Annotated in this window: 89 protein-coding genes (2 of these 89 running past the window's edge); 48 read left to right on the top strand and 41 right to left on the bottom strand. The window is 59.7% G+C overall.

What is annotated here, in order from left to right:
- From IEW18_RS05475 to IEW18_RS05455, 5 genes are all read left to right on the top strand, one after another.
- A protein-coding gene (locus IEW18_RS05475) for an ATP-dependent Clp protease adaptor ClpS (protein ID WP_110979647.1) crosses the window boundary here: on the top strand, positions 1-125 show its end. Its footprint begins 157 nt before the window's first position; 125 of the gene's 282 nt are visible here — the last part of the coding sequence; its start codon lies beyond the left edge, outside the window; its stop codon occupies positions 123-125.
- Between the two features lie 139 nt (positions 126-264).
- Positions 265-879, top strand: coding sequence for a recombination mediator RecR (gene recR / locus IEW18_RS05470; protein ID WP_188556807.1), 615 nt, complete (start codon positions 265-267; stop codon positions 877-879).
- Positions 880-1061: 182 nt separating this feature from the next.
- Positions 1062-3053, top strand: coding sequence for a glycosyltransferase family 2 protein (locus tag IEW18_RS05465; protein ID WP_188556806.1), 1992 nt, complete (start codon positions 1062-1064; stop codon positions 3051-3053).
- Positions 3054-3164: 111 nt separating this feature from the next.
- The gene (locus IEW18_RS05460; protein WP_188556805.1) at positions 3165-4385 is read left to right on the top strand and encodes a pyridoxal phosphate-dependent aminotransferase; all 1221 of its coding nucleotides are present in this window, start codon (positions 3165-3167) and stop codon (positions 4383-4385) included.
- Between the two features lie 205 nt (positions 4386-4590).
- A complete protein-coding gene (locus tag IEW18_RS05455; RefSeq protein ID WP_188556804.1) occupies positions 4591-5607 on the top strand; it encodes a bifunctional heptose 7-phosphate kinase/heptose 1-phosphate adenyltransferase in 1017 nt (338 codons plus the stop codon).
- 125 nt (positions 5608-5732) lie between these two features.
- On the opposite strand, the gene hemE is transcribed toward IEW18_RS05455, so the two are convergent.
- Together hemE and IEW18_RS05445 are read right to left on the bottom strand one after the other, a co-directional pair.
- Positions 5733-6758 (bottom strand): uroporphyrinogen decarboxylase, encoded by a 1026-nt coding sequence (gene hemE, locus IEW18_RS05450; protein ID WP_188556803.1) that lies wholly within the window; start codon positions 6756-6758, stop codon positions 5733-5735.
- Positions 6759-7350: 592 nt separating this feature from the next.
- Positions 7351-7977, bottom strand: a complete 627-nt coding sequence (locus tag IEW18_RS05445; RefSeq protein WP_188556802.1) for a MarC family protein — start codon at positions 7975-7977, stop codon at positions 7351-7353.
- 151 nt (positions 7978-8128) lie between these two features.
- Here IEW18_RS05445 and purE point away from each other — a divergent pair, with 151 nt between their 5' ends.
- Together purE and IEW18_RS05435 are read left to right on the top strand one after the other, a co-directional pair.
- Positions 8129-8686, top strand: a complete 558-nt coding sequence (gene purE / locus IEW18_RS05440; protein WP_188556801.1) for a 5-(carboxyamino)imidazole ribonucleotide mutase — start codon at positions 8129-8131, stop codon at positions 8684-8686.
- Between the two features lie 70 nt (positions 8687-8756).
- On the top strand, positions 8757-9929 hold the full coding sequence (locus IEW18_RS05435; RefSeq protein WP_188556800.1) for an endonuclease/exonuclease/phosphatase family protein: 1173 nt from the start codon (positions 8757-8759) through the stop codon (positions 9927-9929).
- A gap of 222 nt (positions 9930-10151) precedes the next feature.
- On the opposite strand, the gene IEW18_RS05430 is transcribed toward IEW18_RS05435, so the two are convergent.
- On the bottom strand, positions 10152-11300 hold the full coding sequence (locus IEW18_RS05430; RefSeq protein ID WP_188556799.1) for an FAD-dependent monooxygenase: 1149 nt from the start codon (positions 11298-11300) through the stop codon (positions 10152-10154).
- 172 nt (positions 11301-11472) lie between these two features.
- Here IEW18_RS05430 and IEW18_RS05425 point away from each other — a divergent pair, with 172 nt between their 5' ends.
- Positions 11473-11901 carry a hypothetical protein gene (locus tag IEW18_RS05425; protein WP_188556798.1) on the top strand — a complete coding sequence of 143 codons (429 nt, stop codon included), beginning with the start codon at positions 11473-11475 and terminating at the stop codon, positions 11899-11901.
- Positions 11902-12044: 143 nt separating this feature from the next.
- On the opposite strand, the gene dnaK is transcribed toward IEW18_RS05425, so the two are convergent.
- From dnaK to fabG, 9 genes are all read right to left on the bottom strand, one after another.
- Positions 12045-13991 carry a molecular chaperone DnaK gene (gene dnaK, locus IEW18_RS05420; RefSeq protein ID WP_188556797.1) on the bottom strand — a complete coding sequence of 649 codons (1947 nt, stop codon included), beginning with the start codon at positions 13989-13991 and terminating at the stop codon, positions 12045-12047.
- Positions 13992-14325: 334 nt separating this feature from the next.
- A complete protein-coding gene (locus IEW18_RS05415; RefSeq protein ID WP_188556796.1) occupies positions 14326-15552 on the bottom strand; it encodes a TlpA disulfide reductase family protein in 1227 nt (408 codons plus the stop codon).
- A 416-nt stretch (positions 15553-15968) separates the two neighbouring features.
- On the bottom strand, positions 15969-16922 hold the full coding sequence (locus IEW18_RS05410) for an alpha/beta hydrolase (protein WP_188556795.1): 954 nt from the start codon (positions 16920-16922) through the stop codon (positions 15969-15971).
- Positions 16922-17854 carry a pseudouridine synthase gene (locus tag IEW18_RS05405; protein WP_188556794.1) on the bottom strand — a complete coding sequence of 311 codons (933 nt, stop codon included), beginning with the start codon at positions 17852-17854 and terminating at the stop codon, positions 16922-16924. Before IEW18_RS05405 ends, IEW18_RS05410 begins: the two co-directional genes overlap by 1 nt.
- Before the next feature lie 128 nt (positions 17855-17982).
- Complete coding sequence (locus tag IEW18_RS05400) at positions 17983-18384, bottom strand: hypothetical protein (RefSeq protein WP_188556793.1); 402 nt, start codon at positions 18382-18384, stop codon at positions 17983-17985.
- A gap of 86 nt (positions 18385-18470) precedes the next feature.
- Positions 18471-20546: a VWA domain-containing protein gene (locus IEW18_RS05395; RefSeq protein WP_229728605.1), complete on the bottom strand. Its 2076-nt coding sequence runs from the start codon at positions 20544-20546 to the stop codon at positions 18471-18473.
- 238 nt (positions 20547-20784) lie between these two features.
- Positions 20785-21456 carry a YiiX family permuted papain-like enzyme gene (locus IEW18_RS05390; RefSeq protein ID WP_188556792.1) on the bottom strand — a complete coding sequence of 224 codons (672 nt, stop codon included), beginning with the start codon at positions 21454-21456 and terminating at the stop codon, positions 20785-20787.
- A 54-nt stretch (positions 21457-21510) separates the two neighbouring features.
- Entirely contained in the window at positions 21511-22695 is a 1185-nt protein-coding gene (locus IEW18_RS05385; protein WP_188556791.1) for an MFS transporter, read from the bottom strand.
- 113 nt (positions 22696-22808) lie between these two features.
- Complete coding sequence (gene fabG, locus IEW18_RS05380; protein WP_188556790.1) at positions 22809-23558, bottom strand: 3-oxoacyl-[acyl-carrier-protein] reductase; 750 nt, start codon at positions 23556-23558, stop codon at positions 22809-22811.
- A 144-nt stretch (positions 23559-23702) separates the two neighbouring features.
- On the opposite strand from fabG, the gene IEW18_RS05375 reads away from it, so the two are divergent.
- Positions 23703-24938, top strand: a complete 1236-nt coding sequence (locus IEW18_RS05375; protein WP_188556789.1) for an NAD(P)/FAD-dependent oxidoreductase — start codon at positions 23703-23705, stop codon at positions 24936-24938.
- Positions 24939-25144: 206 nt separating this feature from the next.
- Here IEW18_RS05375 and IEW18_RS05370 read toward each other — a convergent pair whose 3' ends face one another.
- The gene (locus tag IEW18_RS05370) at positions 25145-25882 is read right to left on the bottom strand and encodes a tetratricopeptide repeat protein (RefSeq protein WP_188556788.1); all 738 of its coding nucleotides are present in this window, start codon (positions 25880-25882) and stop codon (positions 25145-25147) included.
- A 237-nt stretch (positions 25883-26119) separates the two neighbouring features.
- Between IEW18_RS05370 and lpdA the strand changes: the two genes are divergently transcribed.
- Together lpdA and IEW18_RS05360 are read left to right on the top strand one after the other, a co-directional pair.
- Positions 26120-27514 carry a dihydrolipoyl dehydrogenase gene (gene lpdA / locus IEW18_RS05365; protein ID WP_229728604.1) on the top strand — a complete coding sequence of 465 codons (1395 nt, stop codon included), beginning with the start codon at positions 26120-26122 and terminating at the stop codon, positions 27512-27514.
- Between the two features lie 102 nt (positions 27515-27616).
- Positions 27617-27832 carry a hypothetical protein gene (locus IEW18_RS05360; protein ID WP_188556787.1) on the top strand — a complete coding sequence of 72 codons (216 nt, stop codon included), beginning with the start codon at positions 27617-27619 and terminating at the stop codon, positions 27830-27832.
- An 86-nt stretch (positions 27833-27918) separates the two neighbouring features.
- On the opposite strand, the gene IEW18_RS05355 is transcribed toward IEW18_RS05360, so the two are convergent.
- The 4 genes from IEW18_RS05355 to argB all read right to left on the bottom strand — a co-directional run bounded on the left by IEW18_RS05355 (position 27919) and on the right by argB (position 32309).
- Positions 27919-28452, bottom strand: a complete 534-nt coding sequence (locus IEW18_RS05355; protein WP_188556786.1) for a TetR/AcrR family transcriptional regulator — start codon at positions 28450-28452, stop codon at positions 27919-27921.
- 604 nt (positions 28453-29056) lie between these two features.
- On the bottom strand, positions 29057-30355 hold the full coding sequence (gene argH, locus IEW18_RS05350) for an argininosuccinate lyase (RefSeq protein WP_188556785.1): 1299 nt from the start codon (positions 30353-30355) through the stop codon (positions 29057-29059).
- A 113-nt stretch (positions 30356-30468) separates the two neighbouring features.
- Positions 30469-31539: a M20 family metallo-hydrolase gene (locus IEW18_RS05345; protein ID WP_188556784.1), complete on the bottom strand. Its 1071-nt coding sequence runs from the start codon at positions 31537-31539 to the stop codon at positions 30469-30471.
- Positions 31524-32309: an acetylglutamate kinase gene (argB, locus tag IEW18_RS05340; RefSeq protein WP_188556783.1), complete on the bottom strand. Its 786-nt coding sequence runs from the start codon at positions 32307-32309 to the stop codon at positions 31524-31526. Before argB ends, IEW18_RS05345 begins: the two co-directional genes overlap by 16 nt.
- Before the next feature lie 614 nt (positions 32310-32923).
- On the opposite strand from argB, the gene IEW18_RS05335 reads away from it, so the two are divergent.
- The 5 genes from IEW18_RS05335 (at position 32924) to carA (ending at position 38677) form a co-directional block, all read left to right on the top strand.
- Complete coding sequence (locus IEW18_RS05335) at positions 32924-33496, top strand: GNAT family N-acetyltransferase (protein ID WP_188556782.1); 573 nt, start codon at positions 32924-32926, stop codon at positions 33494-33496.
- Positions 33497-33565: 69 nt separating this feature from the next.
- Entirely contained in the window at positions 33566-34759 is a 1194-nt protein-coding gene (gene argG / locus IEW18_RS05330; RefSeq protein WP_188556781.1) for an argininosuccinate synthase, read from the top strand.
- Positions 34749-35729, top strand: a complete 981-nt coding sequence (argC, locus tag IEW18_RS05325; RefSeq protein ID WP_188556780.1) for an N-acetyl-gamma-glutamyl-phosphate reductase — start codon at positions 34749-34751, stop codon at positions 35727-35729. The genes argG and argC overlap by 11 nt, the downstream gene beginning before the upstream one ends.
- Before the next feature lie 181 nt (positions 35730-35910).
- Entirely contained in the window at positions 35911-37050 is a 1140-nt protein-coding gene (locus IEW18_RS05320; protein ID WP_188556779.1) for an aspartate aminotransferase family protein, read from the top strand.
- Between the two features lie 532 nt (positions 37051-37582).
- On the top strand, positions 37583-38677 hold the full coding sequence (carA, locus tag IEW18_RS05315) for a glutamine-hydrolyzing carbamoyl-phosphate synthase small subunit (protein ID WP_188556778.1): 1095 nt from the start codon (positions 37583-37585) through the stop codon (positions 38675-38677).
- Between the two features lie 129 nt (positions 38678-38806).
- Here carA and IEW18_RS21640 read toward each other — a convergent pair whose 3' ends face one another.
- A complete protein-coding gene (locus tag IEW18_RS21640) occupies positions 38807-39022 on the bottom strand; it encodes a hypothetical protein (protein ID WP_229728603.1) in 216 nt (71 codons plus the stop codon).
- Between the two features lie 215 nt (positions 39023-39237).
- Between IEW18_RS21640 and IEW18_RS05305 the strand changes: the two genes are divergently transcribed.
- The 6 genes from IEW18_RS05305 (at position 39238) to IEW18_RS05280 (ending at position 45551) form a co-directional block, all read left to right on the top strand.
- Entirely contained in the window at positions 39238-39606 is a 369-nt protein-coding gene (locus IEW18_RS05305; RefSeq protein WP_188556776.1) for a hypothetical protein, read from the top strand.
- A gap of 93 nt (positions 39607-39699) precedes the next feature.
- The gene (gene carB, locus IEW18_RS05300) at positions 39700-42930 is read left to right on the top strand and encodes a carbamoyl-phosphate synthase (glutamine-hydrolyzing) large subunit (protein ID WP_188556775.1); all 3231 of its coding nucleotides are present in this window, start codon (positions 39700-39702) and stop codon (positions 42928-42930) included.
- Between the two features lie 146 nt (positions 42931-43076).
- Positions 43077-43364 (top strand): GIY-YIG nuclease family protein, encoded by a 288-nt coding sequence (locus IEW18_RS05295; protein WP_308428040.1) that lies wholly within the window; start codon positions 43077-43079, stop codon positions 43362-43364.
- A gap of 33 nt (positions 43365-43397) precedes the next feature.
- The gene (locus IEW18_RS05290) at positions 43398-44033 is read left to right on the top strand and encodes a hypothetical protein (protein ID WP_188556774.1); all 636 of its coding nucleotides are present in this window, start codon (positions 43398-43400) and stop codon (positions 44031-44033) included.
- An 89-nt stretch (positions 44034-44122) separates the two neighbouring features.
- Positions 44123-45067: an N-acetylornithine carbamoyltransferase gene (locus IEW18_RS05285; protein ID WP_188556773.1), complete on the top strand. Its 945-nt coding sequence runs from the start codon at positions 44123-44125 to the stop codon at positions 45065-45067.
- A 154-nt stretch (positions 45068-45221) separates the two neighbouring features.
- Positions 45222-45551: a hypothetical protein gene (locus tag IEW18_RS05280; RefSeq protein ID WP_188556772.1), complete on the top strand. Its 330-nt coding sequence runs from the start codon at positions 45222-45224 to the stop codon at positions 45549-45551.
- Between the two features lie 58 nt (positions 45552-45609).
- On the opposite strand, the gene dinB is transcribed toward IEW18_RS05280, so the two are convergent.
- The 4 genes from dinB to IEW18_RS05260 all read right to left on the bottom strand — a co-directional run bounded on the left by dinB (position 45610) and on the right by IEW18_RS05260 (position 51846).
- Positions 45610-46689, bottom strand: a complete 1080-nt coding sequence (dinB, locus tag IEW18_RS05275) for a DNA polymerase IV (RefSeq protein ID WP_188556771.1) — start codon at positions 46687-46689, stop codon at positions 45610-45612.
- Positions 46690-47017: 328 nt separating this feature from the next.
- The gene (locus tag IEW18_RS05270) at positions 47018-48664 is read right to left on the bottom strand and encodes a carboxylesterase/lipase family protein (protein ID WP_188556770.1); all 1647 of its coding nucleotides are present in this window, start codon (positions 48662-48664) and stop codon (positions 47018-47020) included.
- Between the two features lie 74 nt (positions 48665-48738).
- Positions 48739-50403 carry an MFS transporter gene (locus IEW18_RS05265; RefSeq protein ID WP_188556769.1) on the bottom strand — a complete coding sequence of 555 codons (1665 nt, stop codon included), beginning with the start codon at positions 50401-50403 and terminating at the stop codon, positions 48739-48741.
- Between the two features lie 510 nt (positions 50404-50913).
- On the bottom strand, positions 50914-51846 hold the full coding sequence (locus tag IEW18_RS05260) for a DMT family transporter (RefSeq protein WP_188556768.1): 933 nt from the start codon (positions 51844-51846) through the stop codon (positions 50914-50916).
- Positions 51847-52098: 252 nt separating this feature from the next.
- Here IEW18_RS05260 and IEW18_RS05255 point away from each other — a divergent pair, with 252 nt between their 5' ends.
- The 3 genes from IEW18_RS05255 to IEW18_RS05245 all read left to right on the top strand — a co-directional run bounded on the left by IEW18_RS05255 (position 52099) and on the right by IEW18_RS05245 (position 56456).
- Positions 52099-53346, top strand: coding sequence for a replication-associated recombination protein A (locus IEW18_RS05255; protein WP_229728615.1), 1248 nt, complete (start codon positions 52099-52101; stop codon positions 53344-53346).
- A gap of 339 nt (positions 53347-53685) precedes the next feature.
- Positions 53686-55449, top strand: coding sequence for a signal peptide peptidase SppA (gene sppA / locus IEW18_RS05250; protein WP_188556766.1), 1764 nt, complete (start codon positions 53686-53688; stop codon positions 55447-55449).
- Between the two features lie 188 nt (positions 55450-55637).
- The gene (locus tag IEW18_RS05245) at positions 55638-56456 is read left to right on the top strand and encodes a purine-nucleoside phosphorylase (protein WP_188556765.1); all 819 of its coding nucleotides are present in this window, start codon (positions 55638-55640) and stop codon (positions 56454-56456) included.
- 130 nt (positions 56457-56586) lie between these two features.
- On the opposite strand, the gene IEW18_RS05240 is transcribed toward IEW18_RS05245, so the two are convergent.
- The 4 genes from IEW18_RS05240 to IEW18_RS05225 form a co-directional block, all read right to left on the bottom strand.
- On the bottom strand, positions 56587-57429 hold the full coding sequence (locus IEW18_RS05240) for a DUF4249 domain-containing protein (RefSeq protein WP_188556764.1): 843 nt from the start codon (positions 57427-57429) through the stop codon (positions 56587-56589).
- 23 nt (positions 57430-57452) lie between these two features.
- The gene (locus tag IEW18_RS05235; RefSeq protein ID WP_188556763.1) at positions 57453-59798 is read right to left on the bottom strand and encodes a TonB-dependent receptor; all 2346 of its coding nucleotides are present in this window, start codon (positions 59796-59798) and stop codon (positions 57453-57455) included.
- An 87-nt stretch (positions 59799-59885) separates the two neighbouring features.
- A complete protein-coding gene (gene trxA / locus IEW18_RS05230) occupies positions 59886-60200 on the bottom strand; it encodes a thioredoxin (protein ID WP_188556762.1) in 315 nt (104 codons plus the stop codon).
- Between the two features lie 154 nt (positions 60201-60354).
- Positions 60355-60795, bottom strand: a complete 441-nt coding sequence (locus IEW18_RS05225; protein WP_188556761.1) for a hypothetical protein — start codon at positions 60793-60795, stop codon at positions 60355-60357.
- A 226-nt stretch (positions 60796-61021) separates the two neighbouring features.
- Here IEW18_RS05225 and IEW18_RS05220 point away from each other — a divergent pair, with 226 nt between their 5' ends.
- Positions 61022-61339 (top strand): HNH endonuclease, encoded by a 318-nt coding sequence (locus IEW18_RS05220; RefSeq protein WP_188556760.1) that lies wholly within the window; start codon positions 61022-61024, stop codon positions 61337-61339.
- A 60-nt stretch (positions 61340-61399) separates the two neighbouring features.
- Complete coding sequence (locus tag IEW18_RS05215) at positions 61400-62464, top strand: DUF6687 family protein (protein ID WP_188556759.1); 1065 nt, start codon at positions 61400-61402, stop codon at positions 62462-62464.
- A gap of 106 nt (positions 62465-62570) precedes the next feature.
- Here IEW18_RS05215 and IEW18_RS05210 read toward each other — a convergent pair whose 3' ends face one another.
- The 5 genes from IEW18_RS05210 to IEW18_RS05190 all read right to left on the bottom strand — a co-directional run bounded on the left by IEW18_RS05210 (position 62571) and on the right by IEW18_RS05190 (position 70766).
- On the bottom strand, positions 62571-66002 hold the full coding sequence (locus IEW18_RS05210; RefSeq protein WP_188556758.1) for an AAA family ATPase: 3432 nt from the start codon (positions 66000-66002) through the stop codon (positions 62571-62573).
- 153 nt (positions 66003-66155) lie between these two features.
- Positions 66156-66857, bottom strand: coding sequence for a glycoside hydrolase family 43 protein (locus tag IEW18_RS05205; RefSeq protein ID WP_188556757.1), 702 nt, complete (start codon positions 66855-66857; stop codon positions 66156-66158).
- A gap of 18 nt (positions 66858-66875) precedes the next feature.
- Positions 66876-67157 carry a hypothetical protein gene (locus tag IEW18_RS05200; protein WP_188556756.1) on the bottom strand — a complete coding sequence of 94 codons (282 nt, stop codon included), beginning with the start codon at positions 67155-67157 and terminating at the stop codon, positions 66876-66878.
- A 186-nt stretch (positions 67158-67343) separates the two neighbouring features.
- The gene (locus tag IEW18_RS05195; RefSeq protein ID WP_188556755.1) at positions 67344-68189 is read right to left on the bottom strand and encodes a phytanoyl-CoA dioxygenase family protein; all 846 of its coding nucleotides are present in this window, start codon (positions 68187-68189) and stop codon (positions 67344-67346) included.
- A gap of 510 nt (positions 68190-68699) precedes the next feature.
- Complete coding sequence (locus IEW18_RS05190) at positions 68700-70766, bottom strand: HelD family protein (protein ID WP_188556754.1); 2067 nt, start codon at positions 70764-70766, stop codon at positions 68700-68702.
- A gap of 140 nt (positions 70767-70906) precedes the next feature.
- Here IEW18_RS05190 and IEW18_RS05185 point away from each other — a divergent pair, with 140 nt between their 5' ends.
- From IEW18_RS05185 to IEW18_RS05170, 4 genes are all read left to right on the top strand, one after another.
- A complete protein-coding gene (locus IEW18_RS05185; RefSeq protein WP_188556753.1) occupies positions 70907-71437 on the top strand; it encodes a nuclear transport factor 2 family protein in 531 nt (176 codons plus the stop codon).
- A gap of 58 nt (positions 71438-71495) precedes the next feature.
- The gene (locus IEW18_RS05180) at positions 71496-71840 is read left to right on the top strand and encodes a DUF1493 family protein (protein ID WP_188556752.1); all 345 of its coding nucleotides are present in this window, start codon (positions 71496-71498) and stop codon (positions 71838-71840) included.
- A gap of 62 nt (positions 71841-71902) precedes the next feature.
- The gene (locus IEW18_RS05175) at positions 71903-74203 is read left to right on the top strand and encodes a GH92 family glycosyl hydrolase (protein ID WP_188556751.1); all 2301 of its coding nucleotides are present in this window, start codon (positions 71903-71905) and stop codon (positions 74201-74203) included.
- 258 nt (positions 74204-74461) lie between these two features.
- Positions 74462-74800, top strand: coding sequence for a hypothetical protein (locus tag IEW18_RS05170; protein WP_188556750.1), 339 nt, complete (start codon positions 74462-74464; stop codon positions 74798-74800).
- Between the two features lie 144 nt (positions 74801-74944).
- Here IEW18_RS05170 and IEW18_RS05165 read toward each other — a convergent pair whose 3' ends face one another.
- Complete coding sequence (locus tag IEW18_RS05165; protein ID WP_188556749.1) at positions 74945-75178, bottom strand: hypothetical protein; 234 nt, start codon at positions 75176-75178, stop codon at positions 74945-74947.
- A gap of 146 nt (positions 75179-75324) precedes the next feature.
- On the opposite strand from IEW18_RS05165, the gene IEW18_RS05160 reads away from it, so the two are divergent.
- Entirely contained in the window at positions 75325-75582 is a 258-nt protein-coding gene (locus IEW18_RS05160) for a hypothetical protein (RefSeq protein ID WP_188556748.1), read from the top strand.
- An 84-nt stretch (positions 75583-75666) separates the two neighbouring features.
- Here the strand turns inward: IEW18_RS05160 and IEW18_RS05155 are convergent, their stop codons facing one another.
- Positions 75667-77706, bottom strand: a complete 2040-nt coding sequence (locus tag IEW18_RS05155; RefSeq protein WP_229728602.1) for a kojibiose hydrolase — start codon at positions 77704-77706, stop codon at positions 75667-75669.
- 279 nt (positions 77707-77985) lie between these two features.
- The gene (gene susR, locus IEW18_RS05150; protein WP_188556747.1) at positions 77986-79674 is read right to left on the bottom strand and encodes a SusR family glycan utilization regulator; all 1689 of its coding nucleotides are present in this window, start codon (positions 79672-79674) and stop codon (positions 77986-77988) included.
- Positions 79675-80666: 992 nt separating this feature from the next.
- On the opposite strand from susR, the gene IEW18_RS05145 reads away from it, so the two are divergent.
- The 7 genes from IEW18_RS05145 (at position 80667) to IEW18_RS05115 (ending at position 91675) form a co-directional block, all read left to right on the top strand.
- Positions 80667-82415 (top strand): glycoside hydrolase family 13 protein, encoded by a 1749-nt coding sequence (locus IEW18_RS05145; protein WP_188556746.1) that lies wholly within the window; start codon positions 80667-80669, stop codon positions 82413-82415.
- A gap of 184 nt (positions 82416-82599) precedes the next feature.
- Entirely contained in the window at positions 82600-85647 is a 3048-nt protein-coding gene (locus IEW18_RS05140) for a SusC/RagA family TonB-linked outer membrane protein (protein WP_188556745.1), read from the top strand.
- Between the two features lie 19 nt (positions 85648-85666).
- Positions 85667-87232, top strand: coding sequence for a RagB/SusD family nutrient uptake outer membrane protein (locus IEW18_RS05135; RefSeq protein WP_188556744.1), 1566 nt, complete (start codon positions 85667-85669; stop codon positions 87230-87232).
- A gap of 108 nt (positions 87233-87340) precedes the next feature.
- Positions 87341-88909, top strand: coding sequence for an alpha,alpha-trehalase TreF (gene treF / locus IEW18_RS05130; RefSeq protein ID WP_188556743.1), 1569 nt, complete (start codon positions 87341-87343; stop codon positions 88907-88909).
- A 283-nt stretch (positions 88910-89192) separates the two neighbouring features.
- A complete protein-coding gene (locus IEW18_RS05125) occupies positions 89193-90467 on the top strand; it encodes a glycoside hydrolase family 2 TIM barrel-domain containing protein (RefSeq protein ID WP_188556742.1) in 1275 nt (424 codons plus the stop codon).
- Between the two features lie 174 nt (positions 90468-90641).
- The gene (locus tag IEW18_RS05120; protein ID WP_188556741.1) at positions 90642-91145 is read left to right on the top strand and encodes a GNAT family N-acetyltransferase; all 504 of its coding nucleotides are present in this window, start codon (positions 90642-90644) and stop codon (positions 91143-91145) included.
- Entirely contained in the window at positions 91142-91675 is a 534-nt protein-coding gene (locus IEW18_RS05115; RefSeq protein ID WP_188556740.1) for a GNAT family N-acetyltransferase, read from the top strand. The genes IEW18_RS05120 and IEW18_RS05115 overlap by 4 nt, the downstream gene beginning before the upstream one ends.
- 101 nt (positions 91676-91776) lie before the next feature.
- Here the strand turns inward: IEW18_RS05115 and sbcD are convergent, their stop codons facing one another.
- The 3 genes from sbcD to IEW18_RS05100 form a co-directional block, all read right to left on the bottom strand.
- Positions 91777-93009: an exonuclease subunit SbcD gene (sbcD, locus tag IEW18_RS05110; protein WP_188556739.1), complete on the bottom strand. Its 1233-nt coding sequence runs from the start codon at positions 93007-93009 to the stop codon at positions 91777-91779.
- A 118-nt stretch (positions 93010-93127) separates the two neighbouring features.
- Positions 93128-93469: a DUF6970 domain-containing protein gene (locus IEW18_RS05105; RefSeq protein WP_188556738.1), complete on the bottom strand. Its 342-nt coding sequence runs from the start codon at positions 93467-93469 to the stop codon at positions 93128-93130.
- A 93-nt stretch (positions 93470-93562) separates the two neighbouring features.
- Entirely contained in the window at positions 93563-94945 is a 1383-nt protein-coding gene (locus IEW18_RS05100) for an MBL fold metallo-hydrolase (RefSeq protein WP_188556737.1), read from the bottom strand.
- 667 nt (positions 94946-95612) lie between these two features.
- Between IEW18_RS05100 and IEW18_RS05095 the strand changes: the two genes are divergently transcribed.
- Positions 95613-97193 (top strand): amino acid permease, encoded by a 1581-nt coding sequence (locus IEW18_RS05095; protein ID WP_188556736.1) that lies wholly within the window; start codon positions 95613-95615, stop codon positions 97191-97193.
- Positions 97194-97477: 284 nt separating this feature from the next.
- On the opposite strand, the gene IEW18_RS05090 is transcribed toward IEW18_RS05095, so the two are convergent.
- Complete coding sequence (locus IEW18_RS05090; protein WP_188556735.1) at positions 97478-97687, bottom strand: hypervirulence associated TUDOR domain-containing protein; 210 nt, start codon at positions 97685-97687, stop codon at positions 97478-97480.
- Between the two features lie 184 nt (positions 97688-97871).
- Between IEW18_RS05090 and IEW18_RS05085 the strand changes: the two genes are divergently transcribed.
- The 8 genes from IEW18_RS05085 to IEW18_RS05050 all read left to right on the top strand — a co-directional run bounded on the left by IEW18_RS05085 (position 97872) and on the right by IEW18_RS05050 (position 110923).
- Positions 97872-100934 carry an amidohydrolase family protein gene (locus IEW18_RS05085; protein ID WP_188556734.1) on the top strand — a complete coding sequence of 1021 codons (3063 nt, stop codon included), beginning with the start codon at positions 97872-97874 and terminating at the stop codon, positions 100932-100934.
- A gap of 199 nt (positions 100935-101133) precedes the next feature.
- Positions 101134-102438, top strand: coding sequence for an amidohydrolase family protein (locus IEW18_RS05080; RefSeq protein ID WP_188556733.1), 1305 nt, complete (start codon positions 101134-101136; stop codon positions 102436-102438).
- Between the two features lie 243 nt (positions 102439-102681).
- Positions 102682-103353, top strand: a complete 672-nt coding sequence (locus tag IEW18_RS05075) for a response regulator (protein WP_188556732.1) — start codon at positions 102682-102684, stop codon at positions 103351-103353.
- A 480-nt stretch (positions 103354-103833) separates the two neighbouring features.
- Positions 103834-104073 (top strand): hypothetical protein, encoded by a 240-nt coding sequence (locus tag IEW18_RS05070; RefSeq protein WP_188556731.1) that lies wholly within the window; start codon positions 103834-103836, stop codon positions 104071-104073.
- A gap of 214 nt (positions 104074-104287) precedes the next feature.
- A complete protein-coding gene (locus IEW18_RS05065; protein WP_188556730.1) occupies positions 104288-106330 on the top strand; it encodes an RICIN domain-containing protein in 2043 nt (680 codons plus the stop codon).
- Between the two features lie 182 nt (positions 106331-106512).
- A complete protein-coding gene (locus IEW18_RS05060; protein WP_229728601.1) occupies positions 106513-107397 on the top strand; it encodes a DUF6929 family protein in 885 nt (294 codons plus the stop codon).
- Between the two features lie 117 nt (positions 107398-107514).
- A complete protein-coding gene (locus tag IEW18_RS05055; RefSeq protein WP_188556728.1) occupies positions 107515-110508 on the top strand; it encodes a glycosyltransferase family 117 protein in 2994 nt (997 codons plus the stop codon).
- A gap of 136 nt (positions 110509-110644) precedes the next feature.
- Positions 110645-110923 (top strand): hypothetical protein, encoded by a 279-nt coding sequence (locus tag IEW18_RS05050; protein ID WP_188556727.1) that lies wholly within the window; start codon positions 110645-110647, stop codon positions 110921-110923.
- 288 nt (positions 110924-111211) lie between these two features.
- Here the strand turns inward: IEW18_RS05050 and IEW18_RS05045 are convergent, their stop codons facing one another.
- From IEW18_RS05045 to IEW18_RS05035, 3 genes are all read right to left on the bottom strand, one after another.
- Positions 111212-112477, bottom strand: coding sequence for a carboxypeptidase-like regulatory domain-containing protein (locus IEW18_RS05045; RefSeq protein WP_188556726.1), 1266 nt, complete (start codon positions 112475-112477; stop codon positions 111212-111214).
- Positions 112478-112771: 294 nt separating this feature from the next.
- Positions 112772-114208, bottom strand: coding sequence for an alpha/beta hydrolase (locus tag IEW18_RS05040; protein ID WP_188556725.1), 1437 nt, complete (start codon positions 114206-114208; stop codon positions 112772-112774).
- Between the two features lie 203 nt (positions 114209-114411).
- Positions 114412-115343: the 3' portion of a fasciclin domain-containing protein gene (locus IEW18_RS05035; protein WP_188556724.1), read on the bottom strand. The gene runs 43 nt beyond the window's last position; only the last 932 of its 975 coding nucleotides appear in the window; its start codon lies beyond the right edge, outside the window; it ends in the stop codon at positions 114412-114414.

Below are 115343 nucleotides of genomic sequence, written 5' to 3'. Positions count from 1 at the left end.
CCGAGCAGTGCACCTTGCTTATTCATTACAAAGGGCAGTGCACGGTAAAGCACGGCGCCTACGACGAACTGGCAAGCATGTGCACCGCCATCCACGACCGGGGCATTTCGGCCGACGTAGTGTAGCCTGTTTATCGGCTGAAAAAATCTGTCATCCTGCGTTTGCGACGGACCTATCAGGCGGCAATTGTTGTTTAAAAACAGGCTGCCTGATCAACCAGCGCGCGCCCTGGATGACAGTTCTTTTACCCTCTTCCCGACCTGAATGGAATTTCCTTCCAAACTGATAGAAAGCGCCGTTGGCGAGTTATCGAAGCTGCCCGGAGTAGGCAAGAAAACGGCCCTGCGGCTGGCCTTGCACCTGCTCAAGGCCGAAGCCGACACCACCGCTACTCTGGCGGAGGCCCTGGCCAAAATGCGCTTCGAAATTCGTTACTGCGACACTTGCCACAATATTTCTGATACGCCGGAGTGCAGCATCTGCGCCAACCAACTGCGCGACCAGAGCACGGTGTGCGTGGTGTCGGACATCCGCGACGTTATTGCCATTGAAAATACGGCCCAATACCAGGGCATGTACCACGTGCTGGGTGGCGTCATTTCGCCCATTGAAGGCATCGGGCCGTCTGATCTGACCATTGATTCCCTGGTGGAGCGCGTCACGAAGGAAGGCTCCGAAATCCGGGAGGTAATCCTGGCCATCAGCCCTACCATGGAAGGCGACACCACGGCTTTTTACCTCTCACGCAAGCTCCGCGACCTGCCCGAGCTGAATGTGAGCACCATTGCCCGCGGCATTCCCATGGGCGGCGAGCTGGAATATGCCGACGAAATTACCCTGGGCCGCAGTATTGTGGAGCGCCAGCGCCAGGCGCGGTAATCGTCCTGAATGGATACGCAGCAGAAAGCCCTACCTGGAGAGGTAGGGCTTTTTCGTTGCCAGGTAAATACTAGCTCAACCGGAAAGCAGCTTTATTGGCTCAAAACCACCCTTGCTGCTTGCGGGGTTCTTAGAACAGGGAGAGTCTGCTTACCTTTCGCGGCCTTTCCTGCTCTGCGCCCGTGCCGTCTGCCGTTGCCCTGTCCGTCGTAATTGTCAACTATAACGTCTGCTACTTTCTGGAGCAGGCGCTGCTGTCGGTGCGGCTGGCCGTGGAAAAGCTGGGCCGGCCGGTGGAGGTGTTCGTGGTGGACAACAACTCCGTGGACGGCTCGGTGGCCATGGTGAAGGCCCGTTTTCCGGAGGTCATCCTTCTCGAAAACCACGACAACCCCGGCTTCTCGAAGGCTAACAACCAGGCCCTGCGCCGGGCCCGCGGCCAGTACGTGCTGCTGCTCAACCCCGACACGGTAGTCGAGGAAGATACCTTCCGGCTGTGCTGCGAGTTCATGGACGCCCACCCCGACGCGGGCGGGCTGGGGGTGAAGATGCTCGACGGGCAGGGCATGTTTCTGCCGGAAAGCAAGCGCGGGCTGCCTACCCCCTGGGTGGCGTTTTATAAGATATTCGGGCTGGCCAAGCTGTTTCCGAAGTCGCGGCGGTTTGGCCGCTACCATTTGGGCTTTCTGAGCCCAGAGCATACCCACGAAATTGAGGTGCTCAGCGGGGCCTTTATGCTCATGCGCAAAGCCGCGCTGGACCAAGTGGGCCTGCTGGACGAGGACTACTTCATGTACGGCGAGGACATCGACCTGTCGTACCGGCTAACGCAGGGCGGCTGGAAAAACTACTATTTTGCCGGCACCCGCATCATTCACTACAAGGGCGAGAGCACCAAGCGCACGAGCGTGAACTACGTGTTCGTGTTCTACCGGGCCATGGTGATTTTTGCCCGCAAACACTTCGCCCCGAACCGGGCGGGCGCCTTCAGCTTCCTGATAAATCTGGCCATCTGGCTGCGGGCCGGGGCGGCGGTGGCCCAGCGGTTGGTGGTGCAGGCCGCCCCCGTGCTGCTGGATGCCGGCCTGATTTACGGGGGCATGTACTTCCTGAAAACCTACTGGGAGCAAAACCACCGCTACGTGCGCGGGCCCTACCCGGATAACTACATGGCAGTGGCCGTGCCCGTGTACGTGGGCGTGTGGCTGCTCTCGGCCTTTTTCAGCGGGGCCTACGACAAGCCCACCCGTGCCAGCCGCATTGTGCGGGGCATCTTCGTGGGCACGGTCTTGATTTCGGCGTTCAGCAATTTCTTGGACGCTTGGCGCTTTTCCAAAGCCCTGATTGTGCTGGGCGGGGTGTGGGCTGTGGCGGCTTTGGTTCTGCGCCGGGTAGCCACCAACTTCATTCGGCACCGCCGCTTCAGCCTCACCGACGAGCACCAGAAAAACGTGGCTATTGTGGGCTCGGCGGAAGAGGCCCAGCGGGTGCGCCACCTGCTGGAACACGCCGGGGCGCCGGCCCGGGTTATCGGTTACATTGAGCCGGGCACTTCCGCCGCTAAAGCCGCGCCGGTGGCCGATGACTTGCTCGGGGAAGTGCGCCAGCTCGACGATATTATTCGCATCTATAACCTCAACGAGCTGATTTTCTGCGGCCGCGACCTGGCCGCCAGCCAGATTATCGGGCTGATGGTGGAGCTGCACCGCCAGCCGCCGGTAGAGTACAAGATTTTGCCCCAGGGTAGTGAGTACATCATCGGCAGCTCGGGCAAAGACTCCTCAGGCGACTACTACACCCTCGACATTACCCTGAACCTGTTCCGGCCGGCCCAGATTCGCAACAAGCGCCTGCTCGATATTCTGGTGAGTTTACTGCTACTGCTGGCCTCGCCGGTGGTAGTATGGGCGCAGCAGCATAAGCTGGGCTTCCTGCGTAACTGCCTGCGGGTGCTGGCCGGCTCGCGCACCTGGGTGGGGCTGCGCTACGCCACGGCCCCGCGCCGCCTGGCCCGGGCCGTGCTTTCTGCCGCCGATGCCGCCCCGGGCACCACGGCCCCGCTGACGGCCGCCACCCGCCGCCGCCTGGAACTGCTGTACGCCAAGGAGTACGAGGCCAGCACCGACCTGGCCCTGCTGCTGCGCTGCTTCCGCTGGCTGGGCCGGGAAGCCTAGGGCCGACAAGGGGAATTTGCGCACCAACAGCAGGGGAGAGGGCGGAGAGTTTCGCGCGACACTCCGTACATTCCCCGTACCTTTGTAGCCTTCCCAACCACCCGTTTTCTCATGTCCGAAGCTACCGCCCTCGCCCCCCTCGTACTTTCCGACCGTATCAATGCCATGCAGGAGTCGCAGACGATTGCCATGGCTAAAAAAGCCCGCGAGCTGGCCGCCCAGGGCGTGGATGTGATTAGCCTCAGCTTCGGCGAGCCGGACTTTCAAACCCCGCAGTACATCAAGGACGCCGCCAAAAAGGCCCTGGACGAAGGCTTTACCTTCTATACGCCCGTGCCTGGCTACCCCGATCTGCGCCAGGCTATCTGCGACAAGTTCAAGCGCGACAACCAGCTCGACTACAAGCCCGAAAACATTGTGGTAAGCACCGGGGCCAAGCAGGCCCTAGCCAACGCCGTGCTGAGCCTGGTGAACCCCGGCGACGAGGTCATCGTGTTTTCGCCGTATTGGGTCAGCTACGAGGAAATGGTACGGCTGGCCGATGGCACGACGGTGCAGCTGGTGGGCTCCCTGGAAAACGACTTCAAAGTGACGGCCGCGGAGCTGGAAGCGGCCATTACGCCCCGCACCAAGCTCATCATGTATTCCTCGCCCTGCAACCCTACGGGGGCCGTATTTTCCCGCCAGGAGTTGAGCGCCATTGCCGAGGTAGTAGCCCGCAACCCCCAGGTGTACGTGCTGGCCGATGAGATTTACGAGTACATCAACTTCGTGGGGGAGCACGTGAGCATTGCTCAGTTCGCCGCTATCAAGGACCGTGTCATCACGGTGAATGGCTTTTCGAAGGGGTATGCCATGACGGGCTGGCGCGTGGGTTACCTGGCCGCCAGCAAGGAAATTGCCTGCGCCTGCGAGAAAATGCAAAGCCAGATTACCTCCGGCACCTGCGCCATGACCCAGCGCGCGGCCCTGGCCGCCCTGCAGGGTGGCCGCTCTTCGGCCGATGAAATGGTGGAAGCTTACCGCCGCCGCCGCGACCTGGTGCTGGAACTGGTAAAGGAAATTCCTGGCTTCCGCACGCCTACCCCCAGCGGCGCATTCTATATTTTCCCCGATGTGACGGGCTACTTCGGCAAAACCACTCCCACCGGCGAGGTTATCAAGTCGGCCATGGATTTGTCGTTGTTTATGCTTCATGATGCCCACGTAGCCGCCGTGGATGGCTCGGCATTTGGCGCCCCCAACTGCATCCGCTTCAGCACCGCCGCCGCCGATGAAAAGCTGCGGGAAGCCTTTATTCGCCTCAAGAACAGCCTCGCGAAACTGAAATAGTAGGCAAAGCCAACGGTATTTTGGTATTTAAATAAGCGCCACGCCCTTACAAGGGGTGTGGCGTTTTTCTTTTCTGAACCGTCAATCCGAGTGGGAGTGAGGAATCTGAGTCCATCACTTAACGGCTGGCCTCAAATTCCTTGCTGCTACTTGGAATGACAGCCAAAACTTACCTTTGCGGCCTTCATCTCCTGAACCTGCCGTAATGCCTGCTGCCGCCCTGCCCGTTTCCCTGCCTGAATTGTTTGCTGCGTTCAACAACCTGACGGTGCTCATCGTGGGGGATGTAATGATGGACGCCTACGTATGGGGCAAGGCAGCCCGCCTTTCTCCCGAAGCGCCGGTGCCGGTAGTGAACGTGAGCCGGACGGAGCAGCGCCTGGGTGGGGCCGCCAACGTGGCCCTGAACGTGCAGGCCCTGGGCGCTACCCCGCTGCTCTGCGCCGTAATAGGGGAGGACCAGGGCGGCGACCAACTCCTGGAACTGCTGCACACCACGGGCCTTTCAGCCGCCGGCATTGTGCGCTCGGCCCACCGGCCTACTACCGTCAAGCAGCGCATCCTAGCCCACGGCCAGCAGCTGCTGCGCATCGATTCGGAAGTAGAAACCGACCTGAACGCCACCGAAAACGCCGACTTGGTAGTGCGCTATGAGCAGCTCCTTGGGCAGGCCGACGTGGTCATCTTCGAGGATTACGACAAGGGCGTGCTCAACGAGGCCAGTATTCAGCACTTCATCCAGCTGGCCCGGCAGCGCAATATTCCCACCGTCGTTGACCCCAAGAAGAAGAACTTCCTGGCTTACCGCCACTGCACTCTGTTCAAGCCCAACCTCAAGGAGCTGCGCGAGGGCCTGAAGCTGGAGTTCGGCGACACCGAAGCCGACCGCCCCGCCTTTGAAAGCGCCGTGGCCCGGCTGCGCGAACTGCTTACCCCCGAAATCGTGCTGGTTACCCTCTCCGAGCGCGGCGTGTTCGTGGAAAACGGCAGCCTTACCCGTACCTACATTCCGGCCCACTTACGCACCATTTCCGACGTTTCCGGTGCCGGCGACACGGTTATCAGCATTGCCGCCCTGTGCGTGGCTCTGGGGCTATCTGCACCCGTTACGGCCGCGTTGGCCAACCTGGGCGGCGGGCTAGTGTGCGAGCAAGTGGGGGTAGTGCCCATCGAAAAGCAGCAGCTCTTGGCCGAGGCCGAAGGGGTAGGGCTAATGCTGTAAAACTGTTGAAATCAGTCAAACAAAAACGTGTCATTCCGAGCAAAGCGAGGAATCTGAGTCAGCCTCCTGTGGGGTAACTCAGATTCCTCGCTTTGCTCGGAATGACACGTTGGTGCGCGATAGGCCTACCGGCGGCTGTGCTCTTTTACCGTTTCGATGAACACCTTCACATTGTCCGGGTTGGTGTCGGGGTAGACGCCGTGGCCCAGGTTGGCAATGTGGCGGTGCTTGCCAAACTGCTCCAGCATCTGGAGGGTAGCGGCGCGCACTTGCTCCGGGGTGCCGTAGAGGGCGCAGGGGTCAAGGTTACCCTGCAGGGTTTTGTCGCCGACGAGCGGGCGCACGGCGCGCGGATCCTGGTTCCAGTCCAGGCCGATGGTGCGGCAGGGCAGCTGGGCAAACTCCTCCACGGCCCAGAAGGCGCCTTTGGCAAACACCGTCACGGGCACTTCCGGAATGGCCTGGCAGATTTCGGCAATGTAGCGGGTGCTGAACTCCCGGTAGTGGGCGGGGGGCAGAATGCCGGCCCAGGAGTCGAACACCTGAATGATATTGGCCCCGGCCTGCACCTGCGCGCGTAGGTAGGCAATGGTAGTAGCCGTGATTTTGCGCAGCAGCTCGTGGGCCAACGCCGGCTCCGCGTACAACATGCGGCGGGCCTTGCTGAAGGTTTTCGAGCCGTGACCTTCCACCATATAAGCCAGAATGGTCCAGGGCGCGCCAGCAAACCCGATGAGCGGCACGCGGCCGTTGAGGGCGCGCTTAGTTACCCGAATGGCTTCCAGCACGTAGCCCAGGTGCTCCTCGGGGTCGGCGATGCGCATGCGGGCTACGTCGTGGGCCGTTTTGATGGTTTCGGGGAACAGCGGACCGCGGGCTTCCACCATCTCGTAGGTCAGGCCCATGGCCTCGGGCACCACCAGAATATCGGAGAAGATAATGGCCGCGTCTACGTCCAGCGCATCCACGGGCTGAATGGTAACTTCGGCGGCGAGTTCGGGCGTTTCTACCAGTTCTTTAAAGCCGCTGAGGCGGGCGCGCAGGGCGCGGTACTCGGGCAGGATGCGGCCAGCCTGGCGCATCAGCCACACGGGCGTGCGCTCAGTTTCTTCGCCACGGGCGGCACGGAGGAGGAGGTCGTTCTTTAGCATAACTGCCGCAAAGGTACAAACGGTGGAATAGTGAGATAAGGAAATAGTAAGTAAGAATGAAGATGCTTCGGCCCGCAATAAATACTGCCTCAGTTGCTGCGGCGGTCAAAAGCAATAGTCCGGTGGTCATTCAGAAAGCTGACTGACCGGTAAGGTCCTTCGTTGTTACTACCCGTTGAGAAAAATTTAAGATAGGAGCTACCCTTCAGGCCCGCGGCACAAGGCTCAACCCGGAACGATGTATCAGCACAGATCCTCTTCAACAGCAAAAAACAGTCCTGCTCATTACCCTGATATTTCTCCTTCGGTTATCTGGCCCGATTCAGGAAAGGGTAGGCCACTAATCTGCACAAACTCTGCTTCAACCTCACTGTCAAACGGAAAGTAGAAAGAATAAAATATGCTTAGGCAGAAAGTGGCAAAGCAAGCAAGCAGAATCTGCGTTGCTACAGCCGCCCATCGGTAGTTTTGGGCCCGCAGCCTCCGGGCAAGCCACCACAAGCACCACAAGGCATATAATGGAATAGCGGCAATAACTGCCAAGCACAACAGCAGTAACCCGATGAATACAACTTCCATGCTCTCCTGGCCCTTACCGGCTCAGCCCTGGGAACAGCGCCGCAATGGCCGTAGCCAGGAAGTTCACGCCAATGGCCAGCGTGATAAAGCCCATAATGCGGGCCAGCGCGGCCATACCGGGGCGACCCAGAAAGCGCGTGAGCCGCAGCGAAGACATCAGGATGATATAGGCGGCCAGGGCTACCAGCACGAAGCCGAGGAAAATCAGGGCCATATCCAGGTAGCTCAGCTTTTCCGTGAACAGGCCAATGCACACGGCCATGGAGCCGGGGCCCGAGAGCATGGGCATGGCCAGCGGGGTAAAGCTAATGTCGTCCTTGTGGCGGCTTTCGTCCAGGGTAGCGTCAGACACTTTGCTGCGGTTGCCGCCCGGCGTGAGCAAATCGAAGGCGGAGCGCATGAGCAGGATGCCGCCGGCAATGCGCAAATGGTGAATGTTGATGCCAAAGAAGTTGAGCACGTACTGGCCCGCGAAAAAAGACACGGACAGCACTCCAATCATGTACAGGCAGGCCCGCAGCCCAATGCTGGCCCGGTGGGCGGGCGTGTCCTCTTCCGTCAGGGTCAGGAAGACGGGCATGGCGCTGAAGGGGTTCACCACGGAAAACAGCGTAGTAAACGTGGCAAGCAGAATTTCCATAGGCAGAAAAACACAACGGCAGCGGGTAAAGGTACGAGCCTTTGAGAATCAGCAAACAGGGAAAATGCTATGTTTATAGACTCAACCGCCGTTTCGGGGGGCCGTAGAAGCCAATCCCAGTTAGGTTGATCCTGTTTCTTTGTTTTTTCCTATGCCTACCACGCTTCCCGCCGCTGCGGCGGCCGATGTTCCCGCTCCTCACGATACGCCCCTGGTGGGAATTATCATGGGCTCCCAGTCTGACTTGAAAATTATGTCGGTGGCGGCTGAGCTGCTCCAGCAGTTTGGTATCACCTATGAAATTACCCTGGTGTCGGCCCACCGCACGCCCCACCGGCTGGTAGAGTACGCCGAAACCGCCCGCAAGCGCGGCCTACGCGTGATTATTGCCGGGGGCGGTGGGGCAGCTCACCTGCCCGGCATGGTGGCCTCGTTTACTACCCTGCCCGTAATTGGGGTACCTATCAACTCCACTACTTCCTTTCACGGCCTCGACTCCATTCTTTCCATGCTGCAAATGCCAGCGGGCGTACCCGTGGCAACGGTGGCGCTGGATGGAGCTTCGAATGCGGCTGTGCTGGCCACCCAAATCCTGGCGTTGGGCAACGCACGGCTGGCTGATGTTCTGGAAAAGTATCGGACCTCTCTGAAAGACAAGGTAATGCGCACCATAGAAGAGCTGCGCAAAGGCGGCTTTAATGATGACTGAGCAGTACAGCAACTTTGTTTACCTGCCCTACTCTCCCGCCTGATTCCTCCACGCCTACCTCTCCCCATCCGTGCCTGATCTTGACGTTCCGTTTTGGCTCCAGCTAGCCCACGGATTCACCTTTTTCCTCGTAGTAGCCGCGTTAATTGCTACCGTGCTACCGCTTCTACGCCAAACGGCCTGGTGGATCCGCATATTCGACTTTCCCCGCTTACAGATTGTGGGAGTACTAGGGCTGGTGCTGGCTGCGGGACTGGTGCTGGAATGGCACCGCCCAACCGATGGCACATACTGGGGCCCGGCTACCCTGCTTGTGCTGGTGGTTGCCATCGGGTACCAATCGTTTCGAATTGTGCCTTACACCCGACTGGTAAAAAAGCAGGTGGAGGATAGCACGCTTAAAGACGGCCGGCGCCACCTGAGTCTGACCATGATGAACGTGCTGCAGTACAATAAACAGGGTAAAAAAGCCCTGCAAGTGCTGCAAAAAGCCGATTCGGACCTGATTATGGCCGTAGAAACCGACGCTTGGTGGCTGGAGCAGCTTAAGCCTCTGGAAGACACGCACCCCTATACCTGCCACGAGCCTCTGGACAATACCTACGGCCTGCTGTTCTTCTCGCGGCTACCCCTGCACGAGTGCGAAATCAAGTACTTGCTGGACGACGACGTGCCTTCGGTGCACGCCGTGGTTGGTCTGGCGGATGGCCATACCAAGGTGCGCATATACGGCCTGCACCCCAAGCCGCCCGCGCCGGCCGAAGCCAAAACCAGCACCAAGCGCGACGCCGAGCTGCTGTTGGTTGACAAAACCATCGACCAGAAAGACGAGCCCACCATCGTGTTCGGAGATATGAATGACGTAGCTTGGTCGCACACCTCAGAGCTGTTCCGTCGCATCAGCGGCCTGCTCGATCCGCGGGTGGGCCGCGGGCTGCTACCCACCTTCCACGCCGAGTACTCCCTGATGCGCTGGCCCCTGGACCACGTATTCGTCTCACCCCACTTCAAGGTCGATGACATGGAGCGCCTACCCTACGTGGGCTCCGACCATTTCCCGATTTATATCAAGCTCAGCTACGAGCCCCACGACAAAGAGAAACAAGAGCAAAACGGCGAGCAAGCCGACGTGGAGGACCACCAGGAAGCCGTAGAGAAAATTCAGGAAGGGTTCGAGGAAGAGGATGAGGAAGAGCAGGCAGAGGCCACCGACCCAGACCGCAAAAAGGAACTCACTACCTAAAACCAGCAAAAAAAGGCCGAGGCAACACTGCCTCGGCCTTTTTTTGCTGACTGGTTAGTAGAAAGAGTGGATGGCAAACCTAAAGTCGGTCAGCACAAAATTTTTCGCACGCTGATGTCTGGTTTGCTACTATCACATCAGCACGCTCTATGCTTTGGCTTCGCTCTGAATGGTGAGGTTGTTTGCTTGCTCTGGCTGAACACTCACCCCGGCTCTGCTCTGCTACAAGTCTTCATACAACCATGCCATTTGGTGGCGGCTGACGCTAGCGGGCAGCCACCGCATGAGGGTGTTGCGCAGCTTTCCAAGCAGTGGATTCTCCAACTGCCCTACCCGGCCCAGCAGCCAGGAGGTTTGGATAATGCGCGTGGTGCGCGCCCGGCGCCGTAGTTCGAACCGGCGGAAAGCCTGGGGTATATCGGGTGTTTCGGTGAGGCATTGTGCTAGTACGGCGGCATCTTCCACGGCCATGCCGGCACCCTGGCCCAAGTTAGGGGTGGTGGCGTGGGCCGCGTCGCCGAGTAGCAGCACCCGGCCGTAGGCAAAGTGGGAGAGGGGCCGTAGGTCCAGAATATCGTTCCAGATTAGCTGCTCGTTGCGCGTGCGGGCCAGTAGCTCGGGCACCGGAGCGTGAAAGCCGGCAAACTCACGCTGCAGGTCGGCCACCTGATAGGCCCGAAACCGTGGATTCTGCGGCTGGGGGCTATTCAGGCAGGCAAACCAGTACACCTGGCCGCCGCCCACGGGCACGTACCCGAACCGCCGACCCCGCTCGCCCCAGGTTTCACCCGATTCGCCCGCGGGCAGTTGCAAGGCGCGGGCATCCACCACGGCGCGCCAGCAGGTGTAGCCCGCGTAGCGTGGTGCTACGCCAGGTAGAAGCTGGCCGCGCACATGCGAGCGAATGCCGTCGGCCCCAATTAACGCATCTGTTTGTACTGACCGCCCATTGGTGAAGTGTACCTGCAGGCCAGTGCCGCTAACGTCAAAGCGTACAAACGGGTAGCCAAGGTGCACGATACCGGGAGGAAGTTGCTCCAGTAACGTCCGCTGCAGCGTAGCCCGGTGAATGCCTAAGTTATCAACCCCTAGTGCAGCCGTGAAAGCCGTGGTGTCGGCGGCCTGGAGCAAGCGGCCGTGCTGGTCGAGCAGGTTCAGGTGGGTAACCGGGGAGCCGTGGGCCTGCACGGCCGCGTGCAAGCCCAGTTGTTGCAGTGCCCGCATGGCGTTGGCGCCCAGTACTACGCCCGCGCCTACCTCGCGTAGCTCGGCGGCAGCTTCATACACCCGTACCGTATGGCCCTGCTGCAGGAGGGCGCGGGCCACGCTTAGCCCGCCAATACCCGCCCCAATTATCGAAAAATCCGCCATGCTATCTGTGGTTTTGCTCTAGTCAGAACGATGTGGCAAGGTAGGCTTTACTGAAAAAAATGCCCCTACGGTTCTGCTGGGCGAATTTCGTGTCATATTATTGATTAACTAGTCCCTGGTATGGCGAGCCCGCGCCTGCCTCCTTCCTCCGCCCCGTTCTGCTGCCCTTTCCATGTCTCACTCCCCCGTGCATCCTCCATTGCGGCTGTACTTCGAAAATTCGGTTGGCCGTTTATTAGAACATCCCGATGGCTACTTAGTAGTTCAGTACAATGCCAGCAAGCGCAAGTTGGAAGACCTGAAAACTTTCCTGACTCAAGCCAGCACCTTGCTGCGGCAGCGAGGTTGGCACAAATTGCTCGGCGACCAACGAATAATGGCGGCCTTCACGGAGGCGGAGCGCAACTGGATTACTCAAAACTGGTTAACTAATTCTGCTAATCCGGCGCACCCTTACTACGGCGCCATCCTACTCGCGCACGATGTGTTTGCGCGCTTAGCCATGAACCTGGTAATGAACGAAGCCCGCGAATCGGGTTTGGTATACCGCCTGTTTGAAGACGAGGCCGCGGCTGTAGCTTGGTTGCTGCAAGTGCCCTAAAAGGAAATCCTATTCGCTCATGTTTGGGCTGTAACCGCAGTTCGGGGCATAAAGCTGCGTATTACGGCTAACATCAATTGAGCTAAAACAAAAAGGCCCGAAGCTATTGCTTCGGGCCTTTTTGTTTCTCACGCAAGCTGGAATTACTTGCCTACTTCCTCATAGTCTACGTCCGTCACGTTATCGTGAGGCTGGCCTTGCTGACCGTTGCCGCCGGGCTGACCGGCACCACCGAAGGGGTTACCGCCGTCAGCGCCGGGCTGACCTTCAGCGCCACCTTGGGTAGCGGCGTACATTTCCTGCGAGGCTGCCTGCCAAGCCGCGTTGATGGCTTCCATGGAAGTATCAATAGCGCCGAGGTCTTTGCTCTCGTGGGCTTTCTTGAGGTCAGCCAGGGCATTCTCAACGGCCGTTTTGTTGCCGGCGCTGAGCTTGTCGCCGTACTCTTTCAACTGCTTTTCCGTCTGGAAAATCATCGAGTCAGCGGCGTTGATCTTGCCGATACGCTCCGTTTCAGCTTTGTCGGCTTCGGCGTTGGCGGCGGCTTCATTGCGCATGCGCTCAATGTCAGCATCCGTCAGGCCCGAGGAGGCCTCGATGCGGATCTTCTGCTCTTTGCCGGTGCCTTTGTCCTTGGCCGACACGTGCAGAATGCCGTTGGCGTCGATGTCGAAGGTTACTTCGATTTGCGGAACGCCGCGGGGCGCTGGCGGAATCGAGTCGAGGTGGAAGCGGCCAATGGTGCGGTTCTGCGAAGCCAGCGGACGCTCGCCCTGCAATACGTGAATCTCTACCGAAGGCTGGTTATCGGAAGCCGTCGAGAAAGTCTCGGACTTCTTAGTCGGAATCGTGGTGTTCGACTCAATGAGCTTGGTCATTACGCCACCCATCGTCTCGATACCCAGCGAAAGCGGGGTTACGTCGAGCAGGAGTACGTCCTTCACCTCACCGGTCAGTACACCACCCTGGATGGCAGCGCCCACGGCTACTACCTCGTCGGGGTTCACGCCCTTCGAAGGCTTCTTGCCAAAGAACTTCTCTACCTCCTCCTGAATGCGCGGAATACGGGTCGAGCCACCTACCAGGATTACTTCGTCGATGTCGGAAGTGCTCAGGCCAGCGTCTTGCAGGGCCTTTTTGCAGGGCTCCATCGAGCGGCGTACCAGGTTGTCGGCCAGCTGCTCAAACTTCGCACGGCTCAGCTTTACTACCAAGTGCTTCGGACCCGAGGCGGTAGCCGTTACGTAGGGCAGGTTGATTTCCGTTTCGGTCGAAGACGACAGCTCTACTTTGGCTTTCTCCGCGGCTTCTTTCAGGCGCTGCAGAGCCATGGCATCTTTGCGCAGGTCCAGGCCTTCGTTCTCGCTGGCGAAAGTCTCGGCCAGGAAGTTGATAATTACCTGGTCGAAATCGTCGCCACCGAGGTGGGTGTCACCGTTGGTGCTCAGCACTTCAAACACGCCGTCGCCGAGCTCCAGAATCGAGATGTCGAAAGTACCACCACCGAGGTCGTACACGGCAATCTTTTGGTCTTTGTGCTTTTTATCGAGGCCGTAGGCCAAGGCAGCGGCCGTAGGCTCGTTGATGATGCGCTTCACATCAAGGCCCGCAATGGCACCGGCTTCCTTGGTCGCCTGGCGCTGGGCATCGTTGAAGTAAGCCGGAACCGTAATAACGGCTTCAGTTACCGTGGTGCCGAGGTAGTCTTCGGCGGTCTGCTTCATTTTCTGCAGTACCATGGCCGAAATTTCCTGGGGCGTGTACTGACGGTCGCCGATTTGCACGGCTACCGTGTTATTGGAACCGCGCACCAGCTCGTAGGAAACGTGCTTGGCTTCTTCGGTTACTTCGCCGAAGCTGCGGCCCATGAAGCGCTTAATGGACTGCAGTGTGTTTTTAGGGTTGGTAATGGCCTGACGTTTGGCGGGGTCACCGACTTTCCGTTCGCCTTTACCGTTATCGAGGAACGCCACGATGGAGGGAGTCGTGCGGCGGCCTTCGCTATTCGGAATTACCACCGGCTCGTTGCCTTCCATTACGGCCACGCACGAGTTGGTGGTGCCGAGGTCAATACCGATTATTTTGCCCATGTGAATGGTTATTATGTAGGAGTTGAGGTGTCAGATGATAGGTGCGAATCACTCGCACCGGGGGAATTACAAGACGCGTACCAGCCCCGGAAATGCCCCGTACTCGTGACAGATTGTCATTTTTGGGCAGACAGTAGCATGATTCTGCGACGGTCTGACTTCTACGGGAAAACCAGGGGTAGGATATGCTGACACCGGGGCAGGAGATAAGCGAGGCTCTGCCCGCACGTCATCTTAAACGGAGCCAAGCACCGCGCGAAGTTTCGGCGCCATAATGGACTCGCTCCTTCGGGCATTTTCCTTGGCGTGCAATGTTTTCCGTTTCCTGAGCCTACTACAGGGCTTGTTGTACTTTCCTCTGTAGCTTGGGAAATGGGATATCGACGGCCACAATTCGGCCCGTGCTATCCACGAGCAGATTAGCCGGGATGCCCGTGATGGCAAAACGCCGGATATCCTCCCCGTTCACGCCTTTCAGTTCCGACAAGTGGGGCATCTGCAAGCTGTCCTCCGCAATGGCCTGCACCCATTTGTGGTAGTCGTGGTCCAGCGACACGCCAATCATGCCGAAGCCTTGGCGGTTGTACTGCTGGTAGAGGCGGCGGTACTTGGGCATTTCCATGCGGCAGGGGCCACACCAGCTGGCCCAAAACTCGACCAGCGTTAGGTTATTGCGTTTGAAGAGGTGTTCGACATCCAGCTCTTTGCCCATCGGGGTTTTGCCGGCCAGGCGCCCGACGTAGCTGCCTATAAAGCGCTGGTTGTTCTGGTTGCGGTTTTCGTTTCGGGCGAGCTGCTTGTCCAGGATTCGGCCGTAGAAACTTTGTTGCAACGGCGTAGGCATGGCCTGGTAGTACCGGCGGAAGCGCTCCACCGCAGGCCGGTCATTGCAGTTGTCCAGCATGGCGTAGAGCGACACCACGGAGGCGGGATGTTGCCGGACGAATAAATCAGCCGCTGCGGCCCAATAGCCAGAAACCCGATAATCGAAGCTTTTGACGGAATCCGCCCACTGCTCTATCAGGGCCTTATTGCCGGAGTCGAAGGTTTGGGTGAACTTGGCAGTTACTAGGGCTTTGTCCGTAAAAAACTGGTGCCAGAGGCTGTCCCGCAGCAATAGGTACTGCTCCAGCTCTCTTTGCTGGGGGGCGACCGAGAATACAACCGTATTTTTTAGATAAGTACCCGGGTCAGGTGTTCGATAGAACTTAGTTCGAAGGTTGTATTTCGTGGCTTTGATGTGGATAGAATCGGTTGGCAGATAGAGCTGGACAGAGCCCGATACCGTTTTATCCACTTTATCGAAATAATAAATATGATAGAATCCAGGCTGGGTAATTTTCCCCTGGAATGAAAAACGCCCGTTGCCGTTTGCTACGCTATCGATGGCTTTATAAGTGACGGAATCTTGGAAAAACAGCTTCGCCTGGCACTCTTCACACCCTTCAATGTCGGCGACGATTAGGTAGTCGTATTCTTTTTGCTGCTTCTGCTTGTTTTGGCAACCGCAAAGCAATGCCAGCAAACAGAGTAACAGCCACCCGTTTTTATAGCTATCCATACCACACAGATTAGTCAGCTTTGTCATACACTTGACTTCTAGTTAGAATATCTCTTTGTTAGGGTTATAACTTTATCAAGCCTGCTTTTTAGAGGAGCGGGCAATGTTAGGGCTTGTCAGATAATGCTGCTTTGACGGTCATATTTTGGGTTTGGCCCAGAGCTTTCCAGCGGATAGATGCGCTTGGCACACTTGCTGGTGAGACGAGGAGCAGCCCAACCGAAACCAGAGAAGCTTTCCTTAAGCTTAAGGTAAAATAGATGTGGTAAAATATGCTTAGTAAACTCAAATTCAATGATTCCAGTACCCGTTAAACACTCGATTCCCTAGAGCATGAAAAGCTGCTGGAAACTTTTTTCGGTCGTTTACTGCACGCAGGGTAACAGGAATAGGATGGGCCAGTAGCAGTATTGCTGCTACCTGGAGGCTAAGAAGTCAGCTACCGTCTGTTCCCAGAGTTGCTTGTGCTGCCACCAGTAGGGCTCGTGGCCGGAGCCGGGGAAATCCTGGCGCTGCTTGGGGCCGCGGAGGGCGGCGTAAATAGCGTCGGTTTCCGGGCGGGTTACGCGCGGGTCGGCCGTGCCCCACATGAGCAGGGTCGGGACGGTGACGCGGGCAGCGTAAGCGGTGGCATCGAGGTCAAAAGCCCAGAAGTTGTTTTCGACTCCACCCCAGAACACCAGCAGGTTGGCCATGGGGAAGGGCGGGACGTGCATGGAGCGGAAGCGGCTCTGGGTAGTTTCGAGCATGGAGCCGTAGGGGCATTCCAGCAGGTTGGCGGCGGGACGCACGCCCAGTTCCGCTTCGGCCCGCAGGGTAGCCACCGCGCCCATGGAGTTGGCGTAAATGTACACTGGGCCGGGGCGGCGCTGCAGCCACTGAACTACCGCGGTCACATCGGCGGCTTCGTGGTGGCCCACGGTGCAGACGGTGCCCTCGGAGCCGCCGTTGCCGGCAAAGTCCGTGAGCAGCACGTTGTAGCCGAGGCCGCGGAAGAAACCAGCTTCGGTCAGGAGCTTGCTTTTGGAACTGGTGTAGCCGTGGAATAAGGCTACCGTGCCGCGCGGATTCTTGACCGGGCCATACCACGACTCTAGCTGGCCGTTTGCGCTAGTGAGCCGAATGGTTTGGAAGGGAAAATTAGGCTGGATGCGGTTTACTGGCTTAGGGTTCCGGATGCCCGTGAGCAGCACCCACAGCTTCTGCGGAGCCGAAAGCTGCTCCGGGTTATCCGTGTGGGTGCCTACTGGGGTCGTGAAATGCGTGAAGCGCCAGGCGTGAAAAGCGGCTACGGCATTCATTGCCAACAGCCCCGCCGCTAGCAGCCAAGCAAGCCGACGCCCGCGCTTCAGGCCAATCCGCCGAGCCATTAGCTGCGGCCCGAGCGGCCCCCTGCAGCCCCTGGCTTCCGACCCGCCGTGCCCCGACCCGCCGATTTTGGCCCCGGCTTGCTGCCGGTTTTGCCAGGGGTAGCGCGGCCAGTGCTGGTTTTGCTACCCGCAGGCTTCGGGCTGAACGGGCCGTTGCCACCCGGCCGAGCGCCGCCCCGGGTGCCAGTGGGGCGGGCATTGCTGCCGGGCATTTTGGCGTCGCTCTGACCGCCAAAGCCGCCTCTTTTATACCCCCCGACGCTGTTTTGGCCGGGCTTGGCATCGGCGGGGCGTACCCCACCAGGCCAGTACTCGGAGCCCTTATTCGGTGTTTTGAAGGTGCCGGCCGCCGCGGTTTGGGCAGCCATATCCTCCGTTAAGGCCTGCACTTCGGCTTTGGTCAGCTCGCGCCACTCGCCGGGCTGCAGTTGGTCGAGCTGCAAATCGGCAATGCTGGCGCGCACCAGGCGCAGGGTAGGGTAGCCCACGGCGGCTGTCATCTTGCGCACCTGCCGGTTCATGCCCTGCGAAATCCGGATTTGAACCCAGCTGGTTGGAATGTTGGCCCGGAAGCGCACCGGCTTGCTTCGCTCCCAGAGCTCGGGGACGTCGGGCAGTAACGCTACCTCAGCGGGGGTAGTGAAGCCGGTCTTTAGGTCCACGCCGCGGCGCAGGTTTTCCAGGGCCTCAGCCGTCGGCACGCCTTCTACCTGCACCCAATACGTTTTGGGAACCTTGAAGCGCGGCTCCGAAAGGCGGTGCTGGAGCTGCTTGTCATCGGTGAGCAGCACCAGGCCCTCAGAGTCATAATCCAGCCGCCCGACCGGGTAAATGTTCGGAATGGAGACGAAATCCTTTAGGGTTTTCCGGCCGGTTTCGTCGGTAAACTGGGTCAGAACTTCGTAGGGCTTGTTGAGCAGAATGTAGCGCATGGAAGAGCATGAGCCTTCCAGCTCACGTAAAAGCAATAAAAAAAGGTTGTCCCGACGGGGCCGGAGGCCGGAATACTCCTAGGAGCTTCTGCCAGCTTCCGGCCCGGCCAGGACGACAAAGGTACGCCTTACTTCTGCAGCCGCCGGCGCCGAATGCTCTCGGCCATAAGAATTCGCACGTCGCCGCTGGGGCGCACCACAAATTCGCCACTGTCGCGCACCGAAACGCCGTCGCGCATTTCGTCGCGGTAGTCGTGGTGAACCAGAATGCCGATCCGTGCGGTGTCGGCGGGGGTAGGAGCGGGCGGGGCCGGCTGGCCGTTGATCTGGGCCATTTCAGCCAGGTACAGCAGGGAGTCGCGCTTGGTATAAGGACGCAGTTTAAACTTGCCCGGGAAGTAGTTCTTAGGATCAGAAACGCGGTTACGCACAAAGTCCTGCACCGCTAGCTCCGTTTTCTGTTCGGTGGTTTTGGTACAGCTCGTAAGAAACAGCCCTGCGCAGAGCAGAGCAAGAGAGAAAGGCTTCATGGGAAAAACAGGGTTGATCGGCGGGAGTGGAGCAGTACATGACACGGCCCTGGCGGCTTCAGTTCCGGCCAGGATAAACCAGGGGGCTACACGCCGCCGGAATATTTGCGGGTAGCCCATTCTACCGTCACCAGTCCCAGTAGCACAAAAAACAGCCACTTCAGGTTAATCAGGTCTTTGAGCTCCTCCTGCTCGTAAATGACGGGCTTGTACTGGGCTTTGCGGATGTCCTGGGCCAGCTGGGTGAACTGGGCGGGGTAGTACAGGCGCTGGCCGCTACGACGAGCCAGCTGGTAGAGCAGGTTGTGGTCGGCGCGCGACTGAAGGGCCTCCAGCTGCTGCTCTTGCACCAGCACCTCGCCCCGGTCTTGTTGGGGCTGGCCCCCGAGGGTAGCGCGGGCCGTGTAGCGGTACAGTCCCGCCGGCAGCGGCCCCAGGTGGAGCGGGGCGCCGTCCTCGGTGGTCGTGTACGTGAAGGTGCGGGTTTGCTGCTGCTCGTTGGTAAGGCTGAGCGTGATTTGCTGGCCGTAAATGCGCTCAAAAATGGCATTATAGGTTTCGGCCCCAAAGGTCACGTCGTCCTGGGAGTTGAAAGCGTCCTGGGTGGGGTACACATCGAGGCGCTTTTTGTTGGCGTTCTGAGTGAGTAGCTGCAGGGTCCGGAGCACCAGTCGGTCGTAGGCTTCGGGCCGGTCGTCGTGCTCCACGGCTTCCTGCAGGCGCCACTGCCAGCTGCCATCGGTGAGCAGGGTAGCCTGGCGCTGGGCCGGTGTGCCCCCGAACACCAGCAGCGGCTTCTGGGTCTTTACGCGGCCTACCTGCTGCCACAGTGCGGCTTCGGCCCCGGCACCCAGCCGAATATCTCCGAAAGGTACCGGCGCGGGCGGGTAGGCGGCAAAGCGGCGCAGGGCATCTTCCTCGAAGGCAAAGCGGGTAAAGGTGGCATTGGGCACGGGCGTTACGGCATCGGTTTGGCCGCCGCGCGGCGTCACGGTCAGGCCCGTACCCAGGGCGTTGTAGGCACCGTAGTCGGTTTGGGCCCCCAGCACATACAGGGCCGGCACCCGGCGGGCTTTCACCTGGGCCAGCACCTCCGCGCCTACCCCGTTTTGGGCGGGCAGCTGGTGCAGAATGGCCACGTCAAAATCCTGGCGCTGCAGGGGGCTGATGCCGGGCAGGTAGGTAGTCAGGTCGAAGTTGTCGTTTTGCAGAATGGCCGCGCGCAGGGCTTTTAGGTCGGGGTGGGGGGCGGCGCCGGCCAGCAGCACCCGCAACTTTCCCTTCACAATATCGAGGTAGGCAAACTTCTGGTTGTTCAGCAGGGTAAACTCGCCGGGCAGCTTTTCCACCACCACCTCGTAGCGGCGCTTGCCCGGGGCAGGAGCCGTAACGAGGAAAGTCGTTTTGGTGCGTCGGCGTCCGGCTAGCAGGGGTACGCGCTTGGTTTGCAGCACGCGGCCATTTTCGCGCAGCAGCACCGTAGCCGACGTGCCGGCTGCGTAGCCATCGTAGCCAATTTCCGCCTCAATGGGAAATAGGTTGCCGCTGAACGCCACGCGGTTATAGGTGAGGGCCGGTACGCTCACGTCCTTTTTCGGCAGGGTGTCACCCACTCCCACGGCGTAAATCGGGAAGCGGTAGTCGGTGTACTGGGGTGCCCGGCCCTGGTTCACGAGCCCATCGGAAAGCAGTACCACGCCCGCCAGGTTCCGGTTCTGGTAGCCTTCGCCGATGGTAGTGAGTAGCCCGTCCAGGTCCGTGGCCGGGGCCCGAAAGCGCACTGAATCGGGCCGGGCTGGGCGGGTAGCACTCGTAAGCGTCTGGGTTTCCACCCGGTAGCCTTGGTCGCGCAGGGCAGTAGCTAGCTGGGTTAGGCCTTGGGTAGCCTGGCGAAGCACCGCAGGCGGCGTAAACAGCCCCACCGACTGCGAATTATCGACGGCCAGCACAAGGGTGGGGGCCTCGGTGGTGGTCGTCGTCGATTTCAGAAAGGGGGAGAGCAGCAGAAAGCACAGAAAGCTCACGACTGCAAAGCGCACAAAGGCCAGGGCGTAGTTCACGGCCCGGCTCCAGGGCGCCTTCGCCGAGTAGAGCAGGGCCGCGTAGCCCGCCCCCACCAGCAGGCACAGCAGGATAAACCAGGGAGAAGCAGATAGTAGCAAAGGCAGAACGATATAGCAACCGCACTAAAGAACCCCGGTCAGCCCCGCATAGTTGCGCGGGGTAGGGTTGGGGCAGGTAGCGAAGGTAGGGAGTTGCGGATAAGTAAGTAGGGTAGAGGTTGCCTACCTTGGGACCTTAAAGATGATAATCGATATGGTATGCAGAAAATAGTGCCTTTTCTATTCGTAGAGGTCCGCGTCTGCTTTGTACCGTTTCCTAAACAGAGTGCTTCCTACCTCAACGCACTGTCACCAACTCCTCACTTTTCAGCATACGGACCGGAGAAATAACCTTTTCGTCCAGGGGAATGTGCTTGCCGTAACGCTCCTTCAGCTTAGCCTGCACGGCGGGGTGGCTCAGGTCAAACTCGCGCAGGGTCTGGAGCGTCCCGATTTCACGGCCGGTGGCTTGCCGGTACATCTTCCAGAGCAGCTCCGAGCAGTAAATCCGCTCATCGGACCAGCCGAAGTAGAGGTCGTAGTTTTTGCCGCGGTACTGCTCGCCGGCGGCTTGCAAGCGCCGGAGGGCATCCGGAGTTAGGACGGTTTCCGCATCGCGGAGGCGTTTTACTACAAATTTGCCCTCCTGACCCCGCGCGGCCCAGGCCGCCAACGAAGTTTCGCTGACGGGTTGGACGGCCTCAAACACGCGCCACGTACCGTTCTTCTTAAACAGGATGCCGCAGTGGCTGTATCCGGAATGGGTAGCCAACTGAATGGCGCGGCTCTGCGCCGATTGGGAGGTCTGGAAAACTAAGTCGCCGTTGTGCAGGCGGTCGGAAATCTGCTGTACTGCCTTCGAAGCAGTCTGCCCTTGCTGGTAGCGGACATACCGGCGGTGCAAGCGGGGGTAGGCTACCAGCGAAACTGTAAGCAGCACAAAAAGCGGTAGCAGAAACCGAGAGTTCATGTTTGAACAGAGTTGGATGCTACCAAGGTAAGCGCCTGATGGATTGGTAGTACGTTAACCAACAACTGCCACTTCCGGCTGTGGCGCGGCCTGATTCCGCCGCCGCAAAACCAGCGCTACGCAAAACAGAATGCCGCCCGCCACCAGCGCCGCCCCTACCCAGTCGGGGGAGGTGTACCCCAGGCCGGCGGCAATAGGCAGGCCGCCCAGGTACGCGCCCAAGGCATTGCCCGTGTTAAAGCCCGATTGGCTCAGGGAAGAAGCCAGCATTTCCGAACCTTTGGCCGAGCGAATCATCAGCATTTGGATAGGCGCGGCCGTTGAGAAAGCCAGCGCCCCCGTGAGCATGGTCATCAGCACCGTTGGGAGCGGGTAGGGCGCGGCCACGGGCACCAGCAGCAGGGATGCCGTCATGGCCGCCAGCAGGAAGGTAGTGGCCCGCAGCGGCGACATCCGGTCGGTGAGCCAACCGCCCAGCAGGTTTCCCAGGGCCATACCCACGCCAGCCAGCACCATCAGAAAGGCTACGGTGCTGGTACCAAACCCGCTTACTTCCGTAAATAACGGCACGATGTAGCTAAACCACGCGAAAAAGCCCCCGTTACCCAGCACCGTAATCCCGATAATCAGCCAGGGCTCTAGTTTGGTAAACGCGTGAAATTCCTTGCGCAGATTGGTTTCCCGGGCCGCTAAGTTGGGCATCAGGCGCTGCACGCTCACCACCGTCAGTAGCGCCACCACCACTATGAGCACAAACGGAATTCGCCAGCTGAAATGATGGCCCAAGTACGTGCCAATGGGCACCCCGATGATGTTGGCGAAGGTGAGGCCCGCAAACATGATGGAAATGGCCTGGGCTTCCTTGCCCGGCTGCGCCAGGCGGCCCGCCACCACGGCGCCTACCCCAAAGAACGCCCCGTGCGGCAGCCCCGAAACAAAGCGCGTCAGCAGCATCAGGTGGTACGACGAGGCCAGCACCGACAGCCCATTGCCAACGGCAAACAAGGCCATGAGCAAGGCCAGAATTTTGCGTGGGGGCAGCTTGCCGGTGAGGGCCACCAGCAGCGGCGCCCCCACCACTACCCCCAGGGCGTAGGCCGAAATGAAGTGGCCGGCATCGGGAATGCTGATGCGCATGGCGCGGGCAATATCGGGCAGAATGCCCATCATGACGAACTCAGTCATGCCAATGCCGAACCCACCCAGCATGAGAGGGAGTAATACAAGTTTCGATTTCATAGCAGGGGTAGGAGGCAGCGGCGTGCGCAACAAAAAACGTGTCGGGCTAACCGGCCCGCTTCGCAAGCCCGTACAACCCGACACGTACTGTACTTGTTCAAAAGTAAGCTGCCCTAAGTCAGCATGCCGCCATCCACCTGCAAGACTTGGCCCGTGATGTAAGCCGACTCTTCGGAAGCCAGGAAAGCGGTGGCTTTGGCTACGTCTTCGGGCGTGCCGCCGCGCTTGAGCGGAATGGCTTTGCGCCACTCATCTACCTGCTTCTGGTCGAGGGCATCGGTCATTTCGGTTTCGATAAAGCCGGGCGCAATGGCGTTGCAGCGGATGTTGCGCGAGCCCAACTCCAGCGCCACCGACTTGGTAAAGCCAATGATACCGGCTTTGGAAGCGGCGTAATTAGCCTGGCCGGCGTTGCCCTTAATGCCTACCACGGAGGTCATGTTCACGATGCTGCCCGTTTTGGCGCGCATCATGGGCTTGGTGGCGGCTTTGGTGAGGTTGAACACCGATTTCAGGTTTACGGCCAGCACCTGGTCCCACTGCTGCTCGCTCATGCGCATGAGCAGTCCATCCTGCGTGATGCCGGCGTTGTTGACCAGAATATCCAGCTTGCCAAACTCGGCCACTACCTCATCCACCAGTTTCTCGGCTTCGGCGTAAATGGACGCGTCGGAGCGGAAGCCTTTCACTTTGGTGCCGTGGGCGGAAAGCTCCTGCTCCAGCTGCTGGCCTTTTTCCACGCTGGAAAGGTAGGTGAAGGCTACCTGGGCGCCCTGCTGGGCAAAATACACCGCAATGGCGCGGCCAATTCCTTTGGAAGCGCCCGTAATCAGGGCCACTTTCCCGTCAAGCTGTTTTGTCATGCCGGCGAAGATAGGAATAGAAGCTGGTAGCTTCTCCAACTGAAAATCCGAAAGCAACAAACCCGTAAGGTGCGTAGCTTGCGCCGGCTTTGCTTGCCCTGAAAGAAGAATAAGCAGCCACTAGCTAACTGCTAACCGCTCAGAATGACCGATATCTGTATCCTGGGAGCCGGTCCTGGCGGCGCCACGGCCGCCCTGCACCTGGCCAATGCCGGCCACCGCTGCCTGCTCCTCGACCGCGCCACGTTTCCCCGCGACAAAGTGTGCGGTGATGCTCTAAGTGGCAAAGTTATCAACGAGTTGCGCCGGATTGGGGAGGCGCTGCCCGCCCGCCTAGCTGCCGAGCCGATTCAGCTGCCCAGCTGGGGTATCGATTTTTACGCCCCCAACGGCCGCCGCCTAGCCGTACCCTTCAAACCGAAATACAACCCTGCTCAGGACCAGGCCGCCGGCCACATCAGCAAGCGCCTGCACTTCGATAACTTTCTGATTGAAGAAGTTCGTCGGCACCCGGAAATTGACTTCCGCGAAAACGTAGACGTAGCCCGCCACGAGCAATTGCCGGATGGGCGTTGGCGCCTGCTAGCCGCCGATGGTCAGGAAATTGCCGTAGCAAAACTGCTGCTGGTTGCCAACGGGGCCCAATCCAGCTTTGCCCGCCAGGTTGGGGGCCATGAGCTGGAGCCTGCCCACCACTGCGCCGGCCTACGGGCCTACTACCGGGGCGTCACGGGCCTGCACCCCGATAACTTTATCGAGCTCCACTTCATCAAGGATTTTCTGCCGGGCTACCTCTGGGTTTTCCCTCTGCCCAATGGCGAGGCCAATGTGGGGGTAGGCATGCTCACCGAAGCGGTTTCAAAGAAAAAGGTGAAGCTGCGCGAGCGGCTGGAGGAAATGCTGCGTACTCACCCCGCCCTGAAAGACCGGTTTGCCGGCGCCGAGAGGCTCGGGCCAGTGCGCGGGTTCGGGCTGCCTCTGGGCTCCCGCCGCCGTCCGCTTTCCGGTTCCGGCTACCTGCTGCTCGGCGACGCCGGCTCCCTCATCGACCCGTTTTCCGGGGAAGGCATTAGCCACGCCATGGTATCGGGGCGCCACGCCGCCGACTGGGCCGGCCGGGCTCTGGCGGCGCAAAACTTCACCGCAGACTTCCTGAAGGGCTACGACGCGGCCGTGTACAACCGCTTGTGGCAGGAACTGCGGCTTAGCCGGGGCATGCAGCACCTACTGAATTACCCCTGGCTGTTCAACTTCGTGGCCAACCGCGCCGCCAACAACCCCACCCTGGCCGAAACCATCAGCAACATGTTTCTTGACCTGGACCTGCGCGAAAGGCTCCGCCAACCTAGCTTTTACGTGAAGCTACTGTTAGGACGGTGAGAAGGGAAAGGAGGGGGTGAGGGTAGGAAATAAGGTCAAAGCAAAGCCAGAGCATCCGCACAAACCCGCCCGTCAACCTGAGCCAAGCCAAGGCCCTTATCACGTCAAAACGGCTGTCGTTCTAACGTGACAAGGGCCTTCGCTCTCTTCCGGATGACGGGCGGATTTACTTCACTCAGTCGCTAAATGACTTAGCTACTACCTCACTACTTCCCAGCGTAGCGGCGTAAGCTCTTTTCCGCCTCTGGGTTGAGCTGGGTAGCTTTTTCCAGGTCGGCTTTGGCTTCGGCGGGCTTGTTGATGGATGCGTAGCTAATGCCCCGGTACTCGTAGGCATCGGCGTAAGAGGGGTCGATGCTGATGGCCTTGGTGAAGTCCGGAATAGCGCTTTTGAAGTTGAACATCTGCATTTTAGCAGCTCCGCGGCCGAAATACGCTTCCTTATCCTGGGGATTGTATTTCACGGCCTTGCCAAAGTCCACGATGGCAGCGCTGTACTCCTTGAGCTTGAGGCGGTTGAGGCCCCGGTTGTAATAAGCCTCCGCGTTGGTGGGCTTCAGCCGCAACGCCGCGTTATAGTCGGTTACGGCTTCGCGGTAGTCTTTCAGGTGGCTCTTGGCCTTGGCGCGGGCCAGCAGGGCGTCAAAGTCGCGGGGCTTGGCCTTGAGCGCCACGTCCGCCGTCCGGATATCGGCCCGGTAATCGGCGTTGCTTTTGCGGGCGGCGGGCTCTACCGGCAGGGGCGGGGTAGGGGCCACGGAAGCCGTAGCAGTTACCCCGGCCGCGGGCCGCGCGGCCGAGTCGGCGGCTTGGGCCACGGAGGTTTCGCGGGCCACATTGCGGGCCGCGGAAGTAGGGCGCTCTACCTCCGTGGTAGTGCGGGCGCAATCCGTCAGAAAAAGCAACGTAAGACAGGTTGCCAGAGAAAGTATGGGTGCCTTCATAAGAGAAATTCAGGAGAAAAAGCAAGCGGCAAAAATACCGCCAAACGAAGTTTGGGCCCTTGTACGCGCCGCCCTCAGCAATGGCCATGACTAGCCCCAAAATTTTGTCGGGCACTGGCCAGCGCCTGCGTGAGCGGGCAACGTGGCGGAGTAGCGCGGCCTGCCTATCTTTGCCGGGCTACCTGCCCGCCTGATGCGGCAGTGGCCCTTCTTTCTTAACCTTCAACCGAACACAACATGGCATTGCAATACGACCTGGTCGTTATCGGCAGCGGCCCCGGCGGCTACGTAGCCGCTATCCGGGCTTCGCAGCTGGGCTTGAAAGTAGGCGTGGTAGAGCGGGAGTCGCTCGGCGGCATCTGCCTCAACTGGGGCTGCATTCCCACCAAAGCCCTGCTCAAGAGCGCCCAGGTATTTGAGTACCTCAACCACGCCGGCGACTACGGTCTGAAGGCGGAAGGCGTTGGCTACGATTTCGGCGCCGTAATTCAGCGCAGCCGGGGCGTGGCCGACGGCATGAGCAAGGGCATCAACTTCCTGTTCAAGAAGAATAAAATCGACGTGGTATCGGGTACCGGCAAGCTGCTGGCCCCCGGCAAGGTAGAGGTAACCAAGGCCGACGGCGGCAAGGAAACCGTGGAAGCCAAGTCCATTATCCTGGCCACCGGCGCCCGCTCGCGCGAGCTGCCCGCCTTGCCCATCGACGGCAAAAAAATCATTGGGTACCGCCAGGCCATGGTGCTGCCGGCCCTGCCCAAGCGCCTCGTGGTAGTAGGTTCCGGTGCCATCGGCGTCGAGTTTGCCTACTTCTACCGCACCATGGGCTCCGAGGTAACGGTGGTAGAATACCTGCCCCGCATCGTGCCCGTGGAAGACGAGGAAGTATCGCGCCAGATGGAGAAATCCTTCAAGAAAATTGGTGTCAACGTGCTGACCAGCGCGGAAGTAACCAAGGTGGATACGACCGGCGAAGGCTGCAACGTGACCATTAAAACGGCCAAAGGCGAGCAGCAAATTGCCTGCGACGTAGTGCTGAGCGCCGCCGGGGTAGTAACCAACCTCGAAAACCTGGGCCTGGAAGAACTGGGCATTAAGGTGGAGAAAGGCCGCGTCATCGTGGACGACTACTACCAGACCAACGTGCCCGGCATCTTCGCCATCGGCGACATTGTGCCCGGCCCGGCGCTGGCGCACGTCGCTTCGGCGGAAGGAATTATCTGCGTTGAGAAAATTGCCGGTCACCACCCCGAGCCGCTTAACTACCAGAACATTCCCGGCTGCACCTACGCCTCGCCGGAAATTGCCTCGGTAGGCCTCACCGAAGAAGAAGCCAAAAAGCAGGGTTACGACATTCTGGTGGGCAAATTCCCCTTCTCGGCCTCCGGCAAAGCCTCCGCGGGCGGCGTTAAGGACGGCTTCGTGAAGGTGATTTTCGACAAGAAGTACGGCGAGTGGCTGGGCGCCCACATGATTGGCTCCAACGTAACCGAAATGATTGCCGAAGTGGTAGTAGCACGCAAGCTCGAAACCACCGGCCACGAAATCATCAAGGCCGTGCACCCGCACCCCACCATGTCGGAGGCCGTGATGGAGGCCGCCGCGGCTGCCTACGGCGAGGTGATTCACCTGTAAAAATTGGTGGCGTAGGCTACCTAAAAAGCCCTGCTCAGCCTTTGAGCGGGGCTTTTGCTTTACCTCCGTACTTCTCGACCGACCCGCTATTATTCTGCTATTATGAAATGGCTACCCTCCTTTGTTAAGTTGTTTTCGCTGTTTATCCTGGGCTTTGTGCTCCAGATTGCCGGCTCAATTGGCATGATTCGGGGCGAGGTGATGTCCTCGGATACGGGTGTTTTTGCTAGTGTCCGGCTGTTGGGTTTGTTGCTGATGGTGGTTGCTCTCCTTCTTATCGGGCTCAAGTTCTTTTCCCGGCTAGATCAGAAATCGTAGATCAACTGTAAGCCAAAAACCCAACTACCCCGGCCATGCTGGCCGGGGTAGTTGGGTTTTTGGCTTACACGTACTTTGCAGTAAGGCTACTGTTGGGCGCGGTATTTTCCCTTGATGAAGTCCAGCATATCCCGGCCGTGCTCTTCGGTTTTAGTGGCTTCTTGCTTCCATAACGCCTCAACCAGCAGCAGCAGCAGCTCGGTTTCTTTGTCGGGGTCAGCGTAGCTCAGCTTTTTGAATGCCTCCCGAAGCAGGGCGGGTACGGGTTTCATAAACCGCTCGTGCTGCTGGCGGGCCATTTCCGAGTCGGCCAGGCGGTACTGGAGCTTCCAGAAGTGGGGCTCGGCCTGCACCAGCTTAAAGGGCAATTCAATAACGCTGTAAATAAACGCCAGCGGATCAGGCTCGGCCAAGCCGCCGCGGTTATCCTCTATAATGCGCTTGTAGCCATTGCGGATAACGAATTCCAGGAGTTGGTCTTTCGAGCCGAAGTGCTTGAAAATAAGCGCTTCTGAAACGCCCGCCGCCTTGGCAATCAGCTGCGTGGAGGTATTCTCAAAGCCTTTTTCCCCAAATAGCTGCAATGCTATTTCTGCAATGTGCTGTTTGCGGTTAGTCATAGACAGACAAGTTCAATGTGATGGCACTACGCCGCGTAGTCTTTCTTTCTACTACTAGTAGGAACACTGCAAGTTCGGTCTATGCGAGCTAAAACGCGCTATTTTTTTTAGAAACGGTGTTTTTAAGTCCGCGTTGCCGGTTGCTGAACTCGGCTAAAAACAGAAGCCGGCCGATTTGGGAGCACCAAATCGGCCGGCTACGTGGGATTCAAAAACCTGCGAGCGGCGAGGCCGGGGGCAGGGCCGCGCGGTTCTTGAAGGATTCCGGATGAGGGTGGGAGTACATCCGGGTAAACGGGGCGTGGGAATTGCCTATCGAACAATTAGTGGGAATCGCTGTCTGATAGTGAGAGCAATATTAAGCAGAATTTCTGAAACTAGTAAGTAGTAGCTCACTTTTTTATTGTAAGTAATCACTCACCTTAATGATTTTACTCTGCAAACAATTGACAGTATGAGTTTTATACAATATGTTTAAAATTTTGTCATGGCTTCTAAAGCCTTAAGTCGAGTACCTCTTCTGCTTCCAATTGGTTGTTTGGTGAGAAAGTAAAGGTTTCAACCGGGTAGCTGTCTTCAACCCTAAAGTATTCTTGGCGGCTGGTTAGCGCATGCGGGTATTCTCTTTGAACCGGTCTACTTTCGCTTGAATTTCGGCCAGCCCGAGGTTGTGCACGCTACCTAGGTGCGTCGTGTGAAAGTCCTTGTGGGGCACGTAGCTGCCTTCTTCCACAGCTTGGCCCACCTGCTTGTAGGCGGTGCGGAACGGGGTGCCGGCTTGTATAAGCTGGTTGATATTCTCCACGGTGAACACGGCGTCGTATTTCTCCTGGTTCAGCAGGTTGGGCTTGATGCGCAGCTGGGGTAAGGCAAACAGCACAATGTCGAGAATGTCCAGAAATTGCGTCATGGGCTCGAAGAGTAGCTCCTTCAGAATCTGGAAGTCGCGGTGGTAGCCGCTGGGTAGGTTGCTGGTGGCCAGCATTAGCGTGTTGGGCAGGGCCTGCAAGGCGTTGCAGCGGGCCCGAATCAGCTCAAACACGTCGGGGTTTTTCTTGTGGGGCATAATGCTGGAGCCGGTGGTAAAAGCTGCCGGCAGCTCCACAAACGCCATGTCCTGCCCGTTGTAGAGCACCAGGTCGTAGGCCATTTTGGCCAGGGTAGCGGCCATGCCTGCCAACGCAAACGCCACCGTTTTTTCCGTTTTGCCCCGCAGCATCTGGGCGCCCACGCTGCTCACGGCCAGATTACCGAAGCCCATTTCCCGCGTAGTCTGAAGTCGGTCGATGGGAAAGGAGCTGCCGAAGCCCGCGCCCGAGCCCAGCGGGTTTTGGTCGGCCACGGCGTGGGCCGCCTCGAACAAGGCCAGGTCCAGCAATAGGTGCTCCGCGTAAGCCGAAAACCACAGCCCAAAGGAGCTGGGCATGGCGGCCTGGAAGTGGGTGTAGCCCGGCATCAGGTCGGCTTGGTGGGTTTCGGCTTTCTGCAGCAGCACCTGCACCAGCTCCAACGTTTTGGCGGTAGCGCGCGCGGTGTAGTCCTTCAGAAACAGCTGAATAGCCGTGAGCACTTGGTCGTTGCGGGAGCGGGCCGTGTGAATTTTCTTGCCCGCGTCACCGAACTTCTCCGTCAGGTAGTACTCAATTTTGGAATGTACATCCTCAAAGTCTTCCTCGATGAGAAAGGTACCGTCTTCAATTTGCGCGGCCAGCTCCGTCAGGCCCTGCTGCAGCTGCTGGTTTTCCGCTTCGGAAAGCAGACCGGCCCGGGCCAGCATGTTAGCCTGGGCTTTGGAAGCCTGCACGTCGAATTGCGCCAGGTACCTATCCAGTTCCCGGTCGCGGCCCACGGTAAATTGTTCAATCTTTTTATCGACGGCAATGCCCTTATCCCAGATTTTCATGTCGTGATGGTGTGGCGCGAACGGGGTGGTTCGCGTGTGTACGGTTCTATGTGACCGTGGAATATGCAAAGAGGTTACGCTGGAGGCACGCGAACTACCCCGTTCGCGCTACCTCATAACCGCAGCCCGTCCAGCAAAGCTACGTAGCCCTGCACGCCCGCCCGGATTTCACTAAGTAGAATATACTCATCGGGCGTGTGCGAGCGGGCCGAGTCGCCGGGGCCGACTTTGACGGTGGTAAAGGGCATCATGCTTTGGTCGGAGAGGGTAGCCGAGCCGAACGGGCGCCGGCCCTGGGCTACGCCCCGCTGCACGAGGGGGTGGCTCAGGTCGATGCGGGAGGAGTTGAGGTGAGTGGAGCGGGGGGTAACGTCGGAGGTGACGTGCTGCCGCACCAGTTCCACTACCTCCTGGTTGGCGTAGCACTCGTTTGTGCGCACATCCACCACGAAAGTGCACCGGTCGGGCACCACATTGTGCTGGGAGCCTGCCTGAATCTGGGTTACCGTCATCTTCACGGGGCCCAGCAGCGGTGAAACCTGCGGAAAGCGGAACTGCTCAAACCAGCGAATATCGGTCACGGCTTTGTACAAAGCATTGTCGCCCTCTTCCCGGGCGGCGTGGCCGGTGCGGCCGTGGGCCACGCAGTCGAGGACTACCAAACCTTTTTCAGCAATGGCTAGGTCCATCTGTGTTGGCTCGCCCACAATGCCCAAGTCGATAGGTCCTAACTGGGGTAGCACACTTCGGATACCGTTCGCGCCCGACACTTCCTCCTCCGCCGTAATGGCGCAAATCAGGTTGTAAGCCAGGTCAGTGCGCTTGTACAAGTGCAAAAACGTGGCGAGTAAGCTCACGGCCGAAGCGCCCGCGTCATTGCTGCCCAGGCCGGTTAGTTTGTCGCCTTCCACGGTGGCCCCGAACGGGTCGTAGGTCCAGGTGGTGCCGGGCTTTACCGTGTCATGGTGGGAGTTCAGCAGAATGGTGGGCTTGCTGGCGTCAACGTGCTTCGATACGGCCCAGACGTTGTTTTTGTCTCGGTGGGGCTGGGCGCCGTGGGAGGCCAGAAACCGGAAAATCAACTCCGCCGTTTGGGCTTCTTCCCGCGAAAGGGAAGGCGTCCTGATCAGCTCTTGCAGCAGCGCAATGGCGTCCTCGGTCAGCCGCGCTAGTTGCTCCGACATAGCACAGTTTTTACGGGTTCATTGATTTTTAGGGCGTTTTCAATTACCACCCGTTCCACGCCAGCCTCCAGGGCGGCAAAGGCGTTGTCCAGCTTGGGCACCATGCCGGCGGCAATAATGCCCTCGGCTTTCAGGTGCTGGTACTGCTGGGCGGTAATCTGCGGTATCACGGAGGTGTCGTCGTTGATGTCGCGCAACACGCCGTCCTTCTCGAAGCAGAAGTGCAGCTCCACCTCATACTGGCCGGCCAGCGCTCGGGCCAGGGTAGCGGCAATGGTGTCGGCGTTGGTGTTGAGCAGCTGGCCGCGGCCGTCGTGGGTAATGGCACAGAACACCGGCGTGATGCCCGCCTGCAGCAGCAACTCCAGCAGCTGCGCGTTGATGCTACCCTCGGGCAGGTTGCCCACAAAACCGTAGTCAATGTCCTGTACCGGCCGCTTTACGGCCCGGATGGCGTTGCCGTCGGCGCCGGAAAGGCCCAGGGCATGGACGCCGCTGGCTTGTAGCAGCGCCACTACTTGCTTGTTGGTTTTGCCCGCGTAAAACATGGTCACGATGTCGAGGGTAGGGGCGTCGGTGATGCGGCGGCCTTGCACCATTTTCGGCTCAATGCCCAAATCAGCCAGCATTTGACTAGCACCTTTGCCGCCGCCGTGCACCAGCATTTTGTGGCCTGGCACCTGGGCAAACTGGGTCAGAAATTGGCTTAACTCAGCGGCATCGTCGATGATACCACCGCCAATCTTGAAAATTTTCAGGCCTTCGCGCATAAAAAAGTAGAGGAGAAAAACGGGCCGTACAGGGGCAATTGCCGCCAAAATGAAGGTGCAGCCCGGCTAACTGCCTAGGCAAACAGCGCACAGGTCGGCGCTTTTTTTGCCACCGGGCCAGCAAAGTTTCCGAAAAAAAACATCTAGTTTTGCAACGATTTAGCGGTCCTATTCATTTTAAACCGCAGAAACACCTCCCTTGCCCACCGGCAGTCTTCATGATTCGTCTCTCTTCTATTGCGCTTCTGCGACGACCCAACCTGGTCGTGCGAACAATGCCAGCTTAAACGCTGGCATGCAATATCTCGTCGGCATTTTTAGTGCAATAACAACCGACGATAGGGCTCTGAAAGTAACGCCCTACTGAAGAAAGGTTCTACGAATAACGAATTGACACGAGTGTAAGCCTCCGTGCACCTCCCCCGGCCAAATTTCGCCTAACTGCTCCGGCGGTTTGCCGTCCTGGCCTCCTTGCTTTTCCGGGCTCTATTTCTGCCACCAGCTTCTGCGCTGGCAATGGCCTAGCTTCAGCTAAAAACGGCGTTTTCAGCCCTTTGTCTATCGTCTTCCCGTGTCTGTTGCCGTATACCAAGGCAACCAACCGAGCTTCGACCATGCTTTTACGAGTCGCCCATGCTGCCGATGTGCAGTACGTGGATACCCTTTGTCAGTGGTATGAGGAATCTGCCAAATCGCGCGGCGTTGGCATTGCCAAGCGCGACCCTAACTATCTGAAAAAGAAGATGGAGCGGGGCGATTCTATCATTGCCTTCCTTGATGAGCAGTTGGCTGGCTTCTGCTACATCGAAACCTTTGAGGACAACAAGTTCGTGGTCAACTCGGGCTTGATTGTAAATACCGAGCTCCGGAAGGAGGGACTGGGGCGCGCCATCAAGCACCGCGTGTTTGAGCTCTCGCGCACGAAATATCCGGAAGCTAAAATCTTCGGTATCACTACCTCAGCGGCCGTGATGAAGATCAACAATGAGCTGGGGTACCGGCCGGTAACTTTCCCTGAGCTCACCCAAAGCGACGACTTTTGGAAAGGCTGCTCAAGCTGTAAAAACTACGGCATCCTGATGGAAAATCAGCGCAAAATGTGCCTGTGCACGGGTATGGTGTACGACAACCTGAATGACAAATTCAGCCAGCAAACCATTGAAATTCTGAGTCAGGAGCAAGGTTAAGCCTGTTACGGCCCGCCTGACGGACTAGAGTACAATTCTCCCGGTGCTTTTCTCACTTCTCATTTTCTCATGTCTCAAAAAAAGGTAGTTCTCGCCTACAGCGGCGGATTGGATACATCCTATTGCGTCGTCTATCTGACGAAAGAGCTGGGCCTGGAAGTCCACACGGTTATTGTTAACTCGGGTGGTTTCTCGCAGGAAGAGCTAGCTGGCATCGAAAAGCGCGCCTACGAAATGGGCTCCAAGCGCCACGAGGTAATTGATGTAACGGAGCGGTTCTACCAGGAATGTTTGCGCTATCTGCTGGCAGGTAATATTCTGAAAAACGACACGTATCCGCTGAGCGTCAGCGCGGAGCGAATGTTTCAGAGCTTGGCGCTGGCCGAGTACGCCCGCGAAAACAAGGCTGACTACATTGCCCACGGCAGCACCGGCGCCGGCAACGACCAAGTGCGCTTCGATGTAGCCTTCTCGGTGATTTCGCCCGATACGGAAATCATTACGCCCATCCGCGACCTGGGCCTGTCGCGCCAGCAGGAGATTGAGTATCTGCAACAGAACGGGGTAGAGATGAGCTGGGAAAAGGCCAAGTACTCTATCAACAAAGGCATCTGGGGCACTAGCGTAGGCGGGGTTGAAACCCTGACTTCCCGCCAGGGCTTGCCGGAATCAGCTTGGCCAACTCAGCTCAGCAAAACTGAGCCCCAGGAAATCAGCATCACCTTCGAAGAAGGCGAGCCGGTAGCCCTGAACGGCGAAGCAATGAACCCGGTGGACCTGATTGTGGCCCTGAACGAGCTGGCCGGCCAGTACGCCATCGGCCGCGACGTGCACGTGGGCGACACGATTCTCGGTATCAAGGGTCGCGTGGGGTTTGAGGCTCCGGCCCCGCTGATTCTCATCAAAGGCCACCATTTGTTGGAGAAGCATGTGCTCAGCCGCTGGCAGCAACTGCACAAAGACTACGTAGCGAACTGGTACGGCACGCTGCTGCACGAGGCTCAATACCTCGACCCGGTGATGCGCGACATGGAGGCTTTCTTGGAGTCGTCGCAGGCCCGCGTGTCGGGCACGGTGTACGTGACGCTGAAGCCTTACCAGTTTGAGCTGCTGGGCATTGAGTCCGACTTCGATATGATGCAGTCGAAAGTGGCGACCTACGGCGAGGAAAACAATGCCTGGGACTCGCGCGACGCGAAAGGCTTCATCAAAATATTCAGCAACCAGCTGCGCATTCACGCCTCGTTTAACGATGAAAATTAAGGTTGGTATTGTAGGCGGGGCCGGCTACACGGCCGGGGAACTGGTCCGCATCCTGCTGCACCATGAGTACGCGGAGTTGGGCGCCATCGTCAGCTCTTCTAACGCCGGTAACCCCGTCTACCAAGTCCACGATGATTTGGTGGGCGATACGGACCTGGTGTTTACGTCGGAGCTGGCCGGGGATGAGGACGTAGTATTTCTGTGCCTGGGCCACGGCAACTCCAAGGCTTGGCTGACCCAGCACGAGCTGCCCGAAACAACGCACATCATCGACCTCAGCAACGACTTCCGCCTGGAAGCCGACGCCGAATTCGGGGAGCGGGAGTTCGTGTACGGGTTGCCGGAGCTGAACCGGAGCCGCATCCAGCAGGCCCAGAGCATTGCCAACCCCGGCTGCTTCGCCACGGCCATTCAGCTGGCCCTGCTACCCCTGGCGCAGGCCGGCAAGCTCGCGGATGACGTGCATGTGTCGGCTATAACGGGCAGCACGGGTGCGGGGCAGAGCTTGTCGGAGACGGTGCACTTCTCCTGGCGCAGCAATAATGTGTCCATCTACAAGCCCTTCACCCACCAGCACCTCGGCGAAATCGGGGAGAGCCTGGCGCAGCTGCAGCCGCAGCTGGACAGCGCCCTGCACTTCATTCCCTACCGCGGCAACTTCACCCGGGGCATCTTCGCCAGCGTCTACACGCCGTCAGACCTGACCCAGGACGAAGCGCAGGAGCTTTACCGGAAATTCTACGCTGATGCGCCGTTCACTACGGTTTCGGACCAGGAAATTCACTTGAAGCAGGTAGTGAACACCAACAAGTGCCTGCTGCACGTGCAGAAATTCGGCAAGCAACTGCTCATCACCTCGGTTATTGACAACCTCGTGAAAGGCGCTTCCGGCCAAGCGGTGCAGAACATGAACCTGCTGTTTGGCCTACCCGAAACGACGGGCCTAGGCCTGAAAGCCGGGCTGTTTTAACCCCACCGGCCGTCATTTCGAGCGTAGCGCAGCGAAGTCGAGGAATCTCGCGTGCTGACGTCCGAATTACTACTCCAACATCAGCACGCGAGATTCCTCGGCAAGCTCGGAATGACGGTCTTTTCCTGAGTTCTGACAACTGCTTCTACCATCTAACCTCTCAGCTCGCACTTCTATAAAAATGGAGCTTTTCAACGTATATCCGCTCGTCAATATCACGCCGGTAAAGGCGCTGGGGGCGAAACTTTGGGACGATAAGGGCCAGGAATACCTGGATTTCTACGGCGGGCACGCCGTTATCAGCATCGGCCACAGTCACCCGCACTACGTGCAGCGGCTGACGGAGCAGCTGCAGAACATCGGCTTCTACTCCAACTCGGTGCAGATTCCGATTCAGCGGGAGCTGGCCGAGAAGCTGGGCCAGGTGTCGGGCTACGCGGACTACTCGCTGTTTCTGTGCAACTCTGGGGCCGAGGCCAACGAGAATGCCCTGAAGCTGGCGTCCTTCCACACCGGCAAGAAGCGCGTGGTGGCCTTCAAGGGCGCCTTCCACGGCCGTACTTCCGGGACGGTAGCCGCTACCGATAACCCCAAAATTGTAGCGCCCTTCAACGCCGGCCACGCCATTTCCTTCGTGGAGTACGATCTGGCGGCGGTAGAGCAGGTGCTGCAGGGCGGCGACGTGTGCGCGGCCATCATCGAGCCCATTCAGGGGGTAGGGGGCATCATCATGCCTTCCGATGAGTTCCTGCAAGGGCTGGCGGCGCTGTGCCGACAGTACGGCGCCCTGCTGATTGCCGACGAAGTGCAGAGCGGCTACGGCCGCAGCGGCAAGTTCTTTGCCCACCAGCACGCCGGCATCCGCCCCGACGTTGTTTCGGTGGCCAAGGGCATGGGCAACGGCTTCCCCATCGGCGGCATCCTGATTGCGCCGGAACTGAAAGCCTCCTACGGTCTGCTGGGCACCACTTTTGGCGGCAACCACCTGGCCTGTACCGCCGCGCTGGCCGTGCTGGAAGTCATCGAGCAGGAAAACCTGCTAACCCACGCCACCGAAATGGGCGACTACCTGCGCACTGCGCTCGAAGCCAATGCCGGGGCCGAGGAAATCCGCGGCCGGGGCCTGATGGTGGGCATCAAGTACGATTTCCCCATCAAGGACCTGCGCGACCAGCTGCTCTCCGACTGCCACATCTTCGTGGGCAATGCCTCCGACCCTGGGGTGCTGCGCCTGCTGCCGCCCTTGAATATCACCAAGGATGAAGTTGACCGGTTCCTGCAGGCGCTGTACACACTTATTCCGGCCGAGGTGAAAAAGTAAACGACTTGTAACCTAACTTGCAGCCCCAATGAGTAGCACGATGAAGCCCAAGAGCCAGGCTCCCCTTCTGATTAGCTGCACGCTGCCATTGGTGACTATTGCGCAGCAACCGGCTGGTTCTTTCCGCGGAAGAACGGCCACTTCCTTTTTCTTTCAGCAGGCGTGCCCGCCCGATTTCCCGATGCCTGACATCTGGGAGCGGCAGGGCGCGGGACCGATTGAGCTACCTTCTTTCGCTCCCGTTGGGCTTACCCCCCGTTCGGCTGGAATAGACCTCTACTGTTTGGTTCTGTTCCAGCCGAAATTGTATCCGGGCGGTTCCGAAACCGGGCCGCCGCCCCGCCGCGCCTGCGCCCGGCGCCCGGCATTGGGCAGGCCGTATTGGCGCATGCCCCCTCCGTAGGTCGGTTTCCGAGTAGCATTGCTAGGGCTGGTGGGCACAGCGGCCGCCTCCGCGCACGCAACGGGAAATCCACGGACATGACTACCGCAGAAAATCAACCATAGAGTAAACCTTTTTTCGCATAACAGAGTGGAAAACGCTAAATCGGTAAAACTCATTCTCGAAGACGGCACTGCAATCGAGGGTACTTCGTTCGGGGCGTTTACTTCGACCGCGGGCGAGGTAGTGTTCAGCACGGCCATGACCGGCTACCCCGAAAACCTCACCGACCCGTCCTTCGCCGGCCAGATTCTGGTGCTGACCTACCCCATGGTGGGCAACTACGGCGTGCCCGGCGAGGAGCTGTACAAGTCGATTTCCAAGATTTTCGAGTCGGACAAGATTCACATTGCCGGCCTGGTAGTGAACTACTACTCCGAGGAGCACAGCCACTGGAACGCGGCCAAGAGCCTCGGCGACTGGCTCAAGGAGTACAACATCCCCGGCATCTTCGGGGTGGATACGCGCATGCTCACCAAAATCCTGCGGGAGAAGGGCGCCATGCTGGGCAAGATTGTGGCCGGGGGGCAGGACGTAGAGCTGCACGACCCCAACCAGGACAACCTGGTAGCCCAGGTGAGCCCCACCGAGGTAAAGCACTACGGTCAGGGCCAGCACAAAATCGTGCTAGTGGACTGCGGTACCAAAACCAACATCATCCGCTGCTTCCTCCAGCGCGACGTGGAGCTGATTCGGGTGCCCTGGGACTACGACTTCACCCAGCTCGACTACGACGGCCTGTTCCTGAGCAACGGCCCCGGCGACCCGAAGATGTGCACCGCCACCATCCAGCACCTGCAAACCGCCCTAAGCCAGGACAAGCCCATCTTCGGCATCTGCCTGGGCTCCCAACTCATGGGCCTGGCGGCGGGCGGCGACACCTTCAAGCTGAAATACGGCCACCGCAGCCACAACCAGCCGGTGCTGCTTTCGGGCACCAAGCGCAGCTACATCACCAGCCAGAACCACGGCTTCGCGGTGGATACCGACACGCTGCCCGCCGAGTGGACCATGCTGTTTGAGAACCTCAACGACGGCACCTGCGAAGGCATCAAGCACAAGAGCAAGCCGTTCTTCTCCACCCAGTTCCACCCCGAAGCCGCCGGTGGCCCTGAGGATACGGAGTACCTGTTCGACGACTTTCTGAAGTCGGTTGCGGAGTATAAGGCCGGGCAAGACAGCTAACGGGTGAGCCGGCAATTGAGGAAGCGAAAAGGTCGGATTAAAACGCGCCCCAGAATAGAGGGGGCATTTCAGACAATGCAGCACATTGAGAAAATTAAGCTTCTCCTAGTTGTATTTGGCCTTCCCGTTTTACTCTACTTGATAACGAAAGCTTACCGGGAGTACGAAGCCAAAGAAATACTTAGAAAGCCTGCGTTTGCTGTTGGAGTGCTCACTGAAATTGGCAGGAACACTGCTGTTGAATACAAAGTCGCTGGCAAAACTTACTCGTTCAAGCGTAGGCAGCCAGAAGATCTGCTGCAAGGACGCATAATAGGCGATACTGTCTTTGTCATCTACTGCCAAACTGACCCAGATAACGCAGATTTGAAAAAGGGTTTCTCTAGGCGTTTCGGAAACTAAAATCCTCCCCATGAACTACGCCTCACCTAAAGAGTTTCCCTGCTAAACATCAGCGCAAATGCTCAAAGGATAAGTACATTCTTAACCAGTGTAAGCATCAGTTCCATTCAACAAACGCGCCGTCTTCCAATATCACCACTCTCCAACTTACTACTCCTATGCAATCCAAAGACAGAGGTTTTCAGAACTGGGGGTATGTAGCATTGGGAGCAGCGGCGTTTGCCCTGTTCTACTTCATCAAGAGTCTAAAGGGAGAAGATTTTATCAAATTAGCCTTAGGCAAGAAGTCGGACATCGTTCTTTCAGCCATGGGGGCCGGTAATGCCTCACCCAGAATACTGAGCCGTACAGGCAAGATTGTCTCTAAGAAATTTGACGCCGGTAAACCTGGCCCTAAACAGGATTCGCTCACCTTTCGCATTATTCTGAAAGGCGAAAAGGCTACCGCTACCATCAGAACCAGGGTGATCAAACAACCCTCTGGCGAGTGGAAGATGGTAAAGAGCGACACCGTTTACTCTAATTAACAGCACACTCCTCAGCGCCAACCGCCTTAGTTGGCCGCGCACGACTGCCTTTTAACACGACCGCCCCCGCGGCCTGTTACTCTAACCCCCAGAATGGAAAAACCACAGAAAGTTCTCATCCTCGGTTCCGGCGCGCTGAAAATTGGCGAGGCCGGTGAGTTCGATTACTCCGGCTCCCAGGCCCTCAAGGCGCTGAAAGAGGAAGGCATCCGCACCATCCTCATTAACCCCAACATTGCCACCGTGCAGACGTCGGACAATATTGCCGACGACGTGTATTTCCTGCCCGTGACGCCCTACTTCGTGGAGGAAGTCATCAAAAAGGAGCAGCCCGATGGTATTCTGGTGGCCTTTGGGGGCCAAACGGCCCTGAACTGCGCCGTGGCCCTGTTCCGCGCCGGGGTGTTCGAGAAGTACAACGTGCAGGTGCTGGGCACGCCCGTGCAGAGCATCATCGACACCGAGGACCGGGACATTTTCAAGGAGAAGCTCGACCAGATTGGCGTGCTCTCGGCCCGCAGCGTGGCCGTGACCAATATGGAAGACGCGCTGGCCGCGGCCGAGAAAATCGGTTTCCCCATCATCGTGCGGGCGGCCTTTGCGCTGGGTGGCCTAGGTAGTGGTTTCGCCAACAACATGGACGAGCTGCGGGCCCTGGCCCAGAAGTCCTTCACCACCTCCGACCAGATTCTGGTGGAAGAGTCGCTCAAGGGCTGGAAGGAAGTGGAGTACGAAGTGGTGCGCGACCAGTACGATAACTGCATCACGGTCTGCAACATGGAGAACTTCGACCCCATCGGTATCCACACCGGGGAGAGCATCGTGGTAGCTCCGTCGCAGACCTTGAGCAACCGCGAGTACCACAAGCTGCGCAGCATCGGCATCAAGACCATCCGCCACCTCGGCATCGTGGGCGAGTGCAACATTCAGTACGCCCTCGACCCCGTATCGGAGGACTACCGCGTGATTGAGGTGAATGCCCGCTTGTCGCGCTCCTCGGCGCTGGCTTCCAAAGCTACGGGCTACCCGTTGGCCTTCGTGGCGGCTAAGCTGAGTTTGGGCTACTCGCTCTCGGAGCTGAAAAATAGCGTGACCCAGACCACATCGGCCTTCTTCGAGCCGGCCCTGGATTACGTGGTGGTGAAGCTGCCGCGCTGGGATTTGGCCAAGTTTGAGGGCGTGAACCGGCAGATTGGCTCGGCCATGAAGAGCGTGGGCGAGGTCATGGCCATCGGCAAATCCTTCGAGGAAGCCATCCAGAAGGGCCTGCGCATGCTGGATACCGGCAAGCGCGGCTTCGTGGCTAATAAGCCCGAGCAGGTAGACAACGCCACCATCGACAAGCTGCTGAGCGAGCCGAACGAGGAGCGCATCTTCGCCATCAACCTGGCGTTTGAGGCCGGCTATACCCTGGCGCAGGTCCACGAGCTGACCAAGATTGACCACTGGTTTCTGCAGCGTCTGCTCACCATTTTCGAGCTGGGCAAGAAGCTGGCAGAGAAGCGCGCCAGTGGCCTAGGTGCCTTGGAAACTGGCCTACTGCGCGAGGCTAAGAAAGCTGGTTTCTCCGACCAGCAAATTGCCGTGAAGCTGCTCGGCGAAGGCGACGTGAAAGCCGACGAGCTGCTGGTGCGCGCCCGCCGCAAAGCCCTGGGCGTGCTGCCCGTTATCAAGCAGATTGACACGCTGGCGGCTGAATTTCCGGCTAAAACCAACTACCTCTACAGCACCTACCACGGCACCGAAAACGACCTGGCTCAAGAAACCAGCAAGTCCATCGTGGTGCTGGGCTCGGGCGTGTACCGCATCGGTAGCTCCGTGGAGTTCGACTGGTGCGGGGTAAATGCCGTGCAGACGGCCGCCGAAGAGGGCTATAAAACCATCATCATCAACTATAACCCCGAAACCGTTTCGACGGACTACGACGTGTCGGACCGGCTATACTTCGAGGAGCTGAGCTTCGAGCGGGTGATGGACATTCTGGAGTTCGAGCAGCCCCAGGGCGTCATCCTGAGCACCGGCGGCCAGATTCCGAACAACCTCGCTACCCGCTTGGCCGACGCCAAGGCGCCTATTTTGGGTACCGCCCCGGCCCGCATTGATGAAGCCGAGAACCGCCACAAGTTCAGCAGCATCATGGACGAGCTGGGCATTGCCCAGCCCCGTTGGAAGGAATTGACTTCCCTGGACGCTATGTTCGAGTTTGTGGGCGAGGTAGGCTACCCCGTGCTGATCCGGCCGAGCTACGTGCTGTCGGGAGCGGCAATGAACGTGGTTTCCAACGCGTTTGAAATGGAGTCGTTCCTGAAAGCGGCGGCCGAAGTAAGCGCCGAGTATCCGGTGGTAGTGTCGGAGTTTATCCAGGAGGCCAAGGAAATTGAGCTGGACGCGGTGGCCGACAAGGGCGAAATTGTGAGCTACGCCATTTCCGAGCACGTGGAGTTTGCCGGCGTGCACTCCGGCGACGCCACCATGTACTACCCGCCCCAGCGCGTGTACGTGGGCACAGTGCGCAAGCTCAAAGTCATTGCCGAAAAGATTGCCAAGCGCTACGAAATCAGCGGGCCGTTCAACATCCAGTTCCTGGAGAAAAACCGCGAAATCCGGGTGATTGAGTGCAACATCCGCGCTTCCCGCTCCTTCCCGTTTGTGTCCAAGGTTTCGGGCAACAACCTTATCCGCAAGGCCACCCAAGTGCTGCTGGGCAAGAAAGTGGAGCGCGACGCAAGTGAGCTGGTCTACGACCTGCCCTTCGTGGGTGTGAAGGCCCCGCAGTTCTCGTTTACCCGCCTGCCCGGCGCCGACCCCGTGCTGCGTGTGGACATGGTGAGCACCGGCGAGGTAGGCTGCCTGGGCGACACGGCCGAGGAAGCCCTGCTGAAATCGATGCTGAGCGTGGGCTACAAGATTCCGCAGAAGTCGGTGCTGATTTCTAGCGGCCCCATCCTCTCCAAAATAGCCCTGCTGGAATCGGCGCGGCTGCTGGTGCAAAGTGGCTATGTCATTTACGCCACCCAGGGCACGCACCGCTTCTTTGCCGAACACAACGTGCCCAGCTCCCTCGTCTTCTGGCCCGACGACTACCAGGAGCCCAACGTGCTGACCTACCTCAAGGAGAAGAAAATCGACTTGGTCATCAACATCCCTAAGAACCTCTCGAAGGGCGAGCTGGACAACGACTACAAAATCCGCCGCACCGCCATCGACTTCGGCATCCCGCTGCTCACCAATGCCCGTCTGGCCAAAGCCTTTATCCAAGCCTTCTGCACTCTGGAAATGCAGGATTTGAAGATTAAGAGCTGGAACGAGTATAAGGCTATGTAACTGGCTAGAATTAAGAATAGACCGTCATGCTGAGCTTGTCGAAGCATCTCTACCTCTGACTAACTCCTGTTGTGAGGACAAACAGTAGAGATGCTTCGACAAGCTCAGCATGACGGTCTGATTTTCTTCGTGCCGTACATGCATGTATATCTATCATCCTAACCAATTCAACTAAAACTGTCCTATACATCGGTACCACCAACGAAATCACACGGCGGCTTTACGAGCACAGTAGTGGCCGGGGTAATGCGAGCAAGTTCACTAGCCGCTATCAAGCGGACTTACTGATGTACTTTGGACAGTGCCCAGATGCTATACAGGCTATTGCGCGGGAAAAGCAGCTAAAAGGCTGGACGCGACAAAAGAAAGATGCGCTGATTACAGCTTTCAATCCAAAGTGGCAGGTTATTGACCTGAAGACATGGACAGGGTAACAACAGGGTATACACTTCAAATTTCTGATAAAGTTGAAATCAGACCAATCAAAATCTAATGTTGAGATATACTGGGTTAGCGCTTTTTTAGTGGTACCTCTAGTCATTGCCATGCAGTTTGGCAATGAATACACCACCGATAAAGGAATGAAAGTTCTCTACAGTGGGTTGGCTGGCCTTGTTGTCGGTCCAGTAGGCTTTGCGGGATACTACTTCACTAATAAACGGTCCTTCGCCGTTCGTATAGCTGTACTAGCAAGTGTGATAGTTATATCGGCATTACCAACCATTCTTCTATCTACGCACGACAAAGCCCTTGCAAAAAATGGTACCACTTACTCAACTTGTCCAGTTTGTGGCTACATAGCCTTTAATGCACGGGAGAAATCATGTGACAATTGCGGTGAGGAACTAACTGAAGAGGAAATGCACGAATCAGGCTTTGCGTCCATGAATTCGTTAGTTCGGTTGGATCAGATCTTTTACTTGATTCCAGATGATGAGAAAACTGCTGTAAGCTTTGAGCAGCCAGCTATTTCAGAAGATGGATACATGTTAGATAAATCTTGGCGGCCCATTGTATCGAAAGCTGAAGTAGAGAGGGAGGCGGTCAAGTACTATGAACATCGTAGAAAGCACCCTATTAAGGTTGAAATACTGAAGAGGTAGCACACTGATTTTCTGTTTACCAAAGCGGTAGAGATGCTTCGACAAGCTCAGCATGACGTTCTTTTAGGCCTAGGCCACTCTCCCAACAAATGAAAAACTTCACCTCCTTCGCCGATGCGGGCGACTATAAAGCCCTGCTCAAGCAAGCCCTGGAAATCAAGACGAATCCGTACGGGTACCAGCACATCGGCAAGAACAAAACCGTGGGGCTGATCTTCTTCAATCCCAGCCTCAGGACCCGGCTTAGCTCAGTAAAGGCGGCCTACAACCTGGGTGCGCAAGCCTGGGTGCTCAACGCCGGCGCCGATTCCTGGACCCTGGAAATGGCCGATGGCGCAGTGATGAACGGCGGTACCCAGGAGCACATTAAGGAGGCCATTGCCGTGATGAGCCAGTACTGCGACGTGCTGGGCGTACGCACCTTCCCCACGCTCAAGGACCAGGAGGCCGACTACAGCGAGGAAGTCTTCAACAAGATTCTGACGTATGCCACCGTGCCGGTTATTAGCCTGGAAAGTGCCACGCTGCACCCGCTGCAGTCGTTTGCCGACCTGATTACGGTAGCGGAGACAAAGAAAAAGGAGCGCGTGAAAGTGGTGCTGACCTGGGCCCCGCACGTACGCGCCCTGCCCCAGTGCGTGCCCAACTCGTTCTGCGACTGGTTCGCGGAAGTGGATTGGGTAGATTTTGTCATCACTCACCCCGAGGGCTACGAGCTAGACCCCAAATTCACGAAGGGTGCCCGCATCGAGTACGACCAGAAGAAAGCCCTGGAAGGCGCCGACTACGTGCAGGCCAAAAACTGGAGCAGCTACCACGACTACGGCCAGGTCCTCAGCAACGACCCAGCCTGGATGCTCACGCCTGAACATATGGCCGGCACCAACGACGCCAAGTTCCTGCACTGCCTACCCGTGCGCCGCAACGTGGAAGTTTCGGATGCTATTCTGGATTCGCCGAACTCCCTGGTGATTCAGGAGGCCGGCAACCGGGTGTTTTCCATGCAAACCGTGCTGCACGAACTGCTGAAGTAGGAGGGCCGAGCAGCCTGGGTAGGGTAGGGTAGGGTAGGGTAGGGCAGAGGCGGCTATTTCCGTCTTGAATCAACCCTAGCGGCTGAGCTGCGTTAAAGGCTACTCAGGAGTCTACCATACGGTCGACTTTGCTTCACCTTAACTCTCACCTGCTATGAAAAAGCTCCTTGCCCTCGCTGCTGTACTGGTAACCGGTGTTTCTGCGGCTAACGCCCAGACCAACTCCAGCACCACCACTACCACCACCACGCAGCCGACCCAGAACACAACCATCCAGACCCAGCCTACGCAGGGTACGATGCAGGGTACTACCTCCGGCAGCACAATTAACCAGTCGACTACGACGACGCCCGCTACCACTACTACCACGGTAGAAACGCAGTCGAGCACCTCCGGCACCTACGCGCCTACGACTACCAAGCCGGCGGACGTGAAGATGAAGGACAAGAAAAGAAAGTCGAAAGTAAAAGCTGACCCCCAGTAAGGTCACGTATTTTCTGCTAGAAAACCGCCCCGGCTGCACAAGTCGGGGCGGTTTGCGTTTACAGCAGCAGGGCCAGCTGCCTACCCACGGCTTCCTCCGGGGCTTCCAGGTTTGACAGTGTTACGCCCAGCAACCGGATGCCTCTTGAAATGGGTTGAATGCCCGTCAGTAGCTCGTGGCTGATCTGGGCCAGGGCATCGGGGCCAGGCACTACCCCAAACAAGGTGCGGCTGCGGGTAATCTGTTGAAAATCGGCGTATTTAACTTTGAGTGTCACGGTGCGGCCCCGCAGGCCGGTACGCTGGCAATGCTGCCACACCGACTCCAGGCAAGGTTGCAGGCCACTGGTCAACTCCTCCGGGGTAAGCAAATCGTGCTCAAAAGTGGTTTCTGAGCCAATGGACTTGCGCAGCCGGTCGGGCACAACGGGGCGGAAATCCTGGGCGCGGGCAATGCGGTAGTAGTGCGAACCCGCCTTGCCGAAGTGCTGACGCAGAAATGTTTCCGTCTGCTGCCGCAGGTCCAGGCCCGTGAAGATGCCCAGGTTGTTGAGGCGTGCCGCCGTAGCGGGGCCAATACCGTGAAACTGCCCCACCGCCAGGCCCGCCACAAACGCCAGCCCTTGGTTAGGCCGGATAACGAACTGCCCGTTGGGTTTGCGGTAATCGGAAGCCAGCTTAGCCAGAAACTTATTGTAGGAAATACCCGCCGAGGCCGTGAGCTGGGTTTTTTCCAGAATAGCCGCCCGGATTTCGCGGGCTACCTGAGTGGCCAGGGCAATGCCTTTAAGATTTTCGGTGACATCAAGGTAGGCCTCATCCAAGGAAAGAGGCTCAACTAAAGGCGTGTACTCCGAGAAGATGGCCCGGATCTGGCGCGAAACGTCCTTATAGACCTCAAAACGGGGCTTCACGAATACCAGCTCCGGGCATTTGCGCAAGGCCGTGCTGGAGGGCATGGCCGAGCGCACCCCAAACTGCCGGGCTTCGTAGGAAGCCGCCGCTACTACGCCGCGTTGCCGGGAGCCCCCCACGGCCACGGGCTTGCCCCGCAATACCGGATTATCGCGCTGCTCCACGGAGGCATAGAAAGCATCCATGTCAAGGTGAATAATCTTGCGGGCTTCCGAGGTGTCCACGGGCTGGTATTGGGCTTGATGACAGAGTTGAATTCCCCCGAAGGTATCTGCCCAACAAAGGTCCGAGTTGCCGACGAGACGAGGAAGAATATAGGCGAAGCCGAATGATGCGGGAAGGCCCCGACCTTGGAAGTAGGCAGCATTGTAGCCCAGAAAAAGCCCGGAAGTGCCCAGCTGCGCGTTGCTTGCACAAGCACCTCCAGTTAGCCGACAGTTGATACAAGCAGAAGGGAGCTTGGCCTAAGCCAAGCTCCCTTCCGGTACCAGTGAAACGTGTGGTCAATTAGCGGAACGAAAGAATACTTGCGCTACCCCTCGGGCAGGATTTTTACTTGCCCACTTGCTGGTCCAGCAAGAGGTAGCGGGGACGGGTCTGGTCCGGCTCGGCTTTGGTCTGCACATCCAAGCGCAGCACTTGCGCGCCCGAACCTTTGCCCAGGGCTGGCCACGTAGGGAGGCCTTTGCCGTTAGGGTTGCCGGTTTTAATGAAGTTGGCAAAGTAGCTCTGCATGGTCTGCGACACCTTGTAGTCCTCGGGAGTCCAGGCGTATACTTTGTTGGTACCCAGGTTACCCAGGGCGTACTCAATTTCGGCCGAGTGCACGGCGCCGGTAGCGGGCGGCGCTTTGGGGGCCGAGGGCGCTTGCTTGACTACTCCGCCCGCCAGGCCGGCCGTGGCGTTGCCCATTTCGGGCGTCATGGCGGGCCGGGGCCGGGCGTAGAGGTAGCGGTACACGGGCTGGCCGCTGGTTTGGGCGTGCATATCGGCCCATTTCCAGGTGCTGTAGGCAATAAACCGGTCACCGGCCAGGGCCGTGGCCGACTGCTCGGCCTGGGCATCGTTGGCGGCGGGGTAGAGCTTCAGGATTTCCGCGGCCCGCTCGCCGTACAGCTTCTGCACTGCCTGGGTGTAGCTGGCCACGGTGGGTTTTTCATTTCCCAGCAAAAACTGATGCGACATTTCCTGGGAGTTCCAGCCCACCAGCAGGGGCACGCGGGCCTGCTCGCCGGCGGCAAACGTAGCTACGGGCAGCTTCGGGAAGAAATAGCCATCCAGGGTAGGGGCAAAACGGGGCGTACCGGGCTTGCCCGTAGCTTCCAGCAATTGCTGGGCGGGTAGGGCCCGCAGAGCCGCCAGGGAGGAAGCCCCCAAACTGCTGGCAAAGGCTACCCCCGCCTGTTCGCCCTGGGACAGCGGAATTGGGCCGAAACCCGTGTTCAGCATCGAGCCACTTTCGCCAATGGCGCGGGCAAACAGGGTTTTGGACAGGGGTGAAATCATTTGGGCGCTAACCGACATGGACCCCGCCGACTCGCCGGCAATCGTCACCTGCCGCGGGTCGCCCCCGAAGGCGGCAATGTTTTGCTGCACCCAGCGCAGCGCGGCACTCTGGTCCAGAAAGCCGTAGTTGCCGGAGGCGTGGTCCGGGGACTCCTGGGTGAGCTCGGGGTGGGCCAGAAACCCGAATACGCCGAGCCGGTAGTTAACCGTAACGGCCACAATGCCCCGCCGGGCCATGCTCTCCCCATCGTAGCGCGGCTCCGAGCCGTCGCCGGCCACAAAGCCGCCGCCGTAGAAATACACCAGCACCGGCAGCTTTTCCTGGCCCGACTTGGCGGGCGTCCAGACGTTGAGGTAGAGGCAATCCTCGCTGACGCCGTTGGAGCGAAAGTTCATGTCGCCAAACAAGGGTAGCTGCATGGCCCGCGGCCCGAATTCCTTGGCCGGGCGCACATTCGTCCAGTTGGCAACGGGTTGCGGGGCTTTCCAGCGCCGCTCGCCTACGGGCGGGGCCGCAAACGGAACGCCCTTAAAGGCGCGAATACCGGTGGTCGTAGTCTGGCCTTCAAGCATACCATTTGCGGTCTGAACCTGGGTAGGAGCGGCGGCCATGCGCGTAGAGGTGGGAGTCTGGGCCCGGGCAGCCGGCGCCGCGCCGGCCGCTAGCAAGGATAACAGGATGAGGAGCTTCATGACGGCAAGGAAAGGTAGGATGGTAAGGTAACAGATTACCGGCGCCGGAAAAACCACCCGCCCAGGGCCGGCAGCTACTGCGGACTTTCCATTGTTTCGTAGGGGGTAGCCATTTCCACGTTAACGGAGCGGGGGAAGGCCAGAAAGTGCGTGACGCGGGGCGGCGCCGGCCCCACGTGAAACTGCCGGACATCGGCTTCCACCGCCAAATCTTCCTTGGTGAAGCGGTGGTGCTGGCGCTGATGCTCGCCCCAGGTAGCCACGTAGAAAAACTCGGTAATGCGGGTGGGCTGGGCCAGGTCCGTGAATACTCCGGCCCGCAACGAGCCGTCGCGCAGGCGCAAGCGAGTAAGCTGGGCGGCGGCCACCCGAAATGCGGGCTGATCGGCCAGGGCCACGTCGTATTCTACCATAACTACCACCGGCCCGTCATCGGGGTCGATGTCGCCGGCTACGGTGGGGGCGGGCCAGTGCTCGGCCGGGTCCAGGTTGAGGCCTTCGGCGGAGCGCATCGGAAACGGAATGGCCAGCAGCAAGCTCAGCAGCATCCAGGCGGCCGTGGCCAGCAGGGCCGTTTCCAGCGTGGTGCGGTCGGCCAGCTCGCCCCACGCCACGCTGCCCAGGGCCAACCCGGCCTGAAACACCAGCATGTACATGCTCACCACCCGGGCCTGCACCCACTTTGGCACGTGCAGCTGCACGGTGGTGCTGAAGCTGGTCATGGCCATCAGCCAGGCAACTCCCGAAACAAACATAACCGGGTACAGCCAGTACACCGACGGCACCAGGGCCAGGGCCACGTTGGTGCCCACGAACACGGCGCTGCCGAGCAAGACGCGCTGGTTGAAATTCAGGCGGTTGCCGGCCCGGCCCATCAGAAAGGCCCCGGTAATGGCCCCAGCCCCCAGCCAGGAAAGCAGCACGCCGTAGGTATCGGAACTGAGGTGCAGGCGGCGGGCAGTAACCACGGAAAGCAGGCCCCACATGGCGCTGGCCCCGAAGGCAAAGGCAAACGTGCGAAACAGCACCGCGTAAATAGCCGGCGAGTACTGCACGTAGCGCATGCCCGCGCGCAGGGCCCCCGTGAAGTTTTCGGCCGGGCCGCTGGCTACCTCCGCTTCCCGCTTCCAGGCATACACGACGGCAAACGTACCCAGAAACGACACGGCATTAACCAGAAATACCCAGCCCGGTGAGTAATACGTGATGATGGCCCCGCCAATGGCCGGCCCGATGGCCCGGGCAATGTTGTTGCTGACGCCGTTCAGGGTAATGGCAAAGCCCAGCACCCGCCGGGGCACCAGCTCAATGGTCACGGTTTGCCACACGGGCGCGTTGATGGCCGCGCCAATGCCCAGCAGAAACGTAAAGCCCAGCACGCTAAAGGCCGAAACCTCGCCCAGCAACGTAAGTCCGGTCAGCAGCAGCGCCACTACCGCCATAAACCCCTGGGTAAACAGCAGCAGGCGGCGCCGGTCAATTAAATCGGCAATGGCCCCGGCGGGCATGCTCAGCAGAAAGGCCGGCAGGCTGGTGGCAGTCTGCATCAGGGCCACCAGCAGGGCCGAGGAAGTAAGCGTCGTGACCAGCCACACGCCCGCCACGTTCTGCATCCAGGTGCCGATGTTAGAAACCACCGAGGCAATCCAGATAGCCCGGAACAAGGAGTAGGCGAAGGGCGTGAGCAGGGTCGGCTGCGGTTCCGGAGCAGTGGCAACAGGTGGGGAAAGCTGGGTCATACACAAAGCGCAGCGGAGCGAGGAGAGAAGTACAACAGCCCAAAACGCAGGCTGAGGGCTGCACCCGGCAGCCGGAAAAATCTAATACGAGAACAACCGCCCGCCGGTACTGCCCGGCCCGCCCGTTCAGCTACCATTTGCTAGGCCGCGTGAACAGTAAGTGCCTTTCGCTTAAACCAGACTGCTCTGCCGAGCATTTCGCGCCTGATGCAGCGCCAAGGCCGCTTACCTGGCTGACGACTGCTTACGCCGGCGCCCTTAGCCAAGCCAGATGCTTCGCCGCCGTTTCTGCCTGACGGGCCTTAAGGGTAGTGTCCATACACCTTCGTGGGTACCTTGTCCTTCCGACCGGAGGGAGGAATCGGGATTAGCCATTCAACTGGTTAACCCTGATTTCTCTCGCGTCGGAAGGACAGTTTAGTTTAAGGAGAAGCTGCTTGCCACCAAGCCCATTGGTGAAGCCGGAAAGCGCCGGCTACGCTCAGTAACTCAACTCAGCGCTGCCACTCTTTAGTCCTGCACGGGCTCCAGGGGCACGGCTGCCGGCGCTGGCTGCCGGGGCTTGCGGCTTACTAGAAACACGCCCGCGAAGATTAGCAGGGCCTGCAGGGCTTTGGACCAGGTAAGCGCGTCTTTGCCCAGGGCCACGGCAATGAGCACCGCCAGGGCGGGCTGCAAATAGATGTAAGCTCCTAATAACGAGGGCGAGGCATATTTCAGAGCCCAGTTGTTGAGCAGGTAGGCCAGAATAGTCAGGCAGATGACCATATAGGCAATAGCGGCCCAAATACTGGCCGGGAAGCTGGCGTAGTCGGGCTGCTGAATTTGCTGCCAGCCGGCGGGCACGGCCAGCACGGCGCCCACCAGAAAGATGCGCGCCAGCACCGTAAACGGGTGATACTTGCGCATCAGTGGCATTACCAGTACTAGGTAAATCCCGAAGGCGGTGGCATTAAGCAGAATATATACGTTGCCCAGCAGCCCGTCTTGCCCGCCCGCCGCTACCGGCCCCCGACTCAGGATGATGCTGGCCGCACCCGAGGCCGCCAGCCCTATGCCCAGCAGCCGGGGGAGCGTGAGCTTTTCGCCCAGCAGCACCGCCGAGGCCAGCACGGTTACTACGGGAGCAATGGTTTGAATCAGGGAAGCATTAATGGGCGAAGTCAGGTTCAGGCCCGAAAAAAACAGCAACTGGTTTAGCCCAATGCCCAACACCCCGCAGGCTACGGCCCGCAACTGATCCGGCCGGCCCTGAATCCGGTCGTGCGGGGCAACCAGCCGGCTGAGCACTCCGAAGAAAACCGTGGCGCCCACCACGCGCAGCAATACCAGGGCAAACGGCCCCATGTAGCGCGGCATCACATCCTTGGAAATACTGTAGTTGGCCGCGTAAATCAGAGCCACCACCAGCAGGGCCGCGTGTACTTTCAACGAGTTCTTCATGCAGCCACGAAGGTAGCAGCCTGCCACGCCCCCGCAGCACAAAACCGCTGAATGTCGTAGTTACCTTTGTTGCTGGCACCACGCCCCCGCCGGCCGCCGGCGCGCGGCTGGTTTACCGGCCGCTCCCCGCCCCGGGCTCCCTTCACCTGCGCTTCCTTTCCTATGGCCACTGGCTCCCTTTTCGACTCTGACCCCGCTCCTGAGCCTTCGGCCGCCTACGTGCCCCGTCCCGGCGCGCCGCTCGCGGAGCGCATGCGCCCGCGCACCCTGCACGACTACGCCGGCCAGCAGCACCTCATCGGCCCCGAGGGCGTGCTGCGCCGCTACCTCAACGCGGGCCGCCTGCCTTCCCTGATTTTGTGGGGCCCACCCGGGGTAGGCAAAACCACCCTGGCCCACTTGCTGGCCCAGGAGCTGGGGCTACCCTTTGCGGCCCTTTCGGCCATTAACGCCGGCGTGAAAGATGTGCGTGACGTAATTGAGCGGGCCCGCAAGCAGCGCGGCACGGTGCTGTTTATTGACGAGATTCACCGCTTCAGCAAGTCGCAGCAGGATGCCCTACTGGGGGCCGTGGAGCAGGGCGTAGTCACGCTTATTGGGGCCACTACCGAGAATCCGTCGTTTGAGGTTATCCCGGCCGTGCTGAGTCGGGCCCAGGTGTACGTGCTGGAGGCCCTGGGCAAAGACGTGCTGACCAGCCTGGTAGATAAAGCCCTGGCCGAAGACGAACTTCTAAAGCAGAAAAAGGTGCGCGTGCAGGACTACAACGCCCTGCTCACCATTTCCGGCGGCGACGCCCGCAAGCTGCTGAACCTGCTCGAAATTGTGGTAGAGGCCAGCCGCCCCGACCCGAAAACCGGCGAAATCGTCATCACCGACCAGGCCGTGCAGCAGCTGGCCCAGCAGCACCTGGCGCGCTACGACAAAGGCGGTGAAATGCACTACGACGTTATTTCGGCTTTTATCAAAAGCATCCGCGGCTCCGACCCCAACGCGGCGCTTTACTACCTGGCCGTGATGCTGGAAGGTGGCGAGGACGTGAAATTCATTGCCCGCCGCCTGCTCATTCTGGCCAGCGAAGACGTGGGCCTGGCCAACCCCAACGCCCTTATGCTGGCCCAGAGCTGCTTTCAAGCCGTGACGGTTATCGGCATGCCGGAGTCAGACATTATTCTGGGCCAGACGGTGGTGTACCTGGCCACCTCGCCCAAGAGCAACGCCAGCTACAAAGCCATCCGGGAGGCCCGGGCGCTGGTGCGCCAACAAGGCGTGCAGCCCGTGCCCATTGCCCTGCGCAACGCCCCCACCAAACTGATGGAAGAGCTGGGCTACGGCAGCAAATACCTGTATTCCCACGACTACGAAGGCAATTTCGCCTACCAGGAATTCCTGCCCGAGCAGCTCAGCGGCCGCGTGTTCTACCATCCCGGCCAAAACCCCGCCGAGGCCAAAGCCCAGGAGCGCCTACGGCACTTGTGGGGCGAAAAGTATGGGTATTAAAAGCACAACCAACAAAGAACAAAGTCACTTTAGTAGACTATGTTAACACAATTCAAACGATTACATTTTCTGTTGCGCCTACTACTGATCAGCTTCTTAGTGCTACTTATGCTGTTTACTCTACTGCTGAACATCGGTCCGGATATAGACACAGAAGAGGACATAGACGCTGCCATTAGCCAGATGGATTAGTGTATTTTTCTCTTACCCACATACCCTCACACCCCAATCCTCGCCCGTTCCCGCCCCAAAACCGCCCGTTGGTTGAATACCCGGCACCGGGGAGGAAAAGCCGATACTTTTGTTTCCAGACCGAACTGACTATTGATTTTCCTGACGATGAGACAATTTTTTAAGTACGTGCTGGCTACCCTCACCGGCCTCGTGCTGTTTGCCCTGGTAGGGGTAGTGCTGCTGGTGGCCCTGATTGCCGCCGCGGCTTCTTCCGACAAAGAAGTGACCGTGGCCAGTAACTCCGTGCTCGAGCTGAAGCTCGATAAGCCGATTGGCGAGCGGGAGTTTAACAACCCGCTGTCGGGCTTTACCGGCGGGCAGAGCAGCTCCATTGGCCTCGATGAGCTGAAAGCCGCCATCCGCCGGGCCAAGACCGACGAGGACATCAAGGGCATCTTCCTGAACCTGGAGTTGGTGCAGGGTGGCATGGCCTCCATGGAGGAAATCCGCAACGCCCTGCTCGACTTTAAGAAGTCCGGCAAGTTTGTGGTGTCGTACACCGATGCGCAGTCGGAGAAAAGCTACTACCTCGCCTCCGTGGCCGATAAAATCTACCTGAACCCCCAGGGCACGCTGGAGTTCAACGGCCTGAGCTCCGAGACGATGTACTACAAAAACCTGTTCGACAAGCTGGGCGTGCAGGCCCAGATTTTCCGCGTCGGCTCGTTTAAAAGCGCCGTGGAGCCGTATTTCCGCACCAGCATGTCGGATTCGGCCCGCCTGCAAACGTCCTCGTTCCTGAATTCCCTGAACAACTCCATGCTGGCTGAGGTAGCCGCCGCCCGCAAAATCGCGCCGGCCCGCCTCAAAGTTATCAGCGACTCCATGCTGGTGCACAACGCCGACGACGCCAAGCGCCTGAACCTGGTAACGGACCTGGGCTACTACGACCAAGCTACCGACTACATCAAGGGCAAGCTCGGGGTAGAGAAAGACGAGAAGCTCAGCCTGATTGAGCTGTCGGACTACGAAAAGGCTGACGACGAGGACGCGGAAGGCAGCACCAGCGGCAACCGTATTGCGGTGGTGTACGCCGAGGGCGACATTGTAACGGGCAAGGGCGGCAACGAAAGCATCGGCAGCACCCGCTTCGCCGAGGCCATCCGCAAAGCCCGCTTGGATAAGAAAGTGAAGGCCGTGGTGCTGCGCGTAAACTCGCCCGGCGGCTCCTCGCTGGCTTCTGATATCATTTACCGCGAGGTGATGCTGACCAAGAAAGTGAAGCCGGTTATTGCCAGCATGTCGGACGTAGCAGCTTCGGGCGGCTACTTCATTGCCATGGGCTGCGACACGATTGTGGCCCACCCGACCACCATTACGGGTTCCATTGGCGTCTTCGGCGTGCTACCCAACATCGAGCCCTTCCTGCGCGACAAGATTGGCGTCACCACGGACCGCGTCACTACGGGCAAGTTCTCCGACTTCCCCACCATCACCCGCGCCCTGACTCCGTTCGAGCAAAGCCAGTTCCAGGCCGAAATCAACCGCATCTACGCCGATTTCACCACCAAAGCTGCCCAGGGCCGCCGCATGCCGGTGGAGCGCCTGCGCCGCCTGGCCTCGGGCCGGGTATGGTCGGGCACGGAAGCCAAAGCCCGCGGCCTCGTGGATGTGCTCGGTTCCTTTGACGATGCCCTGCGCATTGCCGCCCGCCGCGCCAACCTCAAGGAGGGCGACTACCGCATCCAGAAACTGCCCCGCCAGAAGTCCTTTGCCGAAAACCTGTTCAGCTCCTTTAACGAGGAAGCCAAAATGCGCCTAGTGCGCGAGGAAATGGGCCCCATGTACCCCATGTACCAGCAGTACAAGAAGCTCTCGGAAATGAAGGGCGCTCAGATGCGGATGCCCTTCGAGGTGACGATGCAGTAATGCGGGGGTAAGGTAAAAACAGCCAGTAGGAACGTCATTCCGAGCGAAGCCGCAGGCGGAGTCGAGGAATCTCGCCAGAGGGTAATCTGATTAGTTTTGCAACGTCAGCCCGCGAGATTCCTCGACTCCGCCTGCGGCTTCGCTCGGAATGACGTTTTGTTTTTTCCAGCTCAATCAACTTCTACCTTATGCACCAACTTCACGAAGCTACCGCCTACCTCCGCCAAACCCTGCACGATTTCCAGCCCGAAGCGGGCATCATCCTCGGCACGGGGTTGGGGGCTTTGGTAAAAGATGTGGAGGTGCAGCACCGCTTCAGCTACGCCGATATTCCGCATTTTCCGGTTTCTACCGTGGAAAGTCACGCGGGCGAGCTGCTGGCGGGCACGCTGGCCGGCAAACGGGTGCTGGTGATGCGCGGCCGGTTTCATTACTACGAGGGCTACACCATGGAGCAAGTCGTGTTTCCGGTGCGCGTGATGAAGCTGCTCGGCATCCGGCGCCTGTTCGTGAGCAACGCCAGCGGTGGCCTTAACCCCGACTACGACTACTCCGACCTGATGCTGCTTTCTGACCACATCAACCTGCAGCCCACCAACCCGCTTATTGGCCGGAACCTCGACGAGCTGGGCCCGCGCTTCCCCGACATGCTGGAGCCCTACGACCCTAGCTTGTTGCAGCTGGCCCAGGAAGCGGCCGAGGAGTTGGGTTTAGGCCAGTACCTGCGCCGTGGGGTGTACGCCTCCTTGCCCGGTCCCATGCTGGAAACGCCGGCTGAGTACCGCTACCTGCGCACCATTGGGGCCGACGCCGTGGGCATGAGCACGGTACCCGAAGTTATTGCCGCCGTGCACATGGGCCTGCCCGTACTGGCCGTGTCCGTCATTACCGATTTGTGCGCGCCGGGCAAGCTCAAGAAGGTTGACATTGCCGACATCCTGCGCACGGCCGCCGTGGCCGAGCCCCGCCTTACGGCCCTGCTGCGCCGGGTGCTGGAAAAGCTGTAAGACAGCTGTACTACCTGTCTGCGCCGCCAACCAGGCGTAAAAAAGCCGCTGCACTTGTGCAGCGGCTTTTTTAGGTAGCAAACAGCGCCAGCAAGTACACTTGCCAGATGATTTCGCCGGAAGTACGGCTTTACTTGATAACGAGCTGCCGCCGCTGGTAGCTCAGCACCGTGAAAACGCCCACGCCGCCCTCTACCGTGCTTTTGATAGATGAGGGCTGGCCAAACGGGTTGCCGTTGGCATTCTGCGCGTCGTTGATGGACTGGCGGAACAGGTAGTACGGCCGGTCGAAGTGGTAGAGCGTGACCAGCAGCGTGTCGTTGGGGTCGAACCGGTAGCTGGTGCCCAGGGTAATCTGCTTGCCATCCGTGAGTCGGTCCTCTACGTCGTAGTCGATTTCCGGGTCTTCAGAAATACTGTCGCGGTGAATCTGCAGGCGGTAATAGTTGCCCACGCCCACGGGGTCCTGGAATTTAGTTAGAACGTAGGCTTCGCGCTGCCCGGGCGGGAGGCTGTTGAACTCGTACTGCACCGAATCAATGGGGATGCGGCGGGGCATGGTGGCCGTGCCCGTCACGCGGCGGCCTTTCGTATCCGTAACTTCCAGCCGGAACGTCTCGCCGGGGCGGGCCACGAGTTTTTGCAGGCCGGTATGGGTGAAGAACTTACCCGTTTCCGCGTTCTGCCCCGGCAGAAACCGCAGGGTTTCTACCCGGCCGTTCGCCAGGGTTAGCCGCACGGTTACATCGGTGGGTACTGCGGGGTCCGGGGCCGAGAGGTAGGGCACCGTTTCCGTCACGGTCAGGCGCGGTATCTGGCCGTCTTCGAGGTAGCATTCTACCACTAGCTGGGCCGGTAGTACCGGCAAATCCACGTCAATATTCTGCTCCAAGTTGCAGCTCGCCAGGCCACACAGCACCAGCAGCCCGGCCAGCTTGCGGGCCAACAAGCTTCGTTTTACGTTAGAAAGCATAAGAATCGGTTGCACGCGGGGGCTTAGAATTTGAAGTTGTAGGTCACGGCCGGAATTACGGGGAACAGGGAAACCTGCCGGGCGCGGTAGCTGGTAACCGGTCCGTCCTCGCCGCTGCGCACCTGGTCGAAGTACACGAAGTAAGGGTTGCGGCGGTTGTAGGCGTTGTAGGCGCTAAACGTCAGGTCCGACTCCAGGAACCAGCGGTTGGGCTTCAGTTTCCAAACCACGCCCAGATCGAGGCGGTGGTAGGGAGCCAGGCGGTACGAGTTGCGGTCGGGGTAAATGGGCACGGCCGCCAGGTCATCCCCGAACACATCCTGCACGGCAAAGCGGCCCGCGGGCAGGGTGGTGGCGTTGCCGGTGGTATACACGAACGAGCCCGTCAGGCTGAGGCGCTCCGTGAGCTGGTGCAGCCCCACCACCGTCAGGTTGTGGCGCCGGTCGTAGGTGGGGTAGAAGGGCTTGCCGTTGTTGATGCCGCTGGTGCCGCGCTGGGGCGGAAACTGCCGCTTGCTCCAGGCCAGGGTGTAGCCAATCCAGCCGGTGGTGCGGCCCTGCTTTTTCTCCAGGTACACCTCGTTGCCGTAAGCCCAACCCCGCCCGAACAGAAACTCGGCGTCCAGGTCAGGATTCACGAAGAGCTGGGCGCCGTCCTTGAAGTCGATCTGCCGCTGGGCCCACTTGTAGTATACTTCGTTGGTAATGAGGTAGCGCCCGTCGCCGAGCAGCCAGCTCACGCCCGCCGCCACCTGCTGGCTGCGCTGGGGCTGCACCGACTTGCGCGAAGGGTACCAGATATCCGTGGGCAGGGAGGCGCCGGTGTTGGTAACCAGGTGCACGTACTGGTACATCAGGGCGTAGCTGCCTTTCACCGACAGGTTGGGCGTGAGCGAGTAGCGCGCGGCTGCCCGCGGCTCCAGGCCGCCGTAGGCATCGGAGCCGGACTGGAAGCCGGACAGGCGCAGGCCGTACTCTAATTGCAGCTTCTCGGAAGGCTTGTAAATATCGGAGGCGTAGAGGGCCGCTTCGGTGCCATTGTAAGTGATGTCGGAGCCGAAGTTGACGCTGCCATCCTGGGAGCCGGCCTGCAGGCGGCCGGTGCCAAAGCGGTGCTGGGTGGCCGTAACCCCAAACCGCAGGGTGTGCCGGTTGTTGGGCGTGTAGTCAAGGTCAGAGCGCAGGGTCAGGTCCCGGATGTCGGAGGACAGGTTGAAGGCAAACTGGTCGAGCTTGTTGCTGATCTGGTACCGGTACTTGGTCAGCGAAGCCGAGGTGTTCAGAAACAAGCGCGGGTTGAACACGTGGTTCCAGCGCAGGGAGGCCACGGTATTGCCCCAGTTGAAGTCAAAGTTGAAGCCATTCTGGGAGTTAAACCCGAACTTGTCGTTGCCCAGGTAGCCGGTCAGAAACACCTCGTCCTTGTCGCCCAGCTTGTAGTTGGCCTTGGCGTTGAAGTCGTAGAAGTAGTAGTCGGGAATGGGGTTGTAGTCGGGGTCGTCTTCGTTGAGGCGGTTGATCTGCCGGGTAAACACGTCGAAGTACGTGCGGCGGCCCGAGATCAGAAAGGCGCCTTTGCCCTTTTGGAGGGGACCTTCCAGGGTAAGGCGGGAGGAAATCAGGCCCAGGCCGCCGCTGGCCGTAAACTTCTCGGGGTTGCCGGGGCGCAGCTTCACATCAACCACCGAAGAAAGCCTACCCCCGTACTGCGCCGGAAACCCACCCTTGTACAAATCCACCGATTGCACGGCATCGGGGTTGAACACGGAAAACAGCCCGAACAAGTGGCTGGGGTTGTACACCAGCGCGTCATCGAGCAGCACCAAGTTCTGGTCGGCGGAGCCGCCGCGCACGAACAGGCCCGAGGTGCCCTCCCCGCCGTTCTGCACGCCGGGCTTCAGCTGGAGCGTTTTAAGGATGTCAACTTCCCCGAACAAGGCAGGCAGCAGCTTGGCCTCGCGGGCCGTGAGGCGCTCCACGCTCATCTGGGTGGTTTGCAGCTTTTGCTCCAGCGTGCCCGAGCCTTCAATTACTACCTCGCCCAACTGGTTGCCCGCTTCCGGCAGCTGAAACGCCAGCCGCTGATTGCGGGTCAGGTTGATGTCCCGGCTTTGCGACTCGTACCCAATAAAGGAGGCAACTACCTGGTAACGGCCGGCGGGTAAACTCAGCGAATAGGTGCCGTCCTCGCCGGTAGTAGCGCCCAGCCCCAGGGCTGGCACCGATATGGTGGCGCCGGGTAAGGCCTCCGCGTTGTTGGCCGCGCGCACCAGGCCCGTGAGCGTGTAGCGCGCCTGGGCCCGCACCTGCGGGGGCAGGCACGCACTGAGACTAATCAGAAAACTTAAAACTGTAAGGCGTAATGCCATGTGAGGAAACTATAGATGAGCATCCAAAAGTACGGACACTCACCCAACGCCCACAGGGGGTCAGAAGTTTACGCTACTGCCGTTGCGCTAGCCGCCCTGCGTTACTCCCTGCACCACCTGCCCCAGCTGGGCCGCCGACACTACGCCCGCCTGCCGCCACACCGGCTGGCCTTTGTGGAAGAGAATCAGGGTAGGAATGCTTTGCACCCGAAACTGCTGGGCCACGGCCTGGTTGCGGTCCACGTCAATCTTGATGACTTTGACCTTGCCCTGGTGCTGTGCCGCTACCTGCTCCAGAATAGGGGCCATGGTTTTGCAGGGGCCGCACCAGTCGGCGTAAAAATCGACGAGCACCGGCATGCCGGGGCTGCTGATGAGTTCGGAAAAAGACTTTTTAGGCATGAGTACACATGGGAATGGCTAGGCTGGCCCCGCGCCAGCCCCTGGGCTTGTACGCGCAAACGGGCCGGAGGTAGCCGCCTGCGGGGCCAACAAAAAAAGCCCGGCGCTGCAACGCCGGGCTTTCTCTTGTAGTGAGTGGGTGAAAAGGAGGAAATCAGTTCTTGCCTAGCAAGGTAACATCATTTGCGACTTCAGAAAAACTGAAGCGCCCTCCCACCACTTTTTTTCCGGCTACCTGGCATTCCCAGGTGTAGCGGCCGGGCTTGGCGCGGGCCGCTTCCCCGGTCTCCGTTTTAAAGTAGTCGGCCTCCGAAGCTTCCGACGGAAAAATAACATCAATGCCATTTTGGCCCTTGGCAATTTGCTTGGCCAGAACGTACTCTTTGCCCGTTTCCTGGTTGATGACCACAAACTTAGCGGTGTAGGCTCCCAGCTGGCCGAACTTGTCCATCACGCCCAGCTTCACGTAAGCGTCGGTGGAAACCAGCCAGGTTTGCGCCTTGGAGGTAGTGGGGGCAAAGACAACCAGTGCCAGTAGCAACCCTGCTACCCGCAACACACGAGACAAAGAAAAAGCAGGAGTAGAAACGCGCATAGAAAAGCAGTGAAGAAGTGAAAAAATAATAAGTCTCTGAAAAAAGAAGAGTGAATCAAGCTGGTGAGCTGCGCCAATGAAACGCATACAGCTGAGGTGCAACCAAATATAGTTCTTATTTGAAAACGCCAACAAAATTTTGGCCTTTATTTTATCATGAAAGCAAGATGGGACCAAAACGCGTAGGCGGGTGTTCTGGAGTGGAGTAGAGCCAAAAAACTACGACATGCCCCGAAGAAAGCCGGAACGGACGCCCCCGGAGGCGTTAGCCAACGAAACCCGCTGTGGCTTGTGCCAGCGGGAAGTACAGCATACCTCCCGCCACCATTTGGTACCCCGCGAAGAAGGCGGCCGCCACGGGCCAACCGTTGAGTTGTGCCAGCCCTGCCACAGCACGGTGCATCTGCTGCTCACCAACCGCGACCTGGCCCGGCGCTACAACACCGTGGAAAGCCTGCGCAGCGCCGAGGAGTTGCAGAAGTACCTGTACTGGGTGCGGCGCAGCCGGGTAGAGCGCATCAGCAACCGGCGGGCTCGGCGGTAGAAGCCGGTGGCAGGCGTATCGGTCAATACCTTTGCCTGACCACCCTCCATTTCTCGACGCATGACTTCCAAGCACTTCGTTCCCTTTCGGCAACTTCGCCAGCAGCCTACCATTGTGGTGGATAGTACCGGACTGGGGGCCGTGCTTACGCTGGCACACTGGCGCGGAGCCGCTACCCCCGTGCCCCTGCGCGACGATACCAGCGCCGGCTCGGTGCTGCGCGCGTTGCACCAGCCCGCCACGCCTGGCCTGGAAGCGGCGGCCGTTACGGCCAACCATTTCGATGTGGATGGTTTTGTGGGCGTGTGGGCGCTGCTGAACCCGGCGCTGGCCCTGCGCCACGAGCCGCTGCTGCGCATGGTAGCTACCCTGGGCGACTTTCGGGAAATCAACTGGGCCGACCCGCTGGCTGACCACGCCCTGCAGTTGGTGTGCTGGCTGAATGCGGAGGAAAAAGCGCGTTTCTACGAGCCCTTCGGGGCGCCGATCCGGCGCCGCCGGGAGGACGAAGCCTCCGCCGAGAAGTTTGAATGGTTTCTGCCGCGCTTTGCGGCCGTGCTGGAAAACCCAGCCCTGGGCCAGGCAGCCTGGCAGCCAGAATATAGCCGGGTAAAGCAGGCCGCCGCCGTCATGCAGAGCCCGGCCACCGTCATGCGGCCCTACCCTGAGCTTGGGCTGGTGGTCGTTCGGACGCCGGAGCCCGTGCCCTACTACGCCCTGTTTAGCCCTACCGCCGGCCTGGACATGGTGTTGAGCCTGTACGATGGGCAGCGCTACGAATTCGAGTACAAGTACACCACCTGGATTGACCTGGAAAGCCGGCCCACGCGGCCGCGCCTGCCGCTGGATGCGCTGGCTACCCGCCTGAACGAGTTAGAGCCCGGAGCGCGCCGTTGGACCTTCGACGGCATCACTGACACCGGCCCGCTGCTGCGCCTGAGCGGCCAAGACCTCACCAAAGCCCAGCGCTACGCCGACCCCGACCAACGGCCCATCTATTCATCTGCCATTCCGCCCGCGCAACTGGAGGAAGAAGTGGTAGCGTTTTTCCGCCGCCGCTACGCGGGCATGGAGCCCCGGCGCTACTGGAGCTGGGCTGACATTCGGGCGGTAGGCGAGCGGTAGTGGAAAGGCCGTGTCATGCCGAGCCCAAGCGAGGAATCTAGGTTACCTCAACGATTAACTCAGATTCCTCACTCTGCCCGGCATGACACGGTTCTATCAATAACACCTATACCTCCTGCCCAAACCCCAGCACTTGCAGGGAGCTAACGCCGCCGGCCCCTTTGCGCACGCTGATTTGGGTAGTTACGCGCTCCTTCAGGGCCTCCACGTGGGAGATGATGCCGATGGTTTTGCCCGTGCCCTGCAGCATTTCCAGGGCCGAAAGGGCCACGTCCAGCGTGTCCGGGTCGAGGGTGCCGAAGCCTTCATCGATGAAGAGCGTGTCAATCTGGGTGCGGCGGCCGGCCAGCTCCGAGAGGCCCAGGGCCAGGGCCAGACTCACCAGGAAGCTTTCCCCACCCGACAAGGAGTTCATGGAACGCACCGACCCGGCCTGGTACTCATCCTGAATCAGCAGGTCGAGGTGCTGTTCGGGGTTGCGCAGGATACGGTACCGGTCGGTGAAGCGGTGCAGGTGGCGGTTGGCCAAGTCCACGAGGCGGGCCAGGGTAAGGCCCTGAGCAAACTCGCTGAACTTCTTGCCATCGGCCGAGCCGATTAGCTCCGCCAACTGCCGCCAGCGCTGGGCTTCCTGCTGCTGCTTTTCCAGTTGCGCGGCCAGGGTAGCGTGGCGCTCCTGGCCGGCGCGGTGGTTGCTTAGGCGCTCCTGCCGCTGCCCCAGCTGTTGGTTCAGGGAGGCTAGCTGCTGGGTGTTGGTGGTTAGCTGCTGGTCAATGCTTTCCAGCGGCTCAGTAGTCAGCCGGCGGGCTTCTTCCTGCGCTAGCTGCTGCGTGGTTTCCTGCAGGGTTTGGGCAATCAGGGCTAGGTCTTGCTCGTGGCGGCGCAGCTGGTTTTGCAGGGTGTGCAGCTCGGTGTCGGGCAGCAGCAGGGCGGGTAGGGCCGCTGGGTCGGGGGCCAAGCCCGCGGTAGTGAGGGCGGCGGTGAGGGTAGCGTGGCGCTGCGCGCGGGTGTGCGCTTGCTGCTCAGCATCCTGCTCGTGCTGCTGCAGGCGGGCGGTGGCCACCGTGAAAGCGGTGTCGTGCTGCTGAAACTGCTGCTCGGCTTGCTGGCGGCGCTGGTCGGCGGTGCGCAGGGCTTCTTCCAGCTGCTGCCGAGCCTGGGCTACGTTGGCTTCGGGCAGCAGCTCCTGGCGCCGCAGCTGCTGCTGCTGCACAGCGGTGTGGGCCGTGTGCAGCTCTGTCTTGCGCTGATTAAGCCACTGCTGCAGCTCGTCGCGGCGCTGCTGGGCGGCTTTGGTGCGCTCCTGGTTTACTTCCAGCTCCCGCTCCAGCTTTTCAACTTCCTGCAGCTTCTGGCGGTAGGCAGCCCCGGCCTGCTCCAGGCGGCGCACCAGCTCCGGCCCGTTTTCGCCCGAAAACTCCAGCCCAAACGACTGGAGCAGGCTACTGATGATTTCCCGGATTTTGGGGGCTTGCTCCTGGGCATCCTGGAGGCGCAACTCCAACTCCTTCAGCTCCGCTTGCAACTGCTGCTGCTGCTGGCGGGCGTTGCGCTGGTCGGCTTCGGCCTGGGTTTGGGCCAGGCGGGCTTGCTGCTGCTGCTGCTCCAGGGTGCGCAGCTCCTGCACCAGCCCGCGCACGATGCCCGGCACGGTCGTTTCCTCTTCCTCCGTCAGCCAGCGCAACACCGCATCGGCCGGGGCGGTCGGCAGCGTATCCGTGTCCAGCAGCCCGCTAATGCTCACCAGCCGATTGATGCGGCCTTTCAGGGCTACCGTTTGCTGGGTGAGGGCCTGTTCCCGCTCCCGGTCCCGCAGCAGGGAATCTTCGCTTACGCCCAGCACGCCGGCCGCGTAGGGGTGCTCCAGGGCGCCGCACAGGGGGCAGGGCTCCCCGGCGTGCAGGTGCTGGCGGGCATCTTCGTGGGTGAGAATCAGCTGGTGGGCGTGCATGAGGCGGCGCAGGTCCTGCAGACCTTTTTCCAGCGTTTCCTCCTCGCGGTGCAGGCGCGCTACGTGGTGGCTGAGCTGGTGGCGCCAGTCGAGGCGGGCGGCGGTGGCGGCGGTTTGCTGCCGGGTGGCAGTGGCTAGCTGGGTATGAGCCTCCCGGAGCAGCTCGGCGCTGGTTTGCTCGGTGGCCGTGGCCGCGGCCAGCTGCTGCTGCCGGAGCATAGAGGTGCGGCTCAGCTCAGTTAGCTCCGACTGCACATACTGCCAATCCTGGAGGTAGCCGCTCAGGGGCGGCAGCGCCTCGGCCACGGTGCTGAGCACGGTGCGCGGCAACAGCCACTCCCGTAGCTCGCGTACCTGCTGGCGCTGCTGCTTGCTTTGGCCGTCGGCGTGCACGGCTTCCTGGTGCTGCTGCTTCCAGAGCTGGTTTTGCTCCTGGTACTCCTGCTTGCCCTGGTCGAGGCGCTGCTGCTTTTCCCGAATCTGATGGTCGAGCAGCTCGGCTTCCCGGAGCTTGGGTTCCTGCAGTTCCCGGGCGGCGCTGGCTTGCTCGTGGGCCTGGCGGGCGCTGGTGCGGGCCGTTTCGGCGGTAGCACGCCGTTCCTGCAGCTGGGGCAGCTGGCTTTGCAGCCGCTCTACTTCCCGGCCCAGGCGGCTTAGGTGCTCATCGGCCTGGCGGAGCAGGGCGTAATCGGTGGCGAAGGGAGCGGCCTGCTGGTGCAGGGCCAGGCGCTGACGCAGCGGCGTGAGGGTTTCGGCCTGGGCCGTGAGTTGGTGCTGGCGCTGCTGGGTAGTGTGCAGCTTCTGGCGCAGCTCGTGCAGGCGCACGTGCCACTGCCGGGCCTCGCGCAGCTGCTCCTGGGCGGCGGTGGCGGCGGCTAGCTGCGTGGTGAGCTGCTGCGCTTCTTCCTCCAGAAACGCTACCTCCTCCGGGGAAAGCAACACCACGCCCGCCAGGCCGGCCCGCAGCTGCTCCACTTTCTGGTTTTCCTGCTTGGCCTGCTCGAAGGCGGCCCGCGAGATGTCGGAATACTTGCGGGTGTCGGTAATCTTTTCCAGCAGCTGGGCCCGCTCGCCGGCCGGGGCTTTCAGGAACCGGGTAAAGTCGCCCTGGGCCAGGAGCACGGAGCGCAGAAACTGCTTGTACTCCAGGCCGCTCAGGTCGGCAATGCGGCCCGGTACCCGCGACTTGTAGGTTTCCAGGAAGGGCCAGGTTTCTTCGCCGCCTTCGGCTACTTTTCGCTCGCTCAGCTCCATGCGCGGGTCCTGCAAAGGCCCTTCGGGGCGCTTGCGGGCCCGGTGCTGGCCCCACTTCGAGCGGTACTGCTGGCCGTTTACCTCAAACTCAACTTCGGCCCAACTTTCGCCGGTGCCGTGGCTCATGACGTGCTCGGGGCCGCTGGTTTCGTGGCGCGGAACCTGGCCGTAGAGGGCCAGCGTAATGGCATCGAGAATGGTGGTTTTGCCCGCGCCGGTGGGGCCGGTAATGGCAAACAGGCCCGCATCCGAAAGCGGCGTTTGGCTGAAATCAACGGTGTGCTCCCCGCGCAGGGAGTTCAGATTGTAAAAGCGGACGCGGAGAATTTTCATGCGGGCAGAACGTCGCCGGAGCGAATAGGGGAGGAGCCTCCGGGCGACTACAACCGTCGGGGGCAACTACAAAGTTAACCCTCCCGGCCCGCAATACATTCCGCCCTGTTCTGCTCGGTAGGCGTCCCCCAGGGTAGCCATCTACGTTCGGTCTTACACCGGCTGGCCAAAGTTGGGCGAGCCGTCTTCGTGCCAAGTAAACGGCTGGGCCCGAATCTGCCGGGCCCAGCCGGCCTGGCTGCGGCGGGCGGCGTGGTAAATAATGTGGTCCTGCCCCTCAATCTGCACAAACGACGCGTGGCCGGGCCCAAAAATGGTGTCCGTCTTGGCGAAAACCGGCCGGGGCTCCTTGCGCCAGGAGGTAGGGGCTAGCGCATCGCCACCCAGGTAGGTCAGCTGGCCCAGGCAGTAGTCGTCGGTCCAGCTGCCACTGGCGGAATAGATGATAAAGATGCGGCTGCCGTGCACCAATGCCTGCGGCCCCTCATTCACGTAGGGATAACCCTGCTTTTCCCAAGGGTATTCGGGCCGCGAAATACATACCCTATCCGAGGCAATGGTATAGGGGTTGCTCATGCGGGCAATGTAGAGGTTCTGGCTGGTGTTGGTGAAGTCTTCCCACCCCGACCAGATGAAGTATAGCTGTCCATCGGGCATGGGTAGCACCGAGCCATCAATGGCCCACCGGTCCGTTGGGATTTCCAGCTTGCCCTTGAACTCGTAGTTGCCCTGAGCATCGGGGGTAGTGGCTTGCAAGGTATAGAGGCGTTCCTCGCCATTACGGGCGTTATAGAGGGCAAAATAGATGTACCAAGTGCCCTCAAGGAGCTGTAGCTCCGGCGCCCATATTTCCACGAACTCAGGGGTAGTGCCCTAGCTGCTGGGCCACACCTGCACCAGCTCGGCGGTTGCCATTTCCGGGAGGCTGGAAAACCGGGCCACCAGTATTTTCTGCTTTAGCCTATCTACGGTGCAGTAGTAGAGCTGGCCTTCGTGGGCAACAACCCAGGGGTCTTCGCCATCGGGCACCAGCACGTGGGTTTGGTCGCCGCTGGGGGGTAGGGCGCGGGCCCGGCGGGTTAGCTCATTGATTTCGGCTACGGTCATGGGCGCTAGGTGCGCCTCCTGGTACGTATGGTCGTCTGGAGTGTGCATGCGGATGGTGAAGCGTAATGTATCAGCACAGAACGTCCTGCTGAGCGCAGTCGAAGCATCTCTACTGCTTCGTTGCTATTCTAGGCTTGTAGTTAGCCAGCGGTACAGATGCTTCGACAAGCTCAGCAGGACAAACGCCGGGAGTTTTGTTCTACCAGCTTGTTCTTCTATCCGGTACCAATTCCGCTACGCCTCGCCCATCATCAGCCCCTCAATGGTGTGGGCCTGTACAATGGGCTCCAGCTGATCTACCAGGCGGCAGGTTAGGTGTTGTTTCAGGCTCTCGGGCAAGGTAGCGTAGTAGGCGCGGGTGATTTGCAGATCGTGGCGCTCGGCGTTGGTGGCAGTAGGAGCATCGACGCCCAGCACCAGGGCGGGCCGAGACTTATCGGAATGATTGGCCGTGCCGCGGTGAATGGTAAGGGCCGAGCGGGCCGAGATGTCGCCCATCTGGGGCATTTTGCGCTGGGCGCGGGCCTCGTAGCGGGGGCTGTTGCTCTTGGGCGGAAACATGCCGTGGTCGAATCCCTCCGGTAAGTCCCACTGGGTGCCGGGCGCCACCTCAAAGGGGCCCATGTCTTCGGTTACATCAACGGTAGTGAGGTTGAAGGCCAGGGAGTTGAGGCGGCGGCCGATGAGGGTGTCGTTGGGGGCCGGAAAGTCGCGGTGCCAGGGCTGGTTCATGGCACCGGGATTGGGCACGTCAAACCCAATTTCCACGATTTTATACTCCGGCCCCAGCACTGCTTGGCACACCGCCACTACCCACGGATGCGTGGCCAACTCCACGAAACCGCGAATATCTTCGGGGTGAATCTCGACGTAGTGGCGCTTGGGGCCGCGCCCCAGGGCCCCGCCGGGGCGCTGCAGGGCCTCGGCGTACAGGCGCGTGACGTCCTCGTGCAGCTGCTGGGCCCACTGGCGGCTAAAAGCCCCTTTCAGACCGATAATTCCGTCGCCGTACAGGCCGCCCATAAGCTGGGCTACCTCATAGGCCGGCGAAGTACGGGTGGTTGGCTCTGCTGTTTCCATGCTAGTTCCAGGGTTAAAGTCCGAATACACGTAGCCTGCCGATACCCAGTGCGCAAGCAACCGGGGGGCTAGCGCAGGCATCAGCTTTCAAACGGATTTTAGCACGGGGAGGTGGCAACGGAGGAGTTATTGAAGTAGCTCTACGCCAGTGTGTAAGCATAGATGTACTGGTATATTCGAAAGCCAGACTCGCCCCGACTGCTCCTGTTTCTGGCCTGCCATGCAACGCCGCCGATTGATCCAGACGTACCTGGCTGCCCTCAAAACCGAGCCCGCGGAGCAACACGCGGCAACAAGTAGCCCACCTGTTCGCCGCCCACGAAAGGAAGGTCGCCGGGCCGCCGCTGAAGGTGGCGTGAGGATCCAGGCAATGCGTTGTACGCGAATCTGTTGGTTGCTGGCCTAAGGCAAACCCTCATCAGTCCTGCCACCAAACACAGCGAGACGATCGAAAAACATTGCCACCAAAAAGTTCGGCACTTGCTACCTCGGCCAGCTCAGCCAAGCCCGCTAGAGCTTGTGTTCTTCAGCAGACAGAAAGGCGGTAGGCTCGCCGGTAAACGTTAGCGTGAGCTGGTGCATGGCCCGGGTGCAGGCCACGTACAGCATGCTCTTGTCTACTTCCGTCTTGTAATTCCGCGCTGAGGCAAAGGGCACGATGACGGCATCAAACTCCAAGCCCTTCGCCAAATGCGCCGTGGTGATGATAATGCCTTCCTTAAACGTCGTGGACTCATCGGTGAGCAGATGCACGTTGGGGCCTTGCAGAGCCTGATAAGCCTTTTGGGCCTGGCGCAGGGTTTTGCAGATGACCCCTAACGAGTGGTTTCCGGAGCTACTGAAGGCGGCAACCAGCTGGGCAAGCGTCTGCAGTTCCTCCTCGTTGCTAGAGCAGTGCATGATAACCGGCTCCGGCCCGTGCCGCTCCAGCGGAATGATGTCGAGGTTCGGCGTAATGCGTTGGGCGAAGGCTGTAATTTCAACCGTCGAGCGGTAGCTGCGGAACAGCTTCACGATGTCGGCCTGCGGAAATACTCGCTCAATGGTTTCGGCGGAGGAGGCGCTGTAGGGGTTTACCGTCTGGCTGACGTCGCCCAGAATGGTTTTGCGGCAGTGGAACAGGCGGGACAGCACGGCGTACTGCACGGGGGTGTAATCCTGCATTTCATCTACCAGCAAGTGCTTTACGTGGTCGTAGGCCGTAATGCCTTCCAGGCGCAGGCGCAGGTAAATCAGGGCGAAAACGTCGGCGTACTCCAGGTGCAGGCGGTGCGCGTCAAGCTTCAGCAGCTCGGGCCGGCCAATCCAGCGGTAAAAATCCCGGTACAAGTCCAGCACATTGCTGAGCTTGAACATGCGCGGCAGGGCCTCTCCGAGGGTGGTTTTCTCCTGCCCGGTCAGCTTGCGGCCGACGGCGTCGCGCAGGTAGGCTCGCAAGTCATTCGCAACCAGGGGGAAACGCTTCAGGAGCGGCACCCGGTGGTAGGCCCGGAGCTTCTGCTGAATAACGGCCGCCGGAATGACGGTGCGCCCCACCCGCAGCTCAGTAATCGTAATGTAGTGATTCTCAATGTGAAGCAGGTACTGGTTTAGCTGGCTGAGAAACCCAAAGGAAGATTTAAACCGGATGCGCTCAATGAAAGCGGCGTCGTGCTGCTCCAGCAGCGCCGAAACCTGCTCAAAAAAGGTCTGGAACGTGTAGCGGTTGTCAAGCAGGTCGGCCGCCAGCTCTTCCATGCCTAGCTCCGGAATGTGCTCCTCGCCCAGCTCGGGCAGCACGTTGGAAATGTAGTCGGCGAAGACTTTGTTGGGCGAGATGATAAGCACGTCTTTGGCCGCAATACTTTCCCGGTAGCGGTACAGCAAAAAGGCAATGCGGTGTAGGGCAATGGAGGTTTTGCCCGAGCCCGCCACGCCCTGAATAACCATCACCGAGGCCTCCTCGTTGCGAATCACGGCGTTCTGGTCGCGCTGAATGGTGGCCACGATGTTCTTCATCTTATCGTCGGATGACTTGGCCAGCTCCCGCTGCAGCACGTCGTCGTGAATGTTCACGTCGCTGTCGAGCAGAAACTCCAGCCGCCCGTCCCGGATCTTGTATTGCCGCTTCAGCGCAATGCTACCCTGGACGGTGCCGGACGGGGTAGGGTAGGAGGCGGGCCCCAGCTCGAAATCGTAGAACAGGGAGGAAATGGGCGCCCGCCAGTCGTAGATCAGGTTTTGGCGCTGCTGCTCATCAAAGAAGGAATACACCCCGATGTAGACCGGCGTAGCTTCCGGCTGCTGCGGGGTAGCAAAATCAATCCGGCCAAAGTACGGCGACTGAGCCAGCTTGAGCAGCCGGCGTTTCCGGCTTACGGCCGCCTCGCCCGTGAAGGCCATGCGGTCGATGGACTGGCCGGCCGCTACCATGTCGGCCTCGTCCATGCCCGACTGGTGCTCGTGGATGTACTGCTTTTTCTGCCGCAGCTCACTGGAAAACTGCCGCACGGCGTCGTCTACGCGCCGGACGGCCAGCGTGAGCTTTTCCTTGATTTCTTCCAGATATTCTCGTTCTTCCTGCTCGGTTGCGTTCATCACGGCTGCGTTGGGGTAATGGACCCCAAAGGTGCCAGCATTTTCCGGGCTCCAGAAACGTCGGGCTTATTTTGTTGGCCTTTCCCTTCGGCTCCGCATGACGTTTCTTGTGCCGTACTTCCCATTACAACCCAGGTCCTATGCCTATTCGAGCCTTAGCGGCTGCCCGCCAACGAACCGCTTACCCAGCTGGTGTAGTCGTCTTGCTGGCCGCCTGCTGCACGCCGGGGTGCACTGTGCAACACGCTACTTCCGCCGCTACTGCGCTACCTCCGCCCGTATCCCTGGAGCTGTACCGCACCATTGCCCGGCAGGATAGCGCCATGTTCGCGGCCTTCAACCGCCACGATGCCGCCCAGCTGCAAACCTTCTTCGCCGAGGACCTGGAGTTTTACCACGACAAGGGCGGTTTGGCCAACTTCGAGCAAACCATGCAGGGCTTCCGCAACCTGTTTGCCCAGAACCAAACCACCGGCCTCAACCGCCAGCTCGTGCCCGGCACCCTGGAAGTCTACCCCATCAGCGGCTACGGAGCCGTGGAAACCTACCAGCACCGCTTCTGCCACGTCGAGAATGGCAAAGATGACTGCGGCACCTTCAAGAATATGATGGTGTGGCGCCTACGCGACGGGCAGTGGAAAGTGACGCGGGTAGTGAGTTATGGACATTAGGGGGATAGTATTGCCTTGTTTCTAAGGGACTAGAAAAACGTAATTTCTGTTTTGAGTAATGGATATAGAATATCAGCAAGCACTTGAAATTGTTAAAATATTCGTTTCAAATCAGCTTGGTATAGCGAAGAATAAATTGTCAGAAGACACAAGAATCGAAGAAGACGTACGTATAGCAGGGCTTGATACAATTATTTTCTACGAAGATTTCTTCACGCAATTTCAGATTGCTAATCCGCAAGACTTTGCTGTTGAAAAATATGTGACTAACGAGAATTTTATACTCTTTAGATTGATAAAATCTATTTTCTCGGCGTCTGAGCGTGACAAGCTAAAAGTTAAGAATATAATGATAAGGCACTTGACTTATGTCGCTATGAGGAAAAGGTGGTTTGAAGAATGACCATCTGTTTATACCCCACCTTTCCTACCTTCCCAGCCTCAACGCTACTCCGATTGAAGCTGATGAAACTCTCGCTGCTGGCCGCGCTGCTCACGGCCCTGCCTACCCTCGCTCAAACTCCGAAGCCTGCTGAAAACCTGGTGCAGTACGCCCACCCCATTGTGGGGACGCAGCGCATGGGGCACACGTTTCCGGGCGCGACGGTGCCGTTTGGCATGGTACAGCTCTCGCCCGATACTGATACTATCAGCTACGAGCTGAACGGCAAGTACAACCCCAAGGTGTACGAATACTGCGCCGGCTACCAGTACGAGGACAACACCATCGTCGGGTTTTCGCACACCCACTTCAGCGGCACCGGTCACTCTGACCTCGGCGACTTCCTCATCATGCCCACGACCGGGCCGCTGCAGCTCAACCCCGGCACTGCCGATAAACCTCAGAGTGGCTTCCGCTCCGCGTTTTCGCATAAGAATGAGGTAGCCGAGCCGGCCTACTACCGCGTGAAGCTCGACGACCACAACATCCTGGCCGAGTTGACGGCGACCAACCGGGTAGGGATGCACCAGTACACCTTCCCCAAGGCTGACGAGGCCCACATTATCCTCGACCTCACGGCCGGCATCTACAACTACCCCGATAAGAACGTCTGGACTTTTGTGCGGGTGGAAAACGACTCGCTGGTGACCGGCTACCGCCAGACCCACGGCTGGGCCCGCACCCGTACCCAGTACTTCGCTCTGCAGTTTTCCAAGCCCTTCCGCCAGTACGGGGCCCGCAACTACGCCAAAAAGCAGGCGTACCGCGGGTTCTGGGGCCGCTTCGATCAGGCCCATAACTTCCCGGAGCAGGCCGGCGAGCAGCTGCGCCTGTACTTCGATTTCAAGACGGAAGCCGGGGAGAAGATTAAGCTGAAAATGGCCTTGTCCTCGGTGAGTACGGAGGGGGGGTTGCGCAACCTGCGGGCCGAGCTGCCGGGCTGGAACTTCGAGCAAGTGAAGCGCCAGGGGCAGGAGCAATGGCAGCAGGAGCTAAGCAAGGTGACCATCCAGAGCCCGAAACGGGTAGACAAGGACAACTTCTACACGGCCCTCTACCATGCCTTCCTGAGCCCTACCACCTACCAGGACGTAGATGGGCAGTACCGCGGCCTCGACCAGAACATTCATAAGGCGGAAGGCTTCACCAACTACACCACCTTCTCGCTCTGGGATACCTACCGGGCCCTGCACCCGCTGTTCAACGTAGTGCAGCCCCAGCGCAACGCCGACATGATTCAGTCGATGCTGGCGCATTACCAGCAGAGCGCCGAGCACATGCTGCCGGTGTGGAGCCACTACGCCAACGAGAACTGGTGCATGATTGGCTACCACGCGGTGCCCGTCGTGGCCGATGCCATCATCAAGGGCAACGCCCCCTTCGATGCCAATAAGGCCCTGGATGCCTGCGTAACCACCGCCCGCCAGCAATGGTACGACGGCATCGGGGACTACCTGCGCCTGGGCTACGTGCCCGAGGATAAGAGCGGCTCCTCCGTCTCGAAAACCCTGGAGTACGCCTACGACGACTGGTGCATTGCCCAGGCTGCCCGCAAGCTGGGCCGCCAGGATATTGAGCAGGAATTCAGCAAGCGCGCCCAGAACTGGCAGAACGTCTATGACCAGCGCATCGGGTTTATGCGCCCGCGCCTTTCCGATGGCTCGTTCCGCCGGGAGTTCGACGTGCTGAGCACCCACAACCAGGGCTTCATTGAGGGCAACGCCTGGAATTACAGCCTCTACGTGCCCCAGGACCCCGCCGCGCTCATCGCCAAAATGGGTGGCAACGCCCGCTTCGTGCCCCACCTGGATTCTCTGTTCACCATGCACCTGCCCGATAAGTTCTTCGCCGAAACCGAGGACATCACCCGCGACGGTATTATCGGGAACTATGTGCACGGTAATGAGCCCGCCCACCACGCCGCCTACCTCTACAACTGGACCAACCAGCCCTGGAAAACCCAGGCCCGCGTGCGCATGATTCTGCCCAAGATGTACCGTCCCACCCCCGATGGCCTCGGCGGCAACGACGACTGCGGGCAGATGTCGGCCTGGTACATCTTCTCGGCCCTGGGCTTCTACCCCGTAGCCCCCGGTTCCCCCGAGTACGCCCTCGGCAGCCCCGCCATCCACGGCGCTACCCTACGCCTCTCAACCGGCAAAACCTTCCGCATTACCGTCAAAAACCAGAGCGACAAAAACGTATATGTAAAAGAAGCCCGCCTAAACGGCCAGAAACTCACGCGGCCGTTCCTGAATCATCAGGATATTCTGAATGGCGGGGAACTGGTGTTTACGATGGCGGCGCGGCCGTCGGAGGGTTAAATTTGTACTACTTAGCGAATGGACAGTTAGGTGAAAAAATAATAATATGTAGCATGTATAAGATAAGAAAGCAAAGTATTATCTATAAATTAATTGCTTTAGGAACGGTGTTTACTGCACTACTCTGTAGCTGCCAAACTTACGTATCATGGTATCAAGAAAGATGGTATAACACTGTCAAAGAAAATATACTATTACAGTGCAAACTACATGCAGATTCCGTTGTAACTGTATTTTGGCGAGACAGCACAATTCGAGATGAGAAATTATTTTTCAAAAAAAGTTTTTTTACAACGACGCTATCAATACCAAAATCTTGTGTTTGAGTCATATCACGCTCAAACACAAGATTATGAGTTAAGAAGAGAGGTTTGTGAAAATGGGTCATTTGCTTTTGAAGGAATATTTGTAGACGGTGAACCGTATGGTATATCTACTTGGTGGGCCTGCAATAATCAGCTTCGAATGCAAGGAGTTCGATACAAGGGCGAGCGTGTTGGTGAATGGGTGATTCGGGAAGAAAATGTACCTGGGACAGAAATCAAGGATTACGGGCATTTTGAATTAATTACATCTATGCCAGTCTTTGTAGAGTAACTCTTGGAAAGAATGCTTGATGGTTGCTACGAAGTACGTTATGCTAAACTCACGTCGGTTAAGTGTGTACCACTAGCAAACAAAAGCCCCACTGCTAACCAAAACTGGTCAGCGGTGGGGCTTTCAACTATTCAGGCGGGCAACCTACAGGTTCGGGTTAAAGGTGGTAGCGGCGTTGTTTTTGTTTCTGTTGCGGTTGTAGAAGTAGGCTGCGCCGGCGGCCAGCAGGGCGCCACCCAGCAGCTTCCGGTTGCCGCCGGAGCGGGCCGGGATGTTGTAGGCGCCGGTGGAAGGGGTAGCGGCGTTTCTACCGCCAAACAGGCCCGAAATGAGGCCACCTAGTGTACCGCTTGGGCGGTCGGAACCAAAGATGCTCATGCTTGACAAGGGGAATGGTGAATAGGTATGTAACGTAGTTTGAATCAGCAGGGTTGAAGATACCCAACTGTTCAGCTTCAACGTATATGGGTATAATAGCTGCTACCTCGTTAGCAGTTCTTGTAAATTCTTAGGCACTACCCGTCATGGACCCTAAAAACACTTCCAAACAGCCCAAGCCCGCTGAGAACACCTTACCCGCAAAAGGCACCACCGATACCCAGAGCGCCGACGCGGACCACGCCACCAACCTACCACGCCCCGAGGCTACCCCAACTGAGCCAGCAGAAACCTCTTCCGAAACCGAAACGCCTACCGACTCAACCGCCTCTACTACCTCATCCGACTCGGGCGGCGACTCAGACCCTAGCGCCAGCAATACCAGCAACGACGAGCCGCTGTAGCTGCTAGCAAATTCACTTAACACCCCGCAGCCCAATGTATTACGCCGGGCTGCGGGGTGTTAGTGCTTGTGGCTAGCCTTCAGTTCAGCGGCTTACGGAATAGGTTTTGCGCTGCACTCCCACGCCGGTAATCTTCACCGATTGCCAGCCGGTTGGCAGAGTAGTTTTGCGCTGGGTGATGCCAGAGGGCGTAATATCAAGGCCGCCGAAGCCCATGAGCACGGCCTGAAGCACGCCGCCCGCACCAGTAGCAAAATAGGGGTTGGTGCCGCCCTTGGTTTCGGCAATGACGCGGAACGGGGGCAGCAGATTGGGCTGGTAGGCGTCCTGGAAAAAGTGCTGGGCCTTGGCTCCGTCGCCGAGCCGGGCGTAGAGCAGGGCGAAGATGGCCTGGGTCATGGCTGGCGTGCCCTCATTGGGTACGCGGGTTTCGTAGTAAACCAGGTCCTTACGAATCTGGGCGGGGTCGGTGATAACGCCCAGGGGATAAGCCAGCAGGTTCACGTCAGCCTGCTTGATGCCCTGGCCGCGGTAAGTGGCGTGTTCCTGGGTTACACCGTCGGGCATGCGCAGAAGCGGGATGTTCTGCGCTACGTGCTGCCAGTCGGGGGTAGGGCGCAAGCCCAGCAGCCGGGCGGCGGCCGTGGCGTTTTGCAGATTCACGCGGGCGGCGGCATTGGTAAAGGCGTTATTGTCCACGTTTTCGGCCCACTCGTCGGCGGCCACCACGTTCTTGATGTCGTAGTGGCCCGGGCCGTTGCGCTCCACCCGACTGGCCCAGAAATCGGCGGTGGCGGAGAGTATGGGCCAGCCTTTCTCGCGCAGCCATTCCTTATCCTGGGTTACGCAGTAGTACTGCCAGGCCGCCAGTGCCACGCAGGCCGAAATGTGGTGCTCAAACGGTCCGCTAAGGGCCCAGACGGGCGTTTCTTCCACGCCCGTATCGGCACTTTCCCAGGGGTACATGGCGCCCTTATAGCCGTGGGCAAAGGCGTTGCGCCGGGCCAACTCCAGGCGGTTGAAGCGGTATTCTACTAACGACTTGGCAATTTCGGGCTGCAGCACGGCCAGTACCGGGAACATCCACACGTCGGTGTCCCAGAACACGTGGCCGTTGTAGCCCAGACCCGAGAGGCCCATCGGCGAGGGCGAGTAGTCGGTGCCAGCCCTGGAGAAGCTGTAGAGGTGGTAGAGCATGCTGTGCACATCTTGCTGGGCCTGGGCGTCGCCGGTTATCTGAATGTCGCTTTGCCAGAGCCTCTGCCAGTCTTTTTCGTGAAACTCCAGCAGCCGCTTCCGACCTTCCAGGCGGGCGAAGATGGTCAGGCGCTCGGCCTCGTTCAGCGGGTCGGGGTGGTGGGCCGAGGTGATGCTGGAGCCCGCCACGGCGTAGGCATAGGTTTGGCCAGCCTTTAGCGCCCTGCTGAACTTCATCAGGTGCATGTTGTTGTCCCACATTTCATGAATGATGCGCGGCTCCTGCCCGTGCGGCTCCTCAAACAGAAAACTAGTGCTGGCGCAGAGCAGCAGCTTGCCCGTGGGACTTTTGGCCGAGGAAGTGAGCAGGCTTAGGGTAGTGTGGGGCCGGTCGATTTCGTTGTAATAATTCTGCACCTCGCGCAGGGCATCGGGGGCTTCCATCACGCTGGCGGCCGTTAGGGCCACGTCCTTGCGGGCCCTGATGGATACGTCGAGCAGCACCGTGTAGGGCAGGTGGCGCAGGGCATAGGTGGTGTAGCTGATGGTGGCCTTGTCGGCGTAATCGAAGGTAGTGGTCAGGGCGGCCCGCTGCATGTCCAGCTGCTGGTGGAAGTTGCGGGCGTCCTGGGCGCCCAGGCGGTGGCCATCCACCTCCAGATACATATTCAGCAGGTTGAAACTGTTGAGAAAGTTGCTTACCCGCCCCCGCCCGTACTGGTCGTAGGCCCCGGCCAGCACCACATTTTTCACCTGAAACGGCACCGGCGCCGACACAATGCCCAGCATGCCGTTGGCTACCGTTACGCCGTAGTAATTGGCCGGGTCAATCTTCTCCGCCGTAATGCGCCAAGGGTCGGGCGTTTGAGCCGCCAGCGGCCGGTGGAACGCAAGCAAAAGCAACCAGGCGCAGAGGTACGTTTTCAACAGGCAGGTAGGTAGAAAGTGGAAGAAAAGAATACTGAGTGCGCACCTAGTAATACCCCCGCAGCCGACCGCCGATAGTTTAGGCATCAGCGGAAAACTAACCTATTCGCCCAAGGCCTATAGGTAGTAGAATGGCTGTCCAGCGCCGTATTCCATGCCTGAACCAAGGCCAAGGCAGCTCACTCAGAGCGCATCTGAACAGCAGCTAAACAAGCAGCCCGAGCAGCTTCAACAAGCGGCACCAGACCACGCAGGCCGATTTGGATAAGCAAGCCAGCGTTAGGTGGCCTGAATGGCCAGCACCCGCGCCTCAAAGGTTTCGTTGGGCAGGAAAGAACGATTTTTAACCCGGGTTTTGTAGGCGTATACGGTATGAATAGAGTAGCCCAGGATGCGGCTAATCTGCTCACTGTCGCTGATACCCAGGCGGATAAGCGCGAAGATGCGGAGTTCCGTCGTAAGCAAATGCTCATCGGCCAGCTGAATCCGGTCGGCCTCGGTGAACAAGGCATTAAACTCGGCCACAAAGTTGGGGAAGAGGTGAATGAAGGCCGTATCGAAGCCCTTGAACAAAGCATTGCGCTCCGACTTAATGTCAATGTCCTTCACCAGCTGCTGCGCCGACGCAACCTGCTTGGTTGAGAGCAGCGTGCTGAGCTTTTTCTGGAGTACTTCCAGCTTGTCGATGTAGCGGGAGGTATTGTTGAAGTAGTATCCTATGTACTCCTCCTTCACATGGTTGGCCTCATTCAGGCCCTGGTTAAGTTCCTGCAACTTGCCGTTCAAGTCCTGCTGCCGGGCGTTGAGCGCCTGAAGCTGAACATTGTTCTGGTGCAGCTCCTGGTTGGTGGCAGCCAGCAGGCGCCCCGTTGATTGCAGGCGTCGGAGTTGGAAGTAAATAACGAAGGCCGTGCCCAGTAGCAGGGTAGCCAGCACCCCAATGGCTAGGGCGTATATGTTAGCCTGCTGCCGCTGCTTTTCAACGAGGCTGATTTTCCGGCCGTCAATTAAGGTAGAAATGGGCGACATTTGTACCAACCGTTGCCGGGCCTTGTAGAAGTTGGCGGCTTTCCGGGCCTCACTGATATACCAGCGGGCCCGCGACAAGTCGCCCCGCTGGTAGCAGTAATCGGATACTTTAAAGAGGGCAATACCTTCTTTCGTTGCCGATTTGATGTCACTGATAGCGGCCAAGGCCATGAATTGCAGCGCTTTTTCCTTCAGGCCGGCATTTTCGTAGAGCTTAGCCATGGAGCTGGCATTAATGGCAACCTGGTGAGCTGTTAGGGGTAGGCGCTGGAGCTGGGCGTAGATGGCCATGCTCGCGCCCAAATCGTTGCGCTGTTTAGCTCGGTAGAGCTGTTGGGCCAGGTGGGGGTAGGAGCCGGGCCGACTGTATCGGGCCGCTGTATCGGCGTAAGCGTCGGATTGGGCTGTGTAGTAAGGTTGGTAGAAAGCATCCTGGTCGTACTCAGCCAACTCAATACACACAATGCTATAGATTTCGTAGAACTCGGCCTTGTAGCGGGGCTCCAGCTGGCGAACGTCAATGGCTTTAAGCGTATCGAAAGCGTCTTTAAACAAACCAGCCGAGCGAAGCGTGTAGGCTAGCTTTGTGCGGGCGGTTTGCAGCTTTACCGGGCTGCGAAGCTGCCGGGCCAGGGCTCCCATCTTGAGGCTGTAAACGAAAGCCGAGTCATAGGTAAACACCTGGTATTCATCACAAATCAGCAGCGATAAGGTGAAGCTGGCGTTGGCATCAGCCTTCTCAGACCGCAATTCGGCTTTCAGGGCGGCCAGCCGGTCAAGGCGCTGCTTATCATAGCTGGCTTGGTGGACCAGCGTTTGGTCCAGCATCCGCAACAGGCTATCCGTGCGGCTGCCGCCGGCCCAACCAGGTAGGGCACTCAGCAGCAGACTCCCCAGAACAATAAACCGGATACCACGAAGAATCAGGGAGTGTAGCATGGGGCGGGCAGGAACTGGGGCAGGACGTAATAATCGGCTGAGTAAGCAACGCTCCACCCCCTGACGGCAGTAGTACTTATCGAGGTGAATCCAGGATTTTAAACAGCTCGTCCCTAAGCTAACAACTTAACCGATACAAGCGAAAAGCCTACCTATAACTTTCCTTTTATAGTGGCGATTTTCTTCCTAAAAGGTGGAGTAGCAGGGGCTAATGGTGAGTAGCAAGTTATGTCCAACGCAACCCTAACTGTTTGCTGCAGAACTTGAGCGAGGCACCTTGCGCGTGGGGTGCAGCAGTGGCGTCAAGTTGGAAACTGCATACCTGCTCTTCGCGTAACCGCCGCGCGCTCAAAAGACTTTGCTCTGGTTTTGGTTCTGCTGAATGATGAAAGAGCCACTGCTGCCAGCATCAGCAAAAGTGCACATCCTTCAGCAGCGAGCTTCGTGGAGCGCTGAAGGTAGAAAGCGGAAGAAAACGGCTGTTTCAATTTTTAGACTTCTAGGGTGCAACAAGCCTCTAAAAGGCTCTATTTGGCTAATACACACTTGATAGTAGGTCTATATTATTGGGTCAGTTGTTTGTGTTGTAAATACTTGGTATATAAGTAATTATGGTCTTATGAGTTGTGTAATTTTTGATAATGTCTCTATGCGTGTTTTTAGAAAATTAGGGAAGCGAATTCCTTTGCCAAACCCGCTCAGACTTCCTTCGACGAGTAGTAGCACCATAAGCTCGGAATAGTAGTAGTCCTTGCTTGGCTCTTGCTAGAGCAAACGCCTGGTAAACATGTCATTATGAACACAACGTCGCGCCGCTAGTGTGCCGTTGAATGCAGCTAGCACAGCTGGTTGATTATTTGTTTATTACAAAATTTTATTTTATTATTCCATATGAGTGTTAGCCGTGAGTAAATACTCACTGAGCACTCAGCCTCATAGTAGGAAGTTTGAGTAGGTAGCTATGTCAGTCAGTTTTGCACTAACCAACCTATATGAAAAGACTGCTACTTTTTCTGCTGACTTGCAGCGCCGCCCTGCTTGCCTGCTTACCAGGTAACGGGCAGCCAGCGACACCAACTGGTGCGCTTGATAAAAAGCCGGATTGGTGGAAGGAAACGGTGGTGTATCAGCTCTACCCCCGCAGTTTTCAGGACAGCAACGGCGACGGTATAGGCGACTTGCGCGGCATCATTTCCCGGCTGGACTACCTCAAAAGCATTGGGGTAGGCTCGGTATGGCTGAATCCCATTTATGCCTCGCCCAACGATGACAATGGCTACGACATCTCAGACTACCAGCAGATTATGCCCGAGTTCGGGACAATGCAGGACTTTGACGAGCTGTTGCGCGGCATGCACCAGCGCGGCCTGAAGCTTATAATGGACTTGGTGGTAAACCACAGCAGCGACGAGCACCGGTGGTTTAAGCAGGCGCGCAGTTCGCGCCAAAGCCCTTACCGTGACTACTACTACTGGTGGCCTGCCGAGAAGGGCACGCCCCCGGCCCGCTACAGCACCTTCGACGTCAACCGCAACGCCTGGCGGTACGACTCGCTTACGAATGCCTACTACCTGCACTACTTTTCCGTCCGCCAGCCCGACCTGAACTGGAACAACCCCAAGCTGCGCCAGGAAGTGTACCGCATGATGCGCTTCTGGCTGGATAAGGGCATTGATGGGTTCCGAATGGATGCCTTCCAGTTTGTGGCCAAAGACCCCACGTTTCCGCCCATGCCGGGCCTGAACGAGACCAACTACACCAACGCCTACAACCACGGCCCCCGCCTCCACGACTACCTGCAGGAAATGAACCGGGAGGTGCTCAGCCACTACAACATCATGACCGTGGCGGAGGGAGCCGGCCGCAACCCCACCGAGGCCATGCTCTTCGTGGACCCGGCCCGCCGGGAGTTGAACATGACCTACCACTTTGAGGCGGTAGGGGTAGGCAACACGCCCGAGCGCTACCAGCTGACGGACCTGAAACGCGTGTTCACGCGCTGGGACAGCGCTTTTGCCCGCAAAGGCTGGCAGTCGATTTACCTGGGCAGCCACGACCAACCACGCATGACCAGCAAGTTCGGCGACGACCGGCCGGAGTTCCGGGCGGCCTCGGCCCAGCTGCTCAATACCTTCCTGCTGACCATGCGGGGCACACCCTACTGTTACAACGGCGACGAACTGGGTATGACCAACATTGGGTTCGACAACATTGCTGATTACCGCGACGTGGCGGCCCTCAATGGCTACCAGCTGGTGAAGTCTCAGGGTGGGAGCCTACCGGCCTACATCCAAGCCATGCAGCGCTTTTCCCGCGACAACAGCCGCACGCCCTTCCAGTGGGACGCCTCCGCCCACGCGGGCTTCACTACGGGCACCCCCTGGATAAAAGTTAACCCCAACTACGCAACGCTCAACCAGGCGGCCCAGGAAACGCAGCCCAACTCGGTGCTGAACCACTTCCGCCGGGCCACTAGCATGCGCCAGCAGCACCCCGTGCTGGTCCATGGGCAGTACCAACTGCTGGATGCAGCCAACCCGCACATTTACGCCTACACCCGCACGCTGGGTCCCGAGCGGGTGCTGGTGGTGCTCAACTTCTCCGATACCCAGCGCAGCTGGCCCTTGCCGGCCGGCCTGAAACCCAGCGGCCAACCCTGGCTTAACAATTACCCGACGCTAGCTACTAGTCCAACCTTCATGCTACAACCCTGGCAAGCAGTAGTAATGAAGCTGCAATAAGCCAAAAAGGGTAGCAAAAAGCTGATTTAGGCACAATGGCGCTGTTCCGGCCGGATGCATGGGCTGCTGATGCTCCACCTCCGGCCAACGGCTGAACACCGCGGACTCCAGGCCGAAAACGATTGCACCGAACGGCAACGAGGCCAGGCACCTTTCTACTTCCCACCATTTTATTCTTTCACTTATGAGCAATAACTGGTACAAACGGTCCCTTTCATCTGAGCAGTTGGGGGTTACGATGGGTAGTCGGCAATGCTGGCAGCTGTCGGTTTTGGTCCCCAGCCTGGTGCTGAGCCTGCTGCCCATGCTGGTGCAGGCCCAGGCCACGCGGTCAGTTTCGGGTAAAGTAGTTGATGGAACGGGCGCAGGCCTGCCGGGCGTGACGGTGATTGTGCCCGGCTCCACCGTCGGGACGAGCACCGGCGGTGATGGCTCCTTCCAACTGGAAGTTCCTACTACGGCCACGGCGCTTTCCTTCTCGTTTGTTGGCTTCACTACCCAGCAGGTTGGTATCACGGGCAAGTCCTCGGTGCAAGTCGCGCTGAAAGATGATGCCAAGGCCTTGGACGAGGTAGTAGTAGTAGGGTACGGCGCGGTTAAAAAGAATGACGTAACCGGAGCTGTGGCCGTTATTGGCGAGAAAGACTTTAACCGAGGTACTTTCGCGTCGCCCGATCAGCTCATTCAGGGCCGCGTGTCGGGGGTGCAGGTAGGCAACAACAGTGGCCAGCCTGGCGGGCCAGCTACCATCCGCATTCGGGGGAACTCGGCCGTAACGGGCACCGGCCAGCCCCTGTACGTAGTGGACGGCGTCCCGCTCGATGGGCGCTCGGCCCGGCCCGGACTGGTAGCCTCCACCGATATTGGGGCTGGCGCCGACAGTAATCCGCTCAACTTTCTCAATCCTGATGATATTGAGACGTTTACGGTTCTAAAAGATGCCTCAGCCACGGCTATTTACGGCTCGCGGGCTGCGTATGGGGTAGTGCTCATTACAACCAAGAAAGGTCGAGTAGGCGCGCCAGTGCTCACCGTGGGCGTATCCGGCGGCTTTTCAAGTCTGTTGCGCAGGCCCGAATTCCTGGATGCCAGTCAGTACCGGGAGGCAATAACCTATTATGGGGTGCCTGCTTCCACTGACAAAGGCGGCGATGTGGATGCCCTGGATGAAATTCTGCGCACCGGCTACCTGCAGAACTACAACCTGGCCGTGAGCGGAGGCGGCGAAACGGGCCGCTACCGCATCTCGCTCGGGTACTTGGATCAGGATGGGATTGTGCGCAAAACCGGGTTTAAGAAGTACAGCGCCAACCTCTCCACCAACCTGCAGTTTCTGCAAAGCAAGAAGCTGGGGCTCGACGTAAACTTGAACACCAGCCAGTTCCGGGAGCAGTTGGCCCCCATTACCACCGATGCGGGCTTCCGGGGTAGCCTCATTGGGCAGGCGCTGCAATGGAACCCCACCCAGCCCCTGCGCAACCCCGATGGGTCGCTGTTTGTGCAGGCCGGCGACGTGGTAAATCCTTTGGCCAACCAGGAGTATTTCAATGATAACTCCCGCGTAACTACCATTTTGGCCAGTGCCGCGCCGTACTACAAATTCACTAACTGGCTGGAATATCGGGCGCTGCTCAGTATAAATTACAATACTGGCCAGCGGCGCACCTCCATCGACCAGCGCCTGATCAACTTCCCTGACTTAATTGACAAAGGCTTTGCCGCCATCAGCGACAATGAGCTGGTGACGCAGCAAATCGCGCACACGCTCAACTTCAACAAGGCCATAGCCGGCGCCGTGAACCTGAACGCGGTGCTGGGGTATGAGTACACGAAGTTTGCCAACTCGGGCTCCAACACGAATGCGTTTGGCAACCCAGCCGTGGGAGGTTTCGGAGTGTTTGGCCTCGACTACACCAACTACATTCAGTATTCGGCCACCGGAGCCCGCAATGTGTCCTCGTTCTTTGATCCGTCGTCGGAGCTGCAGTCGGTGTTTGGGCGAGCCATCCTGAATTTCAAAGACCGCTACGTGCTGACCGGCACCCTGCGCCGCGATGAGAGCAGCAAGTTTGGTCCCAACAACCGGGTCGGCTACTTTCCTTCCTTCGCCATTGCCTGGGACCTAAGCCGCGAGGCCTTTTTTCCGGCCGAGAAACTTACCCAACTCAAGCTGCGGGCCGGCTACGGCCGCACCGGCAACCAGGAGTTTCCGGCGGGCGCGGCCCAGTTCCGCTACACCCTTGACAATAACGGGGCTCAGTCGCCGCTCAACGACGAAAACGTTGATTTGAAGTGGCAGTCCGACGCCCAGTTTAACGCCGGCATCGACGTAGGGGCGCTCGACAACCGCCTGCTGTTCACGGCCAACTACTTCTACAAAACCACTACCGACCTACTATTCCCGACTACTCCCGGCGAGCCGCGGCCCGCCAACGCCGCCATCCGCTGGGAAAACCTCGACGGCAAAATCGTGAACAAAGGGGTAGAGTTCGATTTAGGTACCGTGCTCGTGCGCAACGATAAAGTGGACGTAGGCTTTAACGCCAACGCTACGTTCATTCGCAATGAGGTATCGGACCTGACCGGCGCAGCTATTCCCACGGGCGCCATCAATGGGCAGGGCCTGTCAGGAGCACTGTCGCAGAGTATCCGCAATGGGTACCCGATCAACGCCTTTTTTCTACCCCAGTACACCGGCCTGGACGAACAAGGCCTGTCCAACGAATTCGGACCCATTGCCTATTCCGGCAGCCCCAACCCGCGCACGCTGCTAGGCTTAAGTGCTAATGCCCGCTACGGCAAGCTTGCCCTGATTGCGAATATGACCGGCGTGTTCGGCCAGTATATCTACAACAACACGCTCAACGCGGTGGGTAACGTGGGCCAGATTGGGGCAGGCAAAAATATTGCCCTCTCCACCTTTGAAAACTCGGTTAAGGAAGCAACGGGCAACCCGTCGGCGGCTTCCACGCGCTACCTGGAGAAAGGCGACTACCTCAAAATGTCCAACGTCACGCTTTCTTACTCCTTCGGTGACGTGGGCGGCTTTGTGAAAGGAGCGCGGGTGTACGTGACGGGACAGAACCTGTTTGTGATTACCGACTACGATGGGTTTGATCCGGAAATTAACACGGTAAAGCGTGGGGCCAATCAGGTGCCTTCCATTGGCATCGACTACCTACCCTATCCTAGTGCGCGCACCTTCACACTCGGCGTCAACTTCTCCTTGTAGTCTCTAATTTCTTCCCACCATGAACTACTCCAAGATTGTTTGCACGGCCGCCGTTCTGGCGTTGCTACAGGTGGCCAGCAGCTGTGAGTTAAACGAAACCCTGGAAGGTCAGCTCACGCAGGACCAGATTCCGCGCGGCAACCCGGCAGCACTGCTCATCGGCGTGTATAATTCGCAGCGCGACCCTATTCAGGGCCACGTGAGCGTGTTTGCCCTGCAAGAGGTTTCTACGGATGCTCGTATCATGCCCACCCGCGGCCCAGACTGGGACGACAATGGCAAGTGGCGCGCCCTGTTTAACCATACCTGGGACCCCAACAACGAGCGGGTACGCGAGACCTACACCCAACTCAACGGCGTTATTTACGCTGCCACCGACCTGCTCCGCTTCGACCCCACGGTACAACAGCAGGCCGAGGCGCGGTTCCTGCGGGCCTGGGCCAGTTACTTGGTGCTCGATTTGTACGACCAAGTCCTGTACCGGGAGCCAGGCGAACGGCTCAGCGAGCTGGCCCGGGTGCGCAAAGGCACGGAGGCGCTCAATTACATCGTCAGTGAAATCACGGCCGTGCAGAAAGACCTACCCGACGGCCCCGCCAGCCGCGCCTCCAAAGACGCCGCCCGGGTGCTGCTGATGAAGTGCTACCTCAACAAGGGCGTGTACGCTAACCGCCAGGCTCCCACCTTCGCGGCGGCCGACATGAACCAGGTGGTAACACTAGCCGACGAAATCATCAACAGCGGCAAGTACTCGTTTACGCCCAACTTCTTCGATAATTTCGCTCCTAACAACGGCGCTATCGGCCGCGAAAACATCTTTACCCAGGAAAATACCTTTGGCAACAGCGGGCCCACCCGCGACTCCTGGAAGTTTGTGTCGCACTACAACATGCGGCCCGTGGACGGCTACAATGGGCCGGCCACCACCGCCGCCTTCTACGACCTGTTTGAGGCCACCGACAAGCGCCGGGGCGTAGCTTACGATATTGATGGTGGCCCCGCTAACCCCGGCCGGCGCATCAACGTGGGCTTTCTGATCGGGCAGCAGTACAACCTAACTACCGACGCGCCCCTGACCACGCGCGGTGGGGCTCCGCTGGCTTTCACTAAGGAAATTAACCTGTTTGAAACCGGGGCCGACCTCGAAGCCAAGGGCATCCGGCCCGTGAAATACCCCGTTGATTACGTAAGCGAGGGCAAAGGGGGCAATGGCTGCGAAAACGACCACGTAAGCTTTCGGCTGGCCGATGTGCTGCTGATGAAGGCCGAAGCCATTCTGCGGGGAGCCACGCCTACCAGCGCCGGCTCGTACGGAGGTACGCCGCTGGCCATCGTCAACTCCCTGCGCACGCACCCCTCGCGCGGAGCTAGCGCCTTAAGCTCGCTCACTCTTGACCTATTGCTCGATGAGCGGGGCCGGGAACTATACGGAGAATCGTGGCGGCGACAGGACATGATCCGGTTCAGTAAGTTCCTGCAGGCCCGCAAAGACAAGCCCCAGAGCGACCCAAAATACCTGGTTTACCCTGTACCGCAGACCCAAGTGGACGTAAATCGTAACATCACCCAAAACCCCGGGTACTAACCCGGTACCGAGGGGCAGCTAGCAGAAGCAGCGGCCAGCGTGAGCTAGCCGCTGCTTCTGTTGTACCCGGACTACCTGCTCTGGCTTTCACACGATGCGCTTGTACCTATGCCGACAATAAAGAGAATCGGGGCCGCTGGCCTGCTGCTGCTACCCCTGCTGACCCTGGCCCAGCCAACCCCGCGCCAGCTGTATCCGGGGCTGTTTGAGGCGGTGCAGCTGGGGCAGGTGTACCCCGATGGCAAAACCTTCGTGGACATGCTACCCACCACCGCCCCGGCGGTAGTGCTGGCCGCGTATCAGAAGGAAAAAAACCGGTCCGGCTTTGATCTGAAAGCCTTCACCAAGCGCTATTTCTACCTGCCCGCCACCGATACGGCCCTGTACCGCAGCAACATCAAGGGCGGCGTCCGGGCCCACCTCGACACGCTTTGGACGGTGCTGCGCCGCCCGGCCCAAACCCAGGTGCCTCCCTACTCCTCCTTGCTGCCGCTGCCCCACCCGTACGTGGTGCCGGGCGGCCGTTTTCGGGAAGTATACTACTGGGATTCGTACTTTACCATGCTGGGCTTGCGCGAGGCCGGCCGTCAGGATCTGGTTCGCGACATGGTTGATAACTTCGCCTACCTGATTGATAAGCTAGGCTTTATTCCCAACGGGAACCGCACTTATTACCTCACTCGCTCGCAGCCGCCTTTCTTTGCCCAAATGGTGGGCCTGCTGGCGGAAGGTCCCGATTCAGTGGCGGTACTCAGCCGCTACCGGCCGGCCCTGGCCCGCGAGTATAGCTACTGGATGGCGGGCGCCGAGGCCCTGAAACCCGGCCAGGCCGACCGCCGGGTGGTGCGCCTACCCGGGGGCGAGCTGCTCAACCGTTACTGGGACGACAGTGACCAGCCGCGGGAAGAATCGTACCGCGCCGACGTGGAAGCGGCCCGCCGCACCACGCAGCCCCTTGCGCAGTTCTACCGCAACATCCGCGCCGCTGCGGCCTCGGGCTGGGACTTCAGCACCCGCTGGTTTGGCCCCGACGGGCAGCTGGGCTCCATTCGTACCACCGAGCTGGTGCCCGTTGATTTGAACTGCCTGCTCCTGGCCATGGAGCAGGCCCTGGCCCGCGCCCACCGCGCTGCCGGCCAGCTGCCCCAGGCCAGGGAGTTTGAGCAAAAAGCCCAGGCCCGGGCTGCCGCCATCCGGCGCTACTGCTGGGATGCCCAGGCCGGCTGGTTTGTCGACTACGACCTGACCCAGCGCCGCCCGGCTACCGCGCGCACATTGGCCGGCACGTTTCCGCTCACTTACGGCGTGGCTACCCCCGAGCAGGCCCGCACCATTGCCCGAGGCCTGGAAAGTGAGTTTCTGAAACCGGGCGGTCTGCTGACGACCACCAACGCCAGCAGTCAGCAATGGGACGCGCCCAATGCCTGGGCTCCGCTGCAGTACGTGGCTATTGAGGGCCTGCGCCGCTACCAGCAGCCGGTGCTGGCCAACACCATTGCCCGCCGCTGGACGGACCTGAACGTGCGCGTGTTCACCCAAACCGGCAAGCTGCTGGAGAAGTACAACGTCACGGACCTGACCCGCCCCGCCGGGGGTGGCGAATACAAGCTCCAGGACGGTTTCGGTTGGACCAACGGGGTGCTACTTAAGCTGCTGAATGAGCAGAAAAGCCAGTAAAGTTACATGCAGGCCTGGGTAGGAAACCCCAATACCTGTTTGACTACGCTCCGCAGGACGGGCAGGATAAACACTGCCTGCTGTCAGCCTTGGTGTAGCCGGAACCCAGCGAGTTGGAACTGCGGCACGGCCCCGTTGTGAGGTAGCAGCGGGGCCGGTTGCTGGGCGGATAGTGCAGCCGGCCAGGGCTTGCTCCTTGGGGGCAGCGGACCGGGGTAGGGGAGTAGGGTGAAAAACACTTAATTTGAGCACTTCAGAATTCCGTGCCTACTTTCCCTACCCTATGAAACCTTACCTCGCTGTCGCCCTACTTGCCCTGGCCACGGCCGCCAACGCCCAGACTGGTCCTGTTAAAGTTGAAGTAAAGCAGGCGGCTGGCCGCTACCAGTTGCTGCGCGGCGGCCAGCCCTATTTCATCAACGGAGCGGGCGGCGGTCAGTTTCCGGAGCGCATTAAGGCCTGCGGGGGCAACTCCATCCGGACCTGGGGCACCGGCGGGGCCGATAAAGTATTGGCCGACGCCAATAAAAACGGCCTCACCGTAATGCTGGGGCTGGATGTGGCCCGGGAGCGGCACGGTTTCGACTACAACAACCCCCAGGCCGTGGCCGAGCAGTTGCAGAAGTTGCGCGCTGAGGTGCTCAAATACAAGGATAACCCGGCCGTGCTGTTCTGGGGCATCGGCAACGAGCTGAACCTGGAGTACACTAACCCTAAAGTCTGGGACGCCGTGCAGCAGATTGCCCAGATGATTCACGAGGTAGACCCCAACCACCCCACCAGTACCGTATTGGCGGGCCTCAACCAAAAGGAAGTCGACTACATCAAGGCCCAGTGCCCGGCCGTGGACATCCTCAGCATCAACACCTACGCTGGCCTGGCCTCCATTCCGCAGCAAGTGCGCACCACCGGCTGGACCGGCCCCTACGTGGTAGCCGAGTGGGGCCCCACCGGCCACTGGGAAAGCCCCGTTACGCCCTGGAAAGCCTCCGTGGAGGAAACCAGCAGCCAGAAAGCTGCCGTGTACCAGAGCCGCTACGAGGCCTCCGTGGCCAAGGATAAAACCCAGTGCCTGGGTACCTACGTGTTTCTGTGGGGCCAGAAGCAAGAACGCACGCCCACCTGGTATGGCATCTTCACGGAGGATGGCAAGGAATCGGAAGTGGTGGACGTGATGCAGTACCTGTGGAGCGGCAAGTGGCCCCGGAACCGCGCCCCCCATCTCACCTCGTTTCAGCTAAACGGTAAGCAGGCTACCGACAACGTGTACCTACAAGCTGGCCAGAGCTACCCCGCCGTTGTCACCGTCACGGACCCCGACAAAGACGCCCTCACGTACCGCTACGAGCTGCTGCCGGAAAGTACCGACCTCAAATCCGGCGGCGACCGGGAAAGCCGCCCCGCCGCCATTCCCGGCCTGATTCCGGCCGGCGCCAAAGCCCAGACTACTCTCAAAGCCCCCACCAAAGAAGGCGCCTACCGCCTGTTCGTGTACGCCTACGACGGTAAGGATAACGTGGCCACGGCCAACATTCCGTTTTATGTAAAGGGGAAATAGAGTAGGAAACAGTGTGAAAAACGCCAGACCGTCATTCCGAGCGCAGCGAGAAATCTTGCGCGCGGGCATCTGAGTAGTTCTCCAACGTCAGCACGCGAGATTCCTCGCTGCGCTCGGAATGACGGTCTGGTACTTTTCTACCTAGGAAGTATTCTACCTTGCTGCCCCTAGCTTATGCCCCCTTTCACCCTCCGCCCCTGGGCTCCGGCCGATCTGCCTAGCCTCGTCCGCAATGCCAATAACCCGGCTATTGCGCGGTTCATGAACGACCAGTTTCCGCATCCTTACACGGAGGAAAACGGTAGGGCTTTCATTGAAATGGCAGGCCAGGAAAACCCGCTGCACATTCTGGCTATTGAGGTGGCCGGGGAAGCGGTTGGAGGCATTGGGCTTCACCCCCGTACTAACATTGAGCGCAAGAACGCGGAGCTGGGCTACTGGTTGGGCGAGTCGTTTTGGGGTAGGGGCATCATCACGGAGGCCGTCCGGCACATGGTAGACTACGGCTTCCGCACCTTCGATATTACCCGCATCTTCGCCCGGCCTTTCGGCTCTAACCTAGCTTCCCAGCGGGTGCTGGAAAAGGCCGGTTTCGTGTTGGAAGCCCGTTTCGAAAAGACGTTTTTCAAGCACGGGCAGTACGAGGATGAGCTGATGTACGCAGTGCGGCGGCCATGACCAGCCTGGAAACGCCGCGCCTGCTGCTCCGCGAAATCACCCTGGCCGATGCGCCCGGTATCCTGGCCCTGGACTCCGACCCCCGCGTGCTGCGCTACGTACCCAATCAGCCCATCACTACCCTCGCCGAAGCCACCAAGATTATCGACTACATCCGGCAGCAGTACGAGCGCAACGGCATTGGGCGCTGGGCCGTGGTGCGCCACGACACGCAGGAATTCATCGGGTGGTGCGGCCTGAAGCTGGTCAACGACAGCGAAGTAAACGGCCGCACCAACTATTACGACATCGGCTACCGCCTGCTACCCCGCCACTGGGGCCAAGGCTTTGCTTCGGAAGCCGCTACCGCCACCATGCGCTACGGCGTGGACGTCATGCAGCTGCCGGCAATCAATGCTACCGTCATGCAGGATAACACGGCCTCGCGTAGCATACTGGAGAAAGTTGGGCTGCACATGCAGGGGAACTTTATCGAGCCCGATGGTAGCTGGTGGTGCTGGTATGAGTGGAGTAATACAATGCTGCCATAAACAACTCTAACGCGGTAATCCCGCAAGGATAACAACAACGGTCATGCTTCGACTACGCTCCGCAGGACCGTTCTTCGACAAAGCCAGCTAAAGACAGCTGCTTACATCCGCTCCAGCAGCTCGTCAAACGTGCGCAGCAACTCGGCGCGGCTGCCTTCGGGTTCGGCTTCCAGGCGCTGCTCAAATACTTCGCGCTCCGTGAAGTCGTGCAGGCTGCGGGTGAGGGGCGTGTCGTCGGTTTCCTCGGCCTGGCCCAGGGCGCGGAGCTTTACGAGGCGAAAGTGGCGGCGGGCCAGCACTTCCAGTTGTTGCCGGTCCAGGGCCTGAATCACGGCCAGCAGCGCATCGGCCACTTCCAGCTGGGTTAGCTCCGAATGAATTTGCACGTCGGCCCAGGCGGGAAGGAGGTAGCCGGCGTTGTCGTAAGCAGTAAGCGCCTGGGTTACCTCATCCAGGGTGCCGTGGAAGCGCACCAGCCGCCGCGCCCCGGGCACGGGCAGGCTCTGCAGCTGCGTGAGCTTGCCGCCCTGAAAATCCAGCAGCAGCACTTCCTTGGGGTGGTCTATTTCCGAAAACGACAGCGGAATAGGGGAGCCCGAGTAGCGGATATGCTCCCGGCCGCCTACCCGCTGGGGGCGGTGCAAGTGCCCCAGGGCTACGTAGTCGAACACGGTGGGGAAGTGGTCGGCGGTAATCTGGCCCAGGTTGCCCACGTGAATCGTGCGTTCCGAATCCGACGGGGCCGCCCCGGCGGCGTAGAGGTGGCCGGTAGCCAGCACCGGCAGGCCCAGGTCTTTGAGCTGCCACACTTGCTCTACCTCGGCGCAACGGGCGTAGTGGTCGGCAATGCCTTGTTTGATGCGGGCCTCGCGCTCCTCGGCCGTTTCGCCGGGCACCGAGAGGCGCACGTCCCGGTCGCGCAGAAAGGGTACGGCGCACACTACCAGGCCGGGCTTGCCCTCGGCATCGTCCAGCACCAGCACCTGCTCCTCGAAGCAGTCGGGCACGCAGCCCACTACGTGCACGCGCAAGTGGCGCAGCAGGCGGGCCGGGGCGTTAAGGGTAGCCGGCGAGTCGTGGTTGCCGCCTACCACTACCACGTCGCGGCAGCCGGTACCGCGCATGTTCAGCAAAAAGGAGTAGTACAGCTCCAGGGCCTGGTTGGAGGGCGAGCCGGTGTCGAAAATGTCGCCGGCCACGACCAGTACTTCTACCCGCTGCTCGCGCACGGTCTGCACCAGCCACTCCAGAAAGTGGCGGTGCTCGTCGGTTCGCTCGTGGCCCTGAATAAACCGCTGGCCCAGGTGCCAGTCGGCGGTGTGTAGTACGCGCATGACAACGAAGATACTTCTTCTCGGCGGGAAGCAGAACGCCCGGTAGTTGGTTTCTGGCCCGGGCTTGCGGCTGACGTTGCTGTTGCGCGCCGCAAGTCAGGCGAAAGAAGAGAACTTATTACTTCTCCCAGATTGTGCGCTTGAACTCGGCCGTGCTGAATTCCTGGCCATTGATGCGGGTGTTTCCCACGAAGCCGCCTAGGGAGCCCAACCGGTTGCACTCCTCATCCAGCACCTCGGCGCTGCCATCAGCAATGCAGTTACCCGGGGCAAACACATACACGATCCGGCCCTGGAATAGGTACTGCTTCACGTAGGCACCTTCCTCACAAGGAGTATCGCGCTCCAGGTTGATGGTTTTCTGCCGAATGCAGCTTGGCGTGTCCTTCTCCATGTCAATCTCATCACAGGCGACCAGAGAGAACGTAGCGGCTAACATAGTGCCTAAGGCTTTTTTCATCGGGGCTTGTTGATTAACCAAAACAGAAAGACCGAACCTACCTGGCCCGGTCTTTCTGAGAGTACTCGTGGAGCGAAAAAGTTGCAGGGTAATCTACACCGTTGCCGATTGGGGCTGAAACGTGGTAATGGCTTCCCCCAAATCGTAGACGGGCACTTCGGCCGGCAGGGCGGCCTGCAAGATGCTGGCCCCGGCCGCCGAGCGGTAACCGCCGGCGCAATGCACCAGCACGGGCTTGGTAGTCGGCACTTCGTGGGCCCGCTCGCGCAGCTCGGGCAGCGGAATCAGCAGGGCATTCTCGAAGATGGGCTGGCGAGCTTCCGTGCGGTTGCGGATGTCCACAATGGTGAAGTCCTGGGGCTGGTGCCGAACGTGCTCCACATCGGTAGCGGGGCTGGTGGCGGGTAGCTCGCGGGGCGTGAGCAAGGCGCCCTTTATGTTGCTTTCGTAGCCAATTTTGGCCGTTTTCCGAATTACGGTGTCCAGGGCAATCTGGGAGTCAGCAATCAGGTAAAACGATTCCTGAGGGCTTACAATGGAGCCCAGCCAGGTTTCAAACTTGCCGCCATCCATCAGGTTGATGGCCCCGGGCAGGTGGCCGGCCCGAAATTCCTCGGCCGGGCGCGTGTCAATCACGACCACTCCCGGCTCAAGCGGAATGCCCGAATGCAGGCGCGGCACCGCCCGGACGCTGTCTTCGAACGAGGAGGCGCCCTGCTTGTTGAGCAGTACATCGTGCCCGAAGTACTTGGGCATAAACGGCTGATCTTCCAGCAGTACCTTAATAAACTCGTCCTGCGACATGGGCTGCAGGGCGTAATTGGTTTTCAGCTCCTTGCCAATGGTACTGTCGAGGTCGGGGCTGGTGGTTTTGCCGCAGAGCGAGCCGGGGCCGTGGGCCGGGTACACGCGGGTAGTGGCGGGCAGGGTCATGAGCTTCTGGCGCGTGCTCTGGTAGAGCTGAGCCGCTAGCTGTTCGCGGCTGTGGCCGCCCACGTTGTCGTCTTCGCGCAGGTCCGGCCGGCCTACGTCGCCCACAAAAAGGGTGTCGCCGGTGAATACGGCGCGGGTTTGGCCTAGCTCGTCCATCAGCAGTACGCTAATGGAATCGGGGGAGTGGCCGGGGGTGTTGAGGGCGTGCAGCTCCACTGAGCCGAGCGTGATGCGCTGCCCATCATCAAAGCTCTGGTGGGGGTAGCTGGCCTTTACCAGCTTGCTGGCGTAAATGGTGGCCCCGGTTTCGCGCGCAATTTCGAGGTGGCTGCTCACGAAGTCGGCGTGGGGGTGGGTTTCGATGACGGCAATAATCGTGGCCTCGTGCTCGTCGGCGAAGTCGTAGTAAGGCTGGGGGTCGCGGGCCGGGTCGATGATGGCTACCTGGCGGTTGCTGCGGATGGCGTAGCTCGCGTGGGCCAGGCCTTTGTCGTAAAACTGCTGAATCTGTACCGAACCGGTACTACTAGGCAGAGGACTCATGGGGTGTTGGATGTGGTGGTGCCCCCGGGCGGGCTCAGCCGTTGCCCGGGCGCATATTCTCAAATATAAGCAAGAAGCAAAGCCAGCCTACAGGTAAGGGCAATATTAGCCCGGTGAAATGGTACTGTCGGGCTACAAAATGGGGTATTGCCAGGACCCGGCGAGGGTAGTAAGTGGTCTGGTCCCGAAATGTTTCGGCCGGGTTGGATTTGGCCCGGCGGGGTTATGCCGCTAGAAGGCCCGATCTAGAAAAACATTCGTTACGCTAAGCTCCGGGTAAGGCGCCTAGGCAGACTTGTACGTTGGCCTAGTAAACTGGGGCAATAGCGCTTACTTGCGTTGTCATGGCCGGGTTGCCTGAATAGGGGTAGTCCGGGCGGCGGGGAGGGGGCTGTTTGGGGCAAGCGGGAGGCGCGGTTAGGCCACCAGTCGCAAGCAGAACAAGCAGCTTTTTCCGGGGAAAGGAGTCGGTTAGGAAATTCGGCTGGGTGAAGTGCTACCCGTGGGCGGGCTTTACCCGGGTGCTAAAATCAGCCGGCCAACAGCCGGAGCCGTGTCCGCAGTCCGGAGAAAGGGCTATATTCGGGCCACGTAGCCGCTTGCAGGCGGCTTTTTTTGCAAATTTCATAATCCCCTTCTCACCTTTCTTCTTCTCTCATTAACCTGTATGGCAAATATTTTCGCCAAAAAACCGCTGGCTGTGCTCCTAGGCGAAGCCAATTCTTCCGGGCACGGCGCACTAAAGCGCACGCTGGGAGCGGGTAACCTTGTGGCCTTGGGCGTAGGCGCCATTATTGGGGCCGGCTTGTTCGTGCGGACGGCCAACGCAGCGGCTCAGGCCTCGGGTCCGGGCGTGACGCTGGCTTTCATTCTGGCGGCTTTCGGCTGCGTGTTTGCCGGCCTGTGCTACGCCGAGTTTGCCGCCATGATTCCCATTGCTGGCTCGGCGTACACCTACGCTTACACCACCATGGGCGAGTTTGTGGCCTGGGTTATCGGCTGGGCCCTGGTGATGGAATATGCCCTGGGGGCCGCCACCGTAAGTATTGCCTGGAGCGAGTACCTGAATAAACTGCTGGAGGTCTTTGGCACCAGTATACCGTATAGTTTAAGCCACTCCCCTTTTGAGCATGCCGTAGTGAACGGTGTGGCGCAGCACGGCATCATCAACCTGCCGGCTCTGCTCATCATTGTGGCACTCAGCCTGTTGCTGGTAAAAGGCACGCAGGAGTCGGCTCTGTTTAACGCCATTGTGGTAGTGCTCAAAACCCTCATCGTGCTGGTCTTCATTGCCGTAGGCTGGCAGTTCGTGAACTCGGCCAACCACACGCCCTACCTCATTCCGGCCGACGCCGTGGTAAAAAACGCGAGCGGCGAAGTGGTGCGCACCTACGAAGGGTTCTTTAAGCACGGTCTGGGCGGCATCATCGGCGGGGCCGGCATTGTATTTTTTGCCTTCATTGGGTTTGATGCCGTGAGCACGGCCGCCCAGGAAGCCAAAAATCCTAAGCGCGACATGCCCATCGGTATTCTGGGCTCCCTGGCCATCTGCACGGTGCTGTACATCCTGTTCGGCCACGTGCTGACGGGCGTAGCCAACTGGCGCGAGTTTGCTGACCCCGCCCTGGGCGGCGAGGCCTCCGTGGCGTACGCCATCCGCGCCCATATGCCCGGCTACGGCTGGCTGGCTACGGCCGTCACCTGCGGCATTCTGCTCGGTTTTACTTCCGTAATTCTGGTTATGCTGATGGGCCAGAGCCGCGTGTTCTTCTCCATGGCCAAAGACGGGCTCATGCCCAATGCCTTCTCGCAGCTGCACCCCAAGTTTAATACGCCTTACAAGTCCAACCTGATGCTGATGGTGTTCGTGGGTCTGTTCGCGGCCTTCGTGCCCGGCTCCCTGGCCGGCGACCTAACTTCCTTTGGCACGCTGCTGGCTTTCGTGCTGGTGAGCATCGGGGTGTGGGTGATGCGTCGCTCTAATCCGGAGCAGCCCCGTCCGTTCCGCTCGCCACTGTCCTCGCCCAGCTTCCCGTTGGTGCCTGTTATGGGAGCCGTAGTGTGCACACTGCTCATCGTCGGGCTCGACACCTTTACGCTCCAAGTGGCCATGGGCTGGATGCTACTGGGTTTCATTGTCTACTTCATCTACGGCAAGAAAAACTCCAAGCTGCAGCAGGGCATCGTGGTAGTGCCCACCGAAATGGAGGAGCAAGCCTTCATCGAGCCCGACCCCAAAAACGCCTAAGGCGCGTTAACACCCTAAGTCAAAAGCCCCGCCGAGTATTCGGCGGGGCTTTTTGTTGTCGGCAGGGGTAGGCTGGGGACTACCCTATAGAGAGTGTAGACTGTAAGACAAGAGGTTGTCATGCAGAGCGCAGCGAAGCATCTTGCATGCTGACGCCTGGGTTACTGCCGCAACGTCAGCACGCGAGATGCTTCGCTGCGCTCTGCATGACAGCTTATTTGAGTCGAGGATGAATCAGGAGCCATGACTTGCCAGGCCACTGCCCAGCGCAGCTAGTCAAAGCGTTACTTGGCAGGCTTAACCTCGCTTTGGAGCTTGAGGACCTTGTCGCCGTTGTCCTGCACGATGAGGTAGGCGGGATTGTCGGGGGTGCCGTGGCGGGTGATGTCGGCGCCCTGCAGCTTACGGGTGACGGACTCCTTGTGGGTTTCCTCAATTTTGCCGGTGGCCGTGCCGGTGCCGTATTTCCAGGTTACTTGGGTGCCTTTGCGCATAGGATGATGGATTTGTCGGGTTTTGGTGCGTAGTTGGGTTGCCCTTGCAGCATACTGTCGTGGTGCAACCCAGGTTGCCGAAGCGCTTCTTTGCTGGCACCCAGGCAGTCAGGCTCTTGAGTAGCTCCTGCCCGCAAGGGCTTTTCACCTGCTCGTTTTCTTCTATTCCTCATACCTCTACTCCATGCACATTGATCTTCGCCGGCTGGGACTCGCCGGCGGGCTCGTGGCCGGCAGCCTCTCGGCGGCCCAGGCCCAGCAGCCCGCTACCTTCCCCCGCAACGGCGTTTACGACCAGCGCCCGGGCGTGTACGCCTTCACGCACGCCACTATTTTCACCGACTACAAAACCCGCCTTCAGGATGCTACCCTGCTGATCCGGGACGGGAAGGTGGAGGCCGTGGGGCCCAACGTGAAAATTCCGGCCGGAGCCGTGGTCCAGGACCTGAAAGGGCGCTTTATCTATCCAGGCTTCGTGGATTTGTACGCCTCCTACGGGGTGCCCGAGGTGAAAGCCCCCGAGCGCCAGGGCCGCCGCGCCGGACCCCAGATGGAAAGCACCAAGGCCGGGGCCTACGACTGGAACCAGGCCGTGCACCCCGAAGTCAACGCCGCCGAGCTGTTCCGCGTCAACGCCGACCAGGCCGACGTGTACCGTCGCCTGGGCTTCGGGGCGGTACTTACCCACCAGCCCGATGGCATTGCCCGCGGCACGGCTGCGCTGGTGAGCCTCAACACCACCCGCCGCGAAAGTGAGGTGCTGCTCCAGGACCGCGCCGCCGCTACCTTCAGCTTCGACAAGGGCAGCAGCACCCAGGACTACCCCTCGTCGTTGATGGGAAGTATTGCCCTCTTGCGCCAGAGCTACCTCGACGCCGACTGGAACCAGCGCAACCCCACCCGCGAGCAAAACCTCTCGCTGCGGGCCCTGAACCAGCAGCGGGGTCTGCCCGCCATTTTCGAGGTGCGCGACAAGCTCAGCGCCCTGCGCGCGGACAAGCTGGGCGACGAGTTTGGGGTGCAGTACATCATCAAAAGCCGCGGTGACGAGTACCAGCGCGTAAACGACCTCAAGGCCACCAAGGCCCCGCTGATCCTGACCCTGAACTTCCCCGACGCCTACCAGGTCGATGACGTGTACGACGCGGCCCGCGTGAGCTTGCAGGAGCTGAAGCACTGGGAAATGGCCCCGGCCAACGCCGCCCTGCTGGCCAAGGCCGGCGTACCCTTCGCCTTTTCCGCCGCCGACCTCAAGGACAAAAAGAAGTTTCTGCCCAACCTGCGCAAAGCCGTGCAGTACGGCCTCTCGGAGGAGCAGGCCCTGCAGGCCCTCACGGCTACCCCCGCCGCCCTGGTGAACGTGCAGGATAGGGTAGGGGCCCTGCGGCCCGGCATGGAAGCCAACTTCCTGGTCTGCTCCGGCCGCCTGCTCGCCGACGACAACGTGCTGCTGGACAACTGGGTGCAGGGCGAGCGGTACCAGCTCAGCACCATCCCAGCCGACTACCGCGGCGTGTACTCCCTGCAAGTGGGCAGCCAGCCGGAAATGAAGCTCCTGCTGGCCGGCAAGCCCGAAAGCCCCGAGCTGAAAATTGCCAAAGCCCCCGGCGACACGGTGAAAGGCTCCCTCAGCGTGAACGGCGAACTGGCTACCCTCGTCTTCAACCCCAGCCCCAAAACCAAGGGTAGCGGCGCCATCCGCCTCAGCGGCTACTACACCGCCGAAGGCCGCACCTTCCAGGGCGACGGCCAACTGCCCGACGCGACGAACGTGAAGTGGTCAGCCCGCCGCCTGGAAGAAGCCTCCCGCGCCGCCCGCCGCGACTCCGTGAAAGCGCCCGTACCGCCCCAGCTGGGTCAGGTGCAGTACCCCTTTGTGGCCTACGGCCGCACGGAAGTGCCCACCCAGCAAACGGTACTTATCAAGAACACCACCGTGTGGACCAGTGAGGCCGCCGGCAAGCTCGAAAACACCGATGTGCTGCTGCAAAACGGCAAAATCACGAAGATTGGCCGTAACCTCTCGGTGCCCAGCGGGGGGCGCAGCATCGATGGTACCGGCAAGCACCTAACGCCGGGCATCATTGATGAGCATAGCCACATTGCCATTGCCGAGGGCGTAAACGAAGGCACCCAGTCGGTAACCTCCGAGGTGCGGATCAGCGACGTGGTGGACCCCGAGGACGTGGACGTGTACCGCGACCTGGCCGGCGGGGTAGTGGCCGCCCAGCTCCTGCACGGTTCGGCCAACCCCATCGGCGGGCAATCGGCCCTGATCAAGCTGCGCTGGGGCATGACCCCGGAGCAGATGAAGATTGCCGGGGCGCCTGGCTTCATCAAGTTTGCCCTCGGCGAGAACGTGAAGCAAAGCAACTGGGGCGAGGCCAACGTGGTGCGCTTCCCCCAGACCCGCATGGGCACCGAGCAGGTGTTCGTGGATGCCTTCACCCGGGCCAAGGAGTACGAGCAGGAGTGGAAAGCCTGGAACAAGCTCAGCAAGGCCAAGCAGAAAAAGGGCGAGGCCCCGCGCCGCGACCTGGAGCTCGAGGCCCTGGTGGAAATCCTGAACCGGCAGCGCTTCATCACCTGCCACAGCTACGTGCAGTCGGAAATCAACATGCTTATGGGCGTGTCGGACCGCATGGGCTTCCCAGTGAACACCTTCACCCACATCCTGGAAGGCTACAAAGTGGCCGACAAGATGAAGCAGCGCAATATCAACGCCAGCACCTTCTCCGACTGGTGGGCCTATAAAAATGAGGTGCGCGATGCCATTCCCTACAACGCCGGCATCATGCACGACGTGGGCCTGAACGTGGCCCTCAACTCCGACGACGCCGAAATGAGCCGCCGCCTCAACCAGGAAGCCGCCAAAATGGTGAAGTACAGCCACCTCTCGGAAGAGGAAGCCCTGAAAATGGTGACCATCAACCCGGCCAAAATGCTGCACCTGGACCGGAACATGGGCAGCATCCGGGAAGGCAAGGACGCCGACGTAGTGCTCTGGACCGACAACCCCTTGAGCGTGTACGCCCGCGCCGAGCGCACCTTCGTGGACGGCCGCGAGATGTTCAGCCTGGAAAACGACCAGCAATTGCGCCAGCAGATGCAGCAGGAGCGCCTGCGCATCGTGCAGAAAATGCTGGAGGCCAAGAAAGGCGGCGCCGCTACCCAACTGCCCACCGCCAAGCCCACCAAGCACTACCACTGCGACACCCTGGGCGAGGAAAAAGAGCTGGACCAGTAACATCAACTCCGGCTGTCATGCTGACGAAGGCAGCATCTCGCTCGGCTTACGTTGCCACCCTCGCCTGTCATGCGGAGCGCAGTCGAAGCATCTCTCCCGCTTCGTTGTGGTGCCAGTCATTAGTCAGAGGTAGAGATGCTTCGACTACGCCTCCGGCTGCGCTCAGCATGACGTTCGGATTAACCATGACATCAACCCCATGAAACACATACTTTTCTCCCTGGCCCTGCTCGTCGCTACCCCCGCCCTGGCCCAGGTACCGGCCCCGGCGCCGGCCCAGAGCAAGCCGGTGCTGCTGCTGGGCGGCACCCTGCACGTGGGCAACGGCACGGTAGTGCCCGACGCCGCCGTGGCCTTCGACAAGGGCCGCATCACCTACGCCGGGGCCCAGAGCGGCTTCGGGCAGGACCGCGCCGCCTACGAGGTCATCGACGTGAAAGGCCAGCAGATTTACCCCGGCCTGATTCTGCCCAACTCCACCCTGGGCCTGACCGAAGTGGAGTCTATTCGGGCTACCGTGGACTCCCGGGAGGTGGGCGAGTTCAACCCCAACGTGCGCAGCCTCATTGCCTACAACACCGACTCCGACATCATCCCGACGGTGCGCACCAACGGCGTACTACTTACCCAGGTAACGCCCCGCGGTGGCATCCTCTCGGGCCAGAGCAGCGTGGTGCAGCTGGATGCCTGGAACTGGCAGGACGCGCAGGTGCGCGCCGACGACGGGCTGCACCTGAACTGGCCGGCCATGATCCTCAAAACCAACCCCGCCGAGGACGCCCAGGTGCTGGAGCGCCGCGAAAAGGCCCGGCAGGAGCAGCTGCGCCAGCTGGAAAGCCTGCTCACGGAGGCCAGCGCCTACCGCCAGCAGCCCGCCGGCCGCAAGGAAAACCTGCGCCTGACCTCCTTGGCCGGCCTTTTTGATGGGAGCAAAACCCTGTTCATCCACGCTGACTACGGCAAGGAGCTGGTGGAAGCGGTGCGGTTTGCCAAGCGCCTGGGCGTGCAGAAGGTAACCGTGGTGGGCGCCCGCGACGCCTGGATGATGCTCGACTTTCTGAAGCAGAACGACGTGGCCGTGGTCCTGTCCCGCATCCACGCCCTGCCCCGCCGCGAGGGCGACGACTACGACCAGCCCTACCGTCTGCCTAGCATGCTTCAGCAGGCCGGCATCCGGTTCTGCCTGGATTATGAGGGCGCCCAGGAAACCTCCGGGGCCCGCAACCTGGCCTTCATTGCCGGCACCGCCGCCGGCTACGGCCTTACCAAGGAGCAGGCCCTGGAAGCCGTTACCCTGAGCCCGGCCCGCATCCTGGGCATCGAGAAGGACTTTGGCTCTGTGGAAGCGGGCAAAAGCGCCACGCTGGTCGTAAGCCGCGGCGACCTGCTCGACATGCGCACCAACGACGTGTCGCGCGCCTGGATTGACGGCCGCGCCTTCCGCCTCGATACCAAGCAAACCTACCTGCGCGACAAGTTCCGGGGTAAGTATGGGCTCAAATAGAAGGTAGTATGTGGTTCGCGTAGGTAAGGCGCGGAGCGTGGCGGTTTTGCCTGAGTTAGCTGTAGGGCAGCTCTGGTAGCCAACACGTTCCGCGCTCTGCTTGTGGGGCCGCTTGGTGCCGTCGAACTATTATAATATATTCTTGTTCTTATATTGATGATCGGAGAGGATTATAGTATCTTTCTTTGTACCTCATACGCTATTATTCGCCCGAAAAATACAGTGTGCTGTCACTGTGCCGCCATGCCTGAATCTCTACCCGAGGAAGAACCAATCTCGCTTTTGCTAGTGGATGACCATCCGGTAGTGGTAGAAGGTATAAAAGGTATGCTACGGCCCGAAACTGGCCTGCAAGTGGTAGCCCAGGCCTATAGCGGCACGGAGGCCCTAAGTATTCTGGCAGATCGGCACCCGTATATTCAGGTGGCCGTGCTGGACCTGAACATGCCCGAAATGTCGGGCATTGAACTGGCGCGGGCTATCCGGTCGCGCTGGCCCCATATTCGGGTGCTGATTCTGAGTATGTTTCACGACCACGCGACGGTGGCGGAAATGCTGGAAGCCGGCGGTTCCGGCTACGTGCTCAAAACTGCTAACCGCGCCGAATTAAGCGACGCCATCCGGCAGGTAGCCGTTGGCCGCAGCTACTTCAGCCACGATGTAGCGGCTACGCTGCTGCAGAACATGCACATTCCGGCGGCGCTGGAAGGCAGCCGTCCGGCCGAGTTAACCAGCAGGGAGCGGGAAATTTTGCAGCTAATCGCGCAGGAGTATTCCAACCAAGCCATTGCGGAGGCCTTGTTTATCAGTGAGCGTACCGTGGAAACCCACCGGCGCAATCTGTTTACCAAAACCAACTCCAAATCCGTAGTCGGCCTGATTCAATACGCGTTGCGACATAAGCTAATATCCTAGTAGATAAGCGAATAGGTAGATTGCTAGCCAATGTGCAATAATCCTGTCAGGAGTATATAGCCACAGGAACGAGGTGATTGAGAATAAAAAATTGGCTACGTCATTGGGCCGCTAGGGCGCGGCTACTGGGCAACAGGCAAAGCAAGGCAGAAACTCTTAACTACGAAAAGCCAGGCGACTGCGCGTACCGCTTGCTGTCCTCAAAACGTCCTTTACATAGGCTAGAAGGCACTTTTGTGCTTAACAGCATGGGCCAAAAGCAATTAGTAGCTGAGGAAAAACCAGGATTAGAGAGGGCAAGGGAAATATCCGTACCAGTACGGAGTAAAAATCAGGGGTGCTACTGATTTACATTTTAAGGAGAAAAAATATACCTTAGCATCGTTCAATCAAATGATAATATGTTTATATTTGATCTGACGAAATGCCGCTTGAAAGTGCTTAAATGCAGTTTTTTCTCACTTAACCACAGATTTGCTCGTGTCTAAACATCTAACCGCTAACGAAAAACAAACCATGCCGTCCAAGATTCTCTCCTTCATCTGCCATGTGCCCGGGATGGCTCCCGGTGCGTACCCTGCCGTTCCTACCAGCTCTTCGGCAAACCATAACCACAAGCCTGCAGAACGCAAATCAGACACCAAAGCCAGTGGGGGACACTTCACCGCCATCTACGAGAACGACCGGTTTGTTCGTTTCAAATACATCAATAACAACTAAACGGTATAGCTAGGCGGTAGGAACCACCCCAGCCCAGCTACCTTAACCCCTGCCTCCAGTGACACGTGGCGTGAGCGCCAGAAACCTATAGCGCAGAATTTCATACCAAAAGGCGTTGCTTTCCCGTTGAGGCGAGCAGCGCCTTTTCGCGCTATTGCCGGGGCGCCGCCGATTTCTGGGCTAACTTACGCCCCGGTTCATCCGTTTCGCGTGCATGACAAATCCGCTGTTTCGCTTGGTAGTGCCGTTGTGGGCACTGCTGTTTTTTGCCTCGCCTTCCCTCTTCGCCCAGGCCACCTTTATTCCTGATGAGCACGCGTGGTACGGCGTGATTGCCCGTAGTAGCGGCCGTTCCCTTGACGTTACCAATGCCTCCATCGAAGCCGGCGCCACGGGTGTTCAGTGGGAATTTACGCACGCTAATAGCCAGCAGTGGCGCTTTGTGCCAGCCGCCAAGGGTAGCGACTTTTACCGCATTGAGGCCCGGCACAGTGGCAAGTGCCTTACCCTGGAAAAGCCCGACGAAAACGCGCCCCTGGTGCAGCGCCCCTGGACGGGCAGCTTCTACCAGCAGTGGAAGCTAGTGCCTTCGGGACCCATTGGGAGCTTTTTGCTGGTGAGCCGGGGCAACGACAAGTGCGCTTCCCTGGCCGCGGCCGACAAGTTTAACGGCACCCCGGTGGTAGGGCAGCGGGTACAAAACCGCGCCACCCAGCAGTGGAAGCTGTTCAAGCTGCGGCTCAACGTAGATAATAGCCAGCCCGGCTTCGGGGCGCCCGAGCCGCTGGCCAGCCTGAACACGCCCGGCGGCAACGAGCTGCAGCCCGTACTGGCCCCCGATGGTCGTGCCCTGTACTTTGTGCGCACCCGCTACGCCGGCAACACGGAAGGCGTCACCGAATCCGGCGACATTTGGGTGAGTACCTCCGCTGACGAGGGCCGCAGCTGGGGCCCGGCTACCCGCCTCGATGCGCTAAATACTACCCAGCACAATGGCGTCATGGCCATTACGAACGGGGGCAAAACCCTGCTGCTGCGGGGCCACTACGAGCGGGACGGCTCCTTCCGGGACGAAGGCCTGAGTCAGGTGGCGCGGGGAGCTACCGGTAAAAACGGGCACCCGGTGTCCCTGGACGTGGCTAACTACTACTCGGCGGCCCCGGCTACGTCTTTCTTTATGACCCCCGACGAGAAAATCCTGCTGCTTTCCCTGGAACGCGGCGACTCCCAGGGCGGCAACGACCTGTACCTGAGTCGGCCCGGGGCCGATGGCATCTGGAATGACCCGGTTAGTTTGGGCGCGGTTATCAACTCGCCCGGTTTTGACTTTGCACCCTGGCTGGCTCCCGATGGCAAAACGCTGTACTTCAGCTCCTACGGTCACGCTGGCTACGGCAGCGCCGATATCTTCGTCAGCCAGCGCCTCGATGACTCCTGGACCCGCTGGAGTGAGCCCCGCAACGTGGGCGCCCCGCTGAACGGGCCCGGCTTCGATGCCTACCTGAGCCTTTCGGCTGATGGCAAGCAAGCCTACTACGCGGCCTCCCGCACGGCCAACGGCCCCGCCGATTTGTTCCGGACTGTGACTGGGGTAGCCCCGAGCGACACGGTCAAGCCGGCCCCACCCGAGCCGGTAGCGCCCGCCGTGGCCGCCCGCACCCTGCTGACGGGCCGTACCCTCGACGCCAAAACGCGGCAGCCCCTGGCCACGGAGGTAAAGGCCATTCGGCTGGGTAACGACTTGGCCTTCAACGCCACGGCCCGCACCGATGTGGCGGGCGGCAATTACCAGCTCACCCTGCCGCCCGGCCGCTACCGCCTGCTGGCCTCCCGCGCGGGCTACCTCACGGCCACCGACACCGTGACAATGAGCGGCTCCCGCGCCCTGGAGCTGCTGCTGGTGCCGGCCGCCGTCGGCTCTAGCCTGGAGCTGCCTACCCTGATTTTTGCCCAGGGCAAGTACACCTTACTGCCGGCTTCCTACACCGAGCTTAACCGCTTGGCTCGCACCCTGCAGGATAACCCCACGGTTAACATTCGCCTGGAGGGCCACACCGACAACCAGGGCCGGGCCGACTTGAACGTGAAGCTCTCCGAGGAGCGCGTGGCCGAGGTGAAGCGCTACCTTGTTGTGAAGGGCGTACCCGAAACCCGCATCAGCACCATCGGTTACGGCGGCAGCCGCCCCCGGGCCTCCAACGAGAAAGAGGAAACCCGCAAGCTGAATCGGCGCGTAGAGTTTACGATTGTAAAGTAGGCTCTTGAGACTCGGGGTCAGCGTTGATGCCTTGCCCCTCGGACCAGTAGCATTAGTTTAAAGGTCCCGGCTCGGAATAGCTGCATCAGCAAACGAAACCAGCGCTTTTCAAGCTTTAAGCAGTCAAAAGCAACCCATTAAGCACCCAAAAAATGCAGGCTCTTATTCGGCACGAAGCAGTTTTGCCTAAGCTGCCCTCGGCTTCCGGGGTAGAGGTAGTTGGAAATGTGGCCTACGTCATTGGCGACGATGCTCCCTATCTCTATCAGCTGGATGCGGCCACGCTGGCGGCGGGCGAGCCGACCCGGCTCTTTGAAACGGCCCACTTCAGCAGCGGCCGGATTCCGAAGGAACTGAAGTTGGACCTGGAATGCCTTACCGCCCTGACGACGCCCACCGGCGAAACCGGCCTGCTGGTGTTGGGTTCCGGGGCCACGGCCGCGCGGGAGCAGGGCTTTTGGGTGCCGCTACCCAAAACCGGCGGCGCCGGCGCCGTATACCCCATTTCCCTGAGCGGACTATACGCGGCTCTGCGGACCCTGCTACCCGCCGGCGTGGTCCTGAACCTGGAGGCGGCCGCCGCTACTACCACTGAGCTCCTGCTGTTTCAGCGCACCGTCGGGGCGGCGGCTGGCAACCTGCTGTTTCGACTGCCGCTGGAAGCTGCGCTGGCGTATGTGCAGCATCGCAGCCCGCAGGTGCCGTCCGTGCAAGTTCAGCTGTTTGAGTTGCCTGTCATTGATGGCAAACCCGCTGGCTTTTCGGGGGCTACTTGGTTTGAGGACAAGCTGTTCGTGACAGCCTCCGTGGAAGATACCCAGGATGCCGTGCTGGACGGGGCCGTGCTGGGCTCGTTTGTGGGCGTGCTGCAGCTGGCCAGCCGGGCGGCCAAGGTGCTCCCCGTGCAGCTGGCCCGGCTGGAGCTACCCGGCGGCCGCCCCTACCGGGGCAAAGTGGAAAGCGTGGCCGGGCGCCGCCGCCTGGGCCCGAAGCGCTACGAACTGCTGCTGGTGACCGACGACGATGCGGGCGGCTCCACGGCCGTAACGGTCGAGCTGAGTGTGTAAACTACCGGCAAATTTCGAGGGGTAGGCAACGGGTAAGCGGAAAAACGCATCCGGCGCTCTGGAAGTCATTCCGGGTCGCCGGATGCGTTTTTTCATTCACTCTGCAACTCTTCCCGCATGCTGTATTCTCGACTTAAGCCCGTGCTGGGCGGGGGGCTGTTTTTGCTTGCCCTGGGTGTGTATTGGGCCACGCTGGAGCCCACGGCTTCCTTCTGGGACTGCGGCGAATTTACCGCCAGCGCCTACAAACTGCTGGTGCCCCACCCGCCCGGCGCCCCGCTTTACCTGCTGCTGGGCCGGCTGGCGTCGCTGTTGGCCGCCGGCGAGCCTACCCGGGTGCCGGTGCTGGTAAACCTGGTTTCGGCGGTGGCCAGCGCCGCTACCGTTGCCCTGCTGTTCGGCATTATTACCGATTTGGCGGCGAAGCTCCTGCGGCCGGCCCCGGCTGCGGAGCCCCTGCCAGGCACTGCGGCGGCGTTGGTGCTGGGCAGTGGGGTAGTGGGGGCGCTGGCCCTGACCTTCTCCGATTCGTTCTGGTTTAACGCCGTGGAAGCGGAGGTATACGCCCTTTCCACCTTCGGCACGGCCTTGGTGGTGTGGCTGATGCTGCAATGGGAAAAGCGCGCCGACGAGGCCGACGCCGACCGGTGGCTGGTGCTCATTGCCTACGTTATTGGCCTCGGAATTGGGGTGCACTTGCTGAATCTGCTGGCTATTCCGGTGCTGAGCGTGGTGTGGTACTTCCGCCGCGCGGCCCAGCCTTCGGGGCGGGGTATTCTGCTGGCCCTGCTGGGAGGTAGCGCGCTGGTGCTGCTGGTGCTGGAAGGCATCATTCCGGGTTTGCCTACCCTGGCCGGGGCCAGTGAGGTATTCTTCGTCAACACCTTTGGGCTGCCGTACAATGCCGGGCTGGTGCTGTTTCTGCTGGCCGGGCTGGGGGCGTTGCTGCTGGCGTTTCGGTGGGCTTACCGGCGCGGCCGGCGCGGGCTGCACACGGCCCTGCTGGCTTTGGTATTCGTGCTGATTGGCTATTCCAGCTACCTCATTGTACCTATCCGCAGCTCCTACCACCCTACCATCAACGAAAACGCGCCCAACGAAATCCTCTCCTTCGTGAGCTACCTCAAGCGCGAGCAGTACGGCGACCGGCCTTTGCTTTACGGGCCCCATCTGTTTGCCCAGGCCATAGCTCAGGAGGACGGGGCGCCGCGCTACACCCGCCAAAACGGCCGCTACCTCGTCACGGACCACCGCCCGGAGTTGCGCTACGAAGCCCCTGACAAGGTGCTGCTGCCTCGCATCTACGCCGGTCCGGCCGGCACCAGCCCCGAGCTAGTGCGCCAGTACCGCAAGTGGGTCACTGAGCTGGAAGAAGGCCGCAAGCCTACCATAGGGCAGAACCTGGGCTTTCTGTGGCAGTACCAGTTCGGGCATATGTTCTGGCGCTATTTCGGCTGGAATTTCATCGGGCGGGAAAGCGACGTGCAGCATGCGGGCGTGCTCTGGCCCTGGGCCACCACCCAATCGGTGCCGGCCAGCGTGGCCGCAAACCGGGGCCGTAATGCCTTGCTGGCCCTGCCGTTTCTGCTGGGGGTAGCTGGCCTGGTGTGGCAACTGCGCCGCAACGGGCGGCAGGCGCTGGTGGTGGGGCTGCTGTTTCTGCTCACGGGCCTGGCTATCGTGTTTTACCTGAACCAACCGCCCCAGGAGCCCCGGGAGCGGGACTATACCTTTGCTGGCGCTACCCTGGCGTTCTGCATCTGGATTGGGCTGGGCGTGCCGGCCCTGCACGCTGCCTTGGGCCGCCTGCTTTCGGCCAGCCGCCCGCGGGTGCTGCTGGCTTCGTGCCTGGGGCTGCTGGTGCCGGCCCTGATGGCCGCGGAAGGCTGGGACGACCACGACCGGACCGGCCGCTTCAGCTCCGTCGACTACGCCAAGAACGTGCTCCATACCCTGGCCCCTAACGCTATTCTGGTAACGGAAGGCGACAATGACACCTTCCCGCTCTGGTACGCCCAGGAAGTAGAAGGTGTGCGCCCCGACGTGCGCGTGCTCGTGTCTAGCTACCTCAACACCGATTGGTACGTGGAGCAGATGCGCCAGCGCAGCTACCAGTCGGCGCCGCTGCCCTTGTCTATTAGCCCGGCCCGCTACCGCCAAGGCACCAACGATTACCTGCCTTTCGTGGCCAACCCGGCCGTGCGCGAGCTGAACGTGCGCGAGTTTGTGCAGTTGGTGGAGCAGAACAGCCCCCTGTTGCAGGTTAGCTACGGCGACGGTTCCCGAACCCTGCTTTCTTACCCCGCCACCCACCTGGTACTGCCCGTCGATACGGCCGCGGTGCGGCGCAGCGGCATGGTGCCCCGGGAGCGGTTGGCCCAAGTGGTGCCCCGCCTGGAATGGGACCTGAGCCGGGGGGCGCTGGAAAAGCGGGAGTTGGCCCTACTCGACGTGCTGGCTACCAACAACTGGCAGCGGCCGGTGTACTTCGCCAACACCGTGAGCCCTACCACCCGCATGGGGCTGGAACCCTACCTGCAATTGGAGGGCCTGGTTTGCCGGGTGCTCCCATGCCGCGCCCCGGCCGTAGCCCCGTCGGAGCTGCGCCTGCCCGAGGAGGGCGTGGTGGCCAAAGACCTGCTCTACGACTCCCTGATGCGCAAGTACAGCTACCGCAACCTCAACAACCCCAAGGTGTACTACGATGAAAATCAACGCTTCACCCTGAGCGGTTACCGGGAGCAGTTTGCCCGCTTGGCCCGGGCCTACGTGGAGGCCGGCAACCACGCCCGCGCCCGCGAAGTGCTGCAGAAGTGCCTAACGGTGCTGCCCGATACTGCCTTGCCGTATGATGCCTACACCCCCGACCTGGTGCCTTCCCTGGTGGCGGTAGGCGAAACCCGCCGGGCCCGCGAAATCATGGACACGCTCACGACCCGTACGACCCAACACCTGGCCTACTACGCCGCCCGCCCCGACGCGGCCCTTTTCGAGCGGGAAATTGCGATGCAGCTCTTTACGCTCCAGCACCTGTACCTAGCCGCCGCTGACATCAACGACGCGGCTCGGGCCACGGAGCTGGCCGGAATTCTGCGGCAGTACGGAGGGTAGTCACGGCGAGCCAAATGGTGAAATAAGTCCGGCTTCAACAAGCGAATAAACAAGCGCAATTCCTTGGCTGGCAGGAATCAAGCTCGAGTAAAAGGTGTTGGGAGCAAGTAGTATAGCTGACTTGTTTCTCGCCTTTATGATTCTCTTCAACACTCGTTTTTTGTACCCGGTTAGCGCCGTGAAGCTGCAGGAGCAGCACGGGCTGCTGCCGGCGGAATTTCTGCAGACTGTTCAGTCTCTTCGGCCTTTCCTGGAAAAGGAAAAAGCCTTCGGCGACGTGTGTACCACCCAGGTTACCTCACCCCGCGGCCGGCAGCTGGTGGTGTACTACCGCAAAACCTACTCTCCCGAAAATGGCTTCGTGGTTGAGATTCTAGATGCCGAGGTAGTACGTCCCTTGGCTCAGGTGGCTTAAGCCAGCGCTGCCTTCTGGTAAAGCAGACGCTCGTAGCACTATCAAAAAAGCCGCCCGGTAGGCAGAGCTGTTGTCACAACGGTTCTGCCTGCCGGGCGGCTTTTTTGGGCGAATAGATTCATGATACGAGTATGAGCCGCGCCGCCAAATGAAGCCAGCATGTAATACCGGCCGTGCCTGGGGTAGGGGCTGGCGGGCTAACCTCTGCATGGTCTTCCAACAGGAGCCGGGCGAGATGCTTCGCCTCCGGCTTGGCCTGACGGGTTTTCTGCTTATTATTCAAGTGCTTCAGGGCGTGCTCTTGGGCGAAGTGGGCTGGTAGTTTACGGGCAGGAATTCCCCGAGCTTCTCAAAACCCCAGTAGCCTTCCGTAAGCACCCCGAGCGGATTAGTAGCTTGCCCGTTTGCTTGGAGCAACACCTGCGGCAGCAGCAACTGCAGCACCGATACCTGCGTGGTGGGAGCTGCCGGAGCCGCCCGGCCCAGGGGCGCTGTGCGGGCCAGGTGGAGCGCATACGCGGGGTCGGGCTTTTCGCGGGCGTAGGTAACCTGAAGTAAATCGGGGAACTGTAGCGCCACGCGTCCGGAGTCCGGGAGCTGCTGCCGGTAGGCCTCAGTAGCCAGAGGGCGCGTATACAAGTATTCGAGCTGGCGTGGCACCTTGGTCAGGGCGTGCAGAGAGTCATCGAAGCGGGCCGGGTTCAGCAGGCGCCGCGTGGTAGTTTGCTGGCGCATGAGCGTAAGCAAACTATCGGCCTGAGCGCGGGCCGGATTCACTACCCGGCGCAGGCGCTGCACCACAAAGCCTTCCTGCGCCACACGGTTCTCGTACACGCTACGCAGAAAATGGGTGAGCGACCCGACGTAGGCCTGGCGGCGGTTTTCCTGCCAGCGGCGGCGCTGCCTTTCTGATTTGGAAGATAAATCTTCCATAATTGGCCAGCCGTAAAACGCCACCCACTGCTGACGGAAGTTGAGGCGGAAATCCAGGCCGTAGTACTTGATGCGGTAGCCCAGGGCCTGGTTCTCGACTGTCACGTAATCCTGGCAGGTAGCGTGCAGCTCGTTGGCTTGCGCATCGTAGCGCACGCGCACGGCCTCCGGGTCCCGGATACGGCACTGGCGCGAGAAGCTGGTGGCCCCCAGAAACGACTCCACAAACTTGCGGTAGTCATCGGGGTTGTTGGGGGTAGCGCGTACCACTACTTCGCCCAGGGCCGTGGCCGTGGGTGGGAGCCGGAACGTGAGTTGCTGGGCAGTAGTAGCAATTACCACCGGCAGGCGGCGCAGGCGGTACCCCAGGAAGGAAGCAACGGCTTCATAAGAGCCTGACGGCACCCGCTCAAACGCAAAACGGCCCGCCTCATCCGTGGTAACTCCCAAGGTCGTATTGGCCAAGAACACGGTGCTAAAGGGCAGAGGCTGTTGGGTAAGCGAGTCCAGCACCACGCCGCTTAGCCGCGCCTGCGCCCAGCCACTAACTGGCAGTGTCAGCCACACCACAAGCACAACAAGGAGCTTCCAGCAACGAGGCAAATGGGAGGAAGCAGGCATGGAGACAAGTGTAGATAATAGAATTACGAATTAATCGTAATTCTACGAATAATTCGTAGTAAAGAAAAACCGTGCATTTACACGCAGGTGCCCGGACTGTAAATAAGCATGGCTTTTAGTCAAAACTAGCGGCCGTGCCAAGCAGCAGACAGGTAGAGTCATACCGCGCGGCTAATGGTTCAACAGTAGATTGAAGAACAATCATCGGGTGGTAAACCCATCCGCCATGCTACATAGCCCCGTTTCGGAGCCAGGGTGTGGACTTAGGTAGCGTGGTAGCAGGGACGGAATGACTTACTTGGGCGGGGGCATCATGGCTTGAATCCAGGACCGGATCAAGTCCAGAGCCGAGGCAGCTACCACTGGGGAGGGTTTGCCATCTACCATAGGCCACTCGGTAGGCGGGCCCTGAAACAGGTGGTTCACACCTTCCAGCCGCCGCGCCTGCACAAGACTATTTTTCAGACCCTTTTCCAGCAGCGGCAGGTTGTCGATGCTACTTACCAGAAAATCCTCCGTTCCGTGCAGTAATAGCACCGGGCACTGCACTGCCTCCAACTCCCGTTGGGGGTAGAAGCGCAGGTAGGAACGGGTCCAGGTAGTGGTCAGGCGCTGAGCCCCGGCCGCGTACACGGAATCGGGCAGGCCGGGCGCTTGCTGGTGCAGGGCGTTAGTCAGGCTGGCGCGGGCCGTCAGGTCGTCGGGGTTCTGACGCACTAGCTCCAGCAGGGGGCGCTGTTGCTTGAGCAGGGCATCGAGGCGTTTCTTTTCTTCGGCTTTCTGCCGCAGACGCTGCAAATCCAGGTAAACCTGAATCTGGGGGGCGTTGGCCCCATCGGCCCGCATCTTCTCTATCTGCGCCTGGGTAGTGGTGGCGTAGTGCGCCCGCTGGCGAACCAAGCGCTCCAGTACGGTATCGGCCACGGCTGCTTCCCGCCCCAGGCCCGGCTGCGTGCCCAGCACTTCGGCGCCTGGCAAACCGGCAGCCGCCAACGTTACCACAAAGGCCGGGGGGGTAGGCCGGGCCGCAGCCAGCAGGGCAATGTTACCCCCTTCGCCGTGGCCAATGAGGCCAATATGCTGGGTGTCAAGCAGAGGTTGGGTACGTAGGAACAGCAGGGCTGCCTGGGCATCCCGGGCCCGGTCATCGGGGCTGGCCGCGGCCGTAGTGCCCCCGGAGCCGCCCACACCCCGGTCGTGGAAGCGCAGCACGGCAACACCGCGCCGGGTGAGGTAGTCCGCCAGGCCTCCGAGCAGCTTGTAGTTGCCGTACTGGCCGTCCTGATTCTGTGCTCCCCAATCGGAAAGCAACGCTACGGCCGGAAAAGGGCCCGGTCCGGCCGGAATGGTAAGTGTGCCATGCAGGCTCAGGTTGTCGGGCTGATTGGAAAAGGTAACTTCCTCAATCCGGTAAGGAGGGGGGAAGCGGAAGGTTTTCGGGGCGCTGGGCGGGGGCGGAATAAGCTCCAGCGTCAGCGGAGCCTTGTAGCCTGGCTGGGTCCAGAGGCCAGTCAGGTGCTTGCCGTCTTCGGTGCGCTGGCCTTTAAACTGACAGCCTACCTGCTCGGCATAGAAAATCACCGTGTCGCCGTTCTGGACCACGGCCGTAGGAATGCGGTTGATGCGCTGGGGCGCTACGTTCAGCACGGCAAACCGGCTGCCACTGGCCAACTCCGTTACCACAAATTGCATGGGCAGACTGCCACCTGGCACGGACAGGGGCCTTTCCATTCGCCTTCCAGGGAGTATTTGTTTACTACTTGCGCCCGCCCCAGGCCGGCGAGCAGGACCAGCAACGCTACCAACAGGCCGCGGCACCAGCCCAGGCTGCCGCCGTTGTTGCGCGGCGGCTGGATACTAGTCAAGAATTCAGAAACAGGTAAACAACTCCGCACAGGGCTGAGGAAATTAACAGAACTAGAGAAAACGTAGCGTTAGGGCAGCAGCACCCGGTCGATGATGTGCACGATGCCGTTGGTGCATTGCACGTCCGGGATGACCATGCGGGCCGGGGCCGGGTTGCTCTTGCCTTGCACCGGCAGCATCCCCTGCGCGAAGCTACCCAGGCTGAGGGCCGTGCCGCCCAGCGGAGTTACTGTTGTATTTTCGGGGAGCTCCGGCGTAAACCGGGCGCCGGGCACTACATGGTTGAGCAACACCGCCGTAACGGTGGCTTTAGGCAACCGCCGAATGTCGGCGGGCACGTTCAGCGGCACTTGCAGCAGAGTACCCAAGTCGCGGAAGGCTTGGTCGGTTGGGGCAAAAACCGTGAACGGTCCGGGGCCTTTCAGGGCACCGGCCAGATCGGCGTACAGTACTGCCTCAACCAGAAAGCTCAGTTCAGGCTTCGTAAACACTTGCGCGTCCTTGAGTGCCACCGCCGACTCCACAATGTCGACGCCCGTGGCCAGCAGCACCTTGTCCAGCACGTGCACCGTGCCATTAGCCGCCTTCACATCAGTAGCCAGAATCTGGGAGCCGTTGACGTAGCGGCTGCCGTTGCGTGCAATAATCCGGCGGTGTACTCCTAGGGCTGAGCCAAAACTAGTCCCCCCGGTAAGGGCTGAACCCGCAATGGTGCCGTTGGCTACATGATAGAGCAGGGTGCTGGTCAAAAAGGAGGTCTGCAGGCCGGTCAGGTCAGCGGCGGTGCGCAAACCCAGCCGGGCAAAGGCCGCATTGGTAGGCGCAAAAACCGTGAACTTGCCTGATGAATCATTAGGATTTTTATTGGACAGAGTCTCTACTACTCCACCAGCTACTGCGGCATCTTCCAATAACTGGAAGTCGGCGGTTGCTACTGTCAATGCCGCAATGGAAGGGTCAGTATCTTGGTCGCGGGAGCAGCCGCTCAGCAGCAGCAGCC

The sequence above is a fragment of the Hymenobacter glacieicola genome, assembly GCF_014640315.1.
GTDB classification, from domain to species: Bacteria; Bacteroidota; Bacteroidia; order Cytophagales; family Hymenobacteraceae; genus Hymenobacter; species Hymenobacter glacieicola.
Note: the sequence above shows the minus strand (reverse complement) of the source record. Positions and strands in the feature narration are given on the sequence as shown.

Excerpts from the sequence above, each read along its gene's own strand:
- IEW18_RS05125 (WP_188556742.1), top strand. The coding sequence starts at position 89,193 with ATGAAACCTTACCTCGCTGTCGCCCTACTTGCCCTGGCCACGGCCGCC.
- sbcD (WP_188556739.1), bottom strand. The coding sequence starts at position 93,009 with ATGCGCGTACTACACACCGCCGACTGGCACCTGGGCCAGCGGTTTATT.
- IEW18_RS05160 (WP_188556748.1), top strand. The coding sequence starts at position 75,325 with ATGGACCCTAAAAACACTTCCAAACAGCCCAAGCCCGCTGAGAACACC.
- IEW18_RS05185 (WP_188556753.1), top strand. The coding sequence starts at position 70,907 with ATGCCTATTCGAGCCTTAGCGGCTGCCCGCCAACGAACCGCTTACCCA.
- IEW18_RS05375 (WP_188556789.1), top strand. The coding sequence starts at position 23,703 with ATGACCGATATCTGTATCCTGGGAGCCGGTCCTGGCGGCGCCACGGCC.
- sppA (WP_188556766.1), top strand. The coding sequence starts at position 53,686 with ATGAGACAATTTTTTAAGTACGTGCTGGCTACCCTCACCGGCCTCGTG.
- IEW18_RS05455 (WP_188556804.1), top strand. The coding sequence starts at position 4,591 with ATGCCTGCTGCCGCCCTGCCCGTTTCCCTGCCTGAATTGTTTGCTGCG.
- IEW18_RS05180 (WP_188556752.1), top strand. The coding sequence starts at position 71,496 with ATGGATATAGAATATCAGCAAGCACTTGAAATTGTTAAAATATTCGTT.
- IEW18_RS05430 (WP_188556799.1), bottom strand. The coding sequence starts at position 11,300 with ATGGCGGATTTTTCGATAATTGGGGCGGGTATTGGCGGGCTAAGCGTG.
- recR (WP_188556807.1), top strand. The coding sequence starts at position 265 with ATGGAATTTCCTTCCAAACTGATAGAAAGCGCCGTTGGCGAGTTATCG.
- IEW18_RS05140 (WP_188556745.1), top strand. The coding sequence starts at position 82,600 with ATGAGCAATAACTGGTACAAACGGTCCCTTTCATCTGAGCAGTTGGGG.
- IEW18_RS05055 (WP_188556728.1), top strand. The coding sequence starts at position 107,515 with ATGCTGTATTCTCGACTTAAGCCCGTGCTGGGCGGGGGGCTGTTTTTG.
- carB (WP_188556775.1), top strand. The coding sequence starts at position 39,700 with ATGGAAAAACCACAGAAAGTTCTCATCCTCGGTTCCGGCGCGCTGAAA.
- IEW18_RS05410 (WP_188556795.1), bottom strand. The coding sequence starts at position 16,922 with ATGGCTCGGCGGATTGGCCTGAAGCGCGGGCGTCGGCTTGCTTGGCTG.
- IEW18_RS05245 (WP_188556765.1), top strand. The coding sequence starts at position 55,638 with ATGCACCAACTTCACGAAGCTACCGCCTACCTCCGCCAAACCCTGCAC.
- IEW18_RS05390 (WP_188556792.1), bottom strand. The coding sequence starts at position 21,456 with ATGAACTCTCGGTTTCTGCTACCGCTTTTTGTGCTGCTTACAGTTTCG.
- IEW18_RS05085 (WP_188556734.1), top strand. The coding sequence starts at position 97,872 with ATGCACATTGATCTTCGCCGGCTGGGACTCGCCGGCGGGCTCGTGGCC.
- IEW18_RS05095 (WP_188556736.1), top strand. The coding sequence starts at position 95,613 with ATGGCAAATATTTTCGCCAAAAAACCGCTGGCTGTGCTCCTAGGCGAA.
- IEW18_RS05075 (WP_188556732.1), top strand. The coding sequence starts at position 102,682 with ATGCCTGAATCTCTACCCGAGGAAGAACCAATCTCGCTTTTGCTAGTG.
- IEW18_RS05400 (WP_188556793.1), bottom strand. The coding sequence starts at position 18,384 with ATGAAGCCTTTCTCTCTTGCTCTGCTCTGCGCAGGGCTGTTTCTTACG.
- argH (WP_188556785.1), bottom strand. The coding sequence starts at position 30,355 with ATGAAAATCTGGGATAAGGGCATTGCCGTCGATAAAAAGATTGAACAA.
- IEW18_RS05355 (WP_188556786.1), bottom strand. The coding sequence starts at position 28,452 with ATGACTAACCGCAAACAGCACATTGCAGAAATAGCATTGCAGCTATTT.
- IEW18_RS05425 (WP_188556798.1), top strand. The coding sequence starts at position 11,473 with ATGTCTCACTCCCCCGTGCATCCTCCATTGCGGCTGTACTTCGAAAAT.
- IEW18_RS05100 (WP_188556737.1), bottom strand. The coding sequence starts at position 94,945 with ATGAGTCCTCTGCCTAGTAGTACCGGTTCGGTACAGATTCAGCAGTTT.
- IEW18_RS05335 (WP_188556782.1), top strand. The coding sequence starts at position 32,924 with ATGCTTTTACGAGTCGCCCATGCTGCCGATGTGCAGTACGTGGATACC.
- IEW18_RS05145 (WP_188556746.1), top strand. The coding sequence starts at position 80,667 with ATGAAAAGACTGCTACTTTTTCTGCTGACTTGCAGCGCCGCCCTGCTT.
- dnaK (WP_188556797.1), bottom strand. The coding sequence starts at position 13,991 with ATGGGCAAAATAATCGGTATTGACCTCGGCACCACCAACTCGTGCGTG.
- IEW18_RS05445 (WP_188556802.1), bottom strand. The coding sequence starts at position 7,977 with ATGGAAATTCTGCTTGCCACGTTTACTACGCTGTTTTCCGTGGTGAAC.
- IEW18_RS05175 (WP_188556751.1), top strand. The coding sequence starts at position 71,903 with ATGAAACTCTCGCTGCTGGCCGCGCTGCTCACGGCCCTGCCTACCCTC.
- argG (WP_188556781.1), top strand. The coding sequence starts at position 33,566 with ATGTCTCAAAAAAAGGTAGTTCTCGCCTACAGCGGCGGATTGGATACA.
- IEW18_RS05210 (WP_188556758.1), bottom strand. The coding sequence starts at position 66,002 with ATGAAAATTCTCCGCGTCCGCTTTTACAATCTGAACTCCCTGCGCGGG.
- IEW18_RS05065 (WP_188556730.1), top strand. The coding sequence starts at position 104,288 with ATGACAAATCCGCTGTTTCGCTTGGTAGTGCCGTTGTGGGCACTGCTG.
- IEW18_RS05080 (WP_188556733.1), top strand. The coding sequence starts at position 101,134 with ATGAAACACATACTTTTCTCCCTGGCCCTGCTCGTCGCTACCCCCGCC.
- IEW18_RS05105 (WP_188556738.1), bottom strand. The coding sequence starts at position 93,469 with ATGAAAAAAGCCTTAGGCACTATGTTAGCCGCTACGTTCTCTCTGGTC.
- IEW18_RS05220 (WP_188556760.1), top strand. The coding sequence starts at position 61,022 with ATGCCCCGAAGAAAGCCGGAACGGACGCCCCCGGAGGCGTTAGCCAAC.
- IEW18_RS05460 (WP_188556805.1), top strand. The coding sequence starts at position 3,165 with ATGTCCGAAGCTACCGCCCTCGCCCCCCTCGTACTTTCCGACCGTATC.
- trxA (WP_188556762.1), bottom strand. The coding sequence starts at position 60,200 with ATGCCTAAAAAGTCTTTTTCCGAACTCATCAGCAGCCCCGGCATGCCG.
- IEW18_RS05240 (WP_188556764.1), bottom strand. The coding sequence starts at position 57,429 with ATGCTTTCTAACGTAAAACGAAGCTTGTTGGCCCGCAAGCTGGCCGGG.
- IEW18_RS05235 (WP_188556763.1), bottom strand. The coding sequence starts at position 59,798 with ATGGCATTACGCCTTACAGTTTTAAGTTTTCTGATTAGTCTCAGTGCG.
- IEW18_RS05320 (WP_188556779.1), top strand. The coding sequence starts at position 35,911 with ATGGAGCTTTTCAACGTATATCCGCTCGTCAATATCACGCCGGTAAAG.
- IEW18_RS05040 (WP_188556725.1), bottom strand. The coding sequence starts at position 114,208 with ATGGAAAGGCCCCTGTCCGTGCCAGGTGGCAGTCTGCCCATGCAATTT.
- IEW18_RS05190 (WP_188556754.1), bottom strand. The coding sequence starts at position 70,766 with ATGAACGCAACCGAGCAGGAAGAACGAGAATATCTGGAAGAAATCAAG.
- lpdA (WP_229728604.1), top strand. The coding sequence starts at position 26,120 with ATGGCATTGCAATACGACCTGGTCGTTATCGGCAGCGGCCCCGGCGGC.
- fabG (WP_188556790.1), bottom strand. The coding sequence starts at position 23,558 with ATGACAAAACAGCTTGACGGGAAAGTGGCCCTGATTACGGGCGCTTCC.
- IEW18_RS05345 (WP_188556784.1), bottom strand. The coding sequence starts at position 31,539 with ATGTCGGAGCAACTAGCGCGGCTGACCGAGGACGCCATTGCGCTGCTG.
- IEW18_RS05195 (WP_188556755.1), bottom strand. The coding sequence starts at position 68,189 with ATGGAAACAGCAGAGCCAACCACCCGTACTTCGCCGGCCTATGAGGTA.
- IEW18_RS05255 (WP_229728615.1), top strand. The coding sequence starts at position 52,099 with ATGCGCCCGCGCACCCTGCACGACTACGCCGGCCAGCAGCACCTCATC.
- IEW18_RS05165 (WP_188556749.1), bottom strand. The coding sequence starts at position 75,178 with ATGAGCATCTTTGGTTCCGACCGCCCAAGCGGTACACTAGGTGGCCTC.
- IEW18_RS05170 (WP_188556750.1), top strand. The coding sequence starts at position 74,462 with ATGAGAAATTATTTTTCAAAAAAAGTTTTTTTACAACGACGCTATCAA.
- IEW18_RS05270 (WP_188556770.1), bottom strand. The coding sequence starts at position 48,664 with ATGAAGCTCCTCATCCTGTTATCCTTGCTAGCGGCCGGCGCGGCGCCG.
- IEW18_RS05405 (WP_188556794.1), bottom strand. The coding sequence starts at position 17,854 with ATGCGCTACATTCTGCTCAACAAGCCCTACGAAGTTCTGACCCAGTTT.
- argB (WP_188556783.1), bottom strand. The coding sequence starts at position 32,309 with ATGCGCGAAGGCCTGAAAATTTTCAAGATTGGCGGTGGTATCATCGAC.
- IEW18_RS05385 (WP_188556791.1), bottom strand. The coding sequence starts at position 22,695 with ATGAAATCGAAACTTGTATTACTCCCTCTCATGCTGGGTGGGTTCGGC.
- IEW18_RS05370 (WP_188556788.1), bottom strand. The coding sequence starts at position 25,882 with ATGAAGGCACCCATACTTTCTCTGGCAACCTGTCTTACGTTGCTTTTT.
- IEW18_RS05360 (WP_188556787.1), top strand. The coding sequence starts at position 27,617 with ATGAAATGGCTACCCTCCTTTGTTAAGTTGTTTTCGCTGTTTATCCTG.
- IEW18_RS05090 (WP_188556735.1), bottom strand. The coding sequence starts at position 97,687 with ATGCGCAAAGGCACCCAAGTAACCTGGAAATACGGCACCGGCACGGCC.
- IEW18_RS05265 (WP_188556769.1), bottom strand. The coding sequence starts at position 50,403 with ATGACCCAGCTTTCCCCACCTGTTGCCACTGCTCCGGAACCGCAGCCG.
- purE (WP_188556801.1), top strand. The coding sequence starts at position 8,129 with ATGCCTACCACGCTTCCCGCCGCTGCGGCGGCCGATGTTCCCGCTCCT.
- IEW18_RS05200 (WP_188556756.1), bottom strand. The coding sequence starts at position 67,157 with ATGCACACTCCAGACGACCATACGTACCAGGAGGCGCACCTAGCGCCC.
- susR (WP_188556747.1), bottom strand. The coding sequence starts at position 79,674 with ATGCTACACTCCCTGATTCTTCGTGGTATCCGGTTTATTGTTCTGGGG.
- treF (WP_188556743.1), top strand. The coding sequence starts at position 87,341 with ATGCCGACAATAAAGAGAATCGGGGCCGCTGGCCTGCTGCTGCTACCC.
- IEW18_RS05115 (WP_188556740.1), top strand. The coding sequence starts at position 91,142 with ATGACCAGCCTGGAAACGCCGCGCCTGCTGCTCCGCGAAATCACCCTG.
- IEW18_RS05305 (WP_188556776.1), top strand. The coding sequence starts at position 39,238 with ATGCAATCCAAAGACAGAGGTTTTCAGAACTGGGGGTATGTAGCATTG.
- IEW18_RS05285 (WP_188556773.1), top strand. The coding sequence starts at position 44,123 with ATGAAAAACTTCACCTCCTTCGCCGATGCGGGCGACTATAAAGCCCTG.
- IEW18_RS05225 (WP_188556761.1), bottom strand. The coding sequence starts at position 60,795 with ATGCGCGTTTCTACTCCTGCTTTTTCTTTGTCTCGTGTGTTGCGGGTA.
- IEW18_RS05215 (WP_188556759.1), top strand. The coding sequence starts at position 61,400 with ATGACTTCCAAGCACTTCGTTCCCTTTCGGCAACTTCGCCAGCAGCCT.
- argC (WP_188556780.1), top strand. The coding sequence starts at position 34,749 with ATGAAAATTAAGGTTGGTATTGTAGGCGGGGCCGGCTACACGGCCGGG.
- IEW18_RS05280 (WP_188556772.1), top strand. The coding sequence starts at position 45,222 with ATGAAAAAGCTCCTTGCCCTCGCTGCTGTACTGGTAACCGGTGTTTCT.
- hemE (WP_188556803.1), bottom strand. The coding sequence starts at position 6,758 with ATGCTAAAGAACGACCTCCTCCTCCGTGCCGCCCGTGGCGAAGAAACT.
- IEW18_RS05050 (WP_188556727.1), top strand. The coding sequence starts at position 110,645 with ATGATTCTCTTCAACACTCGTTTTTTGTACCCGGTTAGCGCCGTGAAG.
- IEW18_RS05045 (WP_188556726.1), bottom strand. The coding sequence starts at position 112,477 with ATGCCTGCTTCCTCCCATTTGCCTCGTTGCTGGAAGCTCCTTGTTGTG.
- IEW18_RS05260 (WP_188556768.1), bottom strand. The coding sequence starts at position 51,846 with ATGAAGAACTCGTTGAAAGTACACGCGGCCCTGCTGGTGGTGGCTCTG.
- IEW18_RS05415 (WP_188556796.1), bottom strand. The coding sequence starts at position 15,552 with ATGGATAGCTATAAAAACGGGTGGCTGTTACTCTGTTTGCTGGCATTG.
- IEW18_RS05120 (WP_188556741.1), top strand. The coding sequence starts at position 90,642 with ATGCCCCCTTTCACCCTCCGCCCCTGGGCTCCGGCCGATCTGCCTAGC.
- IEW18_RS05135 (WP_188556744.1), top strand. The coding sequence starts at position 85,667 with ATGAACTACTCCAAGATTGTTTGCACGGCCGCCGTTCTGGCGTTGCTA.